Raw genomic sequence first — 115,343 nt, forward strand, 5'->3', positions numbered from 1 at the left:
GCCAAAAACGATTTCCCCGACGGCCTTGCCCGTTGCGGCTGGGTGGATACGTCCGCCGAATACATGGCCTATCACGACACCGAATGGGGTCGCCCGCAAGGCGACGACCGCGCACTGTTCGAACAGCTTTGCCTGGAAGGTTTTCAGTCAGGGCTAAGTTGGCGCACCATCCTGAACAAGCGCGAAGCCTTCCGCCGTGGCTTCGCCAATTTCGACCCTGCCCAGGTTGCGGAGTTTGGCGACAAGCAGGTGCAGGCCTTGCTGGCCGACGCCGGCATCGTGCGCCATCGGGGCAAGATCGAAGCCGTCATCAACAACGCGGGCCGCGCGCTGGAAATGATAGACAAAGAGGGGTCGCTTGCCGCGTTCTTCTGGCGCTTCGAGGCGCCGGCGGGGGCGTCGTCCAACTTGGGCGCCTCGACCTCGGAACAGTCCATCGCCTTGTCCAAGGCGCTGAAGAAATTGGGCTGGAAGTTCGTGGGCCCCACCACCGTCTACGCCTTCATGCAGTCGGTGGGCATGGTCAATGACCACAGCCCGGGCTGCCATTGCCATGCGCTCAGTGACAAGGCGCGCCAGGGCTTCAAAAGGCCGCTGTAATCAAGGCCGCTGCCGTTATAGCGGACCCGCCGGCGAGGGCGCGGCGGCGGTGTCGGGCCTGTGCCCCGGCAGGCAGTAGCGCCCTTCGCGGTACGCCCAACTGGGCCATAGCGCATGCGCCAGCGCCTCGGTGGCCAGCTCGGGGTTCAGGGCAACGGGCGCATAGTCTTCCGGCGCGGTGTAGCGGTACTGCACCGGCGTCTTGTTGGGAGCCAGCACCAGCAGGTCGTTTTCCTTCAGATACCCGTAGGTGTTGTCGTACTGCATGATGGCCCGGCCCGGGGTGCTGCGCGTCAGGTCGTGGCCGATCATCGGGTGCTCGGTGTCCACACCTATCAAGGACAGCAGGGTGGGGGGCAGGTCGATCTGGCTGATCAGCCGGTCGTCGCGGCGCGCGTCAATGCCCGCGCCCAGGATCACGGCGGGAATATGGAAGTGGCGCACGGGTACCAGGCTGGCGCCGAACACGCGCGAGTCATGGTCGGCCGCCACCAGGAACACGGTGTTCTCCCAATACGGCGAGGCCTTGGCGCGTTCAAAGAACTGGCCCAGCGCCCAATCCGCATAACGCACCGTGTTTTCCACGGTGGCCGGGTTGCCTTCGGTCTGGATGCGCCCGGCGGGGTATTCCCAAGGGGAGTGGTTCGATACGCTGAAGGCCAGCGTGAAGGTGGGCTTGTCGCCGTCTTCGCGCAGCAGGCGGTCAAGCTGATTGAACATGTCTTCGTCCGAGGCGCCCCAGGTGCCCACGAAGGCGGGGTTGACGAAGTCGGCGCGGTCAACGATTTGCTTGAAGCCGTTGCCCAGGAAGAAGCCCTTCATGTTGTCAAAGTGCGATTCGCCGCCATAGATGAAGCGCGAATGGTAGCCATGGCGCCCCAGCAGGTCGGCCAGCGAGAAAAAGCCGCGTTGCGAGCGAGGCAGCTTCAAGACGGCTTGGGCCGGCGTCGGCAGAAAGCCGGTGGTCACCGCTTCCAGCCCGCGCACGGAACGGGTGCCGGTGGCGTAGGCGCGGGTAAAGGTCCAGGCCTTGGCGGCCAGCGCATCGAGTTCCGGCGTCAGGTTGGCGCCGCCCAGCGCCGCGCTGTACTGCGCGCCCAGGCTTTCTTCCAGGATGATCACCAGATTCAGCGGGCGCGCCGTCTTGCGCGTGGCAGGCTGGCGATGCAGGCTGGGGTAGTCGGGGTTGGCCGGCGGGTTGGGCAGCCCGGACTGCGCCAGCACCCGCTCATGCATCTTGGCTTCGTCCATGCCGCCGTAAACCGCCGACGCCGACTTTTCGTTCTTCATGCTGTAGACGGCGTAGAACACGTTGTATAGCGAGTTCAACGCCAGCGTGTTGAGCATGCCGTCCGAACAATAGGCCACTGACGACGGGTTGATGGGGCGGTGGCTCAGTGTGCCGCGAATGGCAAGAATGACGACGGCCAGGATAACGAAGCCGGCTATCGGCATTTGCCACCACGCAAGCTGCGCGTCGGGTTGGGCATGGCCGAACAGATTGAATGCGCCCCACCCAATGACGGCCAGCGCGCCCAAGCCGCCCAGCAGCGCCAGCTTGTAGCCGCGCCAAAGCATGCCAGAGACTTCGCGCGGATGCTTCAGATATTCAACGAACAGGCGGTTAGGGCGCGAGTCGTATTCCAGGATGAAAGGCGGCGAGGCCACTTCCAGGAACGCCAGCAGGATGAAGGCGACCAGATACCAGTAGCCGGCAATCGTCGCGGCAATGGGAAAGTGGCCAAGAAAGGGCGACAACACCGCTGGCAAGGCGGCCAGCACGGCAATCTGGTGCGCGTCGATGCGCAGCCCGCCCAGCAACAAGGGGAACAGGCCGCCAGCATTGCGCACGCGCTGCCACTGCCAGGCGGCCAGCGCCAAGCGGCTAAGCGTCAGTAGCGCAAACGCCGCCACCACAAAAATCAAGGTTGAATGCCGCATGGGGCCTCCAGGTTGTTCGAAACGGCCGAAGCCATTTCGCTTTGTAACTACGCTGCGGCCCGTCCGCCACGCCAGGCACGCCGCATGCTGCGTGCAGACGCGACGGCAAGCGTATCGCCCCTTAAACCCGCGACCTTCATCTGGAAAGATCCGCACACATTATGGGGCCGGCAAGCTTAATCCTGCTGTTTGGCCGCGATACCCTTGATGGTAACGAGCGCCAGCGGCGGCAGGCTGGCCATAACGCCAAGGATGATAACCATGACGCGAACAAGAAAAATAGCGATCGGGATTGTAGGGGCTATGGCCCTCATCGTGCTGGTGTTGGTGGTGGTGATCGCTACCTTTGATTGGAACCGCGCCAAGCCCATGATCAACGAACGCGCCAGCGCCGCCATCGGGCGGCCTTTCGCCATCAATGGCGACCTGAGCGTCGAATGGGGGCGCGAGCCCACCGAGGGCGGATGGCGCGCCTGGGTGCCATGGCCGCACGTCGTTGCCAACGATATCTCCGTGGGCAATGCGCCATGGGCAAAGGCGCCGCATTTCGCCACGCTCAAGCGCGGCGAATTCAGCTTGGCGCCATTGCCGCTGCTGCGCCAGCGCGTGGTCATCCGCAAGATCCAGTTGACCGAGCCCGCCGCCGATCTGGAACGGCTGGCCGATGGCCGCGCCAACTGGGTCTTCACCCTGCCCGAGTCTGGTGAGCCGTCGCCCTGGGTGCTGGATATCAACGAGATCGGGTTCGACAAGGGCCGGGTCGGCTATGTCGACGAAGTCCTCAAGGCGGACTTGACGGTGCTGGTGGATCCCTTGGGCAAACCCGTGCCTTTCGCGGATGTGGCCGGCGCCGCCTTCGTGCCCCAGGACGGGCAGGCGCCCGCGCCCCGCGACTATGTCTTTGGCTGGAAGGTGGACGGCAAATTCAAGGGACTGGCGACGCAGGGCGAAGGCAAGGTCGGCGGCATGCTGGCCATGCAGGATCCCAAGCAACCCTTTCCCGTGCAGGCCGACGTGTCCGTGGGCGGCACCAAGGCCTCGGTCACCGGCACCCTGACCGACCCCGCCAACCTGGGCGCGCTGGACCTGCGTCTGCAACTTGCCGGCGCGTCCATGGCGCAGTTGTACCCGCTGACCGGCGTCACGCTGCCCGATACACCGCCGTATTCCACCGATGGGCACCTGGTGGCCAGGCTGAAGAATCCCGGTGGCGCGGTGTTCGACTACAAGGACTTCAATGGCAAGGTCGGCAATAGCGACCTGCACGGCGACATCACGTTTGCCCTGGGCGCACCCCGGCCCAAGCTCACCGGCAAGCTGGTTTCCACGCAACTGCGCATGGTGGACCTGGGCCCGCTGATCGGGGTGCCGGCCGACGGCACGAAGGCAGCCCCGGCGGACCAGTCCAAGGACGCACCGGCCAAGCCCAAGGGCGGCAAGGTGCTGCCCACGCAGGCGTTCCGCACCGACCGCTGGCGCGACATGGACGCCGACGTTGAATTGAATGCGGGGCGCATCGTTCACGACAGCAAGCTGCCCTTGTCCGATTTGTCGGTGCATGCGGTGCTTCAGGACGGCAAGCTGACGCTGGACCCGTTCCGCTTCGGCATCGCCGGCGGCACCATTGGCGGCACCATCAAGCTGGACGGCGCGCGCGAAGTCATGGACGGGCGCGTGGACCTGCGCGCGCGCCGCCTGCGGCTCAAGCAACTGTTCCCGGCCACCGAAGCCATGCAGAAAACACTGGGTGAACTCAATGGCGACATGGCCGTCAGCGGCACCGGCAATTCGGTGGCGGCGCTGTTGGGCACGGCTACCGGCGACGTCAAGATGCTGGTCAACGACGGCGTCATCAGCCGCAGCCTGATGGAGATTGCCGGCTTGAACGTGGCCAACTACGTGGTCTCAAAATTGTTTGGCGACGACGAAGTCAACATCAACTGCGGTGCTGCCGACCTTGCCATGAAGAACGGCGTGATGACGCCGCGCGTGTTCGTATTCGACACCGAAAATGCCTTGGTCAGCATCAGCGGCAACGCCGACTTCAAGAACGAAAAGATGGACCTGGACATCACGCCCGACAGCAAGGGCTTCCGCATCTTTTCCCTGCGCTCTCCCTTGTACGTGCGCGGCACCTTTGGCGACCCTGATGTGGGCGTGCATGTGGGGCCACTGGCCGCGCGTGGCGCGGGCATGGTGGCGCTGGGCGTGTTGCTGACGCCCGCGGCAGGCTTGCTGGCGCTGATCGCGCCCAGCACAAACGACGAGAATACCTGCGGACCGTTGCTGGAACAGATGCGCAAGCCGCCGGCCGCATCCGCGCCCAAGGGCAAATAGCCGGCTTGCGGGTCGCCTGTCAGGCTGGGTGCAAGCCGCATCGTGCGGTCTTGGGGCTATGCGTCCGGCGTCACCCGCCGCACGCCCTCGGGCGCTGTGTCGTCGGCGGCACAGACGGCGTCGCGGCCGTGGTTCTTGGCGTGATAAAGCGCTTGGTCCGCGCGTTGGCAGACCGCTTCCAGTGTGGCGCCATGGTCGGGAAAGCGCGCCACGCCCACCGATATCGTGATGCGCGATGCAATGGCGTCGGGCATTTGCTGCGTGGCAGTGCGATGGCGCAGGCGCTCGGCCGCCGCCGCCGCGGATCGTAGCGATGCGCCCGGCATCAGCATGACGAACTCTTCGCCACCGGCGCGCGCCAGCGTGTCTCCCGCGCGCGAGCCTTCGCTCATGACGGCGGCCAACGCCTGCAACGCGCGGTCCCCAGCCGTGTGGCCAAAACGGTCATTGATGGATTTAAAGCGGTCAACGTCGACGGCCAGCACGGCCACGGGCGATCCTTCCGCTTGCAGCAGCGCCATGGCCTCATCCAGGCCTCGGCGGTTTAACAGACCCGTCAGCGTATCCGTGGTGCTTTCGCGGCGCAGGTCTCGTATCTTGTGATGAATCGGCGCCAGACCGATGAGCAACGCGCGCTTGAGCTCGGCCGCTTCAAAATACCAGGACCGCACGCCGCGCAGGCTGTCGGCGGAATCCGGGTCCTGCATGCGGCGGGCAATGCTGGCCAGCTCGCCAAGCGGACGCACAATCCAGCCCGACAACACCCAGATCGTGGCGATGGACAGGAGCAGCAAGGGCAGTGTGTTGCGGGCCGTGGCGATCAACAGGTCGGCCAAGGGCTGCAAGGTGCTGGTCACGGGCCGTTCCGCGATGATGCTCCAGCCGGTGCTGGGCACCGGGGCATAGCCGGCCAGGATGTCATTGCCCTGGGCGTCCGTATAGCGCTTTTCGCCGGTTTCTCCACGGCGCGCGGCAGCAGAGCTTTCGTTGTCGGGCGCTTTTTGGCCAAGCAGCCTGCGGTTTGGGTGATAGATCAATACGCCATTGCGATCCATCACGTAAAGATAGGAATCGTCTCGGTAAAAGTGCTTGTCCAGCAGACGATCCAGCACGTTGTCTTCATGCAGGTACAGCGAGCCGGCGATATAACCCAGGTAGCGGTAGTCGCGCGAGAAAATCGGATGCGAATACAGGATCAGCCAGCGGCCGTTGTTGGCCTGGTAGGGTTCGCTGATGGCGGGCTGCTGCGTGCGGATCGCCTGCTGAGACGCCTCGCTGGCCAGTTGCAGCCCCAGCAGGTTCGGGTTGGCCGATGACACCGCGATCACCTTGCCGGTGGGTGACACCACCATGCTGGAATTGAAGTGCCCAAGTTGCGCTTGCTGCCGCTGCGTTTCCACGGCCATCAATTCCGGTTGGGATTCCATGTCGGTCAGTGCGTCGGCGCTATACGCCAGGTAGCGTCGCAGGTCCGCCAGGAACAGGTCGGTGGTGATGGCAAGCTTGGACGCGTAGGCGCGGTTGACCTCCAGCGCGTTGTGCAGCAAAAGATCGCGTTGCACCAGATAACTGGCATGCAGCCCGCCCGCCAGCACCAATACCACCGACAGCAAACAGATCCACAGGATCAGGCGCCGAAGGTCAAGGCGGAACATCGCGGTATCCGTCAGGAACGGGCGTTGCCGGCCGGCGGGACGCCCGACGGCGGGCGGCTGCCCGTCAGCGCGTCCCAAGCGCACATGGCCTGGCGCGCCACGGATTGCAGCGTCTTGCGGCTGGCGCCATCGCGCGCCTGGATCGACATGCCATGCAGCACGGTCGTGTAGAAGGCCGCCAGGCCCTTCAAGTCTGTGTCGGCAGGCAACTCGCCGCTATCGATGCCTGCCGTCAAACGGGCGTGAATGCGGCTTTGCATTTCGCGGCGGTTATCACAGAGGAATCCGCCGACGCTGTCGTGGTGCTCGCTGCCGGACGGCGCGCCCAACACGATCATGCAGCCGGGCGGGGTGCCGGGGGCGGTATAGCGTTCGGCCGCCGACATCAGCATGGCCTGGATGCCATCGCGCGCGGTGGCGCCGTCTTGCAGTGCGCGCCGCGACGACCCGCCCGCTGTGTCGCGGTACAGCGCCACGGCTTCGCGGAATAGTCCTTCTTTTGAGCCGAATGCGCCGTATAGGCTGGGCGAGTTGATCCCCATCGCCTCCGTCAAATCCGCAAGCGATGCGCCTTCATATCCCTTCGACCAGAAAACCTCCATGGCCTTTTGCAAGGCCTGGTCCCGGTCGAAGTTCCGGGGACGCCCACGTTCTGCCATGGCGGGATTTTACCCGCGACGCCTATTTTGTGTTGATCGATAAAAAATTGTTGACGAAAGAAATCGTGTGCGGCGATGATATTTGTATCGATCACTACAAATTAAGGATTCAGCATGGGCAACTTGAACGGCAACGTGGCATTCGTAACGGGCGGCAGCCGCGGCATCGGCGCGGCCATCGTGCGGCGCCTGGCCGCTGACGGCGCCAACGTGGCCTTCACCTACGTCAGCGCGTCTTCCGCCGACACGGCGCAAGCACTGGCCCGAGAACTGTCGGTGGACGGACGCCGGGTTGTCGCCATTCAGGCAGACGCCGAAGATGCTCTGGCAGTAAGACAAGCGGTAGAGCAGGCCATCGACGCACTGGGCCCGGTGGCTGTGCTGGTCAACAACGCAGGCATCTTTGTCACCGGCGGCATCGGCGACACCAGCCTGGACGACTACGAGCGCACCATGAACATCAATGTGCGCGCACCCTTCGTCGCCATTCGCACCGCGCAAGCATCCATGCCGGACGGCGGGCGCATCATCAGCATCGGCAGTTGCCTGGCCGAGCGCGCGGGCCGCCCGGGCGTGGCGCTGTATGCGGCCAGCAAGTCCGCGCTGATCGGCCTGAGCCAAGGCCTGGCGCGCGACCTGGGCCCGCGCGGCATCACCGTCAACGTGGTCCACCCCGGCCCGATCAATACCGACATGAATCCCGCGAACGGCGAACGCGCAGGCGATCTGGTCGCCGTGCTGTCCCTGCCGCACTACGGCGAACCGCGCGACATCGCCGGCATGGTGTCGTTTCTGGCGGGCCCCGATGGGCGGTATGTGACGGGGGCAAGCCTGTCGGTGGACGGCGGATACGCCGCCTGATGTCACGGAGATGAAAGTTTTTTGCGTGTGACTTGCACAAACAAAAAAACCTACATATAATCTTGCTTCTTCGCACTGCACACACAACGAAACGCAGCCAGCGGCACCGGATACCGATCGCAAATATCGACTAACCGGCGCAGTTGAAAACGAATTGAAGTGGCGTGAATTGCAGGGCTGTTAGCTCAGTTGGTAGAGCAGCGGACTCTTAATCCGTAGGTCGAGTGTTCGAGCCACTCACAGCCCACCAGAATTTCAAAGGCCGTTAACGAGCAATCGTTAACGGCCTTTTTGTTTTCCGCGTTGCATCCAAAAAACACGGTCCCAGCCCCTGCTCCTACTCCGACGCATCCCCCTGACTCTTCCCCACCATCCCCTTCAGCACCTGGCCAAGCTCGGTGGGAAAGGGAAACACGATGGTGGAGTTGTTCTGCGCGCCGATCATGGCCAGGGTGCTCAGGTAGCGCAACTGCATGGCTTCGGGCTGCTGCGCCAGCGTGCGGGCGGCGTTCAGCAGCATCTGGGCGGCTTGTTCTTCACCTTCGGCGTGGATGATCTTGGCGCGCCGTTCGCGTTCGGCCTCGGCCTGGCGGGCGATGACGCGGATCATGCTTTCATTCAGGTCGATGTGCTTGATCTCCACGTTCGCCATCTTGATGCCCCAGGCGTCGGTCTGAGCGTCCAGGATCTCTTGCACGTCGTTGTTCAACTTGTCGCGCTCCGACAGCATTTCGTCCAGGTCATGCTTGCCCAGGACCGAGCGCAGGGTCGTCTGCGCCAGTTCACTGGTGGCTTGCCGGAAGTTCTCTACCTGGATCACGGAACGTTCCGGATCAATGACGCGAAAGTAGATGACGGCATTCACTTTGACCGAGACGTTGTCGCGCGAGATGACGTCTTGGCTGGGCACGTCGAAGACGCTCATGCGCTGGTCCACGCGCACCATTTGCTGGATCACCGGAACCATCAGGATCAGGCCAGGGCCTTTGACGCCGGTGAAGCGGCCCAGCGTGAAGATCACGCCGCGCTCGTATTCGCGCAGGATCCGGATGGATAGGGCAAAGATGCCGATTATCAGGACAACGATGGGGCCGTAGAAGGCGAGTTGCGTAAACATGGCAGGCTCCTGAAAAAGTGTGGATGTGGGCGTCGAACCGTCATCCTCCCTGGGCAGGCTCGGATGGGCGAAGAGGGGGGGCCGCCAGCACATGCAAGGTCACGCCGTGCACGGCCGCGATCACGACCGTGTCGCCTGGCGCCAGGCCTGCTGGGCCAACCGCGCGCCAGCGTTCTCCGGCCGCGGCTACATGGCCTTGTTCCCCTTCCCAGCTAAGCACTTTGATGCGCTGCCCGATCAGCGCTTCGGCGCCGCTGACGATCGGCGCGCGGCGCGAGCGCAGCGCCAGTCGGGCGATCAGGAACGTCATCCCCAGGCTTGCCACGGCTACGCCCGTCACCAGGGGTAGCGATACCTCGTAGGCAGGGGCATCCGTGTCCACCAGCAAAAGGGAACCCAGCACGAAGGAAATCGCGCCGCCTATCCCCAGGATGCCGATTGATGGGGTGAATATTTCCGCCACCATGAGCACGGCGCCCAGCAAGACCAGGGCGAGTCCGGCATAGGTCAGCGGCAGCGCCGACAAGGCATAGAGACCGACCAGCAGGCATATCGTGCCGACGACGCCGGGATATAGCGCTCCGGGGTTCATGAACTCGAATATCAGGCCGTATACGCCCACCATCAACAGCATGAGCGCCAGGTTGGGATTGGTGATGACGCTTAGCACGCGGGTGCGCCAATCGGGTTCTCTGTGCTGCACGCGCAGCCCCTTGGTTTGCAGCACGGTATCGGTGTTGCCGACCTTGACGGTGCGTCCGTCGGCCTGGTCCAGCAGGCTCGGGATGTCGTCGGCGATCAGGTCAACCACCTTCTGCGCGTGGGCGTCTCTGGCTGATAGGCTGGCCGCTGAACGCACGGCGTCTTCCGCCCAGTCGGCATTGCGTCCGCGCAAGGCGGCCAGAGAACGGATGTAGGCGACGGCGTCGTTCACGGCCTTGGATTCACTGGCGTCCTTGGGGGGCGCTGCGCGTGGTTTGCGTTCGGCTTGCTCCGCCGCGGACTTGTCGCCAGGCTTGTCGGCGGACTTATCAGCGGACTTGTCAGCGGAACCCGGATCCTTCTCGGCCGGCTTGGAAAAGCCTCCGCCCAACGCAACGGGCGTGGCGGCCCCCAGATTCGTTGCGGGGGCCATTGCCGCGATATGGCTGGCGTAAAGAATGTAGGTGCCGGCGCTGGCCGCGCGCGCGCCGTTGGGGCTGACATAGGCAAGCACCGGAACCGGCGACGCGAGTATGGCGCGGATGATCTCGCGCATCGAGACATCGAGCCCACCGGGGGTATCAATACGCAGCACCACGGCGGCGGCATTCTGTTCGTGTGCCGCCGCCAGGCCGCGAACCAGGTAATCCGCCGTGGCGGGGCCGACGATGCCGTCCAGGGACAGCACCACGGCGGATCGTGGCTGAGCGCTATCTGGCGGGGTTTCGGCCCAGGCGCTGGCGCTTGCCAACGTCCATAACAACGCGATGCCCCATAAAAGGCAGAGCATCGAAGGCGTTCGGGCCGCCGGCCGCTGAGGTCGACCAATGACCATGAGCTGGGTCCCTCCGGGGTGCATAGGGGAAATTGCTGCCTCCCATATCTATGCACGGTACTCCCATTATTGGTGCGCGGCCAATAGCGGGATATCGCAAGAGGGCGGGGCCCCGGCCCTTACCCAAACTCAAGCTGATAAAAATTTTGGCTGGCGATCAGTGTCGCGCCGCAAGACGTGCGCATGCCTTCCAGTGCGGTCATGCGATCCGAGCTGACGTTCTGCACGCCTTCCACGCTCGGCTTATGGCTTGGGCTACCGCCCGGTATTACAGATACGTGCCGTCCGGCGCGCGCCCCTCCGCCGGCGCGTTGGTCGTCACCGGCTGGTCGGGGCCTGCGCCCATGGCCTCTAAGCGCGACACCGGCATGCCCTTGTCCACCAGATAATCCCGCACCGCGTCCGCACGCGTCTGGCTCAGCGCCAGGATGGTGCTGCCGGTCTCGAATTCCACGACACGGTCGCTCAGCTGGTTGTCCAGCACATCCTGTTCGTCCTTGCTGGCCGACACACGCAGGCCGTTGACGATCTTGAGAGTGGGGTTCGGGGACGTGGCGAACCCTGGTGGTATGGCCGCGACGCGTTCACGATGAACCTGCGGCTGAATCTGCGACTGGCCACTTTCCGCACGGCGGGCGCGGGCGGCTTCGGGGGCCGCGAGATGTACGCGACGCGCGAGGACGAACTGGACGATTTCAACCGCGCGCCGTCGCAGGCGCAGATGGTGGCTGGCCGGCCCGACCCCAGGACGTGGATGGATAAGGCGGACGACTATGTGAACAGCCTGAGCTCGCGCCCCGGGTGGGCCGACATCTGGCGCTGGGTACGCAAGGACCGCAGCCAGCCCATCGAATTCACCAGCAAGCCGTGGGAAGATTCGGTGCAGTTCCAAGTTCATAATGGCTACGCGGTGTTGCGCACCGAGGTCCTGGTTGATGACGACATCTTCACCGAAGCGTTTCTCAAGGTGGAATTCTGGCCGGATCCGGAACGCATGCCGGAAGTCCGATCGCTGCCGGTGGGCGGCAATGGCACCAATCTTGTAAGAGCCGAAAATTGACAGGGCACAAGCATGAATAGCAACGAAGGTATCCAGGCGGCCGTCTATACGCGCTGGCATCAACTGTCGGTGCCTTTGGCCTTCGCATTGGCGGCCGGCAGCTTCATGCTGGTGGTGTTCAATCGGGGGCCGATCGTGCTGGCCATCGTGCTGGCGGTGCTGGGCCTGCTGGTGCCGCCGCTGGTGGCGTTCAAGGGCTTTCCCACTCGCAATGCCGTCAAGGTCACGCCCGATGGGCTGGAATTTTCACGGCGCGCCCCGATTGCCTTTGCCGACCTGAAAAGCTGGGGCACGGACGACTACCTGAAACTGATCCGCCCGGGCCTGCCGACGCTGCTGGTCAGCGCGGTGGACCTGCCTAGCCGTGAGCGCTTGCTGCGCGACTTCGAACAGGCGCTGAACGCCTGGCAACAGCGCCAGCCCGCCGGCACCGAACCCGCGCGCCGCACCCATTTCTATGGTTCCACCGGCGGCCGCATGGTGGGTGCGCTTATCACCGGCCTTGGCGTCGCGGCGGCGGTAATGGCGCTGAACATGCGCGAGCCGTCGATCTCGCTGGCGATCGTGGGCGGCCTGGGCGCGTTGTTCGGCTTGGCGATGCTGGTCGGCAGGCGGGGCTGAAGCAGGGGGCTGAACCAGGGGGCGTGCCGTCCGCCGCCAGTACAAAATGTTGCGGGTCGCGTGGCATGCCCTTGCTAGCATGGACGACGCCGGAATAACCCGGCGCACGTAGGAATCGTGGAGGTTGCCATGAACTCAAGAACAATGCTCAACCGGATGGCGGTGGTGGCGGCGGCGGGGGCCCTGCTGGCCGGCTGCGCCACGCAACAGCAAACCAATACTGCCGTGGGAACGGGCGCGGGGGCGGCGCTGGGCGCCGGCATCGGCGCGCTGATCGGGCACGGCAAGGGCGCGGCCATCGGCGCCGGCATCGGCGCGGTGGCGGGTGGCCTGGTGGGCTACAACTGGAAGGTCGTCAAGGAAGACGTGCAGAAGTCGGGCGCCTCGTCCTTGGGCATCGACGTCGTTGAAATGCCCGATGGCAGCCTGAAGGTCAACATCCCCAGCGGCGTGTCGTTCGATACCGACAAGACGCAGTTGAAGCCGGCCTTGCTGCCGGTGCTGGACAGCGTGGGGCGTTCGCTCAACCAGCATCCCGAATTGCGCGCCAAGGTGGTGGGCCACACTGACAGCACCGGTTCGCTGGCGCATAACCAGACGCTGTCGGTCAACCGCGCCAAGAGCGTGACGGACTACCTGGCCAAGCAGGGCGTGGCCGCCGGCCGCATGAGCACGGAAGGGCGCGGGCCAAACGATCCCATTGGCGACAATGCCACCGCCGAAGGGCGCGCGCTGAACCGCCGCGTGGAAATCTATCTGTACGCCGTCAAGCAATAAGGCCTGGTCATGAGCATGCTTCCTCCTGCCCGTATCGGCACCGATACCGCCGTGGCCGCCCTGACCGGATGGCAGGCCGTGGCCATGCGCGACGCGATTGAAAAGCGCTTCCGCTTTCCGAATTTCAATGCGGCATTCGGGTTCATGGTGCGCGTGGCCATGTTCGCGGAAAAGCTGAACCATCATCCAGAATGGACCAACGTCTACAACCGGGTGGACGTGACGCTGACCACGCATGACGCGGGCGGGGTGACCGAGCTGGATGTGCGCATGGCGCAGTTCATGGACGAAGCGGCGGCGCAGATGGGCGCCACGGCGCCGAAGTCCGATGCTTAGCCGCCGTCTTCCTGTGTTTGCAGATGCTCGATCAGGCGGTCGAGCATCTCTCCCAGCACCTGCTGTTCGCTGGCGTCCAGGCAGCCGAAGATCTCTTCATTGCGCTGCGCAATCAGATCGATGATGCGCTGGTATTGCGCCATGCCCGCCGGGGTGGGCGTCAGCACCACGCCGCGTCCGTCGGACGTGGACAGCGCCTTTTCAACCAGCCCGCGATCCACCAGCGCCTGCGCCGACCGGCTGGCCTGCCCCTTGTTCAGATTCGCCGCGCGCGCCAGGTCGTTGACGGACAGCGGCGCGTAGCGCCCGATCGCCGCCAGGCAGCGCGCTTCACCCAGGGGAATGCCGCAGTCTTCCAGATAGGCGCGATTCGTATCCCGGTCCGTGATCTTGTTGAGCACGTGCAGGCGATACGTCAGGAATCGTTCCAGGGCAGGCGGTTTCACGTTGGGCGGGCAGGAGTGGTGGCGGGGTAGTTTGCCACAGCGGCTTCGCCCTGGCAGGCGCTTTCCGCTTCGGCCAGCAACGCCAGCGCGGTGGCGGCGTCTGGCTGCCGGCTTAGTAGCGACAAGCCCAGTATCGATAGAAACAGCGGCGCCTGGGATTCCCCCACGCGCGTCAGCGTCTGCGCCATGCGGGTGTAGACCTGGTCAAGTTCGTCGTTGTTCATGCTTGGCCTTCCTGTGTGGCGGACTGGGCGATCAAGGGGTAATAGGGCGCCAGGGCGGCGCGCAGTAGCGCGGCTTGCGGTGCGGCCCAGCGGCCCAGCACGTAGCCATCGGGACGGATCAGGATAACGGCGCCTTCGGTGGCGTTGTAACGCTCACGCAACTGGCCGTGGGCGTCCTCCAGACCGCCATCGCCCGTGCGCAGGACGCGTAATGGGTTTGGGGCGTCTTGCGTATCGACGGCCAGGGCGTCCAGTTCGCGCGCCAGCGATGCCGAGGGCGACACCGCCAGCAGGACGAAACCTTGGCCGAAGCTCTCGCTGACATAGCAGGGCCTGCCGCCGTCGTGCAGGCGCGCGTCGGGCGCGGGTTGGCCGGGGGCGGCGGCGGGGCCGGCTTGCGGCGCGCCGTCGGGCAGGTTCAAGGGCGAGGCGTCGTAGGAAATGGGCGCGGACTGGCGCGGGTTGATCAGGGAGCGCACCGTTGCATCCACCAAGGCCAGGCGCAACGCGGCTTCGCGCATCAGGCGAAAGCCGAAGTCGGGCGGCGCCATGAATTCGGTGCTCTTGGCGCCATAGGCCAGGTTCTGGCGGGTGGCGTGGACGCGCTCGGTGCTGTAGCTGTCCAGCAGGCTGTCGGGCGCTTGGCCCTTCAAGACCCAGGCCAGCTTCCACGCCAGGTTGCCGGCGTCATCCAGGCCGGAGTTCAAGCCGCGCACGCCGAAGATCGGCACCAGGTGGCCGGCGTCTCCGGCAAACAGCACGCGTCCGTGGCGGTACTGGTTCAGCGTGAGGCATTTGGCGTTGTAGACGGAAATCCACAAGGGCTTCCACGGCGCGGTTTCGCCGATCATGTCCAGATGGCTTTGCACGCGCGGCAGCACGTTTTCAGGCTTGACGGCTTCTTCGGGGTCTTCGTCGTCGCGGATCTGGTAGTCCACCCGCCAGACGTTGCCGGGCTGGCGGTGCATCAGCAGGGTCGAACCCGGGTTGGATGGAGGGTCGAACCAGGCCAGGCGTTCCACGGGCCGGCGGGATGCCTGTTCGATGTCGACGATGACGTAGCGGCCTTCGTACTGCATGCCTTCCAGTTTCAGCCCCATGGCTTCGCGCACGGTGCTGCGTCCGCCATCGCAGGCAATCAACCAATCGGCGCGCACGGTCTGGCGCTGGCCGTCGGCGTCGATGTCGACAGTGACGCCGTCCGCGTCGGCGCGCAGGCCCGCCACGCGGGCCGACCATTGCAGGGCCGCCAATTCCGGGTGGCGCTGCATGGCCTGATGGGCGTATTCCTCGATCGAATACTGCTGGATGTTGACCATCGGCGCATAGCGCTGCAGGGGTTCGTGCGGCATTTCGAAGTGCAGCACTTCGCGGTCGCGGTAGTAGCTGCGGCCGCCGGTCCAGGGTAGCCCGGTGGCCACCAGCGGTTTGTCCGCGCCGGCCCACGCCATGATTTCCTGCGAGCGGCGCGAAATGCAGATGGCCCGGCTGCCGCTGCAATAGTCGTCGTCGGCCTCAATGGTCAGCGAGGCGATGCCGTATTCGGCCAGCAGAGCGGCCAAGGTCAGCCCGACGGGGCCTCCGCCGGCAATCAGAACGGGTACGTGTGAGGGGAGCGGCATCTTGTCTCCGTGGGATATGGTTGTTTGCGCAACTATATTCGCAAAAAGTTGCGTGCGCAACGATTTTGTTCAGATGCAAAAAAACCCGCCGAGGCGGGTTTCGGGCTAAGCGCGTCGCGCTTACTTGCGCACGTTATAGATGCGCATGGCCTGCTGTTTCTGGTTGCCATCCATCACGCGCAGCACCACCACGCGCGGGTTGAAGCCGTCGGGCAGCGTAAGCTGGCCCAACGCGTAATCGTAACGGTCGACGTTCAGGGCCGGGCCTTCCGGAGTGATCGTGGCGGCGCGCCCGTTGGGGTAGCTGCCTTCGATGGCGAAGGTGAGCGTGCCCTTGAAGGGTGCACCCGACGGCTCTTCGCGCATGACAAGCACTTGGTAATCAAGCACGCCGGTGCCGCGTTTGAAGGTGGCCGAGCGGATGCCCAGGTTGCCGCCGCGCGGGTCTGGCGGCATGGCGTCCTGGAACAGGACCAGTTCTTTGTTCAGGGTGTCGATCTTGGCGCGGGCGTCGGCCAGTTCGGCCGTCAGCTTTTCATGGCCGGCCTTGTTGGCGTCGCGCTGTTGGGTGGCTTCTTCCAATTGCGTTTGCAGGCGCTGGCGTTCCAGGTTGGACGCGCTGAGATCCGTGTGCAGGGACTCGGACTGCTCGACCGTCAGGCGTTGCGGGCCGTAATTGGTTTGCAGGAAGAGCACGCCGCCCGCACCCAGGGCAATTCCCACCAGAAGCAGGACAAGCCAGCGCGGCAGGCGCCGCGTGCGCTGGCCGGGTTGGTATACGGAGGGCTTGAACACGGCCCGTTGCGATCTTCCAAACATCCCCATTCCTAGAAAACTTCCTGTGTATGTGCTGGTCCACCGCAGGGTGTGCCCGCGGGTGCCAAAGCGTCAGAGAATACCCCGTTAGCCGGGGCGCTTGGGTGCGCGGAAAATCCTGGTTGCGCACCTTGATATTGTGAAATATGTGAGCGTCAGCGTGTCGCTGCGAGAAGCTCCGCGTCCAGGTCGGCAAGCCGTTGCGGCGTGCCGACATCGGTCCATCGGCCATTATGGTGCGCGCCGTGCACCAGGTTCCGGCCCATTGCTAGCCTGAGCAAAGGCGCCAGGGGCGCCGCCGTGCCGCGCTGGACATCCGCGAACAACGAGGGATGGTAGACGCCGATGCCTGCATAGGTCAAACGCGGGTCGCCGTTGGCATGCAGGCCGCCGTCCGACGACAGCCGGAAATCTCCGGTCGGGTGCTGGACCGGGTTGTTCACCATCAGCAGCCAGGCGCCGCCGTCGGGCACGCCGGCCGCCAAGGCCGGGGCCTGTGCGGGATTCCAGTCGCACCAGACGTCGCCGTTCATGACCAGAAAGGGCGCGTTGCCCAGCAGGGGCAGCGCCTGCGCGATGCCGCCGGCGGTTTCCAGCGCAGTGCCTTCGGCGGAATAGCGGATCCGCATGCCGAAGGCGGCGCCGTCGCCCAAGGCGCGTTCGATCTCGTGGCCCAGCCAGGCATGGTTGATGATGACATCCTGGAACCCGGCCGCGGCCAGGCGCTCCAGGTGCCAGACGATCAGGGGCTTGCCGCCCACCGCCAGCAGGGGCTTGGGCAGGTGGTCGGTCAAGGGGCGCATGCGTTCGCCGCGGCCCGCGGCAAGAATCATGGCCCGCATCAGAACGTGTACCCCACGCTGACCTGGCGGTCGTCCAGCTTGTCCAGCAGGCGCAGCAAGGGCGTGAAGACGCCGTAGCGCTGGGCCACCTGGCGCACGTAACCGTTCACGCGCGGCATGTGGGCCAGGTAATGCGTTTTGCCGTCGCGGTGGTTCAGGCGGGCGAACACGCCCAGGATGCGCAGGTTGCGCTGCAAGCCCATCCATTCATAGGCGCGGTGGAAGTCCGCGAAGTCGGCATCGACGGGCAAGCCCGCGGCGCGCGCCATTTCCCAATAGCGGATGGCCCAGTCCAATTGCTGCGGTTCTTCCCAGGTGGTGCGGGCGTCGGTCACCAATGACGCCAGGTCATAGGTGATGGGGCCGGCCAGCGCGTCCTGGAAATCGATGACGCCCGGGTTGGGGCCATATTGAGGCTGATCGCACACCATCAGGTTGGGGGAGTGGAAGTCGCGGTGCACCAGCACCTGCGCCTGGCCGCCGTTGCTGGCCGACAGCAGGGCGAAGATCTTTTCCAGGGCGTTAGCGGTTTTGTCGTCCAGCGCCACCCCATGGTGCTTGTTCACGTACCACTCGGGAAAGAGGGTGAGCTCGTCGGCCAGGCGAGGGGTGTCGTAGGTGGCCAGGCCGGTGGTGGCCGCTTGTTGCAGGCGGACCAGCGCGGCCAGCGCTTCGCGGTACATCGTTTGAAGCTGGCTGTCGGACAGGCCGGCCTGAATGCGCTGGTAGTAGGTCTGTTCGCCCAGGTCGGACAGCAGCAGCAGGCCCTGGTCAAGATTCTGTGCCAGCACCTTGGGCACGTTCAGGCCGGCGTCGGCCAGCAACTGGCCCACGTGCAGGAAGGGGCGGCAGTCTTCGTGCGCGGGGGGCGCGTCCATGACAATCAGGGTGCGGTCGCCAGCGTCCAGCCTGAAGTAGCGGCGGAAACTGGCGTCGGCGGAGGCCGGGCGCAGCGAGTCCACGGCCAGGTTCAAGGTGGCGGGCAGGCTATCCAGCCAGTTGCGGATCTGCGCCAGGCGGGGGTCGTGATCGTTTTTCAAGGATGATCCGTGTCAGAAGGGCAAGATTGCTGAAATTTGCGTTCGGCGCACATAAGGCTGGGCGTATGGCGCGGCTTCTCTATAATACCGGCTCGATTCCACCGGCATCGGCGGTTCTTTGCCGTCGGTGCCAGGCTTTTCCATCGTTAAAAAGGGCTGTTTTCACTCGTGCGCAAGGTTCGGTGGTTGATCCTCTCTGCTGTCAGCGTCGCCGCCGGAGCCGTCCAGGCTCAAGGTAGCCAAGGTTCGACTCCCGCGGCGCCGTCAGCAACGTCGGCAACCGTGACACCCGCGGCTCCCGTGCTGCGCACGTCGCCCGGTTTGCGGATGCATCGCCTGGCGGACGACGACATTCCCGCATACCTGGAAGCGGACAGCATCCAGGGCGACCCCGAGTCGGACCTGACCCTGAGCGGCAGCGCGCAGGTGCGCCGCATCGACGGCGTCATCAAAGGCGACCGCATCAACTATCGGAAAGACACGGGCGAAGTCGATGTCCAGGGCAGCGCGCGCATGATGCGCGACGGCACCCTGGTGACCGGCCCGAACGCGAAGTTCAACGTCGACAAGTATTCAGGCGAAGTCGAACAGCCCAATTTCTGGATGGGCGCCACCGGCGGCTTTGCCGTGGCCGAACACGCCGACATCTTCAGCAAGTCGCAGATGCGGCTGCATACGGTCACGTACAGCGGTTGCTCCTGCGAAACGCCGTCCTGGTACATCAAGGCCAAGACGGTCGACATCGACTTCGACGAAAACGAAGGCGTGGCGCGCAATGGCGTGCTGTATTTCAAGGACGTGCCGATCCTGGCGTCGCCCTACATGACCTTCCCGGTCAAGAAAGAGCGCAAGTCGGGCTTTTTGATGCCGACCTACGGCACGACCAGCCAGGGCGGCTTTGACTTTTCGCTGCCGTATTACCTGAATCTAGCCCCCAATTACGACCTGACGGTCCAGCCGCGTTATTTCTCCAAGCGCGGCATGCAATTGGGTGGCGAATTCCGCTATCTGGGTTCGTCCTACGTCGGCACCATCGACGGCACTTATCTTCCCGACGACAATCTCACCAGCGAAGACCGTTGGATGTACTGGTGGCGTCATCAGCAGACGTTCTCGCACGGCTTCTATGCCGACTGGGACATCGCCAAGGTGTCGGACGACAACTACTTCCGCGACATCTCGCAGTTGGGCCTGAACCAGGCGTCCACCACCTACCTGCCGCAGCGCGGGCGCGTGGGCTGGGCATCCAACTACTGGAGTACCTACGCCCAGGTCTACAAGTACCAGACGCTGCAGGACCCCGACGCGCCGCTGGTGCCGCCGTATGACAAGGAGCCCGAGCTCTACCTGCGCGGCGCGCACTACGACTGGGGTGGGTTCGATCTGGACTGGACCTCGACCGCCGTGCGTTTCCGCCGGCCTGATTTCGGTTCCACGGTACGTTATCCCGATGGCGACCGCCTGCAGTCCTACCCGACCGTTTCCTACCCGATCGTGCGGCCGGGCTGGTTCATCATCCCCAAGGCGGGCGTCAACTACACGCAGTACCAGACCAAATGGTATGGCACGGATGCACTTGGTTTGAACGGCGGCTCGGCCGACGGCCTGCCGCGCTCGCAATCGCGCACCGTGCCCATCATGTCGCTGGACACGGGCTTGATTTTCGAACGCGACACGACCTTGTTCGGCAAGTCCTCCACGCAAACGCTCGAACCGCGCCTGTACTATCTGCGCGTGCCGTATCGCGACCAATCCAAGGTGCCGGTTTTCGATACATCGCTGTCTGATTTCAGCTTCTCGCAGGCGTTTGAAGAAAACATCTATACCGGCGGCTGGGACCGTATTTCTAACGCCAACCAACTGACCGCCGCGCTGACCTCGCGCTGGCTGGACGCCGACACAGGCTTCGAGCGCCTGTCGCTGGCCGTGGCGCAGCGCCTGTACTTTGAAGACCAAAAGGTCACGCTGCCCGGTGAAACGCCCCGCGAAAACGTGCGTTCCGACTTCCTGGTGGGCGCCAGCGCGGCGCTGACCGACACCCTCAGCACCGACGTGGCGGCGCAGTACAACCCCTACGACAACCAGTGGTCGCGCGGCTTGGTCAGCGCTCGCTGGTCGCCGCAGCGCCTGACCACGGTGGCGCTGTCGTATCGTTATCAGCGCGACCCGCAAACGGGAGTCCAATACCAGCCCCAGGGCCAGAACCAGGTCAGCCTGGCGGTCCAATGGCCGTTCAGCAAGCGTTGGTACGGTGTAGGCCGGGTGGACTATTCCTTGCGCTCCGGGCCGTCCAGCACGGTCGCCAATACGACGGAATCTCCTCGCGTAACGCAGGCCATCGCCGGCCTGGAGTACAAGGGGGATTGCTGCTGGGTGGGCCGCGTGGTCTATCAGCGCTATGCCGTATCGGCAACGGACGCCAACTCGGCAGTGTTCTTCCAGCTTGAGCTGACCGGACTGGGTTCCCTGGGAACCGACCCGATGAGCCTGCTGAACAGAAGTATCCCCGGTTACACCGGCATTACACCGCCCGTGCCGGCTGGGACCACATTTGAAAGGTATGAATGATGCGTAGGTTGCACTCTTTGCGCCGCCTGTCCGGCAGTGCGCTGTTGTTGGCCCTTTGCGCCGGCCTGTCCGCCGCGCCCGCGGCCGCGCAGACAGGCCGGGCCGCGAACAACGGCGCCAAGGCCGCGCCCGCCGCTCAGCAGGGCGAGCAGTTCGTGGACGGCATTGCCGCGGTGGTCGACAAGGACGTGATCACGCTGCGCGAACTGCGCGAGGCGTCGACCCGCATTTCGGCCGAACTGAAGGCGCGCGGCATCCAGGTGCCAGACGACCAGACCTTGCAACATCAAGTGCTGCAACGCCTGATCATGGAGCGCGTGCAGCGCCATGAAGCTGATCGCCTGGGTATACGCGTGGACGACGCGCAAGTCGATCAGGCCATCCAGACCATTGCCGGCCGCAACAAGATCAGCGTGGCGCAATTGCGCGCCGAAATCGAAAAGTCGGGCACGACCTGGGATAACTACCGCAAGTCGCTGCGCGACGAGATTCGTACGGACCGCCTGCGCCAACGCGCGGTGGATTCCACGATTGTCATCTCCGACAACGAAGTGGACGCTTTCCTGAGGGACCAGCGCCGCAACCCTGCATTTGGCGCCGCGCCCCAGGCGCAGCCCCAACCGCAGGCGCAGCCCGAGCCGGCGCCCGAGCAAGCCGCGGTGCCTTCGGGCCCGATGCTTTACGCGCTGGCGCAGATCCTGGTGCGTGTGCCGGAAGGTTCGTCGCCCGAACAATTGGCGGTGCTGCGCAAGAAGGCCGAAGACATCCTGGCTCGCGCCAAGCGTGGCGACGACTTCGCCAGTCTGGCTGCCGCGGCGTCGGACGGCCCGGAAGCGCTGCAAGGCGGCGTCATGGGCGTGCGTCCTCTGGACGGCTGGCCCGACCTGTTCGTCAAGGCCATCAGCAATCTGCAGAAGGGCCAGGTCAGCAACCTGATCCAGAGCGGCAATGGTTTCCACATCATCAAGGTGATGGACCGTGGCACGGCTCAGCCGGCTCCGGGCCGCACCGCGCGCGCGCCGGCCCCCACGCCCGCGCCGCAGCCCGCTGCGCGTCCGCAGGCGGCGCAGCAAGGCCCCACCGAAGTGATGCAGACCCGCGCGCGTCACATCCTGATCAAGACGTCGACCGTCATGAGCGACGAGAGCGCGCGCCAGCGCCTGGAACAGGTGCGTCAGCGCCTGGTGTCGGGCACCGCCAAGTTTGAAGACATGGCGCGCCAGTACTCACAGGATTCGACCGCGCCGCAGGGCGGCGAGCTGGGATGGTTGAACCCGGGTGAAACCGTGCCGCCGTTCGAAGCCGCCATGAATGCCTTGAAGCCGGGTGAAATCAGCCAGCCGGTCCAGTCGCCTTTCGGTTGGCATTTGATCCAGGTTGAAGAACGCCGCCAGCATGACGCGACCGATGACATGGCCCGCATGCGGGCGCGCCAGACCTTGTTCGAGCGCCGCGCGCAACCGGCTTTTGAAGATTGGCTTGAGCAGTTGCGTGCTCAGGCTTATATCGACAACCGGCTTGAAAAGCAGCAGCAGATCCAGCAGAACAACCGCTAAACGCATTACGGGCTTTTCATGTCTCAACACCAGGCGCGCAAGCGCTTCGGCCAGAACTTCCTGACCGACGAAAGCGTCGTCGAGTCCATCGTCCGGGCGGTTGCACCCGCCCGTGATGATGCCGTGGTCGAGATCGGCCCAGGTTTGTCTGCGCTTACCCGGCCGCTGCTTGAGCGTCTGGACCACCTGACTGCGGTTGAAATCGACCGCGACCTGGCCGCGCGCCTGCGCAAGCAGTTCGAGGCGTCTCGCCTGACCGTGGTCGAGGCCGACGCGCTGACGGTGGACTTTTCGCAGTTCGGCAGCGCACTGCGTGTGGTGGGCAACCTGCCCTACAACATTTCCAGCCCGCTGCTGTTTCATCTGATGACCTGGGCCGACCATATTCGCGACCAGCATTTCATGCTGCAACGCGAAGTGATCGACCGCATGGTGGCGACACCGGGTTCGGGGGATTTCAGCCGCTTGTCGGTGATGCTGCAATCGCGCTATCGCATGCACAAGCTGTTTGACGTGCCGCCCGAAGCCTTCGACCCGCCGCCCAAGGTGGTGTCCGCGATTGTGCGCATGGTGCCTTTGCCGGCTGATCGCCTGCAACCGGTCAGCGTCCGCGCCTTTGAAACGGTGGTGGCCCGCGCGTTCTCGCAGCGCCGCAAAATGCTGCGCCGGGTGTTGGCCGACTGGGCCCCGCAAGTCCCCTGGGAAGCCTTGGACATCGCCCCCACCGCCCGCGCCGAAGATATTTCGGTCGACCGGTACATCCGCCTGTCGGACGCATTGGTCCAGGCCGGCCTGCTCTCGTAGGATGGGTGCAGCGCGAAGAACACGTCAATAAAGAACAGACGAGGATCGCGCGAAACCCATCAGACGAAGGTGGAATTCAAGCGGAATCAGCCACATAGGCATCGCTGGATTTCGAACCGGGATCAGCCACACCGCCGACGCCGCCCGATGGGTTACGCGCGTTCGACATAGTTTCCCTTCTGCCCGCCTTCCCGCGCTTCACCCATCCTACGACCAACCACGAAACGTTGCCACGTAGATTCTATGGTTTGGCGCAAGCCTGGCTGGCCATAAAGAGGTTTACATCGAAGGGTTTGCGCGATTTCCATACGCCGAAGGCGATGCGTAGGAGTTTTCTGGCGATGATGTTTAATGCCTGCGTTGAGGCCCAGCCCTTGACTCGTAGCGCTGTGTAGAGGGGTTTGAAGGCAGCTGTTCGGCTTGCTGAGGATGCCGCGTTGTAGGCAAGGCTTCTCAGGGCCGCATCGCCTTGCTTGCTGAGTTTACGCAGGCCTTTGTAGGCGCCAGACTCCTTGGGCCTGGGGTCTAGCCCCGCGTAGGCCACCACGGCGTCCGAGGAGGCGAACGGGATGCGGGCGAAGGCGGTCACCAGTGCGGCCCCAGTCAGCTTTCCCACGCCGGTAATGCTGGTGATTAAGTTGAAGTCGTCGGCCAAGGCGGGTTCGGCAGCGATCTGATCGAGCATTTCGCGCTCAAGAGCGTCTGCCAACTGCGTCAAGGCATCCAACGCTCGCTGGACCTGAGCTTGCGAGCCCACGTGTTTGTGCCGATCGCTGGACAGGCGCAGCCTCGTGCGCGTCGTGACCGCCACCTTGCGTAAGCGTTGGATCTGACTCAGGCGCTCGATGTGCTCCGGGCAAGGTTCGTACCTATGCAACCGCTCGTGCTCGAGCGCCACGTAACGCGCAATCATGACAGCGTCGAGTCGGTCGGTCTTGCCCCGTTGAGCCTGCGACTTGGCGTAATGGTGCAGGGCCTTGGGGTTCAGCACGTAGACGCGCAGCCCACGCTCATATGCCAGGTCGGCCAACAGGCGCTCGTAGCCACCGGTGGACTCCATGGCAAGAACGCTTCCGCGCGGCAGCGTTTGCAACCATTTTTCCAAGCCAGTCGTTGAGTTTTTGACGGCCCGGGTCAACGGCTTGGCCGCCCCGTGCATCGCCACAACAACCTCGGATTTCCCCACATCCACACCAAAGAAAGATTGAGACGTTTGCATCTCTAGACTCCCTGCGATAGCGTTGTGTCTGCTGGGGAAGCCGCGCCCGATTCGTTACCTTGCGATCAATCGGCGGTCATGGCCGCTAGATTCTTAATCGACGTATTTGGGCGGGGTGGGATATCTACCGACGTCAGTCCGCTAGTGACGGCTGATGGATGGGTGCGTCCCGATCCCCAGCACCCCCGAAGCAAGATCGGTAAGTGCTATGAAAACATACAAGGATGGGTGCAGCGCGAAGATCACGTCAATATTGAGCAGACGCCAAACGCGCGGAACCCATCAGACGAAGGTGGAATTTAGGCGGAATCCGCCACATAGGCATCGCTGGATTTCGAACCGGGATCAGCCACACCGCCGACGCTGCCCGATGGGTTACGCGCGATCGGCGTCATTTCCCTTCTGCCCGCCTTCCCGCGCTTCATCGCTCACAGCATCCGTTTCTGCGCTGCCATCCATAGCTGCATGACGTCTCTGGCCCGCTCCGTAAGCAGTTTCTCCGCGTCCGCCAGCGCTTGCTGCAAGGTGATGGGGCCGGGGGCCAGGCTGAAGGCGGCGGTGATGCCGCCGGCGTGCAGTGCTTCGTAGCCATCGCCTAGCGACCCCGCCAACGCCACGACGGGCACACCGGCCTGCTGCGCGATTTTGGCGACGCCGGCCGGCGTTTTACCACGCAGGGTTTGCGCGTCCATGCGGCCTTCGCCCGTGAACACCAGCGTGGCTCCCTCGACGGCTTCGGCCAGGCGGCCCAACTCCGCCACGATCTCTACGCCGGGTCGAAAATGCGCCTGCAGGAACGCCTTGGCGGCGAACCCCAAACCACCTGCCGCGCCCGCACCGGCCTCGTTTCGATGGTCCACGCCCAGATGCCGCGCGCAGACGTCCGCGAAATTCGACAGCATCTGGTCCAGCGTCAGCACCTGTTCCGGCGTGGCGCCTTTCTGTGGCCCAAACACATGTGACGCACCCTGCGGCCCGCACAGCGGGTTGTCCACGTCCGAAGCGATGTCGATACGGATCTTGGCCAGGCGCGGATCAAGCCCGCGCGTGTCGATGCCAGCCAGCTTGCCCAGCGCGCCGCCGCCAGGCGGCAGGCTGTTGCCGTCGGCATCCATCAAGCGTACGCCCAGCGCCGTCAGCATGCCCGCGCCCGCGTCGTTCGTGGCCGATCCGCCAAGCCCGAGAATGATGCGCGTGGCGCCTGCGTTCACGGCCGCCAGCATCAGTTCACCCACGCCGTGGCTGCTGGCGCGCATCGGGTCGCGCTTGGATGGCGAGATCAGTTCCAACCCCGCCGCCGCCGCCATTTCAATGACAGCCGTGCCGTCTTCCAGCAAGCCCCAGACGGCGTCGACCTTGTAGCCCAGCGCATCGTTCACCGTCAGTTGTTGCGCCTTGCCGCCGGTTGCGGCGAGCACGGCTTCAACCGTGCCTTCGCCGCCATCGGCCATGGGAATGCAGACAGTGTGCGCGCCGGGGCAGGCGGCTTTCACGCCGCGCGCGATGGCCGCCGCCGCGTCAGGCGCGGAAACGCTTTCTTTGAAAGAGTCAGGAGCAATGACGATTTTCACGGTGTCGGAGGGGCCGGTTATGGGTCGGAGTGCTGACCATGATACCCGCGCCGACGCAGGCGGCGTACCATAGCGCTTTCGTTGTTTTTGCGAGAGTGGACCGTCATGCCTGTATTGCGCCGCACCAAAATTGTTGCCACCTTGGGGCCTTCGACGTCGACGCCCGAACGCATTGAAGCGCTGATCCGCGCGGGCCTGGATGTGGCCCGTTTGAACTTCTCGCATGGCAGCGCGGACGACCACCGCGCCCGCGCACAATTGGTGCGCGACATTGCCGCCCAGCAGGGCCGCTTCGTTGCCATCATGGGCGATCTTCAAGGCCCGAAGATCCGCATCGCGCGGTTCACCGACAAGCTGGTGCAGTTGCAAGTCGGCCAGCCGTTCACGCTGTCGCGCGTGCATCCAAAGGATGCCGGTACCGCCAGCATCGTCGGCATCGACTACCCCGAGCTGGTCACCGATTGCCGCGTGGGCGACGAACTCTTGCTGGACGACGGCCGCGTCGTGCTGGTGGTCGACCGCGTGGAAGGCGACGAAGTCCACACCACCGTAACAGTGGGCGGCCCATTGTCGAACAACAAAGGCATCAACCGCCGTGGCGGCGGCTTGTCCGCACCCAGCCTGACCGACAAGGACCGCGTCGACATCAAACTGGCCGCCGAAATGGAACTGGACTACGTGGCGGTGTCGTTCCCGCGCTATGGCAGCGACATCGACGAAGCCCGCGCCTTGCTGGCCGAAGCCGGCAGCCAGGCCTGGATCATCGCCAAGATCGAACGCGCCGAAGCCGTGGCCGATGACGAAGCGCTGGACTCGCTGATCCGCGCCAGCGACGGTGTGATGGTGGCGCGCGGCGACCTGGGCGTGGAAGTGGGCGACGCGGAATTGGTGGGCATCCAGAAGCGCATCATTCAGCACGCGCGCACGCTGAACAAGGTGGTCATCACCGCGACGCAGATGATGGAATCCATGATTTCCAGCCCCATGCCCACGCGCGCCGAAGTGTCGGACGTGGCCAACGCGGTGCTGGACTACACCGACGCCGTGATGCTGTCGGCCGAAAGCGCATCGGGCCAGTATCCCGTTGAAACCGTGCAAGCCATGGCGCGCGTTTGCCTGGGCGCGGAAAAACATCCCACATCGACCGTGTCGCACCACCGCATGGGCGAAACCTTCACGCGCTGCGATGAAACCATCGCGCTGGCGGCCATGTACGCGGCCAATCATTTCCCCGGCGTGAAGGCCATCATTGCGTTGACCGAAAGCGGGCACACCCCGCTGATCATGTCGCGCATCCGCTCGGGCGTGCCGATCTACTGCTACAGCCCGCACAGCCTGACGCAGAACCGCGTGGCGATGTTCCGTGGCGTCTACACCATTCCGTTCGCGCCGTCGGACTACGAACCGGCCGAACTCAGCGAGGCCGCCATCGACGAACTGCGCAAACGCAACCTGGTGAAGGCGGGCGACTGGGTCATTCTGACCAAGGGCGACTTCTACCGCGACAGCGGTGGCACCAACGGCATGAAGATCCTGATGGTGGATTGACGCGAAGGCCAGACGGGGCGCTTGCCATGCAGCAAGCCCCGCCCACAGCCCTTAGCCGAAGAACCAGTAGCACACGCCGATGGCGGCCAACACGCCGGCCGCATCGGCCACCAGCGCGCAACCCACCGCGTGGCGCGCGCGCACGATTCCCACCGACCCGAAGTACACCGCCAGCACGTAGAAGGTGGTCTCGGTGCTGCCCTGCATCACGGCGGACAGCAAGGCGGGAAAGCTGTCCACGCCGTAGTGCGTCATGGTTTCAAGCATCATCGCGCGGGCCGCGCTGCCCGAGAACGGCTTGACCAGCGCAGTGGGCAGGGCGTCAACAAAGCGCGTGTCCCAGCCAACCTGCAGCGCCACCCAGCGGATGCCGTCCAGCGCCAGATCCAGCGCGCCCGATGCGCGCAGCACGCCCACGGCGCACAGCATGGCAACCAGATAAGGCAGCAGGCTCTTGGCGATGTCGAAGCCTTCCTTGGCGCCCTCGATGAACGTTTCATAGACCGGCACCTTTTTCCACGCGCCCACCACCAAAAACGCCAGCAGGATGCCGAACAGCGCCAGGTTGCCCATCAGCGAGGAGAGCGACGCAATCGCCGCCGCCGACATGCTGGCCAGCAGCGCCATGAAGCCGCCGAACACCAGCGCCGCGCCGCCCAGCCAAAGCATCACGATGGGGTCGGTCAGCCGCAGGCGCTGGCACGCGGCCACGGCCAGGAAGCCGGCCAGCGTTGACGCGCTGGTCGCCAGCAGAATGGGCAGGAACACCAGGGTGGGATCAGCCGCGCCTTGCTGCGCGCGGAACATGAACAGGGTGACGGGCAGCAGCGTCAGCGACGAGGCATTCAGCACCAGGAACAGAATCTGCGCATTGCTGGCGGTTTCCGGCGTGGGGTTCAGCGATTGCAGTTCGCGCATGGCGCGCAGGCCGATCGGCGTGGCGGCGTTGTCCAGCCCCAGGCCGTTGGCGGCGAAGTTCAGGGTGATCAGGCCGATTGCCGGATGGTTGCGCGGCACCTCGGGCATCAAGCGCGCAAACAACGGCCCCAAAAGGCGCGCCAATTTTTCCACCAGGCCGGCGCCTTCGGCAATCCGCAGGAAACCCAGCCACAGCGTCAGCGTGCCAAACAGCAGCACCATCACTTCCACCGACACACGCGCCATGTCGAACAGGCTGGCCACCATCAGGCGGAAGACGTCGGGGTCGCCAACCGCCAGCCAGCGGTAAAGCGCGGCGGCGGCGGCGGTCAGGAAGAATCCCAGCCAGAGTTTGTTCAGCATGCGTGGCGATGCCCGGATAGCGATTGATTGCGCACCAGCGCGGGGACGCTCATTGTCGCAGAGTCAGCCCTTGCGAGCTTGGCCGCGCGCCGTCAATTCTGGTACTTTGCATCGACACGCCCTAGGGCCATAACAGTGAGGGACACTCATGGACTTCAATGCCTGGCGCCGTCGCCGCATTTCGGAACCCGCGTATCGCTGGGCGCGCAACGCCTTGCCCGCCATGTCGGCAACCGAGCGCGAGGCCATCGAGGCCGGAGACACCTGGTGGGACGCCGACCTGTTCACCGGCAACCCCGATTGGCACAAGCTGCTGGACGTGCCCGCCGCCACGCTCACCCCGCAGGAACAGGCGTTCATCGACGGCCCCGTGGCGCAGCTATGCGCCATGCTGGACGAATGGGACATCACCTGGAACCGGCGTGACCTGCCTCCGCGTGTGTGGGACTTTCTGAAGGCCCAGCGCTTTTTCGGCATGATCATCCCGCGCCGCTACGGCGGGCTGGGCTTTTCTCCCTATGCGCATTCCGAAGTGGTCCGGCGTATTTCCGCCTATTCGATCACGGCGGGCGTCACGGTCATGGTGCCCAATTCATTGGGACCGGGTGAATTGCTGATGCAGTTCGGCACGCCCGCGCAGCGCGATTATTGGCTGCCGCGCCTGGCCGATGGCCGCGAAATACCGTGCTTTGGCCTGACCAGCCCCGAAGCGGGCTCGGACGCCGCGTCCATGGTGGATACCGGCGTGGTGTGCCGCCAGGTGGTGGATGGCCGCGAACTCATCGGCATCCGCCTGAATTGGCACAAGCGCTACATCACCCTGGGGCCGGTGGCCACGGTGCTGGGGCTGGCGTTCAAGATGTCGGACCCCGATGGCATTCTGGGCGGCCCCGAAGACATCGGTATTTCGGTGGCGCTGGTGCCCACCGAGGCTCCGGGCGTGGAGATCGGTCGGCGCCATCTGCCGGCGATGCAAGTGTTTCAGAACGGCCCCAATCAAGGCCATGATGTGTTCGTTCCCTTGGACGCGCTGATCGGCGGCGAGGCGCGTGCCGGCCAGGGCTGGCAGATGCTGATGAGCGCGCTGGCGGCGGGGCGCGGCATTTCGCTGCCGTCGCTGTCGGCCGCGGCGGCTGTCATGTGCGCGCACACCACGGGCATGTACGCCCGGGTGCGCGAGCAGTTTGGCATCCCCATCGGCAAGTTCGAAGGCGTGCAGGAACAACTGGCCCGGCTGGCGGGCAACGCCTATCTGGTTGAAGCGGCCCGACGCCTGACCTGCGCCGCGCTGAACCAGGACGTGAAGCCCGCCGTCGTGTCGGGCATCATGAAATACCACGCCACCGAACGCATGCGCGAATCCGTCAACGCCGCGATGGACGTACACGCGGGGCGCGCCGTCATGGACGGGCCCAGCAACTACCTGGGCGCGCTGTATCGCGCGGTGCCCATCGCGATTACGGTGGAAGGCGCCAACATCCTGACCCGCAACCTGATCATCTTTGGCCAGGGCGCTATCCGCGCGCATCCGTATCTGATGCCGGAAATGATGGCGCTGGCCAACCCCGACGAAGAACGTGGCATTGACGTTTTTCACGATGTGTTCTGGCGCCATCTGCGGCACGCCGGCAAGAACGCGCTGCGCGCCATCGGCCGGGCCTGGACGGGCGGCTTGCTGGCGCCGTCGCCAGTGTCCGGCCCCACGGCGCGCCACTATCGGCGGCTGGGGCGCTACGCATCGGGCTTCGCGCTGCTGGCTGACGCCACCTTGGCGCAGTTGGGCGGAGGGCTGAAGCGGCGTGAAATGATCTCGGCGCGCCTGGGCGACGTGCTGTCGCAGCTATACCTGCTGTCGGCGGTGCTCAAGCGCTGGGAAGACGAAGGCCGCAAGCACGACGACCTGCCGCTGGTGCATTGGTGCATGGCGCAGGGTTACGCCAGCATCGAAAAAAGCCTGGATGAAGTGCTGCGCAATCTGCCGGGCCGGGTGCTGGCGTGGGGCCTGCGTGCCGCCATCCTGCCGCTGCGCCTGGCGCGTGGCCCGGATGACGCCTTGACGCGCGCCTGCGCCGAGCTCTTGTTGAAGCCGTCGCCCACGCATGCACGGCTGGCGGCAGACTTGCAGCGAGAACCCAGTAGCGGCACCGGGCCTTCGGCCGCCGTGCTGTTGGGCGGTGGCCGCGCGGGCAGCGACCCCTTGGCGGACCTGACCCGCGCGTTTGCGCTTGTCGAAGCCGTGCAACCCATCCGCGACCGCCTGCGCCAGTCGAACGTGCGCAATTGGCGCGAGGCGCACCAGCGTGGCGCCGTCACCGACGCGCAGGCCGCGCAGTTGGAAGCGGCCGAGGCCTTGGTGCTGAAGGTCTTGCAGGTGGATGATTTTGCGCCGGAAGCGCTGTCGCCGCAGGCGACACGCACTGCCGATGCGGCAGCCGGGGCGAACCCCGACCCCGAACCGGACGCTTAATCGTCCGCGTTCGGGTCCATGCCGGGGAACAGGATTTCCGTGAAGCCGAACTGCGAGAAATCCTGGATGCGCGACGGGTACAGGCGGCCGATCAGGTGGTCGCATTCATGCTGCACCACACGGGCGTGAAAGCCTTCGGCTTCGCGCTCGATCAACTGGCCGTAGGGGTCGCGGCCGCTATAGCGGATGTGGCGATAGCGCGGCACCAGCCCGCGCAGACCGGGCACCGACAGGCAGCCTTCCCAGCCGTCCTGCATCTCATCCGACAGCGGCGTGATGACCGGGTTGCACAAGATGGTCTGCGGCACCGGCGGGGCGTCCGGGTAGCGCTCGTTGCGCTCAAAGCCGAAGATCACCACTTGCAGGTCCACGCCGATCTGCGGCGCGGCCAGCCCCACGCCCTGCGCGGCCGCCATGGTTTCAAACATGTCGTCGATCAGGGCGTGCAGTTCGGGCGTGTCGAAGCGCTCCACCGGTGGGGCCACGCGCAAGAGGCGCGGGTCGCCCATTTTCAGGATGGGGTGGATCATGGCGGGCTTTCCTGCTTAGTCCTGACGGCCTTTTTTCTGAATGAACTCGATCTTGTAGCCGTCCGGGTCTTCCACGAACGCGATCACGGTCTTGCCGTGCTTCATCGGGCCGGCTTCGCGGGTGACCTTGCCGCCGCGTTCCTTGACCTTGTCACAGGCTTCGTAGGCGTTATCGACTTCCAGCGCGATGTGGCCGTAGCCATTGCCCAGGTCGTACTTGTCGGTGTCCCAGTTGTGGGTCAGTTCAATGACCGCGCCTTCGGACTCGTCCTGATAGCCCACGAAGGCCAGCGTGAACTTGCCGTCCGGGTAGTCGTTGCGGCGCAGGACGCGCATGCCGAGCACGTTGGTGTAGAAATCGATGGACTTGTCGAGGTTGCCGACTCGCAGCATGGTGTGGAGCATACGCATGGAAATCTTCCTTGAAGCAATAACAGGTGGGGGAAAGAACCCGGGGGCGCCGGTGCTTTCCAGAATAAAGCGTCTTAGAACTGAGGCAGCGAAGCCGGGTCGTGACGCCGCAGGATGTTCTTGGCGTCTTCGAAGTCGGGCAGGATTTGGCCCACTTCACGCCAGAAGTCCTGGCTGTGGTTCATCTCGCGCAGATGGGCGAGTTCATGCGCGATGACGTAATCAATGATGCCGGGCGCGAAATGAATCAGGCGCCAATTCAGCATGATGTTGCCGTCGCTGGTGCAGGAGCCCCAGCGCGTGGCCGCCGACGACAGCCGCCAGCGGCGGATCTTCAGGCCGCTGATCTGCAAAAAATGCGCCAGCCGCGCGCCGAACCAGGCGCCGGCGCGCTGCTGCAACCAGGCTTGCGCGGCGTCGCGGATACGGCTTTGATCCGCCGCGGACGGCAGCGCCAGCAACAGGGTGTCGCCGTCCTGCGGCGCGTCGGCATCGCCGGACAACCGGGATTGGCGGCTGTCGCCACCCACGCCGAGCACGATGCGTTTGCCCAGGTAGGGCAGTTCGCCACCAGCCTGCCAGCGCGTGTGGGCGATGGCCAGTTGCTGCTTGCGGGCATGCCATTCGCGCAGCTTGGTGAGGATCCAGCGGGCTTTCTCGCGCACCGCGTCGTCAATCTGTGTCAGCGTGACCCAACTGGGCGCCGTCACCCGCAGGCCGTCGTCGGTAATGACAAAGCCTATGCTGCGCCGGCGCGAGCGCAGCAGCACGAAACCAATCGGCTGCTGCTCGGTGGGCACTTCACGCCAGCGCGCGCCGGGCGGCAGCGGATCCGGACAGGGCGTGGGCACGCGCGACGACGCATTGGGCGACAGCGTCAGCAGCGGCTCGCCCTTGGGCGTGTCGGCCGTGGCGGCGTTGGGAAACAAGTTGGTGGGGGTGACGGGCTGCGGGGAGGGCTCGGGCCGCGCGGCAGGCGGCTTTGGCGTGGCGATCAGCGGCGACGCGCCCTGGAGCGCGATCAGTGGCGACGCGCCTTGGGGCGCGTCGTGGTCTTGTCCGTCGAACAGGAGTTCGAGCTGATCAGTGCTAGGCATACCTTTCGGGGTTGAGACGCCGCATTTCCCCTTCGATCCAGTCCTGAACCTTCTGGTTCAGTTCGTCGGGGGAGAGTCCTTTGGATTCTATCGCGGGACCGATGGACAGGGTAACCATGCCGGGATATTTGACGAAAGCATTGCGCCGCCAGCATTCGCCGGCGTTATGCGCCACGGGAATGACGACCGCGCCGGTGCGCGAGGCCAGCAGCGCCCCGCCCATCTTGAAGCGCGCCGTCTTGCCCGGCGCCACGCGCGTGCCTTCGGGAAACAGCAGCGGCCAGCGGCCTTCATCCATGCGCGTCTGGCCTTGCTTGACCACCTGGTCAAAGGCGTCACGGCCCTTGGAACGGTCAATGGCAATCATGCGCAGCAGCGCCAGGCCCCAGCCGAAGAACGGCACCATGTGCAGTTCTTTCTTGTAGACGAAGCAGACTTCGCGCGGCATGTGCGCCGGAAAGAACAGGGTTTCCCAGGCCGATTGGTGCTTGGACAGGATCACGGCCGGGCCGTCGGGCAGGTTTTCCCAGCCCTTGACCTGCCAGCGGATACCGCAGAACACCTTGGCGCCCCAGATGGCCAGGCGCGGCCAGCCCACCGTCAGCTTGTAGCGCCAGTGCAGCGGCAGCGGCGCCCACAGAATGCATAGGAAAGCGTAGGGGATGACCGTGATGGCCAGGAACAGAAAATACAGCAGCGAACGTAGCCGGGCCATTGAATCAATTGTCCTGAAGCAGAATGTCGACCACCGCCGACAGGTCTTCGCACACGCGGGTGTTCTCGGGCAGGCCGCCCTTGGCCAGCGTCTTCTTGCCATTGCCGGTCTGCACCAGCCACGGCGCGCAACCCACCGCGGACGATGCTTGCAGATCACGCAGCGAATCGCCCACCGCCGGCACGCCGGCCAGGTTGATGTCGTAGCGGTGCCCGATCTGTTCAAACAGCCCCGGACGCGGCTTGCGGCAAGTGCAGTTGTCATCCGGCCCGTGCGGGCACAGGAACACCGCGTCGATCGCGCCACCCACGGCGGCCAGTTCGCGCCGCATCTTGGTGTGGATGGCGGTCAGCGTGTCCATGTCGAACAGGCCGCGCGCCAAGCCCGACTGGTTGCTGGCCACCACCACCTTCCAGTCGGCCTGCGTCAGCCGGGCAATGGCTTGCAGGCTGCCGGGCAGGGCGATCCATTCGTCGGGATTCTTGACGAACGCATCGCTGTCCTGATTGATGACGCCGTCGCGGTCTAGGATGATGAGTTTCACTGTGCCAGCCTGGAAATGTCGGCCACCTGGTTCATCAGGCCATGCAACTGGCTCAACAACGCCAGCCGGTTGGCGCGCACGGCCGGGTCTTCGGCCATGACCATGACGTCGGCAAAAAAGGCGTCCACCGGTTCGCGGGCTTGCGCCAGCGTGGAGAGGCTGCCAGCAAAGTCGCCCACGGCCAACTGGGCTTCGGCTTGCGGGCGCAGCTGCGCGACGGTGGCGGCCAGGGCCTTTTCAGCGGGTTCGACCAGCGCGGCCTCGTTCACCGCGCCGATCTCGCCTTCGGCCTTCTTCAGCAGATTGCCGATGCGCTTGTTGGCGGCGGCCAGGCTGGCGGCTTCGGGCAGTTGCGCGAAGGCGGCGGCGGCGCGCACGCGCTCGGCCACCTGATGCAGCGGCGGCGTCAGCGCAATCACGGCTTCCACCGCATTGCGGTCGAAATCGTTGATGAGCTGGTTGCGGTAGCGCTCGTAGATGAAGGTGCGGACTTCAGCCAGCGTGTCGGCCGGGATCTTGCCGGCGGGGAACGTGCCCGCAGCCAGTTCCAGCAGGCCATTGAGCGACAGCGGGCCGTCCTGGCTGACCTTCAGCCAGCCACCGGCCGCCAATTGTTCAAACGCGCTGATCAGGCCAAGCGCCGCGCGGCGCAGGCCGAAGGGGTCGCGTTCGCCCGTGGGCGCCAGGCCGATGGCCCAGATGCCGACCAGCGTTTCCACGCGCTCGGCGATGAACAGCGTGGCGGCGGTCAGGGTGTCTTGCGTGACGGGGGCGTCGTAGCGGTTGCGGTACTGCGTGCGCAGCGCTTCGACGACGCTGGCCGGTTCGCCGTCGCCCGCTGCATAGTAGGCGCCCATGATGCCTTGCAGCTCGGGGAATTCGCCCACCATGTTCGAACCCAGGTCGGCCTTGGCCAGCATGGCGGCGCGGTCGGCTGCGCTAACGTCGCCGCCCAGTTGCTCGGCCACGCCACGCGCGATGGCGCGCACGCGCTCGACGCGCTCAAGCTGGGTGCCCAGCTTGTTGTGATAAACGATGGAACCCAGTTGTTCCACGCGCGAGGCCAGCGGCGTCTTGCGGTCGGTTTCGAAGAAGAATTGGGCATCGGCCAGGCGCGGGCGCACCACGCGCTGGTTGCCTTCGACGATGTTCACCGGCTTGTCCGTGTGCATGTTGCTCACGATCAGGAAGCGGTGCGTCAGGCGGCCGGTGGCCGGGTCGAACAGCGGGAAGTACTTCTGGTTCAAGCGCATGGTCAGGATCAGGCATTCCTGCGGCACTTGCAGGAACTGCTCTTCAAACTGACCCACGTAGACGGTGGGGTGTTCGACCAGCGCCGTCACTTCGTCCAGCAGCGCGGCCACTTCCGGGTCGTCGCCCAGCGTGGCGGACAGGCGGCCGGCGTGGTCCAGCAACTGGCGCTGGATGTCGTCGCGGCGGCCTTCGAAGGACGCCACAACGCGGCCCTTTTCAGCCAGCGTGGCGGCGTAGGAATCGGCGTCGGCAAACGATACCGGGCCGGCGCACATGAAGCGGTGGCCCAGCGTGTCGCGGCCGGCCTGCATGCCCAGCGCGGATACCGGCACCACGTCGGCCCCGAACAGCGCAACCAGGCCGTGCGCCGGGCGCACGAACTTGACGGTGGTGACGCCGTCGGCCAATTGGTAACGCATCACCTTGGGGATCGGCAGGCTGTTCAACGCCGTGTCGATGCCTTCCTGCAAGCCAACGGCCAGTGAAGAACCCGGGGCGGTGCCGCGAGCCACCAGGTAGTCCTGCTTGCCGTCGGATTCGCGGTCCAGCGTGGCCAGGTCGATATTTTCCAGGCCCTTGGCGGCCAGCTTCTTTTGCAGCGCTGGGGTAGCCTTGCCGTCTTCGGTCAGGCCGATCTTGGCGGGCATCAGCTTTTCGGCATAGGGCTGGTCAGGCGCTTGCGCCAGCACGGCGGACAGGTGCACGGCCAGGCGGCGCGGCGTGGAATACGCGGTGACCGCGCAGCCTTCGGCCAAGAGGCCGTGGCGCTCCAGCGTGGCGCGCACGCCTTCGGCAAAGGCCTGGCCCAGCTTTTGCAGGGCTTTGGGCGGCAGTTCTTCGGTCAGCAGTTCGACCAGCAGGGGGCGGATGTTCGTCGTCATTTATGCAGCCTCCCCGGCGGCCTGATTGCGGCGCAGCATGGGAAAGCCCAGTCGTTCGCGGGAATCGAAATAAGCCTGCGCGACGGCGCGCGACAGGTTGCGGATGCGGCCGATGTAGGCGGCGCGCTCGGTCACGCTGATGGCGCCACGCGCGTCCAGCATGTTGAAGGTGTGCGCGGCTTTCAGCGCGGCCTCGTAGGCTGGCAGCGCCAGCGGCACGTCCATCAGGCGCTTGGCTTCGGCTTCGTAGTCGTTGAAGTGCGCAAACAGCATGTCGGCCGACGAGTGCTCGAAGTTGTAGGTCGATTGCTCGACCTCGTTCTGGTGGAACACGTCGCGGTAGAGCACGCGGTTGCCGTTGGCGCCCTCGGTCCAGACAAGGTCGTACACGCTTTGCACGTCTTGCAGGTACATGGCCAGGCGTTCCAGGCCGTAGGTGATTTCACCCGTGGTCGGCGTGCAATCCAGGCCGCCCACTTGCTGGAAGTAGGTGAACTGGGTGACTTCCATGCCGTTCAGCCAGACTTCCCAGCCCAGGCCCCAGGCGCCCAGCGTGGGGTTTTCCCAGTCGTCCTCGACAAAGCGGATGTCGTGTTGGGTGGGGTCGATGCCCAGCGCCTTCAGCGAACCGATGTACAGGTCCAGGATGTCGGGCGGCGCGGGCTTGAGCACCACCTGGTACTGGTAATAGTGCTGCAGGCGGTTGGGGTTTTCGCCGTAACGGCCATCCTTGGGGCGACGCGACGGCTGCACGTAGGCGGCGCGCCACGGCTCCGGGCCGATCGCGCGCAGGAACGTGGCCGTGTGCGAGGTGCCGGCGCCGACTTCCATGTCGTAGGGTTGCAGCAGGGCGCAACCCTGCTTGTCCCAGTATTCCTGGAGCGTAAGGATGATTTGCTGAAAGGTGAGCATAGGATTCTTGGAATTCGACTCGCCAGGCAGGCCTGCCGTGGGCGTGGGAAACCGGGCATTTTAACTGGCCCGGGGCCGTCCTGTTTGGCGGGCGCGGTCGGGCGGTTACATCTATGCCCGGATGGCATCCCCCGGCCGGGCCGAGTGTGCCCCTGGCGGACGCTCGGGAAGCCGCCCGGCTGCGCCTGAAAACCAATGGTCGTATGATTCCGGGTTACGTCCCAAGTCTTATATAAAACCCGGAACCCGATTCCGAGAAATCCCGGAAGGAGCAGTCCTATGTCAGACCTGATCACGGTGGAAGTCACCGACGGCATCCAGATCATCACGATCAACCGCCCCGAAGCCAAGAACGCCATCAACCTGGAAACCGCCCAGGCCATGGCCGCCGCGCTGGACCAGTTGGACAGCCGCGACGACATCCGCATCGGCATCCTGACGGGTGGCGGCGGCACGTTCTCGTCGGGCATGGACTTGAAGGCATTCGCCAAATCCGGGCAGCGCCCCTATGTTGAAGGCCGTGGTTTCGCCGGCCTGAACGAGCGCCCGCCCAAGAAGCCGCTGATCGCCGCCGTGGAAGGCTACGCGCTGGCTGGCGGCTGCGAAATGGCCTTGGCTTCCGACCTGATCGTGGCCGCCAACAACGCCAAGTTCGGCCTGCCGGAAGTCAAGCGCGGCCTGGTGGCCGGCGCCGGCGGCATGCTGCGCCTGCCGCGCCGCCTGCCATACCACATCGCCATGGAAGTGATCCTGACGGGCGAAATGCTGACCGCCGAACGCGCGCATTCGTTTGGCCTGGTCAACCGCCTGACCGAGCCGGGCGGCGCATTGGCCGGCGCGCTGGAACTGGCGCGCGCCATCGTCGAAAACGGCCCGCTGGCCGTGCAGACCGCCAAGAGCATCGTGTCGCAGGCCGTTGATTGGGAACAGGAAGGCATGTTCGACCGCCAACGCCCGTTGATCGCCCATATTTTTTCGTCGGCCGACGCGAAGGAAGGTGCGACCGCTTTCGCTGAAAAGCGCAAGCCGGTCTGGCAGGGCAAGTGAATGTGAGCCCCCACGCCGCACTTCGCTACGCTCGCTTGCTGCCCCCCGAGGGGGCCGCTTTTTTGCCTTGGGGCGGCCCGGCGGCAAAAATTGTTCTTTCCACTGCGGTTGGCTGATAGTGCCAGCCGCGTTTTCAATATCCAGTTTCCATCTAGACCCGCAAATCGCCATGTCCGTCATCATTAAAGAAGAAGACTTCATCCAGTCGATAGCCGATGGCATTCAGTTCATCAGCTACTACCACCCCGTCGACTACATCCGCCATCTGGCGCGCGCCTACGAGCGCGAGGAAAGCCCCGCCGCGCGTGACGCGATGGCGCAGATCCTGACCAATTCCCGCATGTGCGCCGAAGGCAAGCGTCCGCTGTGCCAGGACACCGGCATCGTCAACGTCTTCCTGAAGATCGGCATGAGCGTGCGCTTTGACACCAAGCGCACCCTGCAAGAGCTCTGTGACGAAGGCGTGCGCCGTGGCTATCTGAATCCCGACAACCCGCTGCGCGCTTCCGTGCTGGACGACCCGCTGTTCGCGCGCAAGAACACGCGCGACAACACGCCCTGTATCCTGCACGTCGAGCTTGTCCAAGGTGACAAGGTCGACGTGCAAATCGCTTCCAAGGGCGGCGGTTCGGAAAACAAATCCAAGTTTGCCATGCTGAACCCCAGCGATTCGCTGGTGGACTGGGTGCTGAAGACCGTGCCGACGATGGGCGCCGGCTGGTGCCCCCCGGGCATGCTCGGCATCGGCGTCGGCGGCACCGCTGAAAAAGCCATGCTGATGGCCAAGCAGTCGTTGATGGAAGACATCGATATGTACGAACTGCTGGCCCGTGGCCCGCAGAACAAGCTGGAAGAGCTGCGCATCGAGCTCTACGAAAAGGTCAACGCGCTGGGTATCGGCGCGCAAGGCCTGGGCGGCCTGACGACCGTGCTGGACGTCAAGATCAGCACCTTCCCGACGCACGCCGCGTCCAAGCCGGTTGCGATGATTCCGAACTGCGCCGCCACGCGCCACGCGCACTTTGAACTGGACGGCTCGGGCCCCGCGCGCCTGGATCCGCCGTCGCTGTCGGAATGGCCGGAAGTGCATTGGGCGCCGGACTACAACAAGTCCAAGCAGGTGGACCTGAACACGCTGACCAAGGAAGAAGTGGCCAGCTGGAAGCCGGGCCAGACCCTGCTGCTGTCCGGCAAGATGCTGACCGGCCGCGACGCCGCGCACAAGCGCATCCAGGACATGCTGGCCAAGGGCGAGCCGCTGCCCGTGGACTTCACCAACCGCGTGATCTATTACGTGGGCCCGGTGGATCCGGTGGGCGACGAAGTGGTCGGCCCCGCCGGCCCCACCACCGCCACGCGCATGGACAAGTTCACCGACATGATGCTGGAGAAGACCGGCCTGATCTCGATGATCGGCAAGTCCGAACGCGGCCCGGTCGCGATTGAAGCCATCAAGAAGCACGGTTCGGCGTATCTGATGGCCGTGGGCGGCGCGGCGTACCTGGTGTCCAAGGCCATACGCGGCGCCAAGGTGCTGGGCTTTGCCGACCTGGGCATGGAAGCCATCTACGAATTCGACGTGAAGGACATGCCGGTGACCGTGGCGGTAGACGCCAAGGGCACCTCGGTCCACACGACGGGTCCGAAGGAATGGCAAGCCAAGATCGGGAAGATTCCGGTCGCGGTTGCTTGATGGGTTTCGCGCGGTCGGCGGTGGGGTTCTTACCCCGGGCCTGCCGCGCTACACCCATCCTACGTGCCTCTTTTTTGTGGCGATGGATGTGCGGACCCATCCTGCGTGCCTCTTTTTTTCGGCGATGGATGTGCGGACCGATCCTACGTGCGTCTTTTTCTCGGCGGTGGAATGTGCGGACACATCGTAGGATGGGTGAAGCGCGCGCGGATGCGGACAAGAACCCTGATGTTTATCGCGCGTAACCCATCATGCAACGGCGGTGCTGTGGCTGAATTGGTTAAGGATTCCGGCGCTGCTTGATGGGTTTCGCGCGATCGGCGTTGGGGTTCTTGCATTTGGCCTGCCGCGCTGCACCCATCCTACGTGCCATCTGTCGGTTTTATTAATTCGGCGATGGCGGCGGGGGATTTTTTCAATACCTCGCGCAGCACCTCTTCCGTGTGTTCGCCCAATAGCGGCGGGGCGCGGCGGTAGACCACCGGCGAATCCGAAAATCTTAATGGGCTGGCGGTGACGGGTGCCGTGCCGCCCAAGGGATGCGGCAAATCGCGGCGCAACTGCCTGGCTTGGGCTTGTGGATGCGCGAAAGCCTGCGCGATGTTGTTGATCGGGCCGCAAGGCACCCCCACCGCCTCCAACTTTGCAATCCAATCATCGCGGCGGCCTGCCTGCATGATCGCCGTCAGTATCCCGATCAATTCCTCGCGGTTCGTGACGCGCAAGCGGTTGGTGGCAAAGCGCGGGTCGTCGCCCAGCTCCGGCACACCGATGGCGCGGCAATACGCCCGATACTGCGATTCGTTGCCCGTAGCCACGATCAGATGGCCGTCGCTGGCCGCGAACACCTGATAAGGCACCACATTCTGATGCGCGTTGCCCGCGCGCGTGGGCGCCACGCCGGAATTGAAGTAGTTGGAATTCTGGTTCGCCAGCAGCGCCACATGGCTATCCAGCAGGGCGATGTCCAGATGCTGCCCCAAGCCGCTACGATGCCGTTCCTGCAATGCCGCCAGAATCGCGACGGTGGCGTACATGCCCGTGACGATATCCGTCACCGCCACGCCCGCCTTCTGCGGGCCGCCGCCGGGCAGGTCATCACGTTCACCCGTAATGCTCATCAGCCCGCCCATGCCCTGGATCATGAAGTCATACCCAGGGCGCTGCGCAAAGGGCCCGTCCTGCCCGAAGCCGGTCACCGAGCAATAGATCAAACGCGGGTTGATGGCTTTCAGGCTGTCGTAGTCCAGCCCATATTTCTTCAGCCCACCCACCTTGAAGTTCTCGACCAGGATGTCGCTGACGGCCGCCAGCTCGCGGATCAGCGCCGCGCCCGCGGGCGTGGCCATGTCCGCTTCCACCGAACGCTTGTTGCGGTTTGTGCTCAGGTAGTAGGCGGATTCGCTGGTGTCCTGGCCGTTTGCGTCCTGCAAATACGGCGGCCCCCAGGCGCGCGTGTCGTCGCCTACACCCGGGCGTTCGATCTTGATGACGTCGGCGCCTAAATCGGCCAGGTTCTGCGTACACCAGGGGCCGGCCAGGATGCGCGACAAGTCCAATACGCGGATGCCGTCCAGCGCGGGCGGCCGCGTCATGACTGCACCGTCGCGGTACCGTGGCTCATCACCACCACGTTGCGTTCAAGCGAGCGCGCCAGGAACTGGAGCTGCCCGTCCGGCTGTCGCCAGATATCGCATTGCAGCGTCTCGCCCGGATACACCGGCGCCGAAAAGCGCGTGTTCAGGCTGGTCAGCCGCGAGGCGTCGTAGTCGCAGCAGCTTTTCACGATGGCGTGCGCGGCCACGCCGTATGAGCACAGCCCGTGCAGGATGGGGCGCGGATACCCCGCCTGGCGCGCCACCTCGGGGTCCACATGCAACGGATTGGGATCGGCGTTCAACCGATACAACAGCGCCGCATTAGGCGCGACGCGCAATTCGCAGCGCAGGTCCGGCTCGCTATCCGGCGTAGGGGGCAGCGGTTCGGGGCTGGCATCGCCCTGGCCGAAGCCGCCGTCGCCCCGGCAAAACGTGCTTTGCCGCAAGGTGGCCAGGCAGGCGCCGTCTTCGCCATGCAGCGTGCGTTCATTGATGACGATGGCGCCTTTGTCCGCACCCTTGTCGATTACATGTGTGTTGCGCGTGCGGCTGACGACCATGCCCGACGCCGGCAAGGGCGCGTGCACGGTCAGCCGTTGTTCGCCATGCACCACCTTCACCCAGTCGATGCCGGTGCGCGGGTCGCGCACCCAGAAGCCGGGATAGGCCAGCACCACGCCCATCGTGGGAAACGCCTGCAAGCCCTCTTCGTACACGTAGCGCAACTGGCGGGTGTCCTCGGGGTCTTGCCCCAGCCCGATGCCCAGCGCGTACAGCATGGTGTCTTTCTGGTCGTAGCGCTGACGGACCTCGTCAAAGCGCCAGTCTTTCACGGTGGCGTAATCCAGCGGCATGGCGGTCTCAGATAGGGTCCCAGTCGATCACGTCGGGCGAACGCTCCAACGCGTAGAAGTGCTTGCGCATCGCCGGCACGGCAATGTCGGCAATGCGTTCGGGCGTCCAGCCTTCGCTGTGATGCACCGTGCGCAGCGGGCGCGGCTGGCTGATCAGCATGATTTCGTTGGCGCGCACCGCGAAGATCTGCGCGGTGATTTCGCTGGCCGCATCGCTGGCCAGGTACACGGCCATCGGCGCGACCTTGCCGGCTTCCATCTTCTTCAACTTTTCGACGCGTGCTTTCTCTTCGTCGGTTTCCGCCGGAATGGAACTCGTCATGCGGCTCCAGGCGAAGGGCGCGATGCAATTCGAGCGCACGTTGTAGCGCGCCATGTCCAGCGCGATGGACTTGGACAGCGCCACGATGCCCAGCTTTGCAGCGGCGTAATTGGCCTGGCCGAAGTTGCCGATCAGGCCCGAGGTGGACGTCATGTGCACGAAGGCGCCCGATTCCTGCTCGCGGAAGTACGGCGCCGCCGCGCGGCTCATGAAGAACGACCCGTTCAGGTGCACGTCGATCACCTGGCGCCATTCCTCTTCGCTCATCTTGTGGAAAACGCGGTCGCGCAGATTGCCCGCGTTGTTGATGACGGCGTCGATGCGCCCGAAGGCGTCGATGGCCGTCTGCACGACGCGGCTGGCGCTGTCGTACGCGGCCACGCTGTCCGTGTTGGCGACGGCCTGCCCTCCTGCTGCCGTGATTTCGCGCACGACCTCTTGCGCCGGGCCTTGCGCGCCGCCTTCGCCCGTGAGCGACACGCCGATGTCGTTCACCACCACCTTGGCGCCCGCTTCGGCCATCGCCAGCGCAATGCTGCGCCCGATGCCGCCGCCCGCGCCGGTGACGACCACTACCTTTCCGGAAATGATGCCGCTCATTGACTCTGACTCCTTTGCTGCGGCGCACGCGCCGTCGTTGGAAAACAGTTCCGCATCAACCGGTCTGGTTCATGGGAATGCCCCATGGTAGATTCGTGACGGCATTCGAAGAATTCAAAATTAGAAATGCCCCCCTTCTGCGTGGTGGAACATGAGACATGATCTGACCGACCTGCGTTTGTTTTTGAACGTGGGCGAAACCCTTAACCTGACCCGGGCGGCGGAACGCACGTTCCTGTCCTTGCCGGCGGCAAGCGCCCGGGTCAAGCACATGGAAGAAGCCTTCAAGGCGCGCCTCTTGGTGCGGCTGGCCACGGGCGTGGCGCTGACGCCGGCGGGTGAAGTGCTGCTGAAGCACGCCAACGCCGTCTTCCGTCAACTGGAATGCCTGAACGCTGATCTTCAGCCCTACGCCAGCGGCCTGAAAGGGCGCTTGCGCTTGCTTGCCAACACCACGGCCACGAATTCCTTCCTGGCCGACGCCTTGTCCACCTTCCTGGCGGAAAACCCTGACGTGGATGTCGAGCTGGAAGAAAAAATTTCTGGCGACATTGTCATTGCCATCCGCGCGGGCGCGGGCGACCTGGGCCTGGTGGCCGGCAACATCGACGTGGAAGGCTTGGACGTAACGCCGCTGTTTCGCGACGAACTCACCGTGGTGACGGCGCTGGACCACCCGCTGGCCGCCTCCAAGTCCGCGCACTTCGTGGACCTGGTCGATGCCTATCAGTTCGTGGGCATCCACCCGGACAGCGCCATCCAGACCTTTCTGGAAGATATTGCCAGCGGCCTGGGCAAGCGCATCTGCCAGCGCGTGCACGTGGGCAGCTTCGAAGCAGTGTGCCGCATGGTGGAAGCGGGCGCGGGCATTGCCGTGGTGCCACGCGCCTGCGCCGCGCGCTACAGCCGGCCCGACGCGCTGCACGTGCTGAAGCTGGAAGACCCCTGGGCGCTGCGCGACCGCCTGCTATGCCGGCAGCGCGGCCGGGATCTGCCCAGCTTCGCCGAATGCTTCATCGAACACGTGCAACGCGCCGCGCGCGGGCAGTAAGCGCACGGGGTTCGATTCGACTTGCTTGTGGTCCCACTTGCCTGTCGTCCCTTTGGCCTGCGCCGGATGCCGTATCCGCGCCAGGCCCTAGGGAAAATCCTGTCCGCTCACCGAACATTCAGGTCGTGCGAAAGAGGGGCTTTTGAAAATGTGTAGCGGCGAATCCGGGCGCTCGGCAAATAATAAAAAAGCGCAACAACAGCGCGCATAAAAAACGGCGGGCGGCAGCACCAAAGCTTGACCGTGCATAACACCAAGACCTGGAGACTGCAGTGATTGATCCTCAACGCCGCCGCGTCATCGCGGGGCTGGGCGCCGCATGCGCCTCAGCCGTACTGCCCACCTTGTTGCCTTCCGTTGCCCGTGCCGCCACCTGGCCTGGCCACGCCGTGACCTTCATCGTGCCGTTCCCAGCCGGTGGGCCGGTGGATACCACCGCGCGCTTCACCACGCAGCCCCTGGGCCAGATGTGGTCCGTGCCCACCGTGGTGGACAACAAGTCGGGCGCGGGTGGCATCGTCGGCGCGCAGTACGCCGCCAAGGCGGCGCCGGACGGCTACAACTTCTTCTTCGCTTCGATCCACCACGCGGTGCTGCCCAGCCTGCGCAACAACCTCACCTACGACATCACCACTGACTTCGTGCCGGTGGGCATGGCGGCCGTGTTTCCCATCGTGCTGGTGGTGAATGCGTCGGTGCCGGTCAACACGGTGAGCGAACTGATCGCCTATGCCAAACAACATCCCGGCAAGCTCTCGTTCGGCTCATCGGGCACGGGCGGTGGCACGCATCTGGCCGGGGAGTTGTTCAACGCCATGGCCGGCACCCGCATCCAGCACGTGCCCTATCGCGGCAGTGCGCCCGCCATGCAGGACTTGCTGGGCGGACAGGTGCAGGTGATGTTCGCGGACGGCCCGTCCGCCGTGCCGCACTTGAGCGGCGGCAAGGTGCGCGCGCTGGGCGTGGGCAACCCCACGCGGTCCAGCATGCTGCCCAACGTGCCCACCATCGCCGAGTCGGGCCTGCCCGGCTACGAGGCCTATTCGTGGAGCGGCGTGATGGCGCCCAAGGGCACGCCGCCCGACATCGTCAAGCGCATGAACGCCGACATGGTGAAGGTGCTGTCGGACCCGGGCACGGCCAAGGGCATGATCGCGGCGGGCGCCGAACCCAAGCCCGGCACGCCCGAGCAGTTTGGCGAATTCGTGCGCAATGAAATCGTGAAGTGGCGCGACCTGATCAAGACGGCGAACATCAAGCTGGAATAGGGATCCTTGGAATAAGCCGCCGTGATATAGCGCATCGATAATGCGGGCCACATTCTGGCGCGCTTCGGATTGTGGTCCCGCATTTCAGATTTGTTCTATATCTGTTTGCTGTGGGGTCGGCTAGGCTCCTGGCAGGAAATCCTTACGGACTCTGCCATGCCCTCCCAGTCGACTTTCCGTTTCACCTTTCAGCCGGTGAATGCACACGCGATCGGCGTTACGTACGACGTCATCGAGTTCACGCTGGACGAAGCGCTGTCGGAGACGTATCGCTTGACGCTGTGGCTGTCCAGCACGGCATCCGACATGGATTTCGGCGCCATGCTGGACGAAGCGGCCTTGTTCACGATCTGGCATGGCACACACGCAGCGCGTTACGTACACGGCATCGTCACTGAATTTGAACAAGCCGGCACCGGCTTTCGCCGCACCCACTATCGGGTCGTCGTAGAACCGTCTTTGGCGCGCGCCGCCCTGTGTTCCGATTGGCGCATCTACCAGCATCTGTCCGTGCCGGAGATCATGGCCGACGTGATCAAGCGCCAGGGCATCACCGACTACGAACAAATCAGCACCTACGAACACCTGCCGCGCGAGTATTGCGTGCAGGCAGGCGACACAGACTTAGCATTTCTGGACAGGCTTGCCGCCGAGGAAGGCTATTTCTATTACTACGCGCATTCCGACGTTGGGCATCGTCTGACACACGGCGACCGCATCACCCTCAACGACGACATCCCGGGTGGCCCGGTCATCTACCACCCCGCGTCCGGCGGCGACCCGCCCGCGCCCGGCTTGCAGCGTTTCAGCTATGCCGAGCGCGTGCGCACCGCCATCCAGACACAACGCGACTACACCTATACGCATCCCCGGTACGAGCAGGAACACAGCGCTGTCGCCGCGGATCAGGCCCATCAAGACATGCGCTACGAGCGCTATGACTACCCCGGGCGCTACAAGCGTGACGAGGCGGGCAAGCCCTTTACCCGAACCCGCCTGATGGGACGGCGTAACGACGCCTGCACCGCGTCAGTCGAAGGCAACGACCCGCGCCTTGTTCCCGGCCTGGCCTTTTTGTTGCAGGGCCACGCGCGCGACGAGTGGAACCGAAAGTGGCGTCCGGTACGTATGCGTCACCATGGCGTGCAATACGTCAGCCAGGAGCAGGACTGCGCGGATGCCCAGCCAGGCACGCACTACGGCTACACGGCTGAACTCGTGCCTGATAAAACGGACTGGAAGCCGCTACCCCGCGGCAAGCCGTGCATCGATGGCCCACAAACGGCCACCGTTGTCGGCCCGCCCAACGAAGAAATCTTTTGCGATGCCCATGGCAGGATCAAAGTGCAATTTCCGTGGGACCGCCTGGGCCGCAACAACGAACACAGCTCGTGCTGGATACGCGTGGCGCAGGATTGGGCGGGCGCGCAGTGGGGGCATATGGCGGTCCCGCGTATCGGTCAAGAGGTCCTCGTGAATTTTTTGAACGGTGATTGCGACCAGCCAATTGCCATGGGGCGGCTCTTCCGCGCAACCAACCTGCCGCCTTACGCGCTGCCTCGGCACAACACGCTTGCCACCATCAAATCCAAAGAGCACAAAGGGCACCGCGCGAACGAACTGCGGCTGGACGATACCTCGGCACAGATCAGCGCGGCGCTGATGAGCGACCATGACGCATCCCAGCTGCATCTGGGCTATCTGACGCAGCCCAGGCCCGAAGGCGGGGCGCCCCGTGGTGAAGGGTTTGAGCTGCGTACCGACGGACAGGGCGCGGTGCGCGCGGCAAAGGGGATATTGCTGACCACGGACGGACAAGCCCACGCCAAGGGTGGGCAGCTATCCCGCAACGTGCTGGTGCGGGGCCTGGAAAGCGCGCTGGCGCTGGCCAGCAACCTGGGCGAATACGCGGCGGGCCACGAAGCGCTGGCGCATGACGCAACACGCCAGCAGCGGCTGACGGACAATGTGCGGAATCTTGGGCATGGCGCCAACGACGAAGCCGGAGCCAGCAACGGCGGCCAACCCGTTATTGCGTTGAGCAGCCCGGCGGGCATTGCCGTGGGCTCGCCCGCATCAATCACCGTGGCGGCGGGCGGCAACGCGGACACCGTTGCGCAGAAGAACCTGCACCTGACGGCGGGGCAAACCGTCGTCATGAATGCGGGGCAGGGAATCAGCTTCTTCACACAAGGCGGCGATATGCGGCATATCGCCCACCAAGGCCAGATGCTGTTGCAGGCGCAACATGGCAACGTCCGCGTGCAGGCTGAAAAAAGCGTTGAAATTTCCTCGGCCGACGCGCATGTCCTGGCGGTTGCCGACAAGCACATCACGCTGTTGTGCGGCGGGGCCTACATCAAGATGCAGGATGGCGCGATTGAGTTCGGCTGCCCCGGCACGTTCACGGTCAAGGCGGCCAGCCATCAGATGTTGGGGGCGGCCAGTTTGGCGGCGGAACTTCCTAAATTCGACCTTGGCCAGACCCAACGAAAATTCATCGTGACCCTGCCGGACGGCGTGCGCCCGGTGGCCCACCGCCGCTACACGATCACATTGAACAATGGCGAAACCGTCCAGGGCGTTACCGACGCGGAAGGCACAACGCAGTTGATGGAAAGCGATGCGATGCACATCGCAAAGCTGACTGTGCACGACGCCGACTGACGTGGTCGGGTGTCGGGTCGCGATGCGTTTGGCGTGGTTCTTGGCGGGCCAATTCACTTCGACAAAGGAGCTTCCATGGAAACACGTTCCGTCCCATTGACGGGCCAGCCCGAGGCGCTGCTCTTGCCCGGCGCGCGCCCTGCGATCGTGCACGTACAACAGGCCAAGCCCTGCGTGGTGATTCTGATTCACGGGGTGAATGATCTGGCCGGCGTGTATGACGACCTGGAAACCGGCATCTGCGTGGGCTTGAATGAGCGCTTGGATCATTTGAAGGCCGCGGACGGCAGTAGAAGCTGCGCCGCGCTGAATCCCGCCAGATACCGATTGCCCGCCGAGGATCAGGGCGCGGCGCCCAATCCCGACGCCGTCTACTATCGCCGCCGAGCATCGGCCGGCAAGTTCGGCGGCGCGTCGCGCAGTGTCGTCATCCCGTTCTATTGGGGCTTTCGCGAAGAAGAACAATACATCGACAAGAAGACCGAGCACGGAGAATGGCTGGACCGCTACCACAACAGGCTCGACAAAGACGGCATCAAGCAGGGTGGGATGTTCGCCAACGCCACGACTTCCATTCCGGATATGTGGGGCGAGGGCTTCTCCGGCAAGCTGATGGGCCTGCTGCCGATCAACCCCTTATTTGGGTCGCCCGACCACCCACTGGTCATGGCGCCCAGCCGCAAATACATGCTGCTGGCGGCCAAGCGCCTGGCCATGCTGGTGAACATGATTCGCGCCTACCGCCATCCGGACGGCAAGACCACCGGCGAGAACGACACGATCAATGTGGTTGGGCACAGCCAGGGCACGCTGATCACCCTGCTGGCCAATGCCTTGCTCAAGGACGAAGGCAAGCGCCCCGTGGATGCGGTCATCATGATGAACCCGCCATACAGTCTGCTGGAATCCCGCTTCGAGCGCATGGAGATGTCCGAGGCGCAGCAGACCACCAAGGCGCGCGTGACAACGCTTGCGAACATCGTCGGGTTCATCGGCGCCAATCCCAACCCGGTGCCCACCTTTGCCCAGATGGCCGACCCATCAAGCCCCGCCTGCATCGGTGGCTTGCGTTGGAATGGTTTGCAATGCCAGACCACGCTGGATGGCAAAGACGTTGCCGTTTCCGAGCGCGACAATCGCGGCCGCGTGTTCCTCTACTTCACGCCCGAGGACAAAACCGTCGGCATGCGCAACGTGCAGGGTATCGGCTGGCAAGGCGTTGCCGACACCTTGACTTACCAAGCCATGCCCGTGCGCAAGCCTCGGACGATGGTGGATCTTGTGCCCACGCTGGCGGGCAACATGGCGAAGCAGTGGGTAGGCGATATCCATGGTCCTGGCTTGTCCGCACTGGGAAGCCATTTTCATCAACGGGTATTCACGATGCGAACGCGCGATGGCGAGGGCCAAGCCATTGGTCTGCCACCCACTCAGGACTACGTCTTGCGCCATCAACATGAAAGCACCTGGGAGGGTTCGGGCATGGGCTTGCCGCAGCGATGGGCAGCCAGCGCTGACTTCGCGCCCGGCCAGTCGGTGCCCATCAACGCGCCATCCCTGCCGCTGCCATTCCTGGCGGACTTCAGGTCGGGCGGCGTGGTGATGGCCGAGCAGGCATCGGCGGGCATTGCGCCGGTACACGCCCCGGATGATCCAATTGATGCATCGATTGCCATCACGAACAAGGGAATACGCGTGGCGGGCACCCGCGCGGTGACCTTGCCGCAAAGCGCTGGGCCGGTTCCGCAAACCTATAGCTCCCGCAGTGGAGGCATGGCGTATGCGCCATTGCTTGAAGCAGAACTCACGGGTTTGAACGACCCGTTGCGTAACCCGTACAGCGCGCCGGAGAACAACGAATGGGCGGCGGACTGGCACCGGATCACCCAGGTCGACCACGTGGGCGGACGTCGCTTTAACGTGACGTATCAGGAAAGCCCGAACGAAGCGCGTCGGCGAAGAATGAACGCGGGGGTGGACGAGCAAAGCCCGATTTCGTTTCATTCCTCAATCCCCGCGAATGCCATGCATAGCCAGCGGGCGATGGCGTATGACCTGGCGATAGGGCAGGCACGCAGTATTGATGATGAGCCGTTCTATGCGTATCTGTGCCGGGTGGCGGATTGGAGGATGGCTTGGGTGGAGTTGGATGAAGAAGCGGATACAGGAAAACTTCCAGACGAAGCGAGCCAGGAGTACTACAAAAATGAAAGCTCCGACAACCTCGAACTCATCAATGCCACCGATCTCTATCGAAGTAGGAAGATTGCGCTCTATGGCGAAGATGGGAAGTTGTCGAGTAGGGGAGGAGGCAGCTTGCCTGCCTCGATCCATCAAATGAAGTTACCCACCTTGGTGTCTACGCAGACCCGAAAGGGCAGAGATGCCGGCCGTCATCTCACAGCTGGGGACGGGGAGTCGGAATGAAGTTCATATCTTGCAGTATGGCTCTTATGTTGGCCGCTACGCTCCAGCAGGAGGTGTTCGCCCAGGCCGAAAGCTCAAAGAAGTCTTTCGAGCGGAAGGAAGTGGCTTGCGACTTACCACCAGAGCCTGACGCGTGGATTTCTGTTGCCCCCATTCCGCAAACCCCCGGAGTTGCGATGTCTACTTTCTCTGCTCCCTCCTCCTCCCCACGCCTGGAAACGCTGGATATCATCCGCGTTGGATTAAGCTTGGACGTCTATCGACAAGGCCAGATGTGGGCGCAACTGCTTCAACAGAATTCCGCGCAAGCTGAGGTGGTGCACGTTGGAACGGCGTTGCAGTTGGACCCTACGTTCTATCCAACCATTGCGGAAGACAAGACGACGGCTTGGGTGCAGCGTAAAGCCAACGCGTTGGAGTTGGCGCTGCGCGGCTTTCCTGAGCGCTGGATGATCCCCTCGTTGACGGTCGTGCGCGATTACGATCCAAAGCTGGATCAACTGCGCCATTCTCCGGAAAGGGTGTCAATTTTCCTGAACGGGATGGCTGATCGAACGATGGGGCCTGCGGGCTTACATTGGCACCGCAGTAAGCCGCTTAGACCGGGCGTGATCTGCAACAACACGCCCGAGGAATTTGTGGGCTATTTGTTCAGAGTCTTTGAACAGAATCCCGATATGCCGGCGCTTCTTGTCTACGCGTTGGACTCCTATGCAATGCACTCCGCCCTGGGCTCTCGAGACGACAAGCCCATCGGCCTATCCTCAGGCCCCCGCCAACCCGGCGAGCTCACAGACGCAGTCACCGCCATTGTCTTCGCCCGCCCCGAGCGCCTGGACTGGCTACGCGGCTTCGCCAAATACACCAAACCGCGCAAGAACGACATCGACCCCGCCTTCACCGGTTGGCGCCGCAACCCGCCATATTCCTTTCAACCCAGCCCCTGGTTCCCCCAACCCATCACCGAACGCGGCTTCCAGCAGTGGGACCGCCTGACACCATTGGCCCGGTTGCACCGCCCGGTCGAAGTCTCGTTGCAATCCGACGGCATTCCCCTGAACGGCGAGGCTCGCCATGCGGCAATGGCAAGCGCCTGGACACAGGCCGTGACGCCTTTGGCCCACGCGCCTACACGAGTCTTCTATGACGCAGGTTTGAACCGTTCTGCCTTGGCAGATCTGCTTCCCGCTTTGCAACTGGCCGACAGCCCGCTGGATCTGCTTGCTTCTGACCAAAGCTATGACCTGACTCAACGCCTGGGCGACACGGGCGCGGCGTCTCCTTTTGTTGGAATTGCGTTAGCCACCATGGCCAGCTATCTGAACGCCGACACCAGCGCCATCGTCCCGCTGCGCCGCGATGACCGGGTAACCGTCATCACCATCAGTTCGCCGACGCCGGGCCAGAAGCCGGCGAACGATCCCTTCGGCGTGAAGCTGCGCCCGCAAACCCGCACCTTGAGCGAAGCCCCGTCACCGGAGTTTCTGCAGCGGTTTGCGGAATTCACGCAAGAAAGCCGGCGCAATGCCCCGCCACCCGCTCGGTATGTGGACCCGGTGAAAATCGCGGCTGAGCAGCGCTTGCTGGATCAGTTCATCGCTGGCGGGCCGAGTATGGATTTGTTGGGGGATACGGAAAAGTGACGCGGCCGGTACAAGCTAGCCCGCTGCCGTCGCCAACCCCGCCCGCGCACTGCGATATTCCGCTTCCAACTGATCCACCAGCGTTGCAATCGACAGGATCTCTTGCGCCGCGCCCACGCCTTGCCCGGCGCTCCAGACATCTTTCCACGCCTTGGGCCGTGAGTTCTTGTCCATGTTTGCGGGGGGCGCTTCGCCATTTCGGGACAAGGTCACGGGGTCCAGTCCCGCCGCCAGAATGCTGGCCGACAAGTAGTTCGCGGGTACGCCCGAAAAGTACGGGGTGTAAGTCACGTCAGCGGCTTGCGCTTGCAGCACCATCTCGCGGTAGGCGTCGCCCGCCAGTGATTCCTGCGTGGCGATGAAGCGCGTGCCCATGTAGGCAAAGTCGCAGCCCAGGACTTCGGCGGCAAGCACATCCTTGCCATGGCTGATACAGCCCGATAGCGCCAAGGGGCCATCGTAGAACGCGCGGATTTCGTTGATGAGCGCGATGGGGTTGATCTGGCCCGCATGGCCGCCCGCGCCCGCCGCCACCAGGATCAGGCCGTCGACCCCCGCCTCCAGTGCGCGCTTGGCGTGCCGCACGTTGGTGACGTCGTGATAGACCAGCCCGCCATAGGGATGCACGGCTTGCACCACGGCTTCGGGCGCATGCAGCGACGTAATGATGAGCGGCACGCGCCGTTCGGCGCAGATGGCCAGGTCGCCCTGCCAGCGTGGGTTGCTGGGGTGGATGATCAAGTTCACGCCGTAGGGCGCCACCTTGGCCGTGGGGTGGGCGCGTCGGCGGGCGGCCAGGCCGTCTTCGATGCGAGTGAGCCAGTCTTGCAATTGTTCCTGCGGACGGGCGTTCAGGGATGGAAAAGTGCCGATGATCCCCGCCGCGCATTGCGCCACGACCAGCTCGGGCCCAGAGACCAGAAACATGGGGGCGCCGATGATCGGCAGGCGGGTCTGGGCGCGTAGCGCAAGCGGAGGATGCATCAGTGGGCTCCGGTTAGGGTCTAGTTGGCCTGGATGTTGGCGCTTTGGATGACGTCCGACCACAAGGCGTACTCGCGGTCGATACGGGCTTGCAGGGCTTTGGAATCACCCGTGTTGATGGCGTAGCCGCCATCGGTCATGGCTTTGCGAAACGCGGGGTCTTTCGACACGTCTTGCAGCGCGCGGGTCAGGCGGGTTGAGACGGCGTCAGGCAGTTTCTTCGGGCCGACCAGCGCGTACCAGCCCACGACTTCGTAGTCTTTCATGCCGGCTTCGATCATGGTGGGCACGTCCGGCAGTTCCGGATTGCGGGTCTTGGACGTGACCGCCAGCGCGCGCGCCTTGCCGCTCTTGATGAAGGGAATGGCGGTGCTGGTGATGTCGAACATGAACGTCACCTTGCCGCTGACCACGTCCATCATGGCGGGCGAGTTGCCGCGATAAGGCACGTGCAGCATGGGCGCGTCGGCCTGTTTTTTCAGGAGCTCGGCCGACAAGTGATTCGAGGCGCCGATGCCGGCCGATCCGAACGACACGGCATCGGGATGCGCGCGCGCGTAGTTGACCAGTTCGCCCACGTTCTTGGCGGGAATCTGCGGGCCGATCAGCAACACGTTGGCGTAGTCGACCACCAGCCCGATCAGCGAGAAGTCGCTGCGCGGATCGAACAGCTTGCTGCGCTGGACCAAGGGCGACATGGTCAGGGTGGGGCTGGCGGCAAAGCCCAGCAGGTAGCCGTCGGGCGTGGCCTTGGCGGTGGCGTCCGACGCGATCATGCCGCTGGCGCCCGCGCGGTTTTCCACCACGACGGTCTGGCCCAGCTTGTCGCCCAGGTACTTGGCGAAGACGCGGGCCGTGGTGTCGACGGGGCCGCCGGGCGCGTAGCCGACCAGCAGGCGGATGGGGCGGTCGGGATACGCTTCTGCACTGGCCGAGGACGCCATGGCGAAGGCTGCCGTGGCGGCGGCCACGGCAAATAGGGTCTTGAGTTTCACGCTGTTGTCTCCTTGTGGTTAAGAGGCCGGTCGTGGAGCGGAAACAGCGAGTCCGCGCCTACGCCAGCCTTTCTTTCAGCGGTTGCTTCAGGATTTTTCCGCTGACGGTCGTGGGAATGCTGTCGATGGGAATGATTCGAGCGGGCCGCTTGTACGGCGCCAGTTGCGCGCGCAGGTGCAGCATCAACAGTTCGGTGTCGACCTTGGCGCCGGGCTGCGGCTCGACAAAGGCGATGACCTCTTCGTTGTGGTCGTCGGTGTTGCGGCCCACCACGGCGGACAGGCGCACGCCGGGGAACGCGTTGATGACCGACTCGACTTCGATGGGGTAGACGTTGAAGCCCGAGCGGATGATCAGGTCCTTGGAACGGCCGGCGATGAAGAGTGCACCGCTGTCGTCCACATAGCCGATGTCGCCGGTGTTGAGCCAGCCGCCGGGCAGCAGCGCTTGCGCCGTTTGTTCCGGGTTGCGGTAGTAGCCCAGCATGACGCCGGGGCCACGGATCAGGATGTCGCCGCGCTGGCCAGGCTTGGGAGCGTCGGCATCGGGGCTGCCCAGGCGCAGCTCGACGCCGTCCACCGCATAGCCGGCGGAGCAGTCTTCGCGGGGTTCGTCGATGCGGGTGATGAACATCGAACCCGCGTATTCGGTGATGCCGTAGCCGTGATGCATGGCCACGCCGAAGTAGCGTTCGGCGTCGCGCTTCAGCGTGGGATCCAGCGCCGCGCCGCCGGTGTACAGGTAGCGCAGGGTGGGGGCGCGCAGGTCGGCGCGGGGCGGGGCCACGGCCATCATGCGGCTGAACATGGTGGGCACGCCTTGCAGGATGCTGACGCCGGGATGCGCCAGGGCCTTGAAGGCGTCTTCCGCGTTGAAGCGGCTGCGCAGCACCAGGCTGGCGCCCGCGTGCACGGTGGCCATCAGCACGGTGGCGATGCCGAAAATGTGCGACATGGGCAGCGCGGCGTAGCCGATGTCGTGCGGCGTCAAGCGCCGCGACGCGGCCGATATGCGAGCGAAATGCAGCAGGCCTCGGTGCGGCACCAGCACGCCCTTGGGCGCGCCCGTGGTGCCGGATGTGTAGATGACGGTGGCCACTTCCATGGCCAGCGCGCCGGTTTCCGCATGAGTGGGAGTCGTCGCGTGCGCGGCTTGCACGCCCGGCCCCCAGACAACGGGGTCCGCTTCCACCGCGCCCACGGCGGCGGCGTGGGCGGCTGCCGCGTCCGACACTTCCGTGGTGTACAGCAGCAGTTCGGGCTGGGCGTGCTGGCGGATGTTGTCGACTTCGCGGGCCGACAGCCGCGCGTTCACGCCCACCGGCCACGCGCCCGCCACGCCGCAGCCGAACAGCGCCGCGATCATCGCGGCGCAGTTTTCCCCCACCATCAGCACGCGGTGCCCCGGCTGCACCCCTTGCTCGCGCAGCCACTTGGCCACGGCCTGTACGCGCTGCCATAGTTGCGCATAGCTCAGCGTGCCGCCGCCTTCTTCGTAGAGAAAAACGGCGTCGGGTTGCTGGCGCGCCTGCTGGGCCAGCAATTCATGGATGCGGGTAAGGGGTTCAGCTTGAGACATCGATGGTGGCGTGTGGATCAAGGTGCGAGTCAAGGTTCAATGCAAGGTGCGGATCAAAGCGCGGATCAAAGCGCAAATCAAAGCGCCGCCTGAGTGCCCAGGATGGCGGTCGATTGGCTGGACAGCGTGCCGCCGTTGCCGTGCACCAGCGCCAGTTGCGCGTCGGCCACCTGCCGGTCGCCGCATTCCCCGCGCAATTGGCGCACCGCCTCGATCATGATGAAGACGCCATACATGCCGGGATGCACGCAGCACAGCCCGCCGCCGTTGGTGTTGACGGGTAGCCTGCCGCCCGGCGCAATGGCGCCGTCCGCGATGAAGTCCTTGGATTCCCCCTTGGCGCAAAAGCCCAGGTCTTCCAGGAACAGCAAGGTGTTGATGGTGAAGGCGTCGTAGAGCTCGACCACGTCGATGTCACGCGGCGACACGCCCGCCATTTCAAATGCCTGCTTGCCCGATTGCGCGGCGGCGGTGACGGTCAGGTCGTGCATGGACGAGATCTGCCGGTTCCATACGGCGGTGGCATTGCCCAGCACGTAGACGGGCGGGCGCGGCAGGTCACGCGCCCGGTCGGCGCGCACCAGCACAAAGGCGCCCGCGCCGTCGGTGACCAGGCAGCAATCGCGCACGCTCAATGGGTCGGACACCATGCGCGCTGACAAAATCTGGTCCAGCGTCGTGGGTTCACGCAATTGCGCCTCGGGGTTCAATTGCGCCCACTGGTTGGCCGCCAACGCCACCTGCGCCAGATGCTCGCGGCGCGTGCCGTACTGGTGCATATGGCGGGCGGCGGCCAGCGCGTAGGACGACAGCGGGCTTAGCGGGTCGTAAGGCGTTTCATAGGGCTGCGGGTCGAACTGCTTGCGCACGCGGCCCACTTCGGCGCGGCTCAGCGTGGACGTGCGCTGCGTGCTGCCATAGCAGACCAGCACGGCGTTGCACTGGCCCGACGCCAGTGCGTGCATGGCCGGCAACAGGTGCGCCACGAAGCTGGAACCGCCCAGCATGGTGCTGTCGATGAAAGTGGGGCGGATGCCCAGGTGTTCGATCACCGGCATGGCCCACATCGGCGCGGCGACGCTGGCGGTGCAGATGCCGTCGATGTCGCGCAGCGTCAGGCCGGCGTCGGCCACGGCGCGCTGCGCCGCCTGCACCAGGATTTCCATTTCGGTAAAGCCGTTGGCTTGCCCCAGGCCCGCGTGGCCCACACCGGCAACCGCGACGGCGCCGCGCAAATCGTTAAGCGTCATGCTGCCTCCTGGGTGGGGTCGAAGACCACAAGGCCGTGGCCGTCTTGTTGAATGACACGGGCTTGCACGGTCATGCCGATACGCACGTCGGCGGGCGCAATGCCTTCCACGCGGCTCATCAGCCGCACGCCTTCTTGCAGGTCGATCAGCGCCACGTTGTAGTCACCACCGGCCTCGGGCTTGCGGCGCACGACGGTGGTGGAATACACCGTGCCGCGCCCGTCGGCCGGTGCAAAAGCCAGTTTGTCCGCCCCGCAGTGCGGGCAGACCATGCGGGGATAGAACACCGCGCGGTCGCAGCCGCCACAGTGCTGGATAAGAAAGCGGCCCTGGTCGAGCGCCTGGCGGTACTGCGCCTCGACGCCCTGCGACACGCTTTCCTTGGGATCGGAAACAGTCATGGTGCGATGGGATTTCAGTGGATGACGGCTGCTAGTGTCGGCACTGCGGCGGGCTTCTGCCATTCTTCATTGCTGAAGCAGGCCTTTTGCGTATCGGTAGTGGGGGTGGCTTGCCTTGCCCTACATCCAGCGCGAAGCCGGTCTTCGGAAGAGGCAGATTGTCCGGCCGCGCGCGCCATGGCTAGATACCGGGCAAAGGAGGTAGACCATGAACCTGACCTGGACGCCGCAAGAGCGCCAATTTCGCGACGAGGTGCGCGCGTTTGCCAGCACGCACCTGCCCGCCGATATTCGAGACAAGGTGTTGCGCCATCAGCGCCTGGAGCGCGACGACTACGTACGCTGGCACAACATCCTGGCGGACCACGGCTGGGGCGCGCCCAACTGGCCCGTTGAACATGGCGGCACCGGATGGAACGCCTTGCAGCGCCTGATCTTCGAAGTGGAATGCTTCAAGGCCGGCGCGCCGCGCCTGCTGCCGTTCGGCTTGTCGATGATCGGCCCGGTGCTGATGAAATACGGCAGCGCGGAACAGCAGGCGCGTCTGTTGCCGCGCATTCCGCGCGTACAGGACTGGTGGTGCCAGGGCTATTCCGAACCGGGTTCGGGGTCTGATCTTGCCTCGCTGAAAACGCGCGCCGTGCGCGACGGCGATGACTACGTCGTCAATGGCCAGAAGACCTGGACCACGCTGGCGCAGTACGCCGACTGGATGTTCTGCCTGGCCCGCACCGACCCTGACGCCCGCGCGCAGCGCGGCATTTCGATGCTGCTGCTGGACATGCGCGCGCCGGGTGTGACGGTGCGCCCCATCCGCACGCTGGACGGCGGCCACGACGTGAACGAAGTGTGGCTGGAAAACGTGCGCGTGCCGGTGGCCAATCTGGTGGGCGAAGAGAACCAGGGCTGGACCTACGCCAAATACCTGTTGGGCCACGAGCGCACCGGTATTGCCGGCCTGGGCCATTGCCATCGCGAACTGGGCATCTTGAAACAGATGGCGGCGCAGGCGCAATCGCGCGGCAAGCCGCTCTTGGCCGACAGCCGTTTCCGCGACAGAATTTCGCGCATTGAAGTCGACATCATGGCGCTGGAAATGCTGCTGCTGCGCGTGGCCTCCAGCAACGACGGCACGCCTGGCCCCGAGGCTTCGGTGCTGAAGATACGCGGGTCTGAAATCCAGCAGGACCTGGCGATGCTGCAAATGGAAGTGGCGGGGCCGGACGCCTGGCCTTACGACCCCGACTGGCTGCTGGCCGACCACGATACCCACGGACCCGGCCCCGAGATGGCCGCCGCCGCCGGCGCGGGTTATGCCGATATGCGCAAGACCTCCATCTACGGCGGCACCACCGAAGTGCAGAAGGGCATCATCGCCCGCCTGGTGCTGGGCCTGTAGGCCCCGCGCAACCCGACAGGAAGACACGCATGGATTTCCTCTATACCGAAGAACAGCGCATGCTGGCCGACAGCCTGCGCCGCCTGGTGGACCAGGCATGGACAACCCCCAACGCCGCGCGCGCCAGGCCACGGGCACGCTGGACGCCCGCGCCTGGGGCGCACTGGCCGAACTGGGGGTTCTGGGCCTGAATATTTCGCAAGACTTCGGCGGCTTCGGCGAAGTGCCCGCCAGCTTGCTGCCTGTGCACGTAGAGCTGGGCCGTGGGCTGGTGTCCGAACCCGTCATTCCCAGCGCGGTCATGGGCGCGGCGCTGCTGGATGCCTGCGGCGACACCGCGCGCGGCCGCTGGTTGCCGGCCATTGCTTCGGGCGAGGCGATTGTCAGCGTGGCCTATCAGGAACCCGGCCGCCGCTATGACACCCGGCCGCAAGATTGCCGCGCCTCCAAATCCGCTCAGGGCTGGCGGCTGGACGGCGTCAAGCATCTGGTGTGGCACGGCGCCGCCGCAAGCGCCTGGCTGGTGAGCGCGTTGGGGGCGGATGGCCAGACGGTGCTGCTGGCAGTGCCAGCGGAGGCCTCGGGCGTGCGGGTCACCGACACGCCCACGCTGGACGGCGCCCGTTGCGCCCGACTGGATTTCAACGCCGTGGGCCTGCCCGCCGACGCCTTGCTGGCGGAAGGCCCGCAAGCCGACGAGGCCCTGGCCCAGGCCTTGCAGTGGGGCACGGCGGCGCTGTGCGCGCACGCGGCCGGCACCATCGACCGCCTGCTGGAAATCACCGTCGATTATCTGAAGACCCGCAAGCAGTTCGGCCAGCCGCTGGCGTCGTTCCAGGCCTTGCAGCACCGCCTGGCCGAGATGCTGGTGGCCAAGGAACTGGCCTTGTCGATGGCCTATGTGGCCGTGGCTGCCCTGACGGAACCCGATGCCGTGCAACGCCGCCGCATGATTGCGTCGGCCAAGCTGGAAGCCGCGCGTGCCGGACGCCAGGTGGCGCAGATGGCGGTGCAACTGCATGGCGGCATGGGCATGACCGACGAGCTGGAGGTGGGCGATTACTTCAAGCGGCTGACCATGGTGGATCAATTGCTGGGCGACACCGCCGAGCAATTGGCGGTGCTGGAGGAATTGGCGATTCTTGAGGAGCAGGCATGAGCGCGACGCAGAACACCCCGGGCGAAGATTTCACGCAGATTCAGTTCACGCTGTCGAACGGCGTGGGCGTGATTACGCTGAACCGGCCGGACAGGCTCAACAGCTTTACCGAGGTCATGCACGCCGAACTGGCGCGCGCGCTGAACGCCATGGTGGCGCACGCGGGCTTGCGCGGCCTGGTCATCACCGGCGCGGGCCGGGGCTTTTGCGCGGGGCAGGACTTAAGCGAGCGCAAGCCCGCCGAAGACGGCGCGCGGCGCGACCTTAGCCTGATGCTGGAGAAATGCTACCGACCCTTGATCACGCGCCTGCGCGCGCTGCCCGTGCCGGTGGTGTGCGTGATGAACGGTGTGGCGGCGGGCGCGGGGGCCAGTCTGGTGCTGGCCTGCGACGTCGTATTCGCCGTGCAGTCCGCGCGTTTCGTGCAGGCCTTCAGCAAGATCGGTTTGTTGCCCGATGCGGGCGGCACGTGGTTCTTGCCGCGCCTGGTGGGTTCGGCCCGAGCCATGGGCGCGGCCTTGTTTGGCGAGTCGGTCAGCGCGACGCAGGCAGAATCGTGGGGGCTGATCTGGCGCGTGGTGCCAGACGAGGCCTTGGCGTCCACCTTGTCGGACATCACGGCCACCTTGGCCACGGGCCCCACGCGCGCGTACGCGGCCACTAAGGCCGCGCTGCATGCGTCCAGCGGCAATACGCTGGCACAGCAGTTCGACCTGGAATGCCAGTTGCAGCGCGAGCTGGGCTACACCGACGACTACCTGGAAGGCATGCGCGCCTTTGCTGAAAAGCGGCCGCCTGCGTTTAGCGGAACCTGACTGCCGCGGTCGACCGCGACTGCCCCGAGCCACGTGCGCCTAAGGCGTGCGCGGCGTCTGAATCTGTTCGATCAGTTCACGCGCGCAGCCGGGCAGGGCGTCGATGTCGCGCACCAGCAGCTTGCGTTCGCGCACCACCCAGGGTTCATCAAGCTCCACCACACGCAGCTTGGTGTCCGCCCCATAGCGGCGGGCGGCGGAATCGGGAATCACGCCGATGCCCACACCCGCCTGCACCATGCGGCAGATGGAATCGAAGCTGTATAGCTGGATGCGCTGCGGCAGGCGCTGGCTGACGCGCTCCAACTGGTCGCGCAAAAAGGCCACCAGCGTGGAGCCTTCGTGCATGGTGATGAACGGGTAGCGCACGGCGTCCACCAGCTTGACCTTGTCCTGGTCTTGCAGCGGATGGCCGTTAGGCACCACCAGCACCAGCCGGTCGGTGCTGAAGTGGATGGCTTGCAGTTCGGGGGCGTCCACCGGGCCGGCCACGATGCCCAGGTCGGTGGTGCCGTCCAGCACGCCACGCACGATGTCGCGCGTCAGGCGTTCTTGCAGGTCGACCGTGACGCCCGGATGCACCGACAGGAACTGCGCCAGGATGTCCGGCATGAATTCGGTCACGGCCGTGGTGTTGGCGAAGATGCGGATATGCCCCGCGTCGCCGTCGGATTGTTCCTGGAAGTCGTGCTTCAGGTGGTCGACCTGCCGCATGATGACGCGGGCGTGCTGCAGCAGCTTCTGGCCGGCGGGCGTGATTTCCACACCCCGGCTGTCGCGGTACAGCAAGCGGGAATTGAGCTGGTTCTCCAGCGCCTTGATCCGCACGCTGACGGCGGCCAGGGACAGATGCGCGCGTTTCGCAGCCTGGGTCAGGCTGGGAGATTCGGCGATGTGAATGAACAGGCGTAGGTCGGCTAGGTCGAAGTGCATGCGGCATAGTTTACGGCGCGCCGCGTCGGGGCTGGGGCTGGCCTGTCGATTCAGGCGCCGCAAACCCCGCCTTGAGGAAAAACGAATTCACAACGGGGACGGCTTGCGGGCATGCTTGATGCCTGAGTAAACCCCACCATTGAACCCACCAGAGGATATAGGCATGACTTCTACGGATCCGGCAGCCTGGATCGGCAGCGGCGAACGCAAGCCGGACGCCATGGACCCCGGCCACGCCGCGCGCATCGCGGCCACCCTGGGCGGCGTTGCCCCGGCCCAGGGCGACGCCTTGCCGCCCTTGTGGCAATGGGCGTTTTTCATCAGCACGGTGGGCATGGATGGCTTGGGGACGGATGGCCACCCTTCGCGCGGCGGCTTCCTGCCCCCCGCGCAGGACCGCAACCGCATGTGGGCGGGCGGCCGGGTGGAATTCCGTCAACCCTTGAAAGTGGGCGTACCAGCCGAGCGCGTGTCCACGGTGATCAAGGTTGAAGAAAAAGCGGGCCGCACCGGCGCCTTGCTGTTCGTGACCGTGCGCCATGAATACCACCAGGCGGGTGAAATCGTCATCCAGGAAGAGCAGGACATCGTCTACCGCCAGCCGTCGCCGCCCAAGCTCGCGGGCAGCGAGCCCGCGCCCGAAGCCCAATGGCGCGACACCGTCAACCCCACGTCCGTGCTGCTGTTCCGCTATTCGGCCGTGACGTTCAACGGCCATCGCATCCATTACGACCACCCCTATGTGACGGAAGTCGAAGGCTACCCCGGGCTGGTCGTCCACGGCCCCTTGATCGCCACGGAAATGGTGGCGGCGTTCACCCGCGCCCATCCGAAGGCACGCCCCACGCACCTGAGCTACCGCGGCCTGCGTCCGCTGATTTCGCCCACCCCCTTCCAGGTGGCCGGCCGCTTGACCGAGCCGGGCGTCGCCCAGTTGTGGGCCGAGCAGGACGGCACGCTGGCCCACCAAGCCGAACTGAGGTTTACCGAATGAGCACACCGGCATCCCGCCCCTTGGACGGCATTACCGTCGTCAGCCTGGAACACGCCATCGCCGCGCCGTTTTGCACCCGCCAACTGGCGGACATGGGCGCGCGCGTCATCAAGATCGAACGGCCCGGCAGTGGCGATTTCGCGCGTGGCTACGATGAGCGCGTGCGCGGCCTGTCGTCGCACTTTGTCTGGACCAACCGTTCCAAGGAAAGCCTGACGCTGGACCTGAAGCGCGAAGAGGCCGGCGACGTCATGCAGCGCCTGCTGGAATCGGCCGACGTGCTGGTGCAAAACCTGGCGCCCGGCGCGGCGGCGCGCCTGGGCCTGTCGTTCGACACCCTGCACGAGCGTTTCCCGCGCCTGATCGTCTGCGACATTTCGGGTTACGGCGAAGGCGGCCCGTATCAGGACAAGAAGGCGTATGACCTGCTGATCCAGAGCGAAAGCGGCTTTCTGTCGGTCACCGGCACGCAGGACGACCCGGTCAAGGCCGGGTGTTCCATCGCCGATATCGCGGCGGGCATGTATGCGTATTCGGCCATCCTGAACGCCTTGCTGCTGCGCCAGAAAACCGGCCTGGGCAGCCGCCTGGACGTGTCCATGCTGGAGAGCATGGTCGAGTGGATGGGCTTTCCCATGTACTACGCCTTCGAAGGCGCCAAGCCGCCCGTGCGCGCGGGCGCGGCGCATGCGTCCATCTACCCCTATGGCCCGTTCCCGGTGGGCGACGGGTCCACCATCATGCTGGGCCTGCAGAACGAACGCGAATGGCGGGTCTTCTGCGCCCAGGTGCTGCGCCAGGCCACGCTGGCCGAAGACGCGCGCTTCATCTCGAATTCGCAGCGCACCGCCAACCGCGACGCCCTGCGCGACCTGATCGTGGCGGCGTTTGCAGACTTGTCGATTGAACAGGTTACGCAGCGGCTGGAAGACGCGCAGATCGCCAACGCCCGCGTCAATGACATGGCGGGCGTGTGGGCGCACCCGCAATTGCAGGCGCGGGCGCGCTGGAGCCAGGTCGACAGCCCGGCCGGCATGCTGCCCGCCTTGCTGCCGCCCGCCAGCAGCAACGCCTTTGCGCCGCGCATGGCGGCGGTGCCTGCCGTGGGTCAAAACACGGATGCGGTGCTAGCATCGCTGGGATACGCGCCGGATCAGGTGGCGCAATTCCATGCATCGGAGGTCGTGTGACGCATCCCGTCGTTCGTAGCGCCCTGTTCGTGCCGGCGTCTCGCGCCGAGCGCATCCCCAAAGCGCTGGCCGCGGGGGCTGACACCGTTATCGTGGACCTGGAAGACGCCGTCGAGCATCTGGCCAAGGCCTCTGCCCGCGAAGCGCTGTGCGACTTCCTGGGGACGCATCGCGACGTCCGCCTTTGGGTGCGCATCAACGACGCCTCCACATCCTGGCACGACGACGACCTGAAAGCGTGTCGCGGCCGGCCAAACATTGCCGGCATCCTGCTGCCCAAGGCCGAAACGCTGGCGCAGGTGCGGCATGTGGCCCAGACCGGGCTGCCGGTCATTCCCCTTATCGAAACTGCGCGCGGGTTGTTGAATGCCGGCGAAGTCGCGGCCACGCCCGGCGTGGCGCGGCTGGCGTTCGGCAGTCTGGACTACGCGCTGGATATGGGCCTGACACCCGACACGCCCGGCGCCGAGACGGTGCTGGACCATGCCCGCGTGCAGGTGTTGCTGCATACCCGTTCGGCCGGCCTGCACCCCGCGCTTGACGGCGTATTTCCCGGCGTGCAGGACACGGCCGGCTTGAAGCAGGCGGCCAGCCGCGCGCAGCAGATGGGATTCGGCGGCATGTTGTGCATCCACCCGGCGCAAGTGCCAGTCATCCACGCCGCCTTTGTGCCGGCGCGCGAAGAGCTCGATTGGGCGCGCCGCGTGGTCGCCGCGCATCGCGATACCTCGGCGGGCACCTTCATGCTGGATGGCAAGATGGTCGATGCGCCCGTCATCGCGCGCGCGCGCCTGGTGCTGGCGCAAGCCGGCGAACAGGCTCCCACATGAGCAACGCGCTCTTCATCGGCCACACCTACATCGACGTCACCGTGTTGGCTGATCACTGGCCCACCGGTGACGAAAAAAGCGTGGCGCGCGATTACGCGGTTTCATTCGGCGGCAACGCCGTCACGGCCGCATTCGCCTGCGGCCGGCTGGGCACGCCGCCCGATCTGATCTGTTCGCTGGCGCCCGATTGGTTGGGTCATATGTACACCGACATGGCGGCGGCGCACGGCATCACGCTGCATGCGCGGCACGTGCGCCGTTCGTCGCTGTCGTTCATCATGCCCAGGCACGGCAAGCGCGCCATCGTGCGGGCGCGAGACGTCGAATACCTGAATGATTTTCCGAAGCTGGATATCGGCGGCTATCGCGCCCTGCATCTGGACGGGCATCAGCCCGACGCCGCGCTGCATTACGCGCGCGCGTGCCGGCAGGCGGGCGTGCTGACGTCGCTGGACGGCGGCGGCATGCGCGAGAACACCGACGAGCTGCTGCGGTTTATCGACGTGGCGGTTTGCGCGGAGCGCATGTGCGAACAATTGGGCTTGAACCCGGAAGGCTTGCTGGACCTGCTGAAAGCCCGAGGCTGCCGCATCGGCGCCGTCACGATGGGCGAGCGCGGCATGCTTTGGTACGACGAGACAGGGCGGGTGGACACCCTGCCGTCGCTGGACGTGCCGGGTGATCGTATTGTGGATACGTCAGGGGCGGGTGACGTGTTCCATGGGGCTTATGTGTGGTCGTATTTGAACCGGCCTGAATTGCCCTGGCTGGAACATTTCACCTTCGCGCGCGCGGCCTCGGCGCACAAGATTCAGTATCTGGGGAATGAGGCCGGGTTGCCGCGAGTGGAAGACGTGGAACGCGCGATGATGGGGTTCGCGGCGAAGGGATGATTGTTTGGAGCTTGGCCGCGGGGCGGTGCGATGGGTTGGCGGCGGGCGGTGTGATGGGTTGCGCGCGGCGGACGGTGGGTTTCGCGTGATGGTCGTGTCGCGCTTCACCCATCCTACGGTGCTCGTTGGCTCCCGTCGTCGTATGGGGCGTGGCAGATGGGTTGCGCGCGATGGGGGCTTGGGCCTTTCTGACCCGGGTCTCGCGCTTCACCCATCCTACGGTGCATGTTGGCGCTCCGTCCTTGCGTAGGATGGGCGAAGCGCGGATTGACCGCTGTGCGAAAACCGGCGTCTAACGCGCGTAACCCATCAGGCGGCCACCCGCTCAATCGCCTGATCCCGAATCTCATCGATCCAGGCCGAAATCGGCCGGCCATTCACCACCATGTCCGGCGCAAGATCCCGCAGCGGCAGCAGCACGAACGCACGTTGATGCATCCGAGGATGCGGCACGGTCAGCCGTTCGTGATTCAACGCCAGATCGCCGAACATCAGCAGGTCCAGATCCAGCGTGCGAGGCGCATTTTTATAAGGGCGCTGCCTTCCATGCAGATTTTCCAGCGCCTGCAGCACATCCAGCAACGCCAGCGGCGCAAGATCCGTATCTAGCGCCGCGACGGCATTCACGAAATCGGGGCCGGTGGCCTCGACCGGCGCGCTGCGGTAGAACGGCGACGCCGTCACCGCCTTGATGCCGTCCGAAGCCTTCAGCTCGGTCAGCACGCCGCGCAAGGTGGCCGCGCTGTCGCCCAGATTGGCGCCCAGGCCGATATAGGCGCGGACCAAGGGGGGCGACACGGTTTACTCGGCGGTCGACGGGCCGCGCGGCGAACGGCGCGGGCGCCGGCGCTTGCGCGGGGATGACGACGAGGCGGGGCCGCTTGGGCCGCCATCGCCGGCTTCGCGCGGCAAGCGCGAGACTTCTTCGATCATGTCGGCGCGGGTGGCGTCGTCGGCATTGGCCAAGTCCATCCACCACTGCGCCAACACGCTGTCGAACTCGCCGGCGGCGGCGCGCAGTTGCAGGAAATCGCAGGCGGCGCGAAAGCGCGGTTGTTCGATCATGCGGAAAATGGTCTTGCCCATGCGGCGTTCAAAACGCGGCTGCATGAACCAGATTTCGCGCATGTCCGACGAGAAGCGGCGCTGGATGGCCAGCTTTTCGGTTTGCTCGTCCAGCACCGAATCCGCCGCTTGCGACAGCGCCGGAATGGTGTGCTCGCCTTGCGCGCGCAACTGCTTCCAGCGCACATCCACCTGCTGCCACAGCAGCGCGGCAAACAGGAAGCTGGGGCTGATCGTCTTGCCGGCGCGCACACGCGCGTCGGTGCGTTCCAGCGCCAGTTCCACGAAGTGCTCGCCACCGGGCTGTTCCAGCACCACGTCCAGCAAGGGCAGCAGGCCGTTGTGCAGGCCGTCGGCGCGCAACTGGCGCAGGCAGTCCATGGCGTGGCCGCAGGTCAGCAGCTTGAGCATTTCGTCGAACAGACGCGAGGCCGGCACGTTTTCGATGAGCTCGGCCATGGTGCTGATCGGCTGGCGCGTGGCCGGGTCGATGGTGCCGTTGAGCTTGGCGGCGAAACGCACGGCGCGCAGCATGCGAACAGGGTCTTCGCGGTAACGCTTGACCGGGTCGCCAATGATGCGGACCTGACGCTTTTTCAGGTCGGCCACGCCATCGTGGTAGTCAATGACTTCCTCGTTGTGCGGGTCGTAGTACAGCGCGTTCATGGTGAAGTCGCGGCGCTTGGCGTCTTCTTCCTGCGAGCCGAACACGTTGTCGCGCAGGATGCGGCCGTGCTCATCGGTTTCCTGCTCTTCCGACGCCGGGGCGCGGAAGGTCGACGTTTCGATGATTTCCTGGCCGAACACCACGTGCACCAACTGGAAGCGGCGGCCAATGATGCGGGCGCGACGAAACAGCGGGCGGATCTGTTCGGGCGTGGCGTTGGTGGCCACGTCGAAATCCTTGGGTTCAAGTCCCACGATCAGGTCGCGCACCGCGCCGCCCACGATATAGCCTTCATAGCCGTGCTGGCGCAGGACTTCGCAGACCTTGATGGCGTGGCGAGAAACATTACGGCGGTCAATGCCGTGTTTGTCGCGCCCAATGCGCAACGGCCCCCGAGGTGCCGGCGCGAACAAGCGGCCGACGAATTTTTTTATGGTTTCAGTGATCATTTATGACTTCGAGTCTTCCATGTGGTCGAACAAGTCGATCACTTGCCAGCCACGGTCTTGCGCGATGGTGCGCAGGGTGGGGCTGGGGTTGGCGGCGATCGGACGGGTCACCTTTTCGAGCAGGGGTACATCATTGACCGAATCGCTATAGAAAAACGATTCGGGGAAATCCGCAAGCCCAAATCCCATATTGGCCAGCCAATCGTTCACGCGCACCACCTTGCCTTCCTTGAAACTGGGCGTGCCCAGGATGCGGCCGGTGTAGCGGCCGCGCAGGTATTCGGCGTCGGTGGCCACCAGGTGCGGTACGCCAAAGGCGCGCGCGATGGGGGCGGTGACGAAGCTGTTGGTGGCCGTGACGATGGCGCACAGGTCGCCAGCGTCCAGGTGCGATTGCACCAGCGCACGCGCGTCGACGGTGATGGACGGGCGGATGACTTCGCGCATGAATTCCTCATGCCAGTCGGCCAGGTCGAACGGTGAATGCGCCGCCAACAGGCCCAGCATGAACTCGGCGGCCTGTTCGGCGGTGAGTTCGCCACGGTTGTAGCGATCCATCAGGTCGTCGTTCTGGCGGCGGGCTTCAACGGGATCGCCCGCGCGGCCTGTACGGGCCAGATAGTCGGCCCATTGATAGTCGCTATCCAGCGGCAACAGGGTGTGGTCCAGGTCGAACAGGGCGAGACGTCGGGAAGTCATGTGCGTTGCGAGTCAGGATCTGCGAGCATGGCGCGCAGCAATGGCAGGGTGATGGGACGGCCGGTGGCCAGGGAGTAACGGTCAAGCGCGTCGATCAACGCGGCCAGCTTGCGGATGTCGCGCTCGTGGTGGATCAGCATCCAGTTGATGATTTCGGGCGCCAGGTGCATGCCGCGTTCGGCGGCCTGCGCGGACAGGGCGGCCAGCTTGTCGGCGTCTGACAGCGGGTCCAGGCGGAACACCAGGTCCCAGCCCAGGCGCGTGCGCAGGTCTTCGCGCAGCGGCATCGACAGCGGGGCGCGGTCGCCGGCCAACGCCAGCGCAAAGGCGCGGCCCGTGGCGGCAGATTCACGCCAGCGGTTGTACAGCGCAAACAGGGCGGCCTGGCGGTTGTCGTCCATGCGATGCACGTCGTCCACCGCCACGAACTTGGGCATGGGCGATTTGGAATCGGCTTCGGCCAGGCGGCGCAGCATGGTTTCGCCCTTGGCGGGGTCGATGAAGACGGCGTCCGGGCGCGCGGTCAGGGCGCGCAGCAGGTGGGTGCGGCCACAACCGGCGGCGCCCCATATATACAGGGCGCGGCCGGGATTCAGCGCGCGCACGGCCGCCAGCGCTTCCCCGTTGGGGCCGGCGATATAGTTGTTCAGCGATGGCGCTGGCGCGGGAAGAACGTCAAGCAACAGCTGGCGGTTCATGAGAGGTTATCAATCAGGCTTGTTCGGTACTTCCAAGACCCAGCGCAGTACTGCGCGCGGGGCCCGCTGCGGCGCGATGGGCAGGCCGATGTTGCCGGAAAAGCCAAAAAACGGTGATGCACGGGGCCGATTCGGGTATTGCCCGCCAGAAACTGGCAAAATCCAACCCGGCCAACCCAACACTTTAAACCACCTGGGGGCATGGTGTCGCGCTCAAGGGCTTTGCCAGGCTTGGGTTTGCGCGCTTTTGGTCCCCCAGCGCGTCCGACCCACCCCTGGCGCTTTCGTGGTGCTCGGCCAGGCCGAACCCTGCACAGGCCCACAACATCGTAAAATGCGGGGCGTTCCACCAAATTCCCAGCAATTGTTACATACCCCACGGCATTTCTCATGACGAATCAACCTAAAGCCCCCTTGACCTACCGCGATGCCGGTGTCGACATCGACGCAGGCGACGCCCTGGTCGACCGTATCAAACCCCTCGCCGCGCGCACCATGCGCCCCGGGGTGCTGGCCGGTATCGGCGGCTTTGGCGCGCTGTTCGAAGTGCCCAAGAAGTACAACGAGCCCGTGCTGGTGTCGGGCACCGACGGCGTGGGCACCAAGCTGCGTCTGGCGTTCGAGTGGAACCGCCACGACACCGTGGGTATCGACCTGGTCGCCATGAGCGTCAACGACATCCTGGTGCAGGGCGCCGAGCCCCTGTTCTTCCTGGACTACTTTGCCTGCGGCAAGCTTTCGGTGGACACGGCGGCGTCGGTGGTGGGCGGCATTGCCAAGGGCTGCGAACTGTCGGGCTGCGCGCTGATCGGCGGCGAAACCGCTGAAATGCCGGGCATGTACCCGGACGGCGAATACGACCTGGCCGGCTTCGCGGTGGGCGCGGTGGAAAAGTCCGCCATCATCGACGGCAAGTCCATCAAGCCGGGCGACGTGGTGCTGGGCCTGGCCTCCAGCGGCGTGCATTCCAACGGTTTTTCGCTGGTCCGCAAGATCATCGAACGCGCCGGCGCCAAGCCCACCGACGACTTCCACGGCCAGCCGCTGGTTGACGTGGTGATGGCGCCCACGCGCATCTACGTGAAGCAAGTGCTGGCCGCGCTGGCCAAGCATGGCACCGACATCAAGGGCCTGGCCCACATCACCGGCGGCGGCTTGCTGGACAACGTGCCGCGCATCCTGCAAGCCGGCCTGTCGGCCAAGTTGCATCGCGACGGCTGGGAAATGCCCAAGCTGTTCCAGTGGCTGCAAGAGCAGGGCGGCGTGGAAGACACCGAAATGCACCGCGTCTTCAACTGCGGCATCGGCATGGTGCTGGTGGTGGACGCGACCCAGGCCGACGCCATCGCTGAAACCTTGCGCGAGCAGGGCGAAACCGTCAGCAAGATCGGTGAAATCGTCGAGCAGACAGAAGGCATGGCGCAAACCTTCGTGGTGTAAGCCCGACCCCGACCGGTTCCGCGTGAATGAAAAACCCGCCGCTGGCGGGTTTTTTCATGGGCGGACGGCGCGTGCTGCGCCGAGCGTGGCATGGATAGGCCCACGGCCATGGCGCTGCATTGAGGCACGTACGTTGCTGTTAGCGCTTGCCCGCCAGCGCCAGCGCCACGGCGTCGATGGTTTGCGCCACCGCGTCGCTGGCCAGGCAGTCAACGATGACGCGGTCGGGCTGGGCGCGCAGCCAGGTGATCTGGCGCTTGGCCAACTGGCGCGTGGCGGCAATGCCTTGTTCGCGCGCGGTGGTTAGATCGACCTCGCCATCCAGATGCGCCCACATCTGCCGATAGCCCACGCAGCGCACGGACGGCAGGCCGGGGTGCAGGTCCGGCCGGGCGCGCAGCGTACGGACTTCGTCAAGCAGGCCCTTGGCCAGCATGGCGTCAAAGCGCTGTTCGATGCGCGCGTGCAGCGCGGCGCGGTCCGAGGGCTCAAGGCTGATGGTCAGGTAGTGATTGGTGTCGTCATCCGGCTTTTGCTCGCCGCGCCGCAGCAGGGCCGACATGGGCTGGCCCGTCAGTTGGCAGATTTCCAGCGCGCGCTGGATGCGTTGGCTGTCGTTGGGCGCCAGGCGGGCGGCGGTGACTGGGTCCCGAAGCGCCAGTTCAGCATGCAGCGCGGGCCAGCCTTGCGTAGCGGCGCGGGCTTCGATCTCGGCGCGCAAGGCGGGGTCTGCCTGGGGCAAGTCATCAAGGCCATCGCGCAGCGCCTTGTAATACATCATGGTGCCGCCCGCCAGCAGGGGAATGCGCCCGCGCGCGCGGATCTCGTCGATCAGGCGCAGGGCGTCGGCGCGGAACTCGGCGGCCGAATACGACTGCGCGGGGTCCAGGATGTCCAGCAGGTGCTGGGGCACGCGCGCCTGTTCCTCGGGCGAGGGCTTGGCCGTGCCAATGTCCATGCCACGGTAGATCGTGGCCGAATCGACGTTGATGATTTCCAGGGGCCAGCGCTCGGCCAGCGCAAGCGTGGACGCGCTTTTGCCGGCGGCGGTGGGGCCGGCCAGGCAGATGACCGGCGGCATGTCGGGGGGTAGGGACGAGGGCAAGCTTATTGTCCGCGCAGAAAGAGCTTGTCCAGGTCGGACACCGACCATTGCACCCAGGTCGGGCGGCCGTGGTTGCACTGGTCGGCGCGCTCGGTGGCTTCCATCTGCCGCAGCAGCCCGTTCATTTCTTCGATGGTCAGCTTGCGGTTGGCGCGCACGGAACCGTGGCAGGCCATGGTGGACAGCAGCTCGTTGCGTTGTTCGGTCAGCAAGCGCGACACGCCCACGGCGCCCAGGTCGCGCAGCACGGCGCGCGCCAGCGTTTCGATGTCGCCGCGCGCCAGGATGGCGGGCACCGAGCGCACGGCAATCGACGTCGGGCCAGACGGGCGCATTTCGAAACCCAGGTCGTTCAGTTGCGCGTCGAATTCCTCGACCAGGGCCACGTCCTTTTCCTGGGCATGGAACACCACGGGCACCAGCAGGTCCTGGCGCGGCAGGCTGCGGGCGTCCAGCGCCTGCTTCAGTTGTTCGTAGACGACGCGCTCGTGAGCGGCGTGCATGTCCACCAGCACCATGCCCCGGCGGTTCTGCGCCAGGATGTAGATGCCGTGCAATTGCGCCAGGGCCATGCCCAGCGGGTGCTCTTCGTCGGCGGGCAAGGTGGGAGCGGGCCGGGGCTCGCTGACCGGCGTGACCTTGGCCGCAGTGTCGTCATTCAAGGGGCGGTACAGCGATTGCCAGTCGGCTGCGGGGATGCCGGCGGGCTCGGCATGCAGGCGGAACGGCACCTGTGTGTGGGCGCGTTGCGGGGCGGGCGACGGACGCAGGCCATAGGCGGCGTTCTGGCCGGTGTAGCCGGGGCGGGGAGCGTTCGGCGCGGTCGGGGGGGCGGCGTGGCCGTCTTGAGGGCGCGCGTGGGTGGAGGCCGAGGTGGCGTCGGCGATGGCATTCGCGGCGCCGCCCAAGCTTGAATCTGAACTCGAGCCCGAGGCGGAGGCCTGGGCCGAACCCGGGGCCTGGCCCACGCCGGTGCTTCCGGACGCGACGGTTTCAAAGCCGCCGTCTTCGCCTTGATCTTGTCGCATCGGCGCCACCGCCGACGAGCCGCCAGTCTGCGCCAGCGTCTGGCCGACCGCGTGGGACACGAAGCGGTGCACGGCGCCACTGTCGCGAAAGCGCACCTCGTGCTTGGCCGGGTGTACGTTCACGTCCACGGCGGCGGGGTCTATGTCCAGGAACAGCACATAGGCGGGCTGGCGGTCGCCGTGCAGCACGTCGGCGTAGGCGGCGCGCAGCGCGTGGCTGACCGTGCGGTCGCGCACGTAGCGGCCGTTCACGTACAGGTATTGGCGGTCGGCGCGGGCGCGTGCGGCGGTCGGGCGGGTGATCATTCCGGCCAGGCTGACGGCGCCGACGGAGTGCGACAGCAACAGGCCGTGTTCGGCGAATTCCGCGCCCAGCACATCGCGGATGCGTTGAGGTGGATCGGCCGGCAGCCATTGCCGCTGCGCGCGATCGTGATGGAACAGGCGGAAGGCAATCTGCGGATGTGCCATTGCAATCCGCTCCATCGCATCCACGCAATGGCCGAATTCGGTGGCTTCCGATCGCAGGAACTTGCGCCGCGCCGGGACAGCGTCAAACAACTGACGCACATCCACAGTGGTGCCCGGGGGGCCGGACGCGGGGCTGACCTGCATGCTGCCGGCATCGATCTGCCAGGCGTGTTCGCCGTCGCGCGTGCGTGAAATGATGGTCACCTGGGCGACGGACGCAATCGAAGCCAGCGCTTCGCCGCGAAACCCCATCGACGCCACCGATTCCAGTTCATTCAATGACCGGATCTTGCTGGTGGCGTGGCGGGCCAGCGCCAGCGGCAATTCGTCGGGCGGAATGCCGCCGCCGTCGTCCGTTACGGCAATGCGGCGAATGCCGCCGCCCTCCAGGCGCACTTCGATGGCACGGCCGCCCGCGTCGATCGCGTTCTCAAGAATTTCCTTGAGCACGGAGGCGGGCCGCTCGATGACCTCGCCGGCAGCGATCTGGCTGATGAGCAGGTCGGGAAGCGCAAGAATGGAACGGCGTTCTGTCATTAGGCTTAAGTCTGGTGGTGCTGTGTGGGGGATTTTAGCGTCATGGCTGCTGGGCTATAGTCGCGAGGGTTTAACCTTCTTCCGAACTCCGGGCCGCTGATGCTTGAATTTTTCAATATGGTGCTCCACATCGACAAGACGCTGGGCGTCTGGGTCGCGCAATATGGCGTGTGGGTGTACCTGGTGCTGTTTTTGATTGTCTTTGCGGAAACGGGGCTGGTTGTCCTGCCTTTCCTGCCCGGTGATTCGCTGTTGTTCATTGCGGGGGCGTTTGGCGCCACAGGGCATATCGACCCGGTGCTGATGGCGGTGCTGTTGATCGTGGCGGCCATTACCGGCAACACGCTGAATTACATGATTGGGCGCTACATCGGCCCGCGCGTGTTTTCCATGAACGTAAGATTCCTGGACCGCGGCGCGCTGATGCGCACGCACGCGTTCTATGAAAAGCACGGCGGGAAAACCATCGTGATGTCGCGCTTCATCCCGGTCGTGCGCACGTTCGCGCCATTTGTGGCGGGCGTGGCGGACATGTCGATGTCGCGCTTTCAATTGTTCAATATCCTGGGCGCATTGCTGTGGGTGATCAGCCTGGTCGCGGCCGGCTACTTCTTCGGCAACATCCCCTTGGTGCGCGAACACCTGAACACCATCGTCCTCCTGGGCCTGGCCGCGGCCATCGTCCCCGTGGTGGGCGCCGGCATTTTCAAGCTGATCAAATCCCGCCGGTAGGACGGGTGCAGCGCGGCAAAACGGATGCAAGAACACCACCGTATGCCGCGCGAAACCCATCAAGCAGCGGTGGAGCGGACAATGCACCACCCACATGAACGACGTAACCTATCAGCAGCGCGCTGATATCACCCCAGCCGAGCCAGCGGCGGGTTTGCGGTGAAGTAGCGTTGGATGCCCGTCATCATGGCTTGAGCCAGCTTTTCCTGATGCGAATTGCTGCGCAACAGGGCTTCTTCCTGCGGGTTGCTGATGAAGGCCGTTTCAACCAGCACGGACGGGATGTCCGGCGCCTTCAGCACGGCGAAGCCGGCCTGTTCGACACTGTTCTTGTGCAGGCGGTTGATCTTCTTGATCTCGTCCAGGAAGGCGCTACCGACCTTGAGCGAATCATTGATCTGCGCGGTGGTGGACAGGTCCAGCAGCACCTTGGCGACCTGGCGGTCGTGGCTGCCCAGGTTGACGCCGCCGATCAAGTCGGCCGCGTTTTCCTTGTCGGCCATCCAGCGCGCCTGGGCGCTGCTGGCGCCGCGCTGCGACAGCGCGAACACCGATGAACCGTTGGCCGACGGCTTGACCCACGCATCCGCGTGGATCGAAATGAACAGGTCGGCATTTACCCGGCGCGCCTTCTGCACGCGCACATGCAGCGGCACGAAGTAATCGTCGTCGCGGGTCAGGTAGGCGCGCATGTAAGGCTGGCTGTCGATCAGTGCTTTCAGGCGCCGCGCAATGCGCAGCACCACGTCTTTTTCACGCAGGCCGCTGCGGCCGATGGCGCCCGGGTCTTCGCCGCCGTGGCCCGGGTCCAGCGCGATGGTCAGCGTGCGCGGCTTGCCACGGCTGGCGGTGCCAGTAGGCGGCTTGGGCGCGGTCGGCAGGGGCGGGGCGGGTTGCTGGCCGCGCACGCGTGGCGCTTCGGGCGGATCGGCGCGGGTGACCGGGTTGCGCTGGATGTCTTCAAGAATGCGCGCCAGCGGGTCGTCGACGTCGGGGCCGCTCTGGTTCAGGATGGCGATAAGCGGATCCTGGGCGACCTTCGGATACAGGTCGAGCACCAGCCGGTACTGGTAGTCGGCCACGGGCTTGAGCGTGAACACCTGCGGGGCCACGGGCTGCTTCAGGTCAAATACCAGCCGCACCACGTTCGGGCGGTTCTGCGCCACGCGCAGGCTCTGGATATAGGGGTCATCGGGCCGGACCTTGGACACCAGGTCGTTCAGCGCCGCGCTCAGGGTCAGGCCCTCAATGTCGACCACCAGGCGGTGGGGGTTTTCAAGCGTGAATTGTTCAGCCTTGAGCTCGCTGTCGAGCTCCAGCGTGACACGGGTGTATTCGTCAGCCGGCCAGGTACGCACAGCCAGGATCGTTGCCGCCTGCGCCAAACGAGGCAGGACCGGCAAGACGAGCAGCGTGGCGGCAACGCTGATCAGGCGGCGCCGGGTGGCGCCTGCCGAGGGAAGGGCGCCGTCTTGGGCGGGGGGACAATCGCGTTCAACCATGTTTGTCCTCGAGCGGTGTACGCGGTCAGGGTGGCGTCGCGGCCCTCATCGGCATAAGCCAGGGAAATGAGCAAGTCGGGGGGGGCAAAAGGCCCTCGGCCCGCTCTGGCCATTCGATCAAAACCACCGCGTCTTCACGCAGTAAATCCCGAAATCCTGCGTCTAACCATTCGCGCGAATCACTAAATCTATAAAAATCAAGATGATAGAAGTATAAGTTAAAAACTTTATAGGATTCAAGCAGCGCGTAGCTGGGACTTTTGATTCGGCCGGTGACGCCGCATTCGCGCAACAGGGCGCGGGTAAAGGCGGTTTTGCCTGCCCCAAGGTCGCCTTGAAGGTGAATGCAAGCGCCTGCGGGGCCAGTCTGTCCCCCTGAAACCAAGGGGGCGAGCTGGCGCGCAAGCGACTCCGTGGCGGCTTCGTCGGGCAGGTGCAAGGTCAGGGAGCAAAGAGGGGCGGACATGGCGCGAGGCGAGTGGTAAAAAACGATGAAGAGATCACGGATCGCCGCAATTATAGGAATGCGGGTTTCTGCTAATCTAATAAGTGATTGCTATTCTCAATATGTCGCTTCTGGCGGACACCGCCGCTTGCGACTGACAGCCGCCACGGAGTTGTACGCGCCATGAAGACCCGCATCGAAAAAGACACGTTTGGGCCCATTGAAGTCCCCGAGGATCACCTCTGGGGCGCCCAAACGCAACGTTCGCTGCATTTTTTCGCGATTTCCACCGAAAAAATGCCTGTGCCGCTGGTCAACGCGATGGCCCGCCTGAAGCGCGCGGCCGCCAAGGTCAACGCCGAACTCGGCGAGCTGGACCCGACCATCGCCGACGGCATCATCCGCGCGGCCGACGAGGTCATCGCCGGTAAATGGCCCAATGAATTTCCCCTGTCGGTCTGGCAAACGGGATCGGGCACCCAAAGCAACATGAACATGAACGAAGTGCTGGCCAACCGCGCGTCCGAACTCTTGGGCGGCGTGCGCGGTGAAGAACGCAAGGTGCATCCGAACGACCACGTCAACCGCGGCCAATCGTCCAACGACACCTTCCCGACCGCCATGCACGTGGCGGCCGCCGTCGAAGTCGAGCATCACCTGCTGCCTTCGCTGAAGCAATTGCGTGCGACGCTGGCCGAGAAAAGCGCCAAGTTCTATGACATCGTCAAGATTGGCCGCACCCACCTGCAGGACGCGACGCCGTTGACGCTGGGCCAGGAGTTGTCGGGCTATGTGGCGCAACTGGATCTGGCGGAGCAGCAGATTCGCGCCACCTTGCCGGGCTTGCATCAATTGGCCATTGGCGGCACGGCGGTGGGCACGGGCCTGAACGCGCATCCGCAATTCAGCGCCAAGGTGTCGGCCGATCTGGCGCATGCAACGGGCACGGCTTTCGTGTCGGCGCCCAACAAGTTCCAGGCGCTGGCCTCGCACGAAGCGCTGCTGTTCGCGCACGGTGCGTTGAAGTCGCTGGCGGCCGGCTTGATGAAGATCGCCAACGATGTGCGCTGGCTGTCCAGCGGCCCGCGCTCGGGCCTGGGCGAAATCAGCATTCCGGAAAACGAGCCGGGCAGCTCCATCATGCCGGGCAAGGTCAACCCCACGCAGTGCGAGGCCATCACCATGTTGGCCGCGCAAGTGCTGGGCAACGACGTGGCCATCAATATCGGCGGCGCCAGCGGTAACTTCGAACTGAACGTCTTCAAACCGCTGGTGATCCACAACTTCCTGCAATCGGTGCGCCTCTTGACGGACGGCATGGCCAGCTTCAACGCGCACTGCGCGGCCGGCATCGAACCCAATCACGAACGTATCGCCGAACTGGTGGATCGTTCCCTGATGCTGGTGACGGCCCTGAACCCGCACATCGGCTACGACAAGGCCGCGCAGATTGCCAAGAAGGCGCACAAGGAAGGCTTGTCGCTGAAGGAATCGGCCTTGGCGCTGGGTTATGTGACCGAAGCCCAGTTCGCCGAATGGGTAGTGCCCGGGTCCATGACCAACGCGCACAAGTCGTAATCGAACTCACGGGAGCCGCTGCGGCGGCCGCCCTGATGGTTGCCCCTGATGGTCGCCTTTGATGGGCGGCCATTTTTCATAGTGGCTACGCGGTCAGCATCAGCCACAGCGGAATCGTGGCGGCCGAGAACAGCGTGCCCAGCGAAATCAGCACCGCCACCATCCGCCCGTCGCCGCCCATGCGCATGGCCAGCACGTAGGCGGCGGACGCGGTGGGCAAGGCGGCAAACAGCAACAGCATGCGCGCTTCAAGCGGGGGCAGGCCCAGCAGCCGCGCCACACCCAGGGCCACCGCGGGCAGCGCCACCAGCTTCACGGCAAGCATCCAGGTGATCAACGCGCCGTAGCCCTTGCCGCCCTCCCAGGCCAGGCTGGCGCCCACGCATAGAATGCCCAGCGCCAAGGCAGCCGCGCCCAGGCGCGCCAGCACCGTATCCACGGGGCCAGGCAGTTGCAAGCCAGCCAGGTTGCAGGCCAGCCCCAACAGGGTTGAGACAACCAGCGGATTGCGCGCCAGTTCGCGCAGCAGATTGCCGCCGTTGTGGCGCGCCAGCCCGTAGACCGCGGCCACGTTGGCCATGGGCACCGCGAAGCCGACGATCAGCGCCATCACCGTCTGCCCTTGCGAACCGGCCAGGCTGGCCGACAGCGCCAGCCCGATATAGGTATTGAAGCGGTAACCGCACTGCGCGGATGAGGCCAGCCCCAGCGAGGACGGCCGCAGCACCAGACCCGCCAGCCAGGCCATGGCCACGCCCGCCACGATCACGGCCGCCGTGGCCTGCAGCAGCAGGGCGGCGTTGCCGGCCGTGATGGGGGTACGAAGAATAGATTGGAACAGCAGCGCCGGGAACAACACGAAGTACACAAGGCGTTCGGTGCCCGCAAAGAATTCGCGTGAAAAACCCAGCTTGTGACGTAGCGCCCAACCCAGCGCAACCAGCATGAAATCAGGGAAAACCAGAAGGGCAACCGACATGGGACCAGGGTGTTTTTTTAGGGGTGCGGGCCGGGATCGGCGCGCTATGCGGGTGTAAGCATTTGCTGCTATTCTCCGTCATTCTGGCGGGCGCGTCTGCCACAAGCAATTCATAAAAGCAGCGCCACACACGCTGCACAGAAGCAAAGCGCTCCCACCGTTATCTGCTGGCCCGTCTACAGACGAGACCATCTCAAAACGGTCCGTTCACATACGGGCTCGCAATCTTGGAGGAAACACACCTATGAATAAAGTTCGCTCCCTGGCCTTGGCTATCGCCGTGGCGACTGGCGCCGCCGGCACGCTTGGCGCCTCCGTCGCGCATGCCGCCGACAAGTATCCCAGCAAGCCGATCCGCGTGATCGTTCCCTTCGCGCCGGGCGGTTCCACCGACATCATCGCGCGCTTGGTGACCCAGCGCATGAGCCAGGAACTTGGCCAGCCGATGGTTGTGGAAAACAAGGGTGGCGCAGGCGGCGCCATCGGTGCGTCGGAAGCCGCGCGCGCCGATGCTGACGGCTACACGCTGTCGATCGCCACGGTGTCGACCATGGCCGTCAACCCGGCCTGCCGTCCGAAGGATCTACCGTACGACCCGATCAAGGATTTCCAGCCGGTCACCAACTTCGCCAACACGGCCAACGTGGTTGCCGTGAACCCGAAGTTCCCGGCCAAGGACTTCAAGGGCTTCATCGAAGAACTGAAGAAGAACCCCGGCAAGTATTCCTATGGCAGCTCGGGCACTTGCGGCGTGCTGCACTTGATGGGCGAATCCTTCAAGATGGCCACGGGCACCGACATCGTGCATGTGCCGTACAAGGGTTCGGGCCCGGCCGTGGCGGATGCCGTCGGCGGTCAGATCGAAATCCTGTTCGACAACCTGCCGTCGTCGATGCCGCAGATCCAGGCCGGCAAGCTGAACGCCATGGCCATCGCCTGGCCTGAGCAAATTTCGTCGATCAAGGGTGTGCCCACGTTCAAGGAAGCCGGCTTTCCGGTGCTGAACCAGCCGGTCTGGTACGGCCTGCTGGCGCCCAAGGGCACGTCGATGGAAGTTGTGAACAAGCTGCGCGACGCCGCTGTCGTGGCCCTGAAGGACCCGAAGGTCATCAAGGCGCTGGAAGACCAGGGCTCGGCGCCGTCGGGCAACACGCCGGAAGAGTTCGCCAAGGAAATCAAAGAGCAATTTGATTGGGCGCAAGACGTCGTGAAGAAGCAGAACATCAAGCTGGATTGATGCGGCATGGGGCCGGCCCTTGGGCCGGATTCCTACGCCAGTAAAAACGGGTGCCTTGAACGTCAAGGCGCCCGTTTTATTTTGGCGGCGTTTATTTTGCCGACGCCGCGTCCTTCACGCGGGCGTATCAAGCGACGCAATGCGCGCGGCGCAGGCGGCGCGCAGCCGGTCGATCAGGTCGCGGTGCAGGGCCGACAACGGGTCCTGGTTGCGCACCATGATGCTGATCGGCACACGTAGCGCGGGTTCCAGGCGACGCAGGCTCATGCCGGGGCGCAGCATGGCCTGGGCAGTGATGGCGTCGACGATGGCATCGCCGCAGCCCGCGTCCACCAGCGCGCAAGCCACGTAATGCGTCTGCACCTGAATAGCCACTTGCGGCGCCAGGCCCTGCGCGTCCAGCGCCATCTGCAGCAGCGCGCCCGAGGCATCGCCCGCGTCCAGCACGATCAGCGTATCGCCCGTGGGGTCGGCCAGTTCAGACAGGCGCATCGCTCCGGTGGCGGGCCTGCGGCTCAGGTGCACCAGCTCGGTATGGCCCAGGCCCATGCGGGTCAGGCCGGGGTAGTCGTTGGTGTCGAAGGTAATGGCCAGGTCCAGTTCGCGCGTCAACAGGCCCTGCACCAGTTCCGCGCTGTGATGCGTGTGGATGTCGAACGTGATGCCGGGTTGCGCATCGCGGCTTTCGCGCACCACGTCGGGCAGCAAGCCCAGGCCCAGCGCGGGCGCGCAGCCTAGCCGCAGGTGCCCGTTTGGCCGGTCTCGCAGGCTGGCGACAAGCCGGCGCACGCTGTTCAGGTCCTGGTTCAGTCGCGCGACTTCGGGCGTCAGGATTTCGGCCTCGCGCGTGGCAACCAGGCGACCCTTCACGCGCTCAAACAGTTTGAAGCCGAGTTGGGTTTCGGCGTGCGCCAGCAGTTTGCTGGCGGCGGGCTGCGAGATATGCAGCGCGGCGGCGGCCTCGGTCAGGGATCCGGTACGGCGGATCGCTTCGAAAATCTCGATGTGGCGCAGGCGCATGTCAGGGCAGGGAATAGGGACCGGAACCGCGATTCTATGTCGGGTTGACGGCGCGGGACACCCGGGCCGATGATGAACGCCTGCCGGCATGCCGGCGCCACCTTGGAGTTGACCATGCGCGCTTGCCGCCACGCCGCCGCCATTCTTTTTGCCACCACCCTGGCCGCCATGCCGGCTGCGTGGGCGCGTACCCCAGCGGCGGTTGAGGACCTCAACCCCGAGGCGGCCAGCGGCGCGCAAGCGCGCGAACTGGTCCGAGCGCCGAAATATATGATGGTGTCCGCCAACCCGCTGGCCACGCAGGCGGGCGACGACATGCTGCGCGCGGGCGGCTCGGTGGTGGATGCCGCCATTGCCACGCAGTTGGTATTGAATCTGGTTGAGCCGCAATCATCAGGCATTGGCGGGGGCGCATTTCTGGTGCTGTATTCGGCCAAGACCGGTCGCATCCAAACCTATGACAGCCGCGAAACCGCGCCGGCGGCAGCGCGCCCCGACCGCTTCCTGGGCGCGGATGGCAAGCCGCTGCCTTTCGCGCAGGCCGTGAACAACGGCATGGCGGTCGGCGTGCCGGGCTTGCTACGCGGCCTGGAGTTGGCGCACAAGGAGGCGGGCGTGCTGCCCTGGGCCGACTTGTTCCAGCCCGCCATCCGGCTTGCCGAACAAGGCTTTGCCGTGTCGCCGCGCTTGCACACGCTGCTGGCGGGCAACAAGGCCCTGCCGAAGCAGGCGGCCGCCGCCGCGTATTTCTATGCATCGGACGGCTCGCCTTGGCCGGTGGGGCATGTGTTGAAGAACCCTGAGTTCGCGCGCACCTTGCGCGCCGTGGCCACGCGGGGCGCCGATGCGTTCTATCAAGGCGAGATCGCTCGCGACATCGTGGCGGCGGTGCATGGCCATGCCACGCCGGGTGACCTGAGCCTGGCGGACTTGGCCAACTATCGCGCCAAGACGCGCGACCCGGTGTGCGGCGCGTATCGCGGCTACCAACTGTGCGGCATGGCGCCGCCCAGTAGCGGCCCTATCGCCGTGTTGCAGATGCTGGGCGAGCTTGAACAGTATCCGATGTCGACGTATGCACCGGGTTCGGTGCAGGCGGTGCATTACTTTTCTGAAGCTGGTCGGCTGGCGTTCGCTGACCGAGACTTCTATGTGGCGGATCCCGACTTCGTCGATGTGCCGGTACGCGCCTTGTTGAACCCGGCCTATCTGCGCGCGCGCGGTGCGTTGATCCAGCCGGATCGCAGCATGAAGGTTGCGCTGCCGGGCGACCCGGAAGGCAAGCTGCTGACGCTAGGGCGCGACAACGCGCTGGAGCTGCCGTCCACCAGCCATCTGGTGGCGGTGGACAAGCAAGGCAATGCGCTGTCCATGACGACCACCATCGAAAGCGAATTCGGCAGCAAGATCTTCGTGCGCGGATTTTTGTTGAACAACGAAATGACGGACTTCTCTTCGTCGTTCAAGGACCCGGAAGGCAGGCTGGTGGCCAACCGCGTCGAGGCGGGCAAGCGGCCGCGCAGCTCGATGGCGCCGATCATCGTGCTGCGCGACGCCAAGCCCGTGATGCTGGTGGGCTCGCCGGGCGGCAGCGCCATCATCAATTACGTGGCCAAGACGATTGTGGGCGTACTGGATTGGGGCCTGGATATCCAGGCCGCGATTGCGCTGCCCAACATGGGCAGCCGCAACAAGGACACGGAACTGGAAAAGGGCACGCCGCTGGAAGCGCTGGCGCCCGCGCTGGAAGCCATGGGGCACCCGGTGCGCATCACCGAATTCCCCAGCGGCATCCATGGCATTGTGATCGACGCCAACGGCCTGCAAGGCGGGGTGGACCCGCGCCGTGAAGGCCTGGCCAAGGGCGGTTGAGGCGGCGTTTTATTCCAGCGCAGACGGGTCGATTTCCATGCGTGCTTCCTTGCGACGCGCCAGATAGGTCACGCCCCACATCACCACCCCAAGCAGCAACAGCCAACCCGCCACCTGATACTGGATCACGTCGCGCCCGGTCAGCGGCGTGACCAGGAACAGGCATGCCGCCGCGCCCAGCCACGGAATGATGCGGCTGATGCGGAAATGTTCGTGCTTGACCTCGTCGCGACGCAGGACCAGCACCGCGACGTTGACGAAGGCGAACACGCCAAGCAGCAGCAGCGCCGTGGTGCCGCCCAGCGCGCGGATGGCTTCCGAATCAGCCAGGGCCACCAGGATGATCAGGCCAAACGCAAGCGCGGTGGTGAACAGGATGGCCGTCCAGGGCGTCTGGTTCTTGCGATGCACATGCGCCAGGAACGACGGCAACACGCCTTGGCGCGACATGCCGTAAAGCAGGCGGCTGGCCATCATCATGTTGATCAGCGCGGAGTTGGCCACGGCAAACATCGAGATCACGGGCATGATGTATTCCACCGGCAAGTCCGGGGCGGCGCGCTTGACCACCAGCACCAGCGGTGTCGAGCTTTTAGCCAATTCGCCCACCGGCACCAGCGCCACCGCGCAGATCGACACCAGCACGTAGATCACGGCGGTGATGCCCAAGCCGGTCAGCATGACCTTGGGAAAGATGCGGCTGGGCTCGTGCGTTTCTTCGGCCATGTTGACCGAATCCTCAAAGCCCACCATGGCGAAGAACGCCAGCGCGGTGGCTGAGGTGACCGCCAGGAAGACGCTCTTGTCTTCGGGTGTGTCGAAGGCGATCACGCGCGAGAAATCCGCCTGCCCACCCGCCATGGCGTAGAAACCCAGCAGGATCACCATCAACAGGCCCGATAGTTCGATCAGTGTCAGCACGACGTTTGCCTTGACGCTTTCGGCCGCGCCGCGCAGGTTCACCAACATGACCAGCAACATGAAGCCGAGTGCGCCGAAGGTGATCCAGGTTTTTTCTGCTTTGATGCCAAAGGCAGCGAACATGTTGGCGGCAAAGGCCTGCGAAGCCGTGGCGGCTGATGTCAGCCCCGAGCTCATGACGGTGAAGCAAACGATAAAGGTCAGGAAGTGCACGCCGAAGGCTTTGTGCACATAGAGCGCCGCGCCGGCGGCACGAGGGTACTTGGTGACAAGCTCGAGGTAAGACAGCGCGGTCAGCAAGGCCACCGCGAAAGCCACCAGAAAGGGCAACCACGCCGCGCCACCGACTTCAGCCGCCACCTGGCCGGTCAATGCATACACGCCTGTACCAAGGATGTCGCCAACGATGAACAGCAACAATAGTTTGGCGCCCATCACGCGCTTGAGCGGCGCATTATCTGTGGACGCGGCGATCGTCTCGTTTGTGGCCATATTCTTTTCTCCTCTTTCTTGGACTTTGCGGGGGGAGGCGACCCGAAAAGTCTAAGGCGGGGAGGGTGTAGACAGTGCTACAACGGTGCAACGAAATGTCTTAGTTGTTGGGATTCGTAGGATGGGTGCAGCGCGAGATTCAGGGCAGAAGAACCCCAGTGCAATTCGCGCGAAACCCATCAAGCAGCGTCGGAGTCTGGGGAAATTTGGCCACACGGTTGTGTGGCTGGATTAGCGCTGGTTCCAGTGCTGCATGATGGGTTTCGCGCGAAAATTTTCGGGTTCCTTCTGCCCGTTTTCGCGCGCTGCACCCATCCTACGATTCATATCCGGTTGGGGTTCGTAGGATGGGTGCAGCGCGAGATTCAGGCCAGAAAGACTCAAGTGCAATTCGCGCGAAACCCATCGATTCACGCCTTCAATTCTGGTGGCAGTTTCCGCAGGCTAGCCGGTGTGCGCGATAGCTTGATCGGCGAGCCTACGCCTTTGTATTCGCCTTGCTCCAGCACCATGCCGCGATGCTTCGTGTGCGGATGCGCCAAGGCTTGGTCCACCGTTTGCACGGCGGCGGCGGGGACGCCTGCGCGAAGCAGGCGGTCGGCCAGCGCCGACGCATTCTGACTCGCCAGCAAACTCGACAATTCATCGCGCAAGGCTTGCCGGTTTTGCAGACGATCGGCATTTGTCGCATAGCGCGCATCCGCCGCCAGCCCCGGCGCTTCAAGCACCTGCGTCATCAACGCAAACTGCCGGTTGTTGCCTACGGCAAGAAAAATCGGTCCGCTGGCGGTGGGCAGGGTTTCGTAAGGCGCAATGTTCGGGTGCGCGTTGCCGCTGCGCTTGGGCACCTTGCCGCTGTAAAAAAAGTTGGCGGCGTGCGGATGCAACAGCGACAGCGCGCAGTCGTACAGCGTGATGTCCAGGAATTGGCCCAGGCCGCTGCGATGGCGTTCGTTCAGCGCCAGCAACACGGCGACCGCGGCGTTCAGTCCGGTCACCATGTCCACCACCGGCAGACCCACGCGCGTGGCCTCGCCGTCGGCTTCGCCATTCACGCTCATCAAGCCGCACATGGCTTGCGCGCAGGCGTCGTAGCCGGGCAGCCCGCCCAAGGGGCCATCCGCGCCAAAGCCGCTGACGCGGCAATGCACCAGCTTGGGAAAGGCCTGGCTCAGGCTGTCATAACCCAGGCCCCACTTTTCCAACGTGCCGGGCTTGAAGTTTTCAACCAGCACGTCGGCGTCGGCCAGCAGATGGCGCAGCAGTTCCTGGCCCGCCGGTTGCGACAAGTCCAGCGTCATGCCTTCCTTGTTGCGGTTCACGCCGATGAAGTACGACGCCGTGTCGCCCAGGAAGGGCGGCCCCCAGCCTCGGGTTTCGTCGCCGCCCGGGGGCTCGATCTTCAGCACGTCGGCGCCGTGGTCGGCCAGTATCTGCGTGCAGTACGGGCCGCCCAGCACGCGCGACAGGTCGATCACTTTGCAGCCGGCCAGCGCGCCGGCGTTCGGAAGAGTAGGGGCCATGGAATCTCTGCTTCAGTCGATGGAAACGTTGGCGCTCTTGATGAGTTCGCGCCACTTGGGGACTTCGGCCTTGATGAAGTCGGCCAGCCCTTGCGGCGTCTGGTCCTTGGCCGCCACGATGCCTTGCGAACGCAGCGCCTGCTCGACGGTGGGGTCCGACAACGCGGTCTTGAACGCCTGGTTCAACGTGTCCACCACATCGGCCGGCGTGCCCTTGGGCGCGACGATGCCGAAGAAGACGCTGACGTCATAGCCCTTGAGGCCTTGCTCGGACAAGGTGGGCAAATCCGGCAGCGCGTCCGATCGTTGCGCGCTGGCCAGGCCGATGGCGCGCAGCTTGCCGGCCTTGACGTGGGGCAAGGCCGTGAGGATGTCGGTGAACGACATGGACACCTGTCCGCCCAGCAGGTCATTCAGCGCGGGCCCCGTGCCCTTGTAGGGGATGTGCATGATGTCGGTGCCGGCCATCTTGTTGAACAGGATGCCTGCCAGGTGCGACGATGCGCCGTTGCCCGACGACGCGTAGCTGAGCTTGGTGGGATTCTTCTTGGCGTAGGCGATCAGCTCTTGCACATTGTTGACCGGCACCGACGGGTTCACCACCAGGATGTTGGGCAGATGGCCCAGGCGGATGATGGGTGCGAAGCTGGTTTCAGGGTTGTAGCCCTGGTTCTTGTACAGGCTGACGTTGATGGCCAGCGGGCCGGACGTACCGAACAGCAGCGTATAGCCGTCGGGCTTGGCCCCCGCCACGTATTCCGATCCGATGTTGCCGCCCGCGCCGCTGCGGTTTTCAACAATGACGTTCTGCTTGAGCGGCTCGCGCAGTTTCTCGGCCAGGCGGCGCGCCATGGCGTCGGTCGGCCCGCCGGGCGGGAACGGCACGACCAGCGTGATGGGGCGGGCGCTGGGAAAGGCGTCGGCGGCCAGCGCGGACGTGGCCGGCATGACGGCGGTAGCCGCGGCCATAAGCAAGGGGGCAATAAAGCGTTTCATGGTGGTGTCTCCTGTGGGGAAGGCGCGCCGGCTGTGCCGCCGGCGTCGGATTACAGCGCGTACTGCAAGATGGCCTGGCAGGCCGCGCTTTCGTTGGGGGGAATGGCATAGGGGTCGCGCGGCGCCAGGCGGTGCAGCAGCACCTGGTCGGCCAGTTGCGCACGGCTTTCCAGCCCGGCGCCCGTGGCTTCCCAGCGCAGCGCGGCCATGGACACGGCGTGGTACAGCAACGATGCGGCCTGGCGGGCCAGTTCATCATGGTCGCCCGCCGCCGCGTGTTCGGCCAACGCAAAGCTCTTGGCCAGCGCCTCTGCTTGCAGTTCGGCCAGATCGGTCGGGCAGGGCACGCCCGCCGCCAGCAACTGGTCGATGTGCGCACGCAGGGAGGGCAGCGAATTTTCTTTCTTGATGGCGCGCAGCACGTCCAGCGCTACGATGTTGCTGGTGCCTTCCCAGATGGATCCCAGATGTGCGTCGCGCACCAGGCGCGGCTCGGTCCATTCCTCGATATAGCCGCAGCCGCCGCGCACTTCCATCGCGTCGCCCGTTACCTTGCGGGCATCGCGGCAGGCGCGGAACTTGATCAGCGGTGTCAGGATGCGGGCAAGCGCCGGGTCGGCCGTGCCCTGGTCGGCGTCCGCCAGCGCGCGCGCTGTCTGGAACATGACGCTGCGCGCCTGTTCGGCCCATACCGTCATCTTGACCAGCTGGCGCTGCATCAGCGGCATGTCGATCAGTCGCTTGCCGAAGGCGCGGCGGTGCTGCGACACGTAGATGGCTTCGGTCACCGCGCGGCGCATCAGCCCGGTCGCGCGCATGCCGTTGGACAGGCGCGAATTGTTGATCATGTCGGCCATCTGCTTGAAGCCGCGACCACGTTCGCCCACCAGCCAGGCTACGGCCCCTTCCAGGCGAATCTCGCCGCTGGCCATCGAGCGCGTTCCCAGCTTGTCCTTTAAGCGCAGGATGCGGTAGTGGTTGTGGCTGCCATCGTCCAGGTCGCGCGGCAGCAAGAAGAGCGACACGCCCTTCAGGCCCGGCTGCGGCTCGCTGCGCGCCAACACCATGGCGAAGCCCGCGTCGGGGTTCGAGCAGAACCACTTGTCGCCATGGATGCGCCAGGTGCCGTCGGCCTGCGCTTCCGCGGTCACTTCCGTGGCGCTCACGTCCGAGCCCGCGCCCTGTTCCGTCATGAACATGGCGCCTTGGCGCAGCGCGTCGAAATCCTGGGTGGTGACTTGCGGCAGCACGCGCTCGACCAGCGCGGGGTCGCCGAACTTGCGCAGCGTGCGCGCCAGCGAATCGGTCATGCTGACCGGGCAGCACAGGCCAAATTCGGCCTGCACGAAAAGGTGGCTAAGCGCGTACTTGGCGCTGGCCGGCATGGGTTCGGGCCAGCCCAGCACGCCGCCGCGATGCGACAGCGCGGCCAAGCCGAATTCGCTGTAGGCCAGCCGTTCAAGCTCGACATAGGCGGGATGTTTGTCGACGCGCGATTCGTCCGCGCCCGCGCGGCTGCGCACGGACAGGGTGGGCGGATGCTTGTCCGCCGTGGCGGCCAGTTCGTCCATCACACCGCCAGCCAAACCGCCCAGGCGTTCCAGGTGCGGCAGCAGATGCGTGTGCAGCGCGGCGGGCAGGTAACGCTGGCTTAGCGCGGCGGCATAAGGGTCCGCGCTGAATAGATTCAGGCCGCGTGAATCCGGAACGGGCGTGGCGGCGGGGGCAACGGGGCGGGCGGGGGCGTCCATGGCGGCATCCTGCGGAAAACGGGGAAGATGGCCGATGTTGCGCGGGTAGATTAATCTATGCAAATACCGATTTTGTGTAGAACAATCCATAAAAAATATAGATAGGGGGAGACCATGGATCTGGACCCGCGCCTTTTGCGCTACTTCATCGCGGTGGCCGAAGAGCGCCACTTCAGTCGCGCCGCCACGCGGCTGCATATTTCCCAGCCCCCGTTGAGCTACGCCATCCGCCAATTGGAAGACAACGTTGGCGCTCGCTTACTAGCGCGTACCAGCCGGCATGTGGAACTGACCGACGCGGGCCACGTGCTGTATCGCGAGGCCCTGACGTTGCTGAGGCAGGCGGAAGAGGTACGCACGCTGGTGCAAAGGGTGGACGCGGGCTTGCGGGGCCGGCTGCGCATCGGCTTCGTGGGGTCGATGCTGTATCGCGGTCTGCCGACGCTGTTGAATGCCATGCGGGCGGAGTTGCCCGACGTTGAGCATGTGCTGACTGAACTGAATTCCCACGAGCAGATTGAAGCGGTGCGGCGTGGTGAGCAGGACCTGGGCTTTATCCACGCCAACCCGGTGCCCGACGAGGTGCTGGCGCGCGACCTGATCGCGGAACCCTTCGTAGTATGCCTGCCGGACTCGCATCCACTGGCGGGCCGCCAGTCGCTACGTCTTGCCGAACTGGCCAGCGATGACTTCGTCTTCTTCGCCCGGGCGGCATCCCCCAGCTATTACGAAACCGTGCTGTCCATGTGTGTGGCGGCGGGGTTCATGCCGGTGATCCGGCACGAAGTGCGCCACTGGCTGAGCGTGGCGTCGCTGGTGTCGCAGGGTTTGGGCGTGTCGATCGTGCCGGCCTGCCTGTCGCGCAGCGGCCTGGCCGGCACGCGCTTCATCGCCTTCGCGCATGACGCGCGCTCGGTCAGCCAGGTGATCTGGCACGCCGGTGCGCGCACGCCCTTGCAGCAAAGGGCGATGGCGCTGGTAGAGCGCCAGTTTCCATCGGCCGCGACCCAGGCCGCGGCCGACTGAAGACCCGCGCAATACAGATCAGATCAGCGGAACACCACGGTCTTGTTGCGGTTCAGCAGGATGCGGTGTTCCACATGGCTGCGCACCGCGCGCGACAGCACCAGCGATTCAATGTCGCTGCCCACCTGGGTCAGGTCGGCCGCCGTCATGGTGTGGTCGACCCGTTCGATGTCCTGGTCGATGATCGGGCCTTCGTCCAGGTCCGACGTCACGTAGTGGGCGGTGGCGCCAATGATCTTCACGCCGCGCGCATGCGCCTGGTGGTATGGGCGCGCGCCCTTGAAACTGGGCAAAAAGCTGTGGTGGATGTTGATGGCGCGGCCATTCAGCGCGCGGCACATGTCCGCCGACAAGATCTGCATGTAGCGGGCCAGCACCACCAGGTCGGTGTTGGACTGGTCGGCAATTTGCAGCACCTGCTTTTCCTGTTCCGCCTTGGTGTCCGGCGTTACGGGCAGGTAGTGGAACGGGATGCCGTAGGACGCGGCCAGGCTGGCGTAGTCGTTGTGGTTCGACACAATCGCAGCCACTTCCGCGTGCAAATGCCCGCTATGCACCCGGAACAGCAGGTCGTTCAGGCAGTGGCCTTGCTTGCTGACCATGATCAGCAGACGCTGCTTGCGGCGCGCGTCGTGTAGCTTCAGGTCCATGCCGTAATCCACCGACAGCGTATCCAGCCGGGCGCGCAGGTCGTCGGGGTTCACGGCCACGGGCAGGTCGAAGTGCACGCGCAGGAAGAACTGGCCGGTTTCCTCGTCGCCGAACTGCTGCGAATCCAGGATGTTGCAACCCAATTCGAACAACAGGCCGCTGACGCGGTAGACGATGCCGGTGCGGTCGGGGCAGGACAGGGTCAGGATGTAGTCGTTGTGCTGCATGGTGCGGGAATAGGCCAGGGTAAGGATAAGAGGGGATGGGTGGAATCAGGCTCAGGCGCTCAGGCGCGCCAGGGTTTCTTCCGCCAGGGCCAGGCTTGAGGTCAGCCCGGGAGATTCAATGCCGAACAGGTTTACCAGGCCCGGCACGCCATGCACGGCGGGGCCGGCAATGACGAAGTCGGCGGCGGGCTCGTGCGGGCCGGAGATCTTGGGCCGGATGCCGGTGTAGCCGGGCGCCAGCGCGTTGTCGGGCAGGGCCGGCCAGTAGCTGCGCACGGCTTCATAGAACACGTCGGCGCGGGCCGGGTCCAGCGTGTAGTCCTCGGTGCCGATCCATTCGGTGTCGGGGCCGAACTTTGCCTGCCCGCCCAGGTCCAGCGTCAGGTGCACGCCCAGGCCGGCGTGTTGCGGCACGGGGTAGATCAGGCGCGAGAACGGGGCGCGGCCGGACAAGGTGAAGTAGCTGCCCTTGCACAGGTAGTCGGTGGGAATGCTGGCGGGCGGTACGCCGTCGATGCCGCGGGCCAGCGCGGGCGCTTGCAGCCCGGCTGAATTGATCAGCACGTTGCAGGTCAAGGTCATGGCTTCGTCGCCGCCGAATTGCAGCTCGAAGCCGCCTTCGGGGCGCACGCGGCCAGATACCAGCGGCGTGTGGAAGACGCATTGGCCGCCGGCGTTTTCGGCGTCGCCCTGGAACGACAGCATCAGGGCATGGCTGTCCACGATGCCTGTGGACGGCGACACCAGCGCGGCGGTGCATTGCAGCGCGGGTTCCAGGCGCATGGCTTCTTCGCCCGAGATGAATTGCAGGTCGTCCACGCCATTGGCGCGGGCGCGCTGCGCAATGCCTTCCAACTGGGCCGCCTGGTCACGGTCGGTGGCGACGATGAGCTTGCCCAGGCGCTTGTGCGGCACGCCGCGTTCGGCGCAATAGGCGTACAGCAGATGCTTGCCGCGCACGCACAGGCGCGCCTTCAGGCTGCCTGCGGGGTAGTAGATGCCGGCATGGATGACTTCGGAATTGCGCGAGCTGGTGCCCGTGCCGATGGCCTCGGTGGCTTCGGCCACCAGCACTTCGCGGCCGGCCTGCGCCAGCGCGCGCGCGATGGCCAGGCCGACCACGCCCGCGCCGATAACGATGCAATCCACATCCGCGCTCATGGTGCTTTCCTTTCAGAGCGGGTACCGGCCGGCGTCAGGTCGAAGCCGCCCGCGTGAAATACCAGCGGCGGCTCGTGGCTGTGGCCGCAGCGTTCTACTTCGCCCACCATGATGATGTGGTCGCCTTCTTCGTAGCGGCTGCGGTTGCGGCATTCGAACCAGGCGGCGCAATGGCCGTCCAGCATCGGCGTGCCGCCCGGCGCGTAGTGCACCGTCAGGCCGGCATAGCGGTCGGGCGTCTTGCCGGTGGCAAAGCGCCGCGCCAGCGCGATCTGCTCGGCGCTCAGCACGTTGACCACGTACCGTTCGCACTGCTCGAAGATTGCCAGCGACGACGACGCGCGCGACAGGCTCCAGAGGATCAGCGGCGGGTTCAGCGATACCGAGTTGAACGAGCTGACCGTCAGGCCGATGGGGGCGCCATCAAGCCCGGCGGCCGTCACGACCGTTACGCCGGTGGCGTAGCGACCCAGCGCGGTGCGGAAAAAAGCGGCGTCAAAATCAGGGGAGGAGGCGGGCATGCAATCGGTAATTGGGCGGGCGCGGCAAGGCGCCCGGCATCAGGGCGACAGGCGTTCGATCTTCCAGGCCGAGCCGTCGGCTACATAGCGCAGACGGTCGTGCAGGCGCGAGGGCCTGCCTTGCCAGAATTCAATGGCGGTGGGCTTCAGGCGGTAACCGCCCCAGTGCGGCGGACGCGGCGGCTGTTCGCCAAAGCGTTCGCGGAATTCCTTTTCACGGGCTTCCAGCGCTTCGCGGGTAATGGGCTGGCTCTGGGGCGAGGCCCAGGCGCCGATGCGCGAACCGGCGGGGCGGCTGTGATAGTAGGCATCCGATTCTTCGGGGGCCACTTTTTCCACCACGCCTTCGATGCGGACCTGGCGTTCCAGCGGCTGCCAGAAAAACAGCAGGCTGGCGCGCGGCTCGGCCAGCAGGTCTTGGCCCTTGCGGGATTCGTAGTTGGTGAAGAACGTGAAGCCGCGCTCGTCAAAGCCCTTGATGAGGACGATGCGGGCGCTGGGCTGGCCACTGGCGTCAACCGTGGCCAAGGTCATGGCGTTGGGTTCGGGCACCTTGGCGGCCAGGGCTTCGTCGAACCAGCGGGTGAATTGCTCGAACGGCGAGGCGGCGGCCTGGCTTTCCAACAGGACGTTCTTTTCGTAGCTTTGACGCAGATCGGAGACGGACATGGAGGCGTGGGATTCAGCGTGGATAACAGGGAGTTTATACCGCCCGGGTGGCCGTTCCCTTATTGACCCCGCGCAGCCTCGGGCATGTTTTCCGCTTGGGGGCGGCCAGTGACGCGCTCAGGCGCCTTCTGGCAGGGTGTGTCCGTCTTCTTCCAGCAGCCGCGCGATGGCGTCCAGCCGGGCGTCGTGGATGCCGGCGGCGCGCAGCGCCTGGGCCGTTTGCACCACGTAATCGGTGCAGGGGCCATAGCGGCCAGCCGCGCGGCGCACAATGGCCAGCAGTTCGGCGTCGGGCAGCGCGCGGATGTAGGCGGGGTTGTCGCGGTTCATGATGAAGACCAGGGCGCGGACGGTGCCGGCGTCGGTCGTGCAATTGATCCAGCGGGGCAGGTAGGCGCCGGTGGACATTTCGCGTTCCCACAGCGCCGGGAAGTAAGCGGGTACCTGGCTGCCGGCCAGGCGGTAGACCACGCCCCGGCACGAGCCGCCACGGTCCAGGCCGAACACCAGGCCGGGGCATTCCGGCGTGCCCCGGTTCACGCGCGACCACAGGCACAGCGCCCGGTGATGACCGCGCAGGGTGGCCAGCCGGCGTTCCATGAAATCAAAATCAGGGCGCCAGATCAGTGATCCGTACCCATATACCCAGACGTCTTCCCCGGCTTGCCAATGGCGCAGCGCGTCATCCAGCGATGCCTGCCTTTCCTCGGGCGTCCAAAGACGGAAGGGCAAGCTGGCGCCGGCAATGCCGGAGGCGGGGGAAGAAGACTGCATGGTCAAAGCTCTACGGTTTTCGTTCAGAGTCGAGCGGGGGATTGCGATTGGCCCAACCGCCCGCCATCAAGGCCAGCGAATAGGCCCAGAACAACGGGGCGACGCCAATTACCGCACCCAGCGCGCCGAAGGTCAACGGCAGGGATACCTGCGAGCCGTTGATCAGCGCCATGCGCAAGCCCACGGCTTCGGCCGCGCGCCCGGGCGGGCTGTGCTGGTGCAAGAGGGAAAGCATACTCGGTTGGCAGCACCCCAAGGCAAGCCCCAGGATGAACGACAGCACGATCAGGACGCTAACGTCGGTGAAAAGCGGGTAAAGCAGGAAGTCGATGGCGGCCGTGGCCATCGCCACCCGCACCAGCGTCCACGAGCGCACCCGGCGCATGATCAGCGGCAATACCAGGCGGATAACGAAAGTTGCCGCCGCGAAGGACGCCAGAATGACGCCGATGGTGGTGGCGGACAGCCCGATCGCCACGCCAAAGATCGGCACCACGAACAAATGCGTGTCCCACGCGCCGGACAATATGGTGTTGACCATCAGGATGCGGCGCAGGGCGGGCACCGCCAGCAGTTCGGTCACGCGGCGGCGCTGCGCTTCCTTGGCGCCCGACAGTTGCGAATCCACCGCCTTCAATTGGTGACGCAAGGCGTACAACCCGATGCCGGACAGGATGGGCCCCAACGCCAGCAAGCCGAACGCGGTACGCGTGCCCAGGTTGTCGATGGCCAGTCCGGCGATCAGCGGCCCCGAAAATCCGGACGCGGCCAGCGCCAAGGACAGGAAGGAAAAGTTGCGCATCCGTTGCGCGGGTTCAGCATGGCCCAGCAGGTCTTGCGTGGCCACCTGATGCAGCATGAAACCGATGCCGATACAGCAGGACGCAATCAGCAAGGTCGTCTGAGTCTGCGAGATAAACGGCAAAGCGGTACCGATCGCCACCAATGACGTGCCAATGACGAGCGGGCGCACGATGCCCACCCGATCGACCCAGCGCCCCGCGCGCACCGAAAACAGCATGGGCAGCACCGCGAACACGGCAACCAGCATGCCTACCTTGAACGTGGACAACCCCATTTGCAGGGCCGTCAGGGATACGGTGATGCGTCCCCCTGTCAACGCCACATGATTCATCATCGCCAGCAGGCACAGCAGCACCGCCCCGGAAAATTCCGGGGAACCAGAGGGCGAGGAGGGGGATCTGTTGGAGGTAGACACGGCGTTAACTGCATTCATTCTGTTCGTATCGTCCCCCTATGTCGAGGCGCGCTTTTTTTGCAGCGCCGCATATTGTTCTTGAGCGTGTTAACAAGATAGGCGCCATCTAGCGGCCAAGTTGCGCGCTTACGGTGCAAGATCGCGGCAGGTTGTCGGCATGTTGACGGCGGGCGCCCGGGGCGGGTTTCACGCGCGGGTCGTTGGCGTTGTATCGTTCACGCAACGGAACAATCCAAAGCGCGTTGCGCCGCGCGGTGCAACGCTAGTGTTTTTTTCCCGTTTCAACCGACGACAGCCGGTTGATTGGCCATCCCGCCCGTTTAGGATGGCGTCCTGGTTCCGCAATACGGGCGGCGTGGCTCGCCCCTTATCCACTGGTGCAATGAAAAAGTCCCGCAGTAAGTTCAAACGCTACGCAATCATCGCCGTCGTGATCCTCTTGGGGGTGTGGGGCCTGCGAGCCGCGTTCTTCTCGGCGCCGCCGCCACCCACTTTCGCGGTGGCGGAAGTGACCCGGGCCAATCTGGAAGACAGCGTGCTGGCCAGCGGCACCATCGACGCCATCGAGCGGGTCAGCGTGGGTGCCCAGGCCACCGGCCAGTTGAAGTCCTTGAAAGTGGAACTGGGCGACCGCGTCAAGAAAGGCCAACTGGTTGCCGAGATTGACGACCTGACCCAGCAGAACGACTTGCGCAACGCCGAAGCCGCCTTGCAGACCCGGCGCGCCGAGCGGGCCGCCAAGGTCGCCATGCTGAAACAGGCCGAGCTGGCGTTCAAGCGCCAGCGCCAGATGCTGGCGGCCGACGCCAGTTCGCGCGAAGCCTATGAATCCGCCGAAGCCACGCTGGGCGTGACCCGTGCCGAGATCGCGTCGCTGGACGCCCAGATCGCGCAGGCTGAAATCCAGGTGGATACGGCCAAGGTCAACCTGGGGTACACACGCATTGTGTCGCCGATCGACGGCATGGTGGTGGCGGTGGTGACCAAGGAAGGCCAGACCGTCAACTCGATCCAGAGCGCGCCCACCATCATCAAGGTGGCCCAGGTGGACACCATGACGATCAAGGCGCAGATTTCGGAAGCCGACGTCACCCGGGTCAAGCCGGGGCTGCCCGTGTACTTCACCATTCTGGGCGAGCCCGACCAGCGCTATCACGCCACCCTGCGCGCCGTGGAACCCGCGCCGGACTCCGTCCAGAAAGACGACGCCACCACGTCGATGACCTCGTCCAGCAGCAGCTCCACCACCGCCGCCGTGTACTACAACGGCCTGTTCGATGTGCCCAACCCCGACGAAAAGCTGCGCATCTCGATGACCGCGCAGGTGTTCATCGTGCTGGGCGAAGCCAAGGACGCCGTGGTGGTGCCCGCCTCGGCGCTGGGCAAGCGCGGTGACGATGGCCGTTATGCCGTGCGCGTGGTCCTGGAAGACAACAAGACCGAGGTGCGCCAGGTCAAGATCGGCATGAACAACAACGTCCAGGCGCAGGTGCTGGAAGGGCTGGAGGTGGGCGACCGGGTCGTGTCGGCGGATTCCGCCCCAGCCGTTGGCGCAGCGCCGGGGGCCTGACATGAGCGGTCCGTTGATCGCGCTGTCCGGGGTGCGCCGCGAGTTTCCCGCGGGCGACCAGACCATTGCCGTCCTGAAAGACGTCAACCTGACCATCGAGGCCGGCGAAATGGTCGCCATCGTGGGCGCGTCCGGTTCGGGCAAGTCCACGCTGATGAACATCCTGGGCTGCCTGGACCGCCCGACCCGGGGCGACTACCGCGTCGACGGCCGCAGCACGGGCGAGCTGGACCCGGACGAACTGGCCGAACTGCGCCGCGAACATTTCGGCTTTATCTTCCAGCGCTATCACCTGCTGTCCGACCTGAGCGCGCAGGGCAACGTCGAAATGCCCGCCGTCTACGCCGGCAAGCGCCGCGAGGCGCGCATCGACCGCGCCGACCAACTGCTGGAACGGCTGGGCCTGGGCGACCGCTCGGAACACCGCCCCGGCCAGTTGTCCGGCGGCCAGCAGCAGCGCGTGAGCATCGCGCGCGCGCTGATGAACGGCGGCGACATCATCCTGGCCGATGAACCCACCGGCGCGCTGGACACGCACACCGGCCAGGAAGTGCTGCGCATTCTGGAAGAGCTGAACGCCGCCGGGCACACCATCATCATCGTCACGCACGACATGAACGTGGCGCGCCACGCGCAACGCATCATCGAGATCAGCGACGGCGAGATCGTGGCGGACAAGCGCAACCCCGACGCCCCACACCGGGACGCCGCGCGCGACGCACCGCCCGAATTGCCCAGGCGGCCCGCCTGGCAGTCGTACCTGGACCGCTGCGGCGAAGCCTTGCGCATGGCGCTGCTGTCCATGAACGCGCACCGGCTGCGCACGTCGCTGACCATGCTGGGCATCATCATCGGCATTGCCGCCGTGGTGTCGGTGGTGGCGCTGGGCGAGGGCTCGCGGCGCAAGATCCTGGAAGACATCAGCGCCATCGGCACCAATACGGTGGAGGTCTTTCCCGGCAAGGATTTCGGCGACGAAAAGGCCGTGAATATCCGCACGCTGGTCGCGGCCGACGCCGACGCCTTGGCGCGCGAACCCTATGTGGACAGCGTCACGCCGGAAGTGGCCACCAGCAACACGCTGCGCTATCGCAACGTGTCGGTCAACGGATCCATACAGGGCGTGGGCGAACAGTACTTTCGCGTGCGCGCCATCAAGCTGGCGCAGGGCAAGTTCTTCGACGAAACCAGCGTCGTGCGCCGGGCGCAAGAGGTGGTGATCGACGACGGCACGCAGCGGGCGCTGTTCGGCTCGCACACGGAGCCCATCGGGCAGGTCATCTTCCTGGGCTCCATGCCGGCGCGCGTGATCGGGGTGACCGCCAAGAAGGACTCGGTGTTCGGCAACAACGAGTCCCTGAACGTCTGGATTCCCTACACCACGGCCTTGTCGCGCGTGCTGGGCCAGCAGCACCTGAAGAGCATCACGGTGCGTGTCAGCGACGCCACGCCGCCCGTCGCCGCCGAAAAGGCCATCGAGCGCGTGTTGATGCGCCGCCACGTGGTGAAGGATTTCTTCGTGTTCAACACGGACGCCATCCGCAAGACCATCGAACGCACCACCGCCACCATGACGCTGCTGGTGTCGCTGATTGCCTTGATCTCGCTGATGGTGGGCGGCATCGGCGTCATGAACATCATGCTGGTGTCGGTCACCGAGCGCACCCGGGAAATCGGCGTGCGGATGGCGGTGGGCGCGCGGCGCAGCGACATCATGCAGCAGTTTCTGATTGAAGCCGTGCTGGTCTGCCTGATCGGCGGGGCGCTGGGCATCATTCTGTCGCTGGCCCTGGGCGTGCTGGTGTCCAAGGCCACGGGCGGCTCGTTCCAGATGATTTATTCCACGGCATCGATGGTGGCGGCATTTACGTGCTCGACGCTGATCGGTGTGCTTTTTGGCTATTTGCCGGCGCGCAACGCAGCGCGCCTGGATCCCGTCGAGGCGCTGGCCCGGGAATGAGGACGATGAAAGCGGTTTCCCTGAAATGCAAACCTGTCGTGCGGACGTTGGCGCTGGCTCTGCCTTTGGTGCTGGCCGGCTGCGGCAGCTTGCTGCGCACCGACTATGAACCGCCGCTGACCCAGACGCCCGCCGCCTGGACCTACGGTGGAGCGGCAGACGGACAAGCCGGTGCCCAAGTCCCCCTGGCTGACGGCGGTGCGTGGTGGCGCAATTTCAACGACCCGGTGTTGAACGGCCTGGTCGATGCCGTCCTGGCGCGCAATAACGATCTGGCCGCAGCCGCCATCCGCGTGCGCCGCGCGCAATACCAGGCGGGCCTGACCGAAGACAAGCTGATCCCGCAGTTGGGCGGCGACGCCAACGTGACGCGCAACCGCAACCTGTATGGCGACCGGGCCATCACGCGCGCCAACCAGGCGCAACTGACCGTCAGCTACGAAGTGGACCTGTGGGGCAAGCTGTCGCGCCAGCGCGATGCGGCGCAATGGGAAGCGCTGGCCACCGAGCAAGACCGCCAGTCCGCCGCCTTGTCGCTGGTGGCCACCACCGCCACGCTGTATTGGCAGACGGCCTTCATCAACCAGCGCATTGCCAGCAGCGAGGAAAGCATCGCCTACGCGCGCCGCACGCAAGACCTGGTGCGCGCGCAATACGCGGCGGGCGGCGCGTCGGCGCTGGAACTGGCCGAAGCCGAGCAGACCGTGGCCAGCCAGCAGGCAGCGCACACCCTGCTGGTGCAGCAGCGCGTGGAATACACCAATGCGTTGACGATTCTGTTCGACGGCCCGCCCGACCGCAGCATGGCCAACCCGCCCAGCTTGCCGCAGTATCCGCTGCCCGAGGCGCGCGCGGGCGTGCCCGCGGACCTGCTGAGCCGTCGCCCCGACCTGCGCGCCACCGAGCTGCGCCTGCGCGAGGCGCTGGCTACCGTGGATGCCACCCGCGCCAGCTTCTACCCGCCGGTGACGCTGACGGGTGCGGTGGGCAGCGCCAGCCCCACGCTGTCGAACATGCTGCAAAACCCCATCGCCACGCTGGGCGTAGGTCTGACGCTGCCGTTCCTGCAATGGAACCAGATGCAGTTGAACATCAAGATCTCGAAGGCGGATTACGAAGAGCGTGTGGTCAATTTCCGGCAGGCGCTGTATCAGGCCATGGCCGATGTGGAAAATGCGCTGTCGAATCGAACCCAGCTGGCCTTGCAGGCCGAGCAGCTTGCGCGGTCGCTGCGCGCGGCGCGCGAGGCCGAGCGCCTGTACGAGGTTCGGTATCGGGCGGGGGCGGTGTCGTTGAAAGACTGGCTGGACGCGCAGGAAAAACGGCGCACGGCCGAGATTGCCCGCGATGAGAACGGCCTGAACCGCCTGGTGAACCAGGTGACGGTGTACCAGGCGTTGGGCGGGGACGATGCGGTCTGAGGCTGGAGTTGAAGTTACAAGCTTGATGCCTGCCCTAAAATAGCCGCCATGAACTCGCCCGACCACCCAGCCCCCTCCGCCGATCTGGACCGCCGTTTCGGCGGTCTGTCCCGTTTATATGGCCCCCAGGCGCCCGCCCGCCTGCAAAGCGCGCACGTTGCCGTGGTGGGCCTGGGCGGCGTGGGGTCCTGGACGGTCGAAGCCCTGGTGCGATGCGGCGTGGGCGCGTTGACGCTGATCGACCTGGACCACATTGCCGAATCCAACGTCAACCGTCAGATCCATGCACTGACGTCCACGCTGGGGCAGTCCAAGGTTGATGCCATGGCCGAGCGGGTGTTGGAGATCAACCCCGAATGCCGCCTGACGCGCATTGACGACTTTGTGTCGCCCGAGAACGTGGCCGAGGTCTTGCCGGGGCCGTACACCGTCATCATCGATTGCACCGACCAGGCCTCGGCCAAGATCGCCATGATTCTGCATGCGCGCGCGCTGGGCGTACCCATGCTGCTGTGCGGCGGCGCGGGCGGCAAGACCGACCCGCTGGCCTTGCGGGCGGGCGACCTGTCGGCCGCGGTGAACGACGCCTTGCTGGCCAAGCTGCGCAACAAGCTGCGCCGCGAGCACGGCTTTCCCCGCGCGTCCGACCAGAACGGCAAGGCGCTCAAGCGCGTGCCGAAGATGGGCGTGCATGCGCTGTGGTTCGACCAGCCGGCCATTCTGCCGGACGCCTGGACCCGCCCCACCGAGGGCGAAGACGATATGGGCGCGGCGGCGCAGAGCCCCGCGCCGCAGGGTTTGTCTTGCGCGGGTTACGGGTCGGTGGTGACGGTGACCGCGGCCATGGGCATGGCGGCGGCCAACGAAGCGTTGCGGATGGCGATCTGAACGCGGGGCGCCCGGGTTGCTATCGCGGTGGCCACGTGGACTGCGGCGTCGGTAGTCGCAGCGGCCGCTACATTCCCACGAACACCATCCCGTCTTCGATCCTGACCGGGTAGGTCGCCACGTTCTCGCGCAAGGGCGAACATAGCGCTCGCCCGTCGCGCACGTCAAAGCGCCCCTGATGCAGCGGGCATTCGATTTCATGGCCGGTCAAGAAGCCATCGCATAAGCGCGCGTTGCCGTGCGTACAGAGGTTGTCGGTGGCGTAGACCTGGCCGTCCACGCCATACAGCGCGATTTCGCGGTCGCCTGCCTGCACGGCGATCACGTCGTCTTCCGGCACATCGGCATGGGCGATGGCCTTGATCCATTGGGTAGTCATAGTCATGGCGGTGATCCTGGCTAGGCTAGATGGGGTAGATAAGCGAATTGGGCACCAGCTCGCTGTCGAAGATGCACAGCCGCGATTCAAACTTCAGCCCGTCCGGCGTGCTGCGCACCACGTCCAGGTAGCGGCCCACGTTGAACACCGTGGTGAACTGGTTGGGCTTGGTGCGAAAGACGGCGTAGTTGGCTTCGGATTCGATGCGGTCACCTTGCACCGACAACACGCGCGGCGCTCCCATCACATGGCGCTGGTAGTAGGGGTCGTGGAAGATCGTTTCGGTGGCGCCGTAGATACGGTCTTTCAACATGGCGCGGCTTTCGAACGACATGGTGGCCAAGGGGTAGCCGCGTTCGTGGTTCTCGCGGGGCAGCACCTTGTAGGTGCAGTCTTCCAGAAAGAAGTCCGGCCACTTCTCCCATTGCTCGGCGTCCAGCGCGGCGGCGTAGTCGGTGTACAGGCAGGTCAGGCGGTAGTAGAGCGGAAAGTCCAGCATCGTCATGCCTCCATTACGCGGCGCCAATACGCGTACATGCCGCGTATCAGCGTTTCGGTCACCATGTGGTCGGTGTTCTCGGCGGTCTTGCCGCCCAGTTCCGCCACGCTGCGGTGCCACGGTTTCTGTTCAAAGCCTGATTGCGAAAATTCAATCACTTCGCCGTCGTCCGCCGATACGAAGCCGGCCGGGCCGAACAGGTTGGCCTGGCGCAGCCGCCGTCTCGTCATCTCGGGGGTGTCGTCGGCAAAGCCGAAATGCGTCCAGACGAAGTCAAACGCGTCATGGCCCACGGGCTGGATGTGGCGGGTGGACAGCGAATTGACCTGCTGCTGGATGATGACGCTGGGAAACAGCGTCATCAGCACGGCAGTGGGGCCGTTCCACCACGGCTCCGGCACGATGTCCAGGAAGCGGTCATCGTTCAGCGACATCTGTTCCTTGAAGCTGGACACGCCGCTGGTCACGCTGCCCTTGCCGCCCTGGCCGCGCGTGGAAATCATGGCGGCGTGGCGGAAATGGCGGTCCATCTTCAGTTCCGACCGGTTGTCCGCGCGCCACAGGCCGAAGGTGACGAACCAGGTGTGCAGCAGGCCGGGGTGATAGGGGTCCTTGATGTTCTCCTGCATCAGCTTCCAGTTGCCCGGGATGCGCTGGCGGCTGTAGCCATGGATGACCAGTTCACGGCCATCGAAGACACGGTCGAAATAGTGCAGGATGTCTGGCCCCAGATAGTCTTCCAGCGGTTCGGCGTCGTGGTCGAACGAGGCGAACACCACGCCGTTTCGACAGGCCACCGCCAGCTTGGTCAGACCGTGGTCTTCGGTCTTGAAATCGGGCGGCATGCCGCCGTTGACCTTGCCGTCTTGTTTGACGCCGCGCCGGAAGGGTACGCCGATAAGGTTGCCTTCCAGGTCGTAATTCCATTGGTGATAGGGGCAGACGAATTCGCTGCGGTTGCCGGCGCGTTCACGGCAGAACTGCACGCCGCGATGAGCGCACACGTTTTCCACCACGCGCACCTGGCCGCTCTGGCCGCGCAGCAGAATCACTGATCGTTCGCCGACAGCGGTGCGCTTGAAGTCGCCCGGGTTGGGAATTTCAGCTTCCAGGCCGACGTAGCACCAGTGCGCCCGGTAGAAGAAGCGTTCCAGCTCGCGCTGGTGCAAGGCGGCGTCGGTGTAGACGCCAAAGGGAATACGGTGGGAACCGTCGCCCTGCCAGGGCGGGTCGATGTGCATGGCTTGTCTCCTATTTTTATTGCTTCATCATCGGGCAGGCGATGAAATAAATAAATAGAATCTGATCAATAGAAAACATCACCAAAATCAATATTGGTGGAGACAAACGCATGAACCTGAAAGACGTGGACCTGAACCTGCTGGTCGTCTTCAACGAACTGCACAAGCACGGCCGGGTGTCGGCCGCCGCGCAGAGCCTTGGTATCTCGCAACCTGGGGTCAGCAACGCGCTGAGCCGCTTGCGCAAGCTGCTGGGCGATGAATTGTTCCTGCGCACCTCGCGCGGGATGGTGCCCACGCCCTATGCCGAAGCGCTGGCGCAACCCATTGCGGATGCCTTGGGCGCGCTGCATGGCACGCTGAACGCACGCGCCGTGTTCGACCCGGCGCGCAGCGAACGGGCGTTTGTGATTGGTGTGAACGACGTGGGCGAAACCTATTTCCTGCCGCGCTTGATGCGGGCGCTGGACTCCGCCGCACCGGGCGTCACGATACGCACGGTGCGGACCACGTCGATCGATGTGCGCGATGAGATGGAACGCGGCCGTATCGACCTGGCCATGGGCTTTCTACCCAGTCTGCAAAGCGGTTTCTTTCAACGCAAGCTGTTCAGCCAGCCCTATGTGTGCATCTTCCGGCGCGACCATCCGCTGGCGCGCTCGGGGGTGACGGCCAAGCAGTTTCGGGCGGCCGAGCATGTGGCGATCGTGTCCGAGGGCACGGGGCATGGCGTGGTGGACGAGGTGATTGCCCGCGCGGGCATCCGCCGCCGCTTGCGGCTGACGGTGCCGCACTTCATGGCGGTGGGGCCGGTGCTGCAAGCCACCGACATGATCGCGGTGGTGCCGCGACGCTTTGCCGATTGCGCCTGTACGCCCTTCGGGCTGGCCACGGCGCCTTGTCCGGTGAAGATTCCGGAGTCGGTTATCAATGTGTTCTGGCACGCCCGCAACCACCGCGAGCCGGCCAATCAATGGCTGCGCCAGGTGGTGGTGGACCAGTTCGCGGATCAGGACGGAGGGGTCAGGCTTCCCGCAGCGTGACGGTGAACCAGCCGCGCAGCGCGTTGGACAGGCGGATTTCCTTGGCCTCGTGCAGGTCGTCCAGCGTCAGCACGCGTTCGCGGGCGTTGGCGGTGTCCAGTAATTCACCACGTTGCACGCCAGGCAAACAGCCGCTGGACACGGGCGGCGTGCACCAGCGGCCGTCCAGCAGCAGGTAGACGTTGCTGCGGCTGCCTTCGCAGAGCTCGCCGCGTTCGTTCAGGTAGAGCAGGTCAAAGATGTTGGGATGCGCGGGCAACCATTCGATGGTCTTGGTGTACCAGGGCCGGTGCGTGGTCTTGTAGCGCAGCAGCGGTTCGGACGACCGCAGCGTTTCAGGCGCCAGCATCACTTCCTGCACGGCGGGCAGCGGGGGCAGCGGGGCGGTCTGGATATGGCGGCTGCCGTCGCGGGCCACCAGCAGGCGCAGCCGGTGCGGGCCCGGCGTGACCAGGCCCATGGCCGCGATCATGATGTCGCCTTCAATGGCGCGCCCAGCCCATGCGTAACCCAGATCCTTGCAGGCGGCTTCCAAGCGCTTCAGATGGCGCGCCAGCAAGGGCACGCGCTGTTCGGCATCGACCAGGATGGTCTCGATCAGTTCGGGTTGCATGGGACGCTCCTGGAAAATCGCGGTTGTGGACCGCGCTCTATGCTACTACCGAGTGGTGGGTCGCGGGGGCGTGGGCGTGGCGGGTCGCGGGACATGGTCGTAGGATGGGTGAAGCGCGGCAGGGCCGCCCCAAGAACACCTTCGTCAATCGCGCGTAACCCATCAATCGGCGCCGGATATATCACCAACGCTGCATGATGGGTTACGCGCGGCAGATGTTCGCGTTCTTGCGCACACCATCGCGCGCTTCACCCATCCTACGATTGCGGGTTGCGGATTGCCGACATGCGTCGCGCCAGCCATCACCCCCGCAATATCCGCGCTTTCCAATGGCATTCCTGCCATTCCTCCGCGGGGTCGGAATCGTGCACTATCCCGCCGCCTACGCTATACACGCCGTGGCCGTGGTCATCCAGCACCAGCGTGCGGATCGCGACGTTCAGTGAAAAATCGCCATTTGGCGCCAGCCAGCCTACGCTGCCGCAATACAGACCGCGCGGGGCGGTTTCCATTTGGCGGATCCGGCGCATCGCGGCTACCTTCGGGGCGCCGGTAATCGACCCGCAAGGAAACAGCGCATGCAACACCTCTTGCAGCCCGGCCCCCGGCGCCTCGGCGGATACCGTTGACGTCATGGTCCAAACCGTGGGGTAGCGTTCCAACGAAAACAGCGCATCCACCTTGACCGAACCCGGCTGCGCCAGGCGGCCCAGGTCGTTGCGCAGCAGGTCCACGATCATCAGGTTTTCGGCGCGGTTCTTCTCGCTGGCCAGCAAGGCCTGGCCCAGGCGCGCGTCTTCGATCGGGTCGGGATGGCGCGGCGCGGTGCCTTTCATGGGGCGGGTCGTCAGCCGCGATCCCTCACGCCGCACAAACAATTCAGGCGAAAACGACAGCACCGTGCGCTCGCCATCCTGAATGAAGGCGCCATGCGCCACCGGGTTGCGCGCGGCAATGCGCCGGTACAAGGTGGCCGGGTCGCCCTGGTATTGCAGGTCCAGCGGCTGGGTGTAATTGACTTGATACAGCTCGCCGTCTTCGATCAGTCCGCGTATGGCGTCAATCTGGCGCACGTAGTCGGCCTCGGTCATGCGCGGCGCGGGCAGGCTGATGGCGGCGGGGGCACTGGCGGCGTCCGGCGCGTCCCAGGGGGTGTCGTCCCCCTTACGTTCGAAGACCAGCGCCGTCAGCCGGGGCCGGCCGTCGTCTTGCGGAGGCGTCCAGGGGCCGGCCGGCGCGGCCAGGGTGGCTTCGGGCAGCAGCCATTCGCCCAGTTCATAGTCCAGCAACAGGGCCACCCAACGCCCCTGTTGCCGCGCGGCCTCGATGGCCGCCAGCGCGGGCGCGACGTCGGCGGCGGTGCGCGCTTCGATCCGGGAACAAAAGCCCTCGAACCGAAACGCGCGACCGGCCAGCCGGTCTTCAAAACGACAATCCATGCTTGCTACCGCGCTTGATGTGCCAGGAATTCCGTCAGGACACGGCCGGTGTGGGAATGATCGGCCAGGGTCATCACATGTTCCGGCGAGCCTTCGGCCACCAGTTGGCCGCCGCCCGTGCCGCCTTCGGGGCCCAGGTCCAGCAGCCAGTCGGCTTCGGCGATGACGTCCAGATTATGCTCAATCACCACCACCGTATTGCCGGCTTCCACCAGGCGATGCAGCACGTGGATCAGCTTTTCAACGTCGGCCATCGACAAGCCCACCGTCGGTTCGTCCAGCACGTAGAGCGTGTGCGGAATGCGCGAGGCGCGGCCGGTCTTGATCAGCCCGTCGGTCAGACGCGCCTTGGACAGCTCGGTCACCAGCTTGATGCGCTGCGCCTCGCCGCCCGACAGCGTGGGCGACGGCTGGCCCAGCGTCAGGTAACCCAGGCCCACGTCTTGCATCAGTTGCAGCGGGCGGTGGATCTTCGGATGCGCCGCGAAGTAGCCGATGGCGTCGTCCACTTCCATGGACAGCAGCTCGCCTGCGTTTTTGCCGCGCATCTGCACGCTGAGCGTGTCGCTGTTGAAGCGCGCGCCGTTGCAGGCGTCGCACGGCACTTTGACGTCGGGCAGAAAGTTCATTTCGATGGTGCGCATGCCCTGGCCTTCGCAGATGGGGCAGCGGCCGTCGCCGGTGTTGAACGAGAAGCGCGCCGCCGTCCAGCCGCGCATGCGGGCTTCGCGGGTGTCGGCGAACTGCTTGCGCACGTCGTCCCAGAAGCCCACATACGTGGCCGGGCACGAGCGCGGCGTCTTGCCGATGGGGGTCTGGTCCACTTCCAGCACGCGGTCGATGGCTTCCCAACCCTTGATGCTTTCGCAGCCGGCCCAACCCGGCGCCTTGCCTTGCGACACGGCTTGCATCAGATTGTCCAGCAGCACTTCGCGCGCCAGCGTGGACTTGCCGGAACCGGACACGCCGGTCACGACGCTCAGGCGGCCCACGGGGATCTTGGCGTCCACGCTGCGCAGGTTGTGCAGGCGCGCGCCACGGATTTCGATCATGGGCGTGTCGGCCTCGACCGGACGGCGGCCTTGCAGCGGATGCGCCAGCGGCGTCTTCAGATAGCGGCCGGTGATGGATTCCGGCGCGTTCATCACGTCTTCCACCGTACCTTGCGCCACGACCCGGCCGCCACGGATGCCCGCGCCGGGGCCGATGTCGATCACGTGCGAGGCGCGGCGGATGGTGTCGTCGTCATGTTCCACCACCACCAGCGTGTTGCCGTTGCCTTCCAGGCGCGCCAGCGCGTCCAGCAGGATGCGGTTGTCGCGCGGATGCAGGCCGATGGTGGGTTCGTCCAGCACGTAGCAAACGCCTTGCAGGTTGGAACCCAGTTGCGCGGCCAGACGGATGCGCTGCGCTTCGCCGCCAGACAGCGTGGGCGCGGCGCGGTCCAGCGCCAGGTAGTTCAGCCCCACTTCCTGCATGAAGTTCAAACGGCCGCGGATTTCCGTCAGGATGTCGCGGGCGATCTCGCCTTCGCGGCCGCGCGCCACCAGCCCGGTGAAGAAGGTGTGCGCGTCCGACACCGGCAACGACGCCAGTTCGGCAATGGACTTGTCGCGCCAGCGCACGGCGCGCGCCACACGGTTCAGCCGCTGCCCATCGCATTGCGTGCAGGCCTTGGCCTCGCCTTCATACCAGGCGTTCCAGGCGGTTTCCTCGCCGGTCTGTTCTTCGTCAAAGCCCTGCAATTGCAGGCCCGTGCCGTAGCAGCCCGTGCACCAGCCGTGCTTGGAGTTGTACGAGAACAGGCGCGGGTCGGGTTCGGGAAAGCTGGTGCCGCAAGACGGGCACGCGCGCTTGACCGAAAAATGCTGCTGCTGCAAATCGCTGTTCAGCGCTTCGTGCAGCTTGTTTACCGGCCATACCACCGACATCACGCCCTGGCCGTTTTCCAGCGCGCTCTTGACGGCGGCGCGCAGGTCGGCTTCGTTGGCCGGGTCCACCACCACGTCTGCCACGGGCAGTTCAATGGTGTGTTCCTTGTAGCGGTCCAGGCGCGGCCACGGGGCCACGGGAATGAACTCGCCGTCTACGCGCAAGTGCGTATGGCCCTTGGAACCCGCCCACTTGGCCAGGTCCGTGTAATAGCCCTTGCGCGCGGTCACCAAGGGCGACAGCAGCCCGATGTGCACGCCCTTGTGGTCACGCAGCAGGCGGGCCACGATCTGGTCCGTGTTCTGCGGTTCAACGGCCACGTTGCAATCCGGGCAGTACTGCGTGCCCAGCTTCACATACAGCAAGCGCAGGAAATGGTGGATTTCCGTCATCGTGGCCACGGTGGACTTGCGGCCCCCACGGCTGGTGCGCTGTTCGATGGCCACGGTGGGCGGAATGCCGAAGATGGCATCCACGTCCGGCTTGCCGGCCGGCTGCACGATGGCGCGCGCGTAGGCGTTCAGCGATTCCAGATAGCGGCGCTGGCCTTCGTTGAACAGGATGTCGAACGCCAGCGTCGACTTGCCGGAGCCGGACACGCCGGTGATCACGGTGAATTTGTCGTGCGGGATTTCAACGCTGATGTTCTTCAGGTTGTGCTCGCGCGCGTTGCGGATCTCGATCGCCATATTGCCTTGGCGACGCGCGCGCATCACGGACTGCAGCGGCGTGCCGTCGCCCGCGCCGGAGGCCACGGCGGCGTCGTTGTACACGGCGGTAGGCTCGGCAATGCGCGCGGTCAAACCGGCTTGCTCGACTTCTTGCGCGTCGATGTCGCTGGTGACCACCACGTCGGCCGGCAGGATGCTGACTTCGTAATCGCGCAGGGCTGCGCCCGTGTGCGACTTGGGGTTGTCCATCAGGTCTTGCGGCGTGCCCACGCCGATCAGCAGGCCGCCGGCGTCGCCGCCTTCAGGGCCCAAGTCGATCAGCCAATCGGCCGCGCGGATCACGTCCAGGTTGTGTTCGATGACCAGCAGCGTGTGGCCGGCGGCCAGCAGCTTGCGGAAGGCGCGCATCAGCCGCGCCACGTCGTCAAAGTGCAGGCCGGTGGTGGGTTCGTCGAACAGGAACAGGCTGCCCTTTTTGGCGACCTTGGCTGTGGAAATACCGCTGCGGGCGGCTTCGGCCAGGTGGCCAGCCAGCTTCAGGCGTTGGGCCTCGCCACCGGACAGCGTGGGCACGGGTTGCCCCAGCCGCACGTATTCCAGGCCCACGTCGGCCAGGGGCGCCAGGCCGGTCTGCACGTCGCGCAGGCCCTTGAAGAAGTCCAGCGCTTCGCTGACCGTCATGGCCAGCACTTCGTCGATGGATGCGCTTTTGCCCAGATGTTCGACACGCACTTCCAGCACTTCGGGGCGGAAGCGCTTGCCGTCGCAGTCGGGGCAACGCAGGTAGACGTCGGACAGGAACTGCATTTCGACGTGTTCAAAGCCGGTGCCGCCGCATGTGGGGCAGCGGCCGTCGCCGCCGTTGAAGCTGAATGTGCCGGCCGTGTAGGCGCGTTCGCGCGCCAGCGGGGCCTGGGCGAACAGCTTGCGGATGGCGTCAAAGGCGCCCACGTAGCTGGCGGGGTTCGAGCGCGCGGTCTTGCCGATGGGGGTCTGGTCCACCATGACCACGTCGGCGATCTGTTCGGCGCCCAAGAGGCGGTCGAACGCGCCGGGCGCTTCTGACGGCTTGCCCTTTTGCTTCAACAGCGCGGGGTACAGCACGTCTTGCACCAGCGTGGACTTGCCCGAGCCGGACACGCCCGTCACGCAGACCAGTCGGCCCAGCGGCAGTTCAACGGACACGTTCTTCAGGTTGTGCGCGTTGACGCCTTCCAGCAGCAGGCGCGGCGTGTTCGCCGCCACCGGCATGGGGCGCGGCGCTTCCACGCGCTGGCGCGCGCCCAGGTAGTTGCCCGTGAGCGTATCGGCCGCGCGCAGCTGTTTCGGCGTGCCGTCAAAGACGATGTAGCCGCCGCGTTCGCCAGGGCCGGGGCCGATGTCGATGATGCGGTCGGCGGCCACCATGACCTGCGGGTCGTGCTCTACCACCACCAGCGTGTTGCCGGCGTTGCGCAAGCGGTGCATGACTTCAACCACGCGGTGCATGTCGCGCGGGTGCAGGCCGATGGACGGCTCGTCCAGCACGAACAGCGTGTTCACCAGCGAGGTGCCCAGCGCGGTGGTCAGGTTGATGCGCTGCACTTCGCCGCCCGACAGCGTGCGGCTCTGGCGGTCCAGCGTCAGGTAGCCCAGACCCACGTCGCACAGGAACTTCAGGCGCGCGCGGACCTCGGTCATGAGCAGGTCGGTGGCGGCGTCCAGCGCGCCCGAGAACGACAGCCCGTCAAAGAAGCGGCGGACCCGTTCGATGGGCAGCAGCATCACGTCATGGATAGACAGGCCCCCGATGTTATTGAGTTGGTCGCGCGACCAGTTGGCGCCCACCGGCATGAAGCGCTGATAGCGGCCGTCTTCGGGCGGCAGCACGGTGTCGGCTTCTTCCTTGGTGCCCAGGCGCCACAGCAGCGCGTCGGGTTTCAGGCGCGCGCCGTTGCAGGTGGGGCAGGGCGTATAGCTGCGGTACTTGGACAGCAGCACGCGCACGTGCATCTTGTAGGACTTGGTTTCCAGCCAGTCAAAAAAGCGCTGCACGCCGTACCACTGATGCTTCCAGGCGTCGTTGCCGCCCTTCCAGTCGGGCGTGCCATAAAGCACCCAGCGCTTGTGTTCTTCACTCAGGCTTTTCCAGGGCACGCCCAGCGGCACGCCCGCGCGCGGCGCGTACTTTTGCAGTTCGTCCTGGCATTCCTTGTAGGACGGCGTGGTCCACGGCTTGATGGCGCCTTCCATCAAGGTCTTGTTTTCGTCGGGGATGACCAGGCCGAAGTCGATGCCGATCACGCGGCCAAAGCCCCGGCACGCTTCGCAGGCGCCCAGCGGGGAATTGAACGAGAAGCTGCTGGGCAGCGGGTCGGTGTATTCGATGTTGCAGTCGGCGCAGTGCAGGCGGTCGCTGTATTTCCAGATGTGCGCGTTGTCGCCGTCGGCGTTCACGACGTAGACGGCCAGGTGCCCGGCGCCCATGCGCAGCGCGGTGTCCAGCGCTTCCATGACGCGTTCGCGTTCGGTGCCGGCAAAGCGGAAGCGGTCTTGGATGACGTGCAGGATGCGGCGTTCTTCGCCGGCGTCCTTGGCGGCTTTCGCTTTCTTGGCGCCTTTGGCGGGCTTGGCGACGGTGGCGCGCGGCACGGCGGTTTCCTCGGCGTGCACGCGGGTGTAACCCTGCTGCTCAAGAAAGCCGCGCACTTCGTCTTCGGTGAAGTTGGCGGGCACGGCGATGGGGAACGTCACCACCAGGCGCGGGTCGCCGGCCACGGCGGCGCGTTCGGCAAGCGAATGGTAGATGGAGTCGGGCGTATCGCGCCTGACCACCTTGCCGCAACCCCGGCAGTACAGCCGGGCGCCGCGCGCGAACAGCAATTTCAGGTGGTCGTTCAGCTCGGTCATTGTGCCGACCGTGCTGCGCGAGCTGCGCACCGGGTTGGTCTGGTCAATGGCGATGGCGGGCAGGATGCCTTCGATGCGGTCAACCTGGGGCTTGTCCATGCGGTCCAGGAACTGGCGCGCATAGGGCGAGAAGGTTTCCACGTAGCGCCGCTGCCCTTCGGCGTACAGCGTGTCGAACGCCAGCGAGCTTTTGCCGGATCCCGACACGCCGGTCACAACGACCAGTTCGCCGGTGGCAAGGGTAAGGTCCAGGTTCTTGAGGTTGTTCTGGCGTGCGCCAACAATGCGGATTTGGGAGCTCATGGACGGTATCGTAGCCTGAGGTAGGCGCCTGCCCGAGCGATAACCCTTCGCTGGTTCCAAGCGCGGCGATATGGAATAATTGCCTATATTGTGAGGCGCGTGTCCATATTATGGACAAAACTAGGCGGTGTAGCTGTACAAATAAACAGTATCGCAGATTCGTCTGATATTCGTGCTGTTTGCCTTGCGAATTCTGCGGATTCATCAGCGCAGGCGTTGCTGATGGCGCATTGCCACATTTGGGGACGAACTTGTTGGAAACCAAGGTCGCGGGCGCCGCGGCGTTTGCGAAATTCATGGCGGTGCTGCAAGCCGTGGCCGATGCGCCCGAGCCTCCCACCGCCGCGCTGCTCGCGCGCACTTGCGGCTATCCGCGTCCCACCGTCTACCGCATCGTGGCGGCGCTGGCCGAGCAGGGCATGCTTACCGAGTCAGGCGGCGCCTATCGCCTGGGCACGCGCCTGATGTCGCTGGCCAGCCGCGCGTGGTCGCAATTTGACCTGCGCGCCGCCTTGGCACCCGACTTGCAGGCGCTGCGCGACGCTACCGGCGAAACCGTCCATCTGGCCGTGCCGGCGGGCCAGGAAATGATCTATATCGACAAGCTGGAAAGCCCCGGCCCGGTGCGTATGGTGTCGCGCGTGGGCTCGTCGGTGGCCTTGCATTCCAGCGCGGTCGGCAAGGCGTATCTGGCGGCGCTGGATGAGGCCACCCGTGAACGCCTGCTGCGCGGCCTGCCGCTGCCGGCGCGCATGCCCGGCACCGTCACCAGCCTGCCGGCCTTGCGTGCCGTGCTGGACGAAGCCCGCGGCCGTGGCTACGCCATGGACGACCAGGAAAATGAACCCGGTATCGTTTGCTATGGCGTGGCGCTGTGTGACGCGGCCGGCCGGCCCGTGGCAGGCGTCAGCGTCAGCACGCTGCTGTTCCGGCGGCAGCCCGAGCCGCAATCCGCCTATATCGATCCCTTGCTGCGGCTGCGCGATGCCGCCGTGGCCAAACTTGCCGTCTTGCCGGTGTCCGCCGGCGGCGCCTGACCGTCAGCCCCAGAGGAATTCCATGAACGCATCCGCTCCCCTCGCATCCAAGCTTTCCGCCCTGCTGGCGGCCCGGGTCGTGCCCGTGCTGCGCTATACCGATGCCGCCACCGCCGCCTATGCCGCCGAAGTGGCCGTGGCGGCGGGGTGCACCACCTTGGAACTGACCTGGACGATACCCGGCGTGACCGACCTGGTGCGCGCGCTGCGCGACAAGCACGGCTCCAGCCTGCTGCTGGGCGTGGGCACGGTGTTGGACGAAAACCAGGCGCGCGAAGCGCTGGTGGCCGGCGCCGACTTCCTGGTGTCGCCCGCCTTGGCCACCGACATCGTCGACCTGGCCCATGCCGCCGACGCCCTGTGCCTGCTGGGCGCCTTCACCCCCACCGAAGTGCTGGCGGCTCGCCGCGCGGGCGTGGACGTGGTGAAGGTGTTTCCGGCCGACACCGGCGGCCCCAAGCATCTGGCCGCGCTGAAGTCGGTTTACCCCGACACCATCTTCTGCCCCACGGGCGGCATCACGCAGGACAATATGGGCACGTATTTCGCGGCCGGCGCCGGGCTGGTGGGCATCGGCAGCAATCTGTATGACAAGGCCGCGTTCGCCGCGCGCGACACCGCCGCCCTGGTGGCGCAAATCACTCGCACCCGAGAGGCCGCCCATGGCTGACTTCGACTTCGACATCGTCGCGCTGGGCGAGCCCCTGGTTGAACTGAACCAGACCGAAAAGGGCCAACAGCAATACCTGCAAGGCTTTGGCGGCGATACGTCCAACGCCGTCATTGCGGCGGCCCGCCAGGGCGCGCGCTGCGCCTACCTGACGCGAGTCGGCAGCGACGCCTTCGGCGCGCAATTCCTGGACCTGTGGAAAACCGAAGGGGTGGATACCTCGGGCGTACAAAGCGACGACGACGCTCATACCGGCCTGTATTTCGTGCAGCACGGACCGGACGGCCACGCCTTCAGCTATCTGCGCCGGGGTTCGGCCGCCAGCCTGATGACGCCGGCCTTGCTGGACAGCGGGTTGATCGAGCGCAGCCGCTTCCTGCACGTGTCGGGTATCAGCCTGGCCATCAGCACCAGCGCCTGCGACACGGTATTCGCGGCCATCGAACGCGCCCATGCCGCGCAAACGCAGGTCAGCCTGGATTCGAACCTGCGGCTGCGCTTGTGGCCGGTTGACCGCGCCCGCGCCATCTTGCGCGAAACCATGCGCCAGGCCGACCTGTTCCTGCCCAGCATGGACGACATGCAGTACCTGACCGGCAACAACGACCCTGAACGCACGCTGGACTGGATCCGTGACGGCGGCGCGACCGGCGTGGTGGTGTTGAAGCTGGGCAAGGACGGTTCCATCATCGACGATGGCCAGACGCGCACGCCGGTGGCTGCCCTGCGCGTGGACGCGGTGGACGCCACCGGGGCGGGCGACTGCTTCGCGGGCAGCCTGCTGGCAAGGCGCTGCCAGGGCGATAGCTGGGAAGACGCGGTGCGCTACGCCAACGTCGCGGCGGCGTTGTCCACGCTGGGCTATGGCGCGGTCGACCCGTTGCCGCGGGCT

At 65.1% G+C, this 115,343-nt stretch carries 95 protein-coding genes, 1 tRNA gene and 2 pseudogenes (2 of these 98 only partly in view); 41 read left to right on the plus strand and 57 right to left on the minus strand.

Translation table 11 applies throughout. From position 1 onward, the window contains the following. Positions 1-600 carry the 3' portion of a DNA-3-methyladenine glycosylase I gene (locus ELS24_RS04870; protein ID WP_050447556.1) on the plus strand. The gene continues 6 nt to the left of window position 1, outside the view, so the window shows 600 of its 606 coding nt (coding positions 7-606); its start codon lies beyond the left edge, outside the window; it ends in the stop codon at positions 598-600. A gap of 15 nt (positions 601-615) precedes the next feature. Here ELS24_RS04870 and ELS24_RS04875 read toward each other — a convergent pair whose 3' ends face one another. Then, positions 616-2,541 carry an LTA synthase family protein gene (locus ELS24_RS04875; protein ID WP_127183553.1) on the minus strand — a complete coding sequence of 642 codons (1,926 nt, stop codon included), beginning with the start codon at positions 2,539-2,541 and terminating at the stop codon, positions 616-618. 261 nt (positions 2,542-2,802) lie between these two features. Between ELS24_RS04875 and ELS24_RS04880 the strand changes: the two genes are divergently transcribed. Next, positions 2,803-4,878, plus strand: coding sequence for an AsmA family protein (locus ELS24_RS04880; protein WP_127183554.1), 2,076 nt, complete (start codon positions 2,803-2,805; stop codon positions 4,876-4,878). A gap of 56 nt (positions 4,879-4,934) precedes the next feature. On the opposite strand, the gene ELS24_RS04885 is transcribed toward ELS24_RS04880, so the two are convergent. Continuing rightward, positions 4,935-6,533: a sensor domain-containing diguanylate cyclase gene (locus ELS24_RS04885; RefSeq protein ID WP_127183555.1), complete on the minus strand. Its 1,599-nt coding sequence runs from the start codon at positions 6,531-6,533 to the stop codon at positions 4,935-4,937. A gap of 11 nt (positions 6,534-6,544) precedes the next feature. Next, positions 6,545-7,192 carry a TetR/AcrR family transcriptional regulator gene (locus ELS24_RS04890; RefSeq protein WP_050447551.1) on the minus strand — a complete coding sequence of 216 codons (648 nt, stop codon included), beginning with the start codon at positions 7,190-7,192 and terminating at the stop codon, positions 6,545-6,547. A gap of 114 nt (positions 7,193-7,306) precedes the next feature. Here ELS24_RS04890 and ELS24_RS04895 point away from each other — a divergent pair, with 114 nt between their 5' ends. Beyond that, positions 7,307-8,053: a 3-oxoacyl-ACP reductase family protein gene (locus tag ELS24_RS04895; protein WP_127183556.1), complete on the plus strand. Its 747-nt coding sequence runs from the start codon at positions 7,307-7,309 to the stop codon at positions 8,051-8,053. Positions 8,054-8,227: 174 nt separating this feature from the next. Beyond that, positions 8,228-8,303, plus strand: a tRNA-Lys gene (locus ELS24_RS04900). 87 nt (positions 8,304-8,390) lie between these two features. Here ELS24_RS04900 and ELS24_RS04905 read toward each other — a convergent pair. The 3 genes from ELS24_RS04905 to ELS24_RS31205 form a co-directional block, all read right to left on the minus strand. Continuing rightward, positions 8,391-9,170, minus strand: coding sequence for a slipin family protein (locus tag ELS24_RS04905; protein WP_050447530.1), 780 nt, complete (start codon positions 9,168-9,170; stop codon positions 8,391-8,393). A gap of 40 nt (positions 9,171-9,210) precedes the next feature. Further along, the gene (locus ELS24_RS04910) at positions 9,211-10,707 is read right to left on the minus strand and encodes an NfeD family protein (protein WP_428839680.1); all 1,497 of its coding nucleotides are present in this window, start codon (positions 10,705-10,707) and stop codon (positions 9,211-9,213) included. Positions 10,708-10,975: 268 nt separating this feature from the next. Beyond that, positions 10,976-11,218, minus strand: a complete 243-nt coding sequence (locus tag ELS24_RS31205) for an OmpA family protein (RefSeq protein WP_240669453.1) — start codon at positions 11,216-11,218, stop codon at positions 10,976-10,978. A gap of 78 nt (positions 11,219-11,296) precedes the next feature. On the opposite strand from ELS24_RS31205, the gene ELS24_RS31210 reads away from it, so the two are divergent. From ELS24_RS31210 to ELS24_RS04935, 4 genes are all read left to right on the plus strand, one after another. After that, positions 11,297-11,767, plus strand: a complete 471-nt coding sequence (locus ELS24_RS31210; protein ID WP_240669455.1) for a hypothetical protein — start codon at positions 11,297-11,299, stop codon at positions 11,765-11,767. 12 nt (positions 11,768-11,779) lie between these two features. Further along, positions 11,780-12,388, plus strand: coding sequence for a hypothetical protein (locus ELS24_RS04925; RefSeq protein WP_050447526.1), 609 nt, complete (start codon positions 11,780-11,782; stop codon positions 12,386-12,388). A 129-nt stretch (positions 12,389-12,517) separates the two neighbouring features. Continuing rightward, on the plus strand, positions 12,518-13,165 hold the full coding sequence (locus ELS24_RS04930; protein WP_127183558.1) for an OmpA family protein: 648 nt from the start codon (positions 12,518-12,520) through the stop codon (positions 13,163-13,165). Positions 13,166-13,174: 9 nt separating this feature from the next. Continuing rightward, entirely contained in the window at positions 13,175-13,501 is a 327-nt protein-coding gene (locus ELS24_RS04935; RefSeq protein WP_127183559.1) for a 4a-hydroxytetrahydrobiopterin dehydratase, read from the plus strand. Here ELS24_RS04935 and ELS24_RS04940 read toward each other — a convergent pair. The 6 genes from ELS24_RS04940 to ELS24_RS04965 form a co-directional block, all read right to left on the minus strand. After that, positions 13,498-13,947 carry a MarR family winged helix-turn-helix transcriptional regulator gene (locus ELS24_RS04940; protein ID WP_050447523.1) on the minus strand — a complete coding sequence of 150 codons (450 nt, stop codon included), beginning with the start codon at positions 13,945-13,947 and terminating at the stop codon, positions 13,498-13,500. The two genes, ELS24_RS04935 and ELS24_RS04940, sit on opposite strands and share 4 nt — an antisense overlap. Continuing rightward, on the minus strand, positions 13,944-14,171 hold the full coding sequence (locus ELS24_RS04945) for a hypothetical protein (RefSeq protein ID WP_050447522.1): 228 nt from the start codon (positions 14,169-14,171) through the stop codon (positions 13,944-13,946). The genes ELS24_RS04940 and ELS24_RS04945 overlap by 4 nt, the downstream gene beginning before the upstream one ends. Continuing rightward, positions 14,168-15,793 (minus strand): FAD-dependent monooxygenase, encoded by a 1,626-nt coding sequence (locus ELS24_RS04950; RefSeq protein WP_127183560.1) that lies wholly within the window; start codon positions 15,791-15,793, stop codon positions 14,168-14,170. Before ELS24_RS04950 ends, ELS24_RS04945 begins: the two co-directional genes overlap by 4 nt. Positions 15,794-15,913: 120 nt before the next feature. Beyond that, positions 15,914-16,612: a DUF6776 family protein gene (locus ELS24_RS04955; RefSeq protein ID WP_127183561.1), complete on the minus strand. Its 699-nt coding sequence runs from the start codon at positions 16,610-16,612 to the stop codon at positions 15,914-15,916. Positions 16,613-16,764: 152 nt separating this feature from the next. Continuing rightward, the gene (murU, locus tag ELS24_RS04960) at positions 16,765-17,451 is read right to left on the minus strand and encodes an N-acetylmuramate alpha-1-phosphate uridylyltransferase MurU (protein WP_127183562.1); all 687 of its coding nucleotides are present in this window, start codon (positions 17,449-17,451) and stop codon (positions 16,765-16,767) included. Then, entirely contained in the window at positions 17,451-18,491 is a 1,041-nt protein-coding gene (locus tag ELS24_RS04965; RefSeq protein WP_050447516.1) for an aminoglycoside phosphotransferase family protein, read from the minus strand. The genes murU and ELS24_RS04965 overlap by 1 nt, the downstream gene beginning before the upstream one ends. 168 nt (positions 18,492-18,659) lie before the next feature. Between ELS24_RS04965 and ELS24_RS04970 the strand changes: the two genes are divergently transcribed. Genes ELS24_RS04970 through rsmA form a run of 3 tightly spaced genes read left to right on the plus strand, consistent with a single transcriptional unit; the run spans position 18,660 to position 23,419 of the window. Next, a complete protein-coding gene (locus ELS24_RS04970; protein WP_127183563.1) occupies positions 18,660-21,059 on the plus strand; it encodes an LPS-assembly protein LptD in 2,400 nt (799 codons plus the stop codon). Beyond that, the gene (locus ELS24_RS04975; protein ID WP_127183564.1) at positions 21,056-22,615 is read left to right on the plus strand and encodes a peptidylprolyl isomerase; all 1,560 of its coding nucleotides are present in this window, start codon (positions 21,056-21,058) and stop codon (positions 22,613-22,615) included. The genes ELS24_RS04970 and ELS24_RS04975 overlap by 4 nt, the downstream gene beginning before the upstream one ends. Before the next feature lie 18 nt (positions 22,616-22,633). Next, a complete protein-coding gene (gene rsmA, locus ELS24_RS04980; RefSeq protein WP_127183565.1) occupies positions 22,634-23,419 on the plus strand; it encodes a 16S rRNA (adenine(1518)-N(6)/adenine(1519)-N(6))-dimethyltransferase RsmA in 786 nt (261 codons plus the stop codon). A gap of 241 nt (positions 23,420-23,660) precedes the next feature. Here the strand turns inward: rsmA and ELS24_RS04985 are convergent, their stop codons facing one another. Further along, a complete protein-coding gene (locus ELS24_RS04985) occupies positions 23,661-24,638 on the minus strand; it encodes an IS110 family transposase (protein WP_127183152.1) in 978 nt (325 codons plus the stop codon). 428 nt (positions 24,639-25,066) lie between these two features. After that, positions 25,067-26,209, minus strand: a complete 1,143-nt coding sequence (locus ELS24_RS04990) for a glycerate kinase (protein ID WP_127183566.1) — start codon at positions 26,207-26,209, stop codon at positions 25,067-25,069. Between the two features lie 105 nt (positions 26,210-26,314). Between ELS24_RS04990 and pyk the strand changes: the two genes are divergently transcribed. Next, positions 26,315-27,757, plus strand: a complete 1,443-nt coding sequence (gene pyk, locus ELS24_RS04995; protein ID WP_050447510.1) for a pyruvate kinase — start codon at positions 26,315-26,317, stop codon at positions 27,755-27,757. Positions 27,758-27,808: 51 nt separating this feature from the next. Here pyk and ELS24_RS05000 read toward each other — a convergent pair whose 3' ends face one another. Then, on the minus strand, positions 27,809-29,038 hold the full coding sequence (locus tag ELS24_RS05000; RefSeq protein WP_127183567.1) for a nucleoside recognition domain-containing protein: 1,230 nt from the start codon (positions 29,036-29,038) through the stop codon (positions 27,809-27,811). Positions 29,039-29,186: 148 nt separating this feature from the next. On the opposite strand from ELS24_RS05000, the gene ELS24_RS05005 reads away from it, so the two are divergent. Then, the gene (locus ELS24_RS05005; RefSeq protein ID WP_127183568.1) at positions 29,187-31,505 is read left to right on the plus strand and encodes an acyl-CoA dehydrogenase; all 2,319 of its coding nucleotides are present in this window, start codon (positions 29,187-29,189) and stop codon (positions 31,503-31,505) included. Here ELS24_RS05005 and def read toward each other — a convergent pair. From def to glyQ, 7 genes are all read right to left on the minus strand, one after another. Next, complete coding sequence (gene def / locus ELS24_RS05010; RefSeq protein WP_127183569.1) at positions 31,502-32,035, minus strand: peptide deformylase; 534 nt, start codon at positions 32,033-32,035, stop codon at positions 31,502-31,504. The genes ELS24_RS05005 and def overlap by 4 nt on opposite strands. A gap of 15 nt (positions 32,036-32,050) precedes the next feature. Then, positions 32,051-32,446 carry a lactoylglutathione lyase gene (gene gloA / locus ELS24_RS05015; RefSeq protein WP_006217551.1) on the minus strand — a complete coding sequence of 132 codons (396 nt, stop codon included), beginning with the start codon at positions 32,444-32,446 and terminating at the stop codon, positions 32,051-32,053. Between the two features lie 74 nt (positions 32,447-32,520). Continuing rightward, positions 32,521-33,543, minus strand: coding sequence for a M48 family metallopeptidase (locus ELS24_RS05020; RefSeq protein ID WP_127183570.1), 1,023 nt, complete (start codon positions 33,541-33,543; stop codon positions 32,521-32,523). Further along, positions 33,536-34,258: a lysophospholipid acyltransferase family protein gene (locus ELS24_RS05025; protein WP_050447504.1), complete on the minus strand. Its 723-nt coding sequence runs from the start codon at positions 34,256-34,258 to the stop codon at positions 33,536-33,538. Before ELS24_RS05025 ends, ELS24_RS05020 begins: the two co-directional genes overlap by 8 nt. A gap of 4 nt (positions 34,259-34,262) precedes the next feature. Then, positions 34,263-34,802: a D-glycero-beta-D-manno-heptose 1,7-bisphosphate 7-phosphatase gene (gmhB, locus tag ELS24_RS05030; RefSeq protein ID WP_050447502.1), complete on the minus strand. Its 540-nt coding sequence runs from the start codon at positions 34,800-34,802 to the stop codon at positions 34,263-34,265. Continuing rightward, positions 34,799-36,937, minus strand: coding sequence for a glycine--tRNA ligase subunit beta (gene glyS / locus ELS24_RS05035; RefSeq protein WP_127183571.1), 2,139 nt, complete (start codon positions 36,935-36,937; stop codon positions 34,799-34,801). The genes gmhB and glyS overlap by 4 nt, the downstream gene beginning before the upstream one ends. Next, on the minus strand, positions 36,938-37,849 hold the full coding sequence (gene glyQ / locus ELS24_RS05040) for a glycine--tRNA ligase subunit alpha (protein ID WP_006217557.1): 912 nt from the start codon (positions 37,847-37,849) through the stop codon (positions 36,938-36,940). Between the two features lie 279 nt (positions 37,850-38,128). On the opposite strand from glyQ, the gene ELS24_RS05045 reads away from it, so the two are divergent. Then, a complete protein-coding gene (locus tag ELS24_RS05045) occupies positions 38,129-38,896 on the plus strand; it encodes a crotonase/enoyl-CoA hydratase family protein (RefSeq protein WP_127183572.1) in 768 nt (255 codons plus the stop codon). Positions 38,897-39,065: 169 nt separating this feature from the next. After that, positions 39,066-40,589 (plus strand): fumarate hydratase, encoded by a 1,524-nt coding sequence (locus ELS24_RS05050; protein WP_050447499.1) that lies wholly within the window; start codon positions 39,066-39,068, stop codon positions 40,587-40,589. A 362-nt stretch (positions 40,590-40,951) separates the two neighbouring features. Here ELS24_RS05050 and ELS24_RS05055 read toward each other — a convergent pair whose 3' ends face one another. Genes ELS24_RS05055 through ELS24_RS05065 form a run of 3 tightly spaced genes read right to left on the minus strand, consistent with a single transcriptional unit; the run spans position 40,952 to position 43,963 of the window. Next, positions 40,952-42,184 (minus strand): CaiB/BaiF CoA transferase family protein, encoded by a 1,233-nt coding sequence (locus tag ELS24_RS05055; RefSeq protein WP_050447498.1) that lies wholly within the window; start codon positions 42,182-42,184, stop codon positions 40,952-40,954. Continuing rightward, positions 42,181-43,041: a MaoC/PaaZ C-terminal domain-containing protein gene (locus ELS24_RS05060; protein ID WP_127183573.1), complete on the minus strand. Its 861-nt coding sequence runs from the start codon at positions 43,039-43,041 to the stop codon at positions 42,181-42,183. Before ELS24_RS05060 ends, ELS24_RS05055 begins: the two co-directional genes overlap by 4 nt. A gap of 7 nt (positions 43,042-43,048) precedes the next feature. Continuing rightward, positions 43,049-43,963 carry an SDR family NAD(P)-dependent oxidoreductase gene (locus ELS24_RS05065; RefSeq protein WP_127183574.1) on the minus strand — a complete coding sequence of 305 codons (915 nt, stop codon included), beginning with the start codon at positions 43,961-43,963 and terminating at the stop codon, positions 43,049-43,051. 151 nt (positions 43,964-44,114) lie between these two features. Between ELS24_RS05065 and ELS24_RS05070 the strand changes: the two genes are divergently transcribed. The 5 genes from ELS24_RS05070 (at position 44,115) to ELS24_RS05090 (ending at position 53,019) form a co-directional block, all read left to right on the plus strand. After that, positions 44,115-45,014, plus strand: coding sequence for a LysR substrate-binding domain-containing protein (locus ELS24_RS05070; RefSeq protein WP_050447493.1), 900 nt, complete (start codon positions 44,115-44,117; stop codon positions 45,012-45,014). 272 nt (positions 45,015-45,286) lie between these two features. Then, positions 45,287-46,282 carry a Bug family tripartite tricarboxylate transporter substrate binding protein gene (locus tag ELS24_RS05075; protein WP_127183575.1) on the plus strand — a complete coding sequence of 332 codons (996 nt, stop codon included), beginning with the start codon at positions 45,287-45,289 and terminating at the stop codon, positions 46,280-46,282. A gap of 156 nt (positions 46,283-46,438) precedes the next feature. Continuing rightward, a complete protein-coding gene (locus ELS24_RS05080) occupies positions 46,439-48,949 on the plus strand; it encodes a type VI secretion system Vgr family protein (protein ID WP_127183576.1) in 2,511 nt (836 codons plus the stop codon). 75 nt (positions 48,950-49,024) lie between these two features. Beyond that, positions 49,025-51,376, plus strand: coding sequence for a T6SS effector phospholipase Tle3 domain-containing protein (locus ELS24_RS05085; protein ID WP_127183577.1), 2,352 nt, complete (start codon positions 49,025-49,027; stop codon positions 51,374-51,376). A 26-nt stretch (positions 51,377-51,402) separates the two neighbouring features. Then, a complete protein-coding gene (locus ELS24_RS05090) occupies positions 51,403-53,019 on the plus strand; it encodes a type VI lipase adapter Tla3 domain-containing protein (RefSeq protein WP_205736957.1) in 1,617 nt (538 codons plus the stop codon). Between the two features lie 15 nt (positions 53,020-53,034). Here ELS24_RS05090 and ELS24_RS05095 read toward each other — a convergent pair whose 3' ends face one another. From ELS24_RS05095 to ELS24_RS05115, 5 genes are all read right to left on the minus strand, one after another. Beyond that, the gene (locus tag ELS24_RS05095) at positions 53,035-54,003 is read right to left on the minus strand and encodes an NAD(P)H-dependent flavin oxidoreductase (protein WP_127183578.1); all 969 of its coding nucleotides are present in this window, start codon (positions 54,001-54,003) and stop codon (positions 53,035-53,037) included. Between the two features lie 20 nt (positions 54,004-54,023). Further along, entirely contained in the window at positions 54,024-54,998 is a 975-nt protein-coding gene (locus ELS24_RS05100; RefSeq protein ID WP_050447485.1) for a Bug family tripartite tricarboxylate transporter substrate binding protein, read from the minus strand. 58 nt (positions 54,999-55,056) lie between these two features. Then, entirely contained in the window at positions 55,057-56,577 is a 1,521-nt protein-coding gene (locus tag ELS24_RS05105) for a class I adenylate-forming enzyme family protein (RefSeq protein WP_127183579.1), read from the minus strand. A gap of 77 nt (positions 56,578-56,654) precedes the next feature. Next, on the minus strand, positions 56,655-57,827 hold the full coding sequence (locus tag ELS24_RS05110) for a thiolase (protein WP_127183580.1): 1,173 nt from the start codon (positions 57,825-57,827) through the stop codon (positions 56,655-56,657). Further along, entirely contained in the window at positions 57,824-58,228 is a 405-nt protein-coding gene (locus ELS24_RS05115; RefSeq protein WP_127183581.1) for a Zn-ribbon domain-containing OB-fold protein, read from the minus strand. Before ELS24_RS05115 ends, ELS24_RS05110 begins: the two co-directional genes overlap by 4 nt. A gap of 208 nt (positions 58,229-58,436) precedes the next feature. On the opposite strand from ELS24_RS05115, the gene ELS24_RS05120 reads away from it, so the two are divergent. The 3 genes and pseudogenes from ELS24_RS05120 (at position 58,437) to paaG (ending at position 61,601) form a co-directional block, all read left to right on the plus strand. Continuing rightward, entirely contained in the window at positions 58,437-59,627 is a 1,191-nt protein-coding gene (locus tag ELS24_RS05120) for an acyl-CoA dehydrogenase family protein (protein ID WP_050447480.1), read from the plus strand. 29 nt (positions 59,628-59,656) lie between these two features. Then, positions 59,657-60,786, plus strand: a pseudogene (locus ELS24_RS05125) (acyl-CoA dehydrogenase family protein). Next, on the plus strand, positions 60,783-61,601 hold the full coding sequence (gene paaG, locus ELS24_RS05130) for a 2-(1,2-epoxy-1,2-dihydrophenyl)acetyl-CoA isomerase PaaG (protein WP_127183582.1): 819 nt from the start codon (positions 60,783-60,785) through the stop codon (positions 61,599-61,601). The pseudogene ELS24_RS05125 and the gene paaG overlap by 4 nt, the downstream one beginning before the upstream one ends. Positions 61,602-61,640: 39 nt before the next feature. Here the strand turns inward: paaG and ELS24_RS05135 are convergent, their stop codons facing one another. Further along, a complete protein-coding gene (locus tag ELS24_RS05135; protein WP_050447477.1) occupies positions 61,641-62,534 on the minus strand; it encodes a LysR family transcriptional regulator in 894 nt (297 codons plus the stop codon). Between the two features lie 163 nt (positions 62,535-62,697). On the opposite strand from ELS24_RS05135, the gene ELS24_RS05140 reads away from it, so the two are divergent. Genes ELS24_RS05140 through ELS24_RS05155 form a run of 4 tightly spaced genes read left to right on the plus strand, consistent with a single transcriptional unit; the run spans position 62,698 to position 66,441 of the window. Next, the gene (locus ELS24_RS05140) at positions 62,698-63,528 is read left to right on the plus strand and encodes an FAS1-like dehydratase domain-containing protein (protein ID WP_127183583.1); all 831 of its coding nucleotides are present in this window, start codon (positions 62,698-62,700) and stop codon (positions 63,526-63,528) included. Beyond that, positions 63,525-64,718, plus strand: coding sequence for a CaiB/BaiF CoA transferase family protein (locus tag ELS24_RS05145; protein WP_050447474.1), 1,194 nt, complete (start codon positions 63,525-63,527; stop codon positions 64,716-64,718). Before ELS24_RS05140 ends, ELS24_RS05145 begins: the two co-directional genes overlap by 4 nt. Beyond that, on the plus strand, positions 64,715-65,548 hold the full coding sequence (locus tag ELS24_RS05150) for an HpcH/HpaI aldolase/citrate lyase family protein (RefSeq protein ID WP_127183584.1): 834 nt from the start codon (positions 64,715-64,717) through the stop codon (positions 65,546-65,548). Before ELS24_RS05145 ends, ELS24_RS05150 begins: the two co-directional genes overlap by 4 nt. Beyond that, the gene (locus ELS24_RS05155; protein ID WP_127183585.1) at positions 65,545-66,441 is read left to right on the plus strand and encodes a sugar kinase; all 897 of its coding nucleotides are present in this window, start codon (positions 65,545-65,547) and stop codon (positions 66,439-66,441) included. Before ELS24_RS05150 ends, ELS24_RS05155 begins: the two co-directional genes overlap by 4 nt. Before the next feature lie 309 nt (positions 66,442-66,750). On the opposite strand, the gene ELS24_RS05160 is transcribed toward ELS24_RS05155, so the two are convergent. From ELS24_RS05160 to hda, 4 genes are read right to left on the minus strand one after another with little or no spacing between them, the layout of a single operon-like run. After that, positions 66,751-67,239: a 2-amino-4-hydroxy-6-hydroxymethyldihydropteridine diphosphokinase gene (locus tag ELS24_RS05160; protein WP_127183586.1), complete on the minus strand. Its 489-nt coding sequence runs from the start codon at positions 67,237-67,239 to the stop codon at positions 66,751-66,753. A gap of 3 nt (positions 67,240-67,242) precedes the next feature. Continuing rightward, the gene (gene pcnB / locus ELS24_RS05165) at positions 67,243-68,622 is read right to left on the minus strand and encodes a polynucleotide adenylyltransferase PcnB (protein ID WP_127183587.1); all 1,380 of its coding nucleotides are present in this window, start codon (positions 68,620-68,622) and stop codon (positions 67,243-67,245) included. Beyond that, positions 68,623-69,321 (minus strand): HAD family hydrolase, encoded by a 699-nt coding sequence (locus ELS24_RS05170; protein WP_050450151.1) that lies wholly within the window; start codon positions 69,319-69,321, stop codon positions 68,623-68,625. Further along, positions 69,318-70,019 carry a DnaA regulatory inactivator Hda gene (gene hda, locus ELS24_RS05175; protein ID WP_050450150.1) on the minus strand — a complete coding sequence of 234 codons (702 nt, stop codon included), beginning with the start codon at positions 70,017-70,019 and terminating at the stop codon, positions 69,318-69,320. The genes ELS24_RS05170 and hda overlap by 4 nt, the downstream gene beginning before the upstream one ends. A 390-nt stretch (positions 70,020-70,409) precedes the next feature. Between hda and purM the strand changes: the two genes are divergently transcribed. After that, positions 70,410-71,459 (plus strand): phosphoribosylformylglycinamidine cyclo-ligase, encoded by a 1,050-nt coding sequence (gene purM / locus ELS24_RS05180; RefSeq protein ID WP_050450149.1) that lies wholly within the window; start codon positions 70,410-70,412, stop codon positions 71,457-71,459. 139 nt (positions 71,460-71,598) lie between these two features. Here purM and miaA read toward each other — a convergent pair whose 3' ends face one another. Continuing rightward, a complete protein-coding gene (gene miaA / locus ELS24_RS05185; RefSeq protein WP_127186250.1) occupies positions 71,599-72,540 on the minus strand; it encodes a tRNA (adenosine(37)-N6)-dimethylallyltransferase MiaA in 942 nt (313 codons plus the stop codon). 26 nt (positions 72,541-72,566) lie between these two features. After that, positions 72,567-74,600, minus strand: a complete 2,034-nt coding sequence (gene mutL, locus ELS24_RS05190; protein ID WP_127183588.1) for a DNA mismatch repair endonuclease MutL — start codon at positions 74,598-74,600, stop codon at positions 72,567-72,569. A gap of 99 nt (positions 74,601-74,699) precedes the next feature. Between mutL and ELS24_RS05195 the strand changes: the two genes are divergently transcribed. Further along, the gene (locus ELS24_RS05195; protein WP_083447577.1) at positions 74,700-75,332 is read left to right on the plus strand and encodes a VTT domain-containing protein; all 633 of its coding nucleotides are present in this window, start codon (positions 74,700-74,702) and stop codon (positions 75,330-75,332) included. A 128-nt stretch (positions 75,333-75,460) separates the two neighbouring features. Here the strand turns inward: ELS24_RS05195 and ELS24_RS05200 are convergent, their stop codons facing one another. Together ELS24_RS05200 and tsaE are read right to left on the minus strand one after the other, a co-directional pair. Then, the gene (locus tag ELS24_RS05200) at positions 75,461-76,834 is read right to left on the minus strand and encodes an N-acetylmuramoyl-L-alanine amidase (RefSeq protein WP_050450145.1); all 1,374 of its coding nucleotides are present in this window, start codon (positions 76,832-76,834) and stop codon (positions 75,461-75,463) included. Beyond that, positions 76,762-77,300 (minus strand): annotated as a pseudogene (tsaE, locus tag ELS24_RS05205) (tRNA (adenosine(37)-N6)-threonylcarbamoyltransferase complex ATPase subunit type 1 TsaE). Before tsaE ends, ELS24_RS05200 begins: the two are co-directional and overlap by 73 nt. Before the next feature lie 162 nt (positions 77,301-77,462). Between tsaE and fumC the strand changes: the two are divergent. Further along, on the plus strand, positions 77,463-78,857 hold the full coding sequence (gene fumC / locus ELS24_RS05210; protein ID WP_050450144.1) for a class II fumarate hydratase: 1,395 nt from the start codon (positions 77,463-77,465) through the stop codon (positions 78,855-78,857). 85 nt (positions 78,858-78,942) lie between these two features. Here the strand turns inward: fumC and ELS24_RS05215 are convergent, their stop codons facing one another. After that, positions 78,943-79,836 carry an AEC family transporter gene (locus ELS24_RS05215; RefSeq protein ID WP_230605785.1) on the minus strand — a complete coding sequence of 298 codons (894 nt, stop codon included), beginning with the start codon at positions 79,834-79,836 and terminating at the stop codon, positions 78,943-78,945. Between the two features lie 244 nt (positions 79,837-80,080). Here ELS24_RS05215 and ELS24_RS05220 point away from each other — a divergent pair, with 244 nt between their 5' ends. After that, positions 80,081-81,073, plus strand: coding sequence for a tripartite tricarboxylate transporter substrate binding protein BugE (locus ELS24_RS05220; protein ID WP_050450142.1), 993 nt, complete (start codon positions 80,081-80,083; stop codon positions 81,071-81,073). A gap of 114 nt (positions 81,074-81,187) precedes the next feature. On the opposite strand, the gene ELS24_RS05225 is transcribed toward ELS24_RS05220, so the two are convergent. Further along, positions 81,188-82,093, minus strand: coding sequence for a LysR family transcriptional regulator (locus ELS24_RS05225; RefSeq protein ID WP_050450141.1), 906 nt, complete (start codon positions 82,091-82,093; stop codon positions 81,188-81,190). A gap of 114 nt (positions 82,094-82,207) precedes the next feature. Here ELS24_RS05225 and ggt point away from each other — a divergent pair, with 114 nt between their 5' ends. Further along, on the plus strand, positions 82,208-83,965 hold the full coding sequence (gene ggt, locus ELS24_RS05230) for a gamma-glutamyltransferase (RefSeq protein ID WP_127183589.1): 1,758 nt from the start codon (positions 82,208-82,210) through the stop codon (positions 83,963-83,965). Between the two features lie 9 nt (positions 83,966-83,974). On the opposite strand, the gene ELS24_RS05235 is transcribed toward ggt, so the two are convergent. From ELS24_RS05235 to ELS24_RS05250, 4 genes are all read right to left on the minus strand, one after another. Further along, positions 83,975-85,378 carry an APC family permease gene (locus tag ELS24_RS05235; protein ID WP_127183590.1) on the minus strand — a complete coding sequence of 468 codons (1,404 nt, stop codon included), beginning with the start codon at positions 85,376-85,378 and terminating at the stop codon, positions 83,975-83,977. Positions 85,379-85,788: 410 nt separating this feature from the next. After that, a complete protein-coding gene (locus ELS24_RS05240) occupies positions 85,789-86,901 on the minus strand; it encodes a CaiB/BaiF CoA transferase family protein (protein ID WP_127183591.1) in 1,113 nt (370 codons plus the stop codon). Between the two features lie 12 nt (positions 86,902-86,913). Further along, complete coding sequence (locus tag ELS24_RS05245; RefSeq protein WP_127183592.1) at positions 86,914-87,897, minus strand: Bug family tripartite tricarboxylate transporter substrate binding protein; 984 nt, start codon at positions 87,895-87,897, stop codon at positions 86,914-86,916. 50 nt (positions 87,898-87,947) lie between these two features. Beyond that, positions 87,948-89,648, minus strand: a complete 1,701-nt coding sequence (locus ELS24_RS05250; protein WP_127183593.1) for an acyl-CoA dehydrogenase family protein — start codon at positions 89,646-89,648, stop codon at positions 87,948-87,950. A 114-nt stretch (positions 89,649-89,762) separates the two neighbouring features. On the opposite strand from ELS24_RS05250, the gene ELS24_RS05255 reads away from it, so the two are divergent. Continuing rightward, positions 89,763-90,674 carry a LysR family transcriptional regulator gene (locus ELS24_RS05255; protein WP_050448960.1) on the plus strand — a complete coding sequence of 304 codons (912 nt, stop codon included), beginning with the start codon at positions 89,763-89,765 and terminating at the stop codon, positions 90,672-90,674. 23 nt (positions 90,675-90,697) lie between these two features. Here ELS24_RS05255 and purU read toward each other — a convergent pair whose 3' ends face one another. From purU to ELS24_RS05285, 6 genes are all read right to left on the minus strand, one after another. After that, positions 90,698-91,552 (minus strand): formyltetrahydrofolate deformylase, encoded by an 855-nt coding sequence (gene purU / locus ELS24_RS05260; protein ID WP_050448959.1) that lies wholly within the window; start codon positions 91,550-91,552, stop codon positions 90,698-90,700. 51 nt (positions 91,553-91,603) lie between these two features. Beyond that, positions 91,604-92,713, minus strand: coding sequence for an NAD(P)/FAD-dependent oxidoreductase (locus ELS24_RS05265; protein ID WP_127183594.1), 1,110 nt, complete (start codon positions 92,711-92,713; stop codon positions 91,604-91,606). Then, a complete protein-coding gene (locus ELS24_RS05270; RefSeq protein WP_050448957.1) occupies positions 92,710-93,234 on the minus strand; it encodes a flavin reductase family protein in 525 nt (174 codons plus the stop codon). Before ELS24_RS05270 ends, ELS24_RS05265 begins: the two co-directional genes overlap by 4 nt. Positions 93,235-93,273: 39 nt before the next feature. Continuing rightward, entirely contained in the window at positions 93,274-93,903 is a 630-nt protein-coding gene (pdxH, locus tag ELS24_RS05275; protein WP_050448956.1) for a pyridoxamine 5'-phosphate oxidase, read from the minus strand. A 117-nt stretch (positions 93,904-94,020) separates the two neighbouring features. Continuing rightward, the gene (locus tag ELS24_RS05280) at positions 94,021-94,677 is read right to left on the minus strand and encodes a gamma-glutamylcyclotransferase (RefSeq protein ID WP_127183595.1); all 657 of its coding nucleotides are present in this window, start codon (positions 94,675-94,677) and stop codon (positions 94,021-94,023) included. Between the two features lie 10 nt (positions 94,678-94,687). After that, entirely contained in the window at positions 94,688-95,896 is a 1,209-nt protein-coding gene (locus ELS24_RS05285) for an MFS transporter (protein ID WP_127183596.1), read from the minus strand. A 382-nt stretch (positions 95,897-96,278) separates the two neighbouring features. On the opposite strand from ELS24_RS05285, the gene ELS24_RS05290 reads away from it, so the two are divergent. From ELS24_RS05290 to ELS24_RS05305, 4 genes are read left to right on the plus strand one after another with little or no spacing between them, the layout of a single operon-like run. Beyond that, positions 96,279-97,466: an efflux RND transporter periplasmic adaptor subunit gene (locus ELS24_RS05290; RefSeq protein ID WP_050448955.1), complete on the plus strand. Its 1,188-nt coding sequence runs from the start codon at positions 96,279-96,281 to the stop codon at positions 97,464-97,466. Between the two features lies 1 nt (position 97,467). After that, the gene (locus ELS24_RS05295; protein WP_127183597.1) at positions 97,468-99,426 is read left to right on the plus strand and encodes a MacB family efflux pump subunit; all 1,959 of its coding nucleotides are present in this window, start codon (positions 97,468-97,470) and stop codon (positions 99,424-99,426) included. 5 nt (positions 99,427-99,431) lie between these two features. Further along, positions 99,432-100,847: an efflux transporter outer membrane subunit gene (locus ELS24_RS05300; protein WP_127183598.1), complete on the plus strand. Its 1,416-nt coding sequence runs from the start codon at positions 99,432-99,434 to the stop codon at positions 100,845-100,847. A 48-nt stretch (positions 100,848-100,895) separates the two neighbouring features. Beyond that, positions 100,896-101,735: a tRNA threonylcarbamoyladenosine dehydratase gene (locus tag ELS24_RS05305; protein WP_127183599.1), complete on the plus strand. Its 840-nt coding sequence runs from the start codon at positions 100,896-100,898 to the stop codon at positions 101,733-101,735. A gap of 67 nt (positions 101,736-101,802) precedes the next feature. Here the strand turns inward: ELS24_RS05305 and ELS24_RS05310 are convergent, their stop codons facing one another. The 3 genes from ELS24_RS05310 to ELS24_RS05320 are packed head-to-tail and all read right to left on the minus strand — an operon-like array spanning position 101,803 to position 103,854. After that, on the minus strand, positions 101,803-102,114 hold the full coding sequence (locus tag ELS24_RS05310) for a non-heme iron oxygenase ferredoxin subunit (protein ID WP_127186252.1): 312 nt from the start codon (positions 102,112-102,114) through the stop codon (positions 101,803-101,805). A 25-nt stretch (positions 102,115-102,139) separates the two neighbouring features. Continuing rightward, the gene (locus tag ELS24_RS05315; protein WP_127186253.1) at positions 102,140-102,613 is read right to left on the minus strand and encodes an aromatic-ring-hydroxylating dioxygenase subunit beta; all 474 of its coding nucleotides are present in this window, start codon (positions 102,611-102,613) and stop codon (positions 102,140-102,142) included. A gap of 2 nt (positions 102,614-102,615) precedes the next feature. Continuing rightward, positions 102,616-103,854, minus strand: a complete 1,239-nt coding sequence (locus tag ELS24_RS05320) for an aromatic ring-hydroxylating dioxygenase subunit alpha (protein WP_127183600.1) — start codon at positions 103,852-103,854, stop codon at positions 102,616-102,618. 110 nt (positions 103,855-103,964) lie between these two features. Between ELS24_RS05320 and ELS24_RS05325 the strand changes: the two genes are divergently transcribed. Next, positions 103,965-104,897, plus strand: a complete 933-nt coding sequence (locus ELS24_RS05325; RefSeq protein ID WP_050448949.1) for a LysR family transcriptional regulator — start codon at positions 103,965-103,967, stop codon at positions 104,895-104,897. Here the strand turns inward: ELS24_RS05325 and ELS24_RS05330 are convergent. From ELS24_RS05330 to uvrA, 3 genes are all read right to left on the minus strand, one after another. Beyond that, the gene (locus ELS24_RS05330; RefSeq protein WP_050448948.1) at positions 104,878-105,510 is read right to left on the minus strand and encodes an aminotransferase class IV family protein; all 633 of its coding nucleotides are present in this window, start codon (positions 105,508-105,510) and stop codon (positions 104,878-104,880) included. The genes ELS24_RS05325 and ELS24_RS05330 overlap by 20 nt on opposite strands. A 302-nt stretch (positions 105,511-105,812) precedes the next feature. Further along, positions 105,813-106,949, minus strand: a complete 1,137-nt coding sequence (locus tag ELS24_RS05335; protein WP_127183601.1) for an aminodeoxychorismate synthase component I — start codon at positions 106,947-106,949, stop codon at positions 105,813-105,815. A 5-nt stretch (positions 106,950-106,954) separates the two neighbouring features. Further along, entirely contained in the window at positions 106,955-112,744 is a 5,790-nt protein-coding gene (gene uvrA, locus ELS24_RS05340) for an excinuclease ABC subunit UvrA (protein ID WP_127183602.1), read from the minus strand. Between the two features lie 251 nt (positions 112,745-112,995). Here uvrA and ELS24_RS05345 point away from each other — a divergent pair, with 251 nt between their 5' ends. The 3 genes in view from ELS24_RS05345 to ELS24_RS05355 are tightly spaced (at most 22 nt apart) and all read left to right on the plus strand, a layout consistent with a single transcriptional unit that may run on beyond the window. Next, complete coding sequence (locus tag ELS24_RS05345; protein WP_127183603.1) at positions 112,996-113,781, plus strand: IclR family transcriptional regulator; 786 nt, start codon at positions 112,996-112,998, stop codon at positions 113,779-113,781. A 22-nt stretch (positions 113,782-113,803) separates the two neighbouring features. Beyond that, on the plus strand, positions 113,804-114,451 hold the full coding sequence (locus ELS24_RS05350) for a bifunctional 4-hydroxy-2-oxoglutarate aldolase/2-dehydro-3-deoxy-phosphogluconate aldolase (RefSeq protein ID WP_050448944.1): 648 nt from the start codon (positions 113,804-113,806) through the stop codon (positions 114,449-114,451). Beyond that, on the plus strand, positions 114,444-115,343 hold the 5' portion of the coding sequence (locus ELS24_RS05355; protein WP_127183604.1) for a sugar kinase. 39 nt of this gene lie beyond the right edge of the window; the window shows 900 of its 939 coding nt (coding positions 1-900); it begins with the start codon at positions 114,444-114,446; the stop codon falls past the right edge of the window. The genes ELS24_RS05350 and ELS24_RS05355 overlap by 8 nt, the downstream gene beginning before the upstream one ends.

The organism is Achromobacter spanius (assembly GCF_003994415.1).
GTDB lineage: Bacteria > Pseudomonadota > Gammaproteobacteria > Burkholderiales > Burkholderiaceae_B > Achromobacter > Achromobacter spanius_C.

Excerpts from the sequence above, each read along its gene's own strand:
- ELS24_RS31210 (WP_240669455.1), top strand. The coding sequence starts at position 11,297 with ATGAACCTGCGGCTGAATCTGCGACTGGCCACTTTCCGCACGGCGGGC.
- purU (WP_050448959.1), bottom strand. The coding sequence starts at position 91,552 with ATGCAGCACAACGACTACATCCTGACCCTGTCCTGCCCCGACCGCACC.
- ELS24_RS05055 (WP_050447498.1), bottom strand. The coding sequence starts at position 42,184 with ATGACGCGGCCGCCCGCGCTGGACGGCATCCGCGTATTGGACTTGTCG.
- ELS24_RS05270 (WP_050448957.1), bottom strand. The coding sequence starts at position 93,234 with ATGCCCGCCTCCTCCCCTGATTTTGACGCCGCTTTTTTCCGCACCGCG.
- ELS24_RS05235 (WP_127183590.1), bottom strand. The coding sequence starts at position 85,378 with ATGGCCACAAACGAGACGATCGCCGCGTCCACAGATAATGCGCCGCTC.
- ELS24_RS05145 (WP_050447474.1), top strand. The coding sequence starts at position 63,525 with ATGAGCACACCGGCATCCCGCCCCTTGGACGGCATTACCGTCGTCAGC.
- glyQ (WP_006217557.1), bottom strand. The coding sequence starts at position 37,849 with ATGCTCACCTTTCAGCAAATCATCCTTACGCTCCAGGAATACTGGGAC.
- ELS24_RS05350 (WP_050448944.1), top strand. The coding sequence starts at position 113,804 with ATGAACGCATCCGCTCCCCTCGCATCCAAGCTTTCCGCCCTGCTGGCG.
- pyk (WP_050447510.1), top strand. The coding sequence starts at position 26,315 with ATGCCTGTATTGCGCCGCACCAAAATTGTTGCCACCTTGGGGCCTTCG.
- pcnB (WP_127183587.1), bottom strand. The coding sequence starts at position 68,622 with ATGATCACTGAAACCATAAAAAAATTCGTCGGCCGCTTGTTCGCGCCG.
- ELS24_RS05120 (WP_050447480.1), top strand. The coding sequence starts at position 58,437 with ATGAACCTGACCTGGACGCCGCAAGAGCGCCAATTTCGCGACGAGGTG.
- ELS24_RS04985 (WP_127183152.1), bottom strand. The coding sequence starts at position 24,638 with ATGCAAACGTCTCAATCTTTCTTTGGTGTGGATGTGGGGAAATCCGAG.
- ELS24_RS05325 (WP_050448949.1), top strand. The coding sequence starts at position 103,965 with ATGAACCTGAAAGACGTGGACCTGAACCTGCTGGTCGTCTTCAACGAA.
- ELS24_RS05215 (WP_230605785.1), bottom strand. The coding sequence starts at position 79,836 with ATGTCGGTTGCCCTTCTGGTTTTCCCTGATTTCATGCTGGTTGCGCTG.
- miaA (WP_127186250.1), bottom strand. The coding sequence starts at position 72,540 with ATGCCGCCGGTCATCTGCCTGGCCGGCCCCACCGCCGCCGGCAAAAGC.
- ELS24_RS05070 (WP_050447493.1), top strand. The coding sequence starts at position 44,115 with ATGAGACATGATCTGACCGACCTGCGTTTGTTTTTGAACGTGGGCGAA.
- ELS24_RS05255 (WP_050448960.1), top strand. The coding sequence starts at position 89,763 with ATGGATCTGGACCCGCGCCTTTTGCGCTACTTCATCGCGGTGGCCGAA.
- def (WP_127183569.1), bottom strand. The coding sequence starts at position 32,035 with ATGATCCACCCCATCCTGAAAATGGGCGACCCGCGCCTCTTGCGCGTG.
- ELS24_RS04945 (WP_050447522.1), bottom strand. The coding sequence starts at position 14,171 with ATGAACAACGACGAACTTGACCAGGTCTACACCCGCATGGCGCAGACG.
- ELS24_RS05310 (WP_127186252.1), bottom strand. The coding sequence starts at position 102,114 with ATGACTACCCAATGGATCAAGGCCATCGCCCATGCCGATGTGCCGGAA.
- ELS24_RS05330 (WP_050448948.1), bottom strand. The coding sequence starts at position 105,510 with ATGCAACCCGAACTGATCGAGACCATCCTGGTCGATGCCGAACAGCGC.
- ELS24_RS05170 (WP_050450151.1), bottom strand. The coding sequence starts at position 69,321 with ATGACTTCCCGACGTCTCGCCCTGTTCGACCTGGACCACACCCTGTTG.
- glyS (WP_127183571.1), bottom strand. The coding sequence starts at position 36,937 with ATGACGACGAACATCCGCCCCCTGCTGGTCGAACTGCTGACCGAAGAA.
- uvrA (WP_127183602.1), bottom strand. The coding sequence starts at position 112,744 with ATGAGCTCCCAAATCCGCATTGTTGGCGCACGCCAGAACAACCTCAAG.
- mutL (WP_127183588.1), bottom strand. The coding sequence starts at position 74,600 with ATGACAGAACGCCGTTCCATTCTTGCGCTTCCCGACCTGCTCATCAGC.
- ELS24_RS05245 (WP_127183592.1), bottom strand. The coding sequence starts at position 87,897 with ATGAAACGCTTTATTGCCCCCTTGCTTATGGCCGCGGCTACCGCCGTC.
- hda (WP_050450150.1), bottom strand. The coding sequence starts at position 70,019 with ATGAACCGCCAGCTGTTGCTTGACGTTCTTCCCGCGCCAGCGCCATCG.
- ELS24_RS05220 (WP_050450142.1), top strand. The coding sequence starts at position 80,081 with ATGAATAAAGTTCGCTCCCTGGCCTTGGCTATCGCCGTGGCGACTGGC.
- ELS24_RS05025 (WP_050447504.1), bottom strand. The coding sequence starts at position 34,258 with ATGGCCCGGCTACGTTCGCTGCTGTATTTTCTGTTCCTGGCCATCACG.
- ELS24_RS04925 (WP_050447526.1), top strand. The coding sequence starts at position 11,780 with ATGAATAGCAACGAAGGTATCCAGGCGGCCGTCTATACGCGCTGGCAT.
- ELS24_RS05050 (WP_050447499.1), top strand. The coding sequence starts at position 39,066 with ATGTCCGTCATCATTAAAGAAGAAGACTTCATCCAGTCGATAGCCGAT.
- ELS24_RS04895 (WP_127183556.1), top strand. The coding sequence starts at position 7,307 with ATGGGCAACTTGAACGGCAACGTGGCATTCGTAACGGGCGGCAGCCGC.
- ELS24_RS05005 (WP_127183568.1), top strand. The coding sequence starts at position 29,187 with ATGGACTTCAATGCCTGGCGCCGTCGCCGCATTTCGGAACCCGCGTAT.
- ELS24_RS04950 (WP_127183560.1), bottom strand. The coding sequence starts at position 15,793 with ATGCCGCTCCCCTCACACGTACCCGTTCTGATTGCCGGCGGAGGCCCC.
- ELS24_RS04890 (WP_050447551.1), bottom strand. The coding sequence starts at position 7,192 with ATGGCAGAACGTGGGCGTCCCCGGAACTTCGACCGGGACCAGGCCTTG.
- ELS24_RS05135 (WP_050447477.1), bottom strand. The coding sequence starts at position 62,534 with ATGCACTTCGACCTAGCCGACCTACGCCTGTTCATTCACATCGCCGAA.
- ELS24_RS05250 (WP_127183593.1), bottom strand. The coding sequence starts at position 89,648 with ATGGACGCCCCCGCCCGCCCCGTTGCCCCCGCCGCCACGCCCGTTCCG.
- ELS24_RS04910 (WP_428839680.1), bottom strand. The coding sequence starts at position 10,707 with ATGGTCATTGGTCGACCTCAGCGGCCGGCGGCCCGAACGCCTTCGATG.
- ELS24_RS05020 (WP_127183570.1), bottom strand. The coding sequence starts at position 33,543 with ATGCCTAGCACTGATCAGCTCGAACTCCTGTTCGACGGACAAGACCAC.
- gloA (WP_006217551.1), bottom strand. The coding sequence starts at position 32,446 with ATGCGTATGCTCCACACCATGCTGCGAGTCGGCAACCTCGACAAGTCC.
- ELS24_RS04880 (WP_127183554.1), top strand. The coding sequence starts at position 2,803 with ATGACGCGAACAAGAAAAATAGCGATCGGGATTGTAGGGGCTATGGCC.
- purM (WP_050450149.1), top strand. The coding sequence starts at position 70,410 with ATGACGAATCAACCTAAAGCCCCCTTGACCTACCGCGATGCCGGTGTC.
- ELS24_RS05290 (WP_050448955.1), top strand. The coding sequence starts at position 96,279 with ATGAAAAAGTCCCGCAGTAAGTTCAAACGCTACGCAATCATCGCCGTC.
- ELS24_RS05265 (WP_127183594.1), bottom strand. The coding sequence starts at position 92,713 with ATGAGCGCGGATGTGGATTGCATCGTTATCGGCGCGGGCGTGGTCGGC.
- ggt (WP_127183589.1), top strand. The coding sequence starts at position 82,208 with ATGCGCGCTTGCCGCCACGCCGCCGCCATTCTTTTTGCCACCACCCTG.
- ELS24_RS05155 (WP_127183585.1), top strand. The coding sequence starts at position 65,545 with ATGAGCAACGCGCTCTTCATCGGCCACACCTACATCGACGTCACCGTG.
- ELS24_RS05115 (WP_127183581.1), bottom strand. The coding sequence starts at position 58,228 with ATGACTGTTTCCGATCCCAAGGAAAGCGTGTCGCAGGGCGTCGAGGCG.
- ELS24_RS05295 (WP_127183597.1), top strand. The coding sequence starts at position 97,468 with ATGAGCGGTCCGTTGATCGCGCTGTCCGGGGTGCGCCGCGAGTTTCCC.
- ELS24_RS05320 (WP_127183600.1), bottom strand. The coding sequence starts at position 103,854 with ATGCACATCGACCCGCCCTGGCAGGGCGACGGTTCCCACCGTATTCCC.
- ELS24_RS05335 (WP_127183601.1), bottom strand. The coding sequence starts at position 106,949 with ATGGATTGTCGTTTTGAAGACCGGCTGGCCGGTCGCGCGTTTCGGTTC.
- ELS24_RS05225 (WP_050450141.1), bottom strand. The coding sequence starts at position 82,093 with ATGCGCCTGCGCCACATCGAGATTTTCGAAGCGATCCGCCGTACCGGA.
- ELS24_RS05315 (WP_127186253.1), bottom strand. The coding sequence starts at position 102,613 with ATGCTGGACTTTCCGCTCTACTACCGCCTGACCTGCCTGTACACCGAC.
- ELS24_RS05300 (WP_127183598.1), top strand. The coding sequence starts at position 99,432 with ATGAAAGCGGTTTCCCTGAAATGCAAACCTGTCGTGCGGACGTTGGCG.
- ELS24_RS05060 (WP_127183573.1), bottom strand. The coding sequence starts at position 43,041 with ATGCCGCTGGATTACGCCACCGTGAAAGACTGGCGCTTTGACGAGGTC.
- ELS24_RS05105 (WP_127183579.1), bottom strand. The coding sequence starts at position 56,577 with ATGTCTCAAGCTGAACCCCTTACCCGCATCCATGAATTGCTGGCCCAG.
- rsmA (WP_127183565.1), top strand. The coding sequence starts at position 22,634 with ATGTCTCAACACCAGGCGCGCAAGCGCTTCGGCCAGAACTTCCTGACC.
- ELS24_RS05080 (WP_127183576.1), top strand. The coding sequence starts at position 46,439 with ATGCCCTCCCAGTCGACTTTCCGTTTCACCTTTCAGCCGGTGAATGCA.
- paaG (WP_127183582.1), top strand. The coding sequence starts at position 60,783 with ATGAGCGCGACGCAGAACACCCCGGGCGAAGATTTCACGCAGATTCAG.
- ELS24_RS04955 (WP_127183561.1), bottom strand. The coding sequence starts at position 16,612 with ATGTTTGGAAGATCGCAACGGGCCGTGTTCAAGCCCTCCGTATACCAA.
- ELS24_RS04885 (WP_127183555.1), bottom strand. The coding sequence starts at position 6,533 with ATGTTCCGCCTTGACCTTCGGCGCCTGATCCTGTGGATCTGTTTGCTG.
- ELS24_RS05200 (WP_050450145.1), bottom strand. The coding sequence starts at position 76,834 with ATGGTTGAACGCGATTGTCCCCCCGCCCAAGACGGCGCCCTTCCCTCG.
- ELS24_RS05095 (WP_127183578.1), bottom strand. The coding sequence starts at position 54,003 with ATGCATCCTCCGCTTGCGCTACGCGCCCAGACCCGCCTGCCGATCATC.
- ELS24_RS05140 (WP_127183583.1), top strand. The coding sequence starts at position 62,698 with ATGACTTCTACGGATCCGGCAGCCTGGATCGGCAGCGGCGAACGCAAG.
- pdxH (WP_050448956.1), bottom strand. The coding sequence starts at position 93,903 with ATGTCCGTCTCCGATCTGCGTCAAAGCTACGAAAAGAACGTCCTGTTG.
- ELS24_RS05110 (WP_127183580.1), bottom strand. The coding sequence starts at position 57,827 with ATGACGCTTAACGATTTGCGCGGCGCCGTCGCGGTTGCCGGTGTGGGC.
- ELS24_RS04875 (WP_127183553.1), bottom strand. The coding sequence starts at position 2,541 with ATGCGGCATTCAACCTTGATTTTTGTGGTGGCGGCGTTTGCGCTACTG.
- ELS24_RS04930 (WP_127183558.1), top strand. The coding sequence starts at position 12,518 with ATGAACTCAAGAACAATGCTCAACCGGATGGCGGTGGTGGCGGCGGCG.
- ELS24_RS04905 (WP_050447530.1), bottom strand. The coding sequence starts at position 9,170 with ATGTTTACGCAACTCGCCTTCTACGGCCCCATCGTTGTCCTGATAATC.
- murU (WP_127183562.1), bottom strand. The coding sequence starts at position 17,451 with ATGCGGGCCATGATTCTTGCCGCGGGCCGCGGCGAACGCATGCGCCCC.
- ELS24_RS05045 (WP_127183572.1), top strand. The coding sequence starts at position 38,129 with ATGTCAGACCTGATCACGGTGGAAGTCACCGACGGCATCCAGATCATC.
- ELS24_RS05065 (WP_127183574.1), bottom strand. The coding sequence starts at position 43,963 with ATGAGCGGCATCATTTCCGGAAAGGTAGTGGTCGTCACCGGCGCGGGC.
- ELS24_RS05305 (WP_127183599.1), top strand. The coding sequence starts at position 100,896 with ATGAACTCGCCCGACCACCCAGCCCCCTCCGCCGATCTGGACCGCCGT.
- ELS24_RS05085 (WP_127183577.1), top strand. The coding sequence starts at position 49,025 with ATGGAAACACGTTCCGTCCCATTGACGGGCCAGCCCGAGGCGCTGCTC.
- fumC (WP_050450144.1), top strand. The coding sequence starts at position 77,463 with ATGAAGACCCGCATCGAAAAAGACACGTTTGGGCCCATTGAAGTCCCC.
- ELS24_RS04935 (WP_127183559.1), top strand. The coding sequence starts at position 13,175 with ATGAGCATGCTTCCTCCTGCCCGTATCGGCACCGATACCGCCGTGGCC.
- ELS24_RS05240 (WP_127183591.1), bottom strand. The coding sequence starts at position 86,901 with ATGGCCCCTACTCTTCCGAACGCCGGCGCGCTGGCCGGCTGCAAAGTG.
- ELS24_RS05090 (WP_205736957.1), top strand. The coding sequence starts at position 51,403 with ATGTTGGCCGCTACGCTCCAGCAGGAGGTGTTCGCCCAGGCCGAAAGC.
- ELS24_RS05000 (WP_127183567.1), bottom strand. The coding sequence starts at position 29,038 with ATGCTGAACAAACTCTGGCTGGGATTCTTCCTGACCGCCGCCGCCGCC.
- ELS24_RS04975 (WP_127183564.1), top strand. The coding sequence starts at position 21,056 with ATGATGCGTAGGTTGCACTCTTTGCGCCGCCTGTCCGGCAGTGCGCTG.
- ELS24_RS05195 (WP_083447577.1), top strand. The coding sequence starts at position 74,700 with ATGCTTGAATTTTTCAATATGGTGCTCCACATCGACAAGACGCTGGGC.
- ELS24_RS05280 (WP_127183595.1), bottom strand. The coding sequence starts at position 94,677 with ATGCAGTCTTCTTCCCCCGCCTCCGGCATTGCCGGCGCCAGCTTGCCC.